103 protein-coding genes are annotated in these 108,055 nt (G+C 66.1%); 78 read left to right on the top strand and 25 right to left on the bottom strand.

Annotation, left to right across the window (positions count from 1 at the left end):
- Positions 1-161, bottom strand: a 161-nt coding sequence (locus FOS14_RS20485) for a helix-turn-helix domain-containing protein (RefSeq protein ID WP_255450283.1), incomplete at its 3' end; no start/stop codon positions are given.
- A gap of 223 nt (positions 162-384) precedes the next feature.
- Here FOS14_RS20485 and FOS14_RS20480 point away from each other — a divergent pair.
- From FOS14_RS20480 to FOS14_RS20430, 11 genes are all read left to right on the top strand, one after another.
- Positions 385-1,554, top strand: coding sequence for an HNH endonuclease signature motif containing protein (locus tag FOS14_RS20480; RefSeq protein WP_143772675.1), 1,170 nt, complete (start codon positions 385-387; stop codon positions 1,552-1,554).
- Positions 1,555-1,634: 80 nt separating this feature from the next.
- The gene (gene thrS, locus FOS14_RS20475; protein ID WP_143772674.1) at positions 1,635-3,707 is read left to right on the top strand and encodes a threonine--tRNA ligase; all 2,073 of its coding nucleotides are present in this window, start codon (positions 1,635-1,637) and stop codon (positions 3,705-3,707) included.
- Entirely contained in the window at positions 3,704-4,285 is a 582-nt protein-coding gene (locus FOS14_RS20470; protein ID WP_143772673.1) for an HIT domain-containing protein, read from the top strand. Before thrS ends, FOS14_RS20470 begins: the two co-directional genes overlap by 4 nt.
- 70 nt (positions 4,286-4,355) lie before the next feature.
- Positions 4,356-5,036 carry a phosphatidylinositol phosphate synthase gene (gene pgsA, locus FOS14_RS20465; RefSeq protein ID WP_143772672.1) on the top strand — a complete coding sequence of 227 codons (681 nt, stop codon included), beginning with the start codon at positions 4,356-4,358 and terminating at the stop codon, positions 5,034-5,036.
- A 2-nt stretch (positions 5,037-5,038) separates the two neighbouring features.
- Positions 5,039-5,986, top strand: coding sequence for a phosphatidylinositol mannoside acyltransferase (locus FOS14_RS20460; protein WP_185981861.1), 948 nt, complete (start codon positions 5,039-5,041; stop codon positions 5,984-5,986).
- On the top strand, positions 5,983-7,107 hold the full coding sequence (locus FOS14_RS20455) for a glycosyltransferase family 4 protein (RefSeq protein ID WP_143772671.1): 1,125 nt from the start codon (positions 5,983-5,985) through the stop codon (positions 7,105-7,107). Before FOS14_RS20460 ends, FOS14_RS20455 begins: the two co-directional genes overlap by 4 nt.
- Positions 7,107-8,135: an NUDIX domain-containing protein gene (locus tag FOS14_RS20450; RefSeq protein ID WP_143772670.1), complete on the top strand. Its 1,029-nt coding sequence runs from the start codon at positions 7,107-7,109 to the stop codon at positions 8,133-8,135. The genes FOS14_RS20455 and FOS14_RS20450 overlap by 1 nt, the downstream gene beginning before the upstream one ends.
- 26 nt (positions 8,136-8,161) lie before the next feature.
- Positions 8,162-9,292, top strand: a complete 1,131-nt coding sequence (locus tag FOS14_RS20445; protein ID WP_143772669.1) for an SLC13 family permease — start codon at positions 8,162-8,164, stop codon at positions 9,290-9,292.
- Between the two features lie 58 nt (positions 9,293-9,350).
- Positions 9,351-10,250 (top strand): pyridoxal 5'-phosphate synthase lyase subunit PdxS, encoded by a 900-nt coding sequence (gene pdxS / locus FOS14_RS20440; protein WP_143772668.1) that lies wholly within the window; start codon positions 9,351-9,353, stop codon positions 10,248-10,250.
- Between the two features lie 4 nt (positions 10,251-10,254).
- Positions 10,255-10,569, top strand: a complete 315-nt coding sequence (locus FOS14_RS20435; RefSeq protein WP_143772688.1) for a multidrug efflux SMR transporter — start codon at positions 10,255-10,257, stop codon at positions 10,567-10,569.
- A gap of 39 nt (positions 10,570-10,608) precedes the next feature.
- Positions 10,609-11,430: an acyl-CoA thioesterase II gene (locus tag FOS14_RS20430; protein WP_143772667.1), complete on the top strand. Its 822-nt coding sequence runs from the start codon at positions 10,609-10,611 to the stop codon at positions 11,428-11,430.
- Here FOS14_RS20430 and FOS14_RS20425 read toward each other — a convergent pair.
- Positions 11,427-11,948, bottom strand: coding sequence for a gamma carbonic anhydrase family protein (locus tag FOS14_RS20425; protein WP_143772666.1), 522 nt, complete (start codon positions 11,946-11,948; stop codon positions 11,427-11,429). The genes FOS14_RS20430 and FOS14_RS20425 overlap by 4 nt on opposite strands.
- Before the next feature lie 52 nt (positions 11,949-12,000).
- On the opposite strand from FOS14_RS20425, the gene pdxT reads away from it, so the two are divergent.
- The 6 genes from pdxT to ruvB all read left to right on the top strand — a co-directional run bounded on the left by pdxT (position 12,001) and on the right by ruvB (position 16,444).
- Positions 12,001-12,609: a pyridoxal 5'-phosphate synthase glutaminase subunit PdxT gene (gene pdxT, locus FOS14_RS20420; RefSeq protein WP_370512272.1), complete on the top strand. Its 609-nt coding sequence runs from the start codon at positions 12,001-12,003 to the stop codon at positions 12,607-12,609.
- A gap of 42 nt (positions 12,610-12,651) precedes the next feature.
- Complete coding sequence (locus tag FOS14_RS20415; protein WP_143772664.1) at positions 12,652-13,404, top strand: YebC/PmpR family DNA-binding transcriptional regulator; 753 nt, start codon at positions 12,652-12,654, stop codon at positions 13,402-13,404.
- Positions 13,404-14,051 (top strand): hypothetical protein, encoded by a 648-nt coding sequence (locus FOS14_RS20410; protein ID WP_143772663.1) that lies wholly within the window; start codon positions 13,404-13,406, stop codon positions 14,049-14,051. The genes FOS14_RS20415 and FOS14_RS20410 overlap by 1 nt, the downstream gene beginning before the upstream one ends.
- A 163-nt stretch (positions 14,052-14,214) precedes the next feature.
- Positions 14,215-14,787 (top strand): crossover junction endodeoxyribonuclease RuvC, encoded by a 573-nt coding sequence (gene ruvC, locus FOS14_RS20405; RefSeq protein ID WP_143772662.1) that lies wholly within the window; start codon positions 14,215-14,217, stop codon positions 14,785-14,787.
- Positions 14,784-15,383 carry a Holliday junction branch migration protein RuvA gene (gene ruvA, locus FOS14_RS20400; RefSeq protein WP_143772661.1) on the top strand — a complete coding sequence of 200 codons (600 nt, stop codon included), beginning with the start codon at positions 14,784-14,786 and terminating at the stop codon, positions 15,381-15,383. Before ruvC ends, ruvA begins: the two co-directional genes overlap by 4 nt.
- A complete protein-coding gene (ruvB, locus tag FOS14_RS20395) occupies positions 15,380-16,444 on the top strand; it encodes a Holliday junction branch migration DNA helicase RuvB (RefSeq protein WP_143772660.1) in 1,065 nt (354 codons plus the stop codon). Before ruvA ends, ruvB begins: the two co-directional genes overlap by 4 nt.
- On the opposite strand, the gene FOS14_RS20390 is transcribed toward ruvB, so the two are convergent.
- Positions 16,441-17,883, bottom strand: a complete 1,443-nt coding sequence (locus FOS14_RS20390; protein WP_370512271.1) for an alpha/beta hydrolase — start codon at positions 17,881-17,883, stop codon at positions 16,441-16,443. The two genes, ruvB and FOS14_RS20390, sit on opposite strands and share 4 nt — an antisense overlap.
- Positions 17,884-18,070: 187 nt before the next feature.
- Here FOS14_RS20390 and yajC point away from each other — a divergent pair, with 187 nt between their 5' ends.
- The 6 genes from yajC (at position 18,071) to FOS14_RS20360 (ending at position 26,086) form a co-directional block, all read left to right on the top strand.
- Complete coding sequence (gene yajC, locus FOS14_RS20385; RefSeq protein ID WP_143772659.1) at positions 18,071-18,445, top strand: preprotein translocase subunit YajC; 375 nt, start codon at positions 18,071-18,073, stop codon at positions 18,443-18,445.
- Between the two features lie 96 nt (positions 18,446-18,541).
- A complete protein-coding gene (gene secD, locus FOS14_RS20380; protein WP_143772658.1) occupies positions 18,542-20,203 on the top strand; it encodes a protein translocase subunit SecD in 1,662 nt (553 codons plus the stop codon).
- A 1-nt stretch (position 20,204) separates the two neighbouring features.
- Positions 20,205-21,395 carry a protein translocase subunit SecF gene (gene secF / locus FOS14_RS20375; RefSeq protein ID WP_143772657.1) on the top strand — a complete coding sequence of 397 codons (1,191 nt, stop codon included), beginning with the start codon at positions 20,205-20,207 and terminating at the stop codon, positions 21,393-21,395.
- A gap of 2 nt (positions 21,396-21,397) precedes the next feature.
- Complete coding sequence (locus FOS14_RS20370; protein ID WP_255450481.1) at positions 21,398-23,122, top strand: ABC transporter substrate-binding protein; 1,725 nt, start codon at positions 21,398-21,400, stop codon at positions 23,120-23,122.
- Complete coding sequence (locus FOS14_RS20365; protein WP_143772656.1) at positions 23,119-23,655, top strand: adenine phosphoribosyltransferase; 537 nt, start codon at positions 23,119-23,121, stop codon at positions 23,653-23,655. Before FOS14_RS20370 ends, FOS14_RS20365 begins: the two co-directional genes overlap by 4 nt.
- Positions 23,656-23,797: 142 nt before the next feature.
- On the top strand, positions 23,798-26,086 hold the full coding sequence (locus FOS14_RS20360; RefSeq protein ID WP_143772685.1) for a bifunctional (p)ppGpp synthetase/guanosine-3',5'-bis(diphosphate) 3'-pyrophosphohydrolase: 2,289 nt from the start codon (positions 23,798-23,800) through the stop codon (positions 26,084-26,086).
- Here FOS14_RS20360 and FOS14_RS20355 read toward each other — a convergent pair.
- Together FOS14_RS20355 and FOS14_RS20350 are read right to left on the bottom strand one after the other, a co-directional pair.
- Positions 26,083-26,886 carry a peptidylprolyl isomerase gene (locus FOS14_RS20355; RefSeq protein ID WP_143772655.1) on the bottom strand — a complete coding sequence of 268 codons (804 nt, stop codon included), beginning with the start codon at positions 26,884-26,886 and terminating at the stop codon, positions 26,083-26,085. The two genes, FOS14_RS20360 and FOS14_RS20355, sit on opposite strands and share 4 nt — an antisense overlap.
- Positions 26,886-27,776, bottom strand: coding sequence for a peptidylprolyl isomerase (locus tag FOS14_RS20350; RefSeq protein ID WP_143772654.1), 891 nt, complete (start codon positions 27,774-27,776; stop codon positions 26,886-26,888). The genes FOS14_RS20355 and FOS14_RS20350 overlap by 1 nt, the downstream gene beginning before the upstream one ends.
- Before the next feature lie 293 nt (positions 27,777-28,069).
- Here FOS14_RS20350 and hisS point away from each other — a divergent pair, with 293 nt between their 5' ends.
- From hisS to FOS14_RS20325, 5 genes are all read left to right on the top strand, one after another.
- A complete protein-coding gene (hisS, locus tag FOS14_RS20345) occupies positions 28,070-29,338 on the top strand; it encodes a histidine--tRNA ligase (RefSeq protein WP_143772653.1) in 1,269 nt (422 codons plus the stop codon).
- Positions 29,335-29,964, top strand: coding sequence for a hypothetical protein (locus FOS14_RS20340; RefSeq protein ID WP_143772652.1), 630 nt, complete (start codon positions 29,335-29,337; stop codon positions 29,962-29,964). Before hisS ends, FOS14_RS20340 begins: the two co-directional genes overlap by 4 nt.
- A gap of 39 nt (positions 29,965-30,003) precedes the next feature.
- Positions 30,004-30,786, top strand: coding sequence for a nuclear transport factor 2 family protein (locus tag FOS14_RS20335; RefSeq protein WP_143772651.1), 783 nt, complete (start codon positions 30,004-30,006; stop codon positions 30,784-30,786).
- Between the two features lie 76 nt (positions 30,787-30,862).
- Positions 30,863-31,885, top strand: coding sequence for an NAD-dependent epimerase/dehydratase family protein (locus FOS14_RS20330; protein ID WP_143772650.1), 1,023 nt, complete (start codon positions 30,863-30,865; stop codon positions 31,883-31,885).
- A 32-nt stretch (positions 31,886-31,917) separates the two neighbouring features.
- On the top strand, positions 31,918-32,949 hold the full coding sequence (locus tag FOS14_RS20325; protein ID WP_143772649.1) for an Rv2578c family radical SAM protein: 1,032 nt from the start codon (positions 31,918-31,920) through the stop codon (positions 32,947-32,949).
- Between the two features lie 8 nt (positions 32,950-32,957).
- On the opposite strand, the gene FOS14_RS20320 is transcribed toward FOS14_RS20325, so the two are convergent.
- Complete coding sequence (locus FOS14_RS20320) at positions 32,958-33,743, bottom strand: helix-turn-helix domain-containing protein (protein WP_255450480.1); 786 nt, start codon at positions 33,741-33,743, stop codon at positions 32,958-32,960.
- A gap of 114 nt (positions 33,744-33,857) precedes the next feature.
- Between FOS14_RS20320 and FOS14_RS20315 the strand changes: the two genes are divergently transcribed.
- From FOS14_RS20315 to FOS14_RS20305, 3 genes are all read left to right on the top strand, one after another.
- Positions 33,858-34,166 (top strand): hypothetical protein, encoded by a 309-nt coding sequence (locus FOS14_RS20315; RefSeq protein WP_143772647.1) that lies wholly within the window; start codon positions 33,858-33,860, stop codon positions 34,164-34,166.
- A gap of 66 nt (positions 34,167-34,232) precedes the next feature.
- A complete protein-coding gene (locus FOS14_RS20310) occupies positions 34,233-36,149 on the top strand; it encodes a 2-oxoacid:acceptor oxidoreductase subunit alpha (protein WP_143772646.1) in 1,917 nt (638 codons plus the stop codon).
- Entirely contained in the window at positions 36,140-37,210 is a 1,071-nt protein-coding gene (locus FOS14_RS20305) for a 2-oxoacid:ferredoxin oxidoreductase subunit beta (RefSeq protein WP_255450484.1), read from the top strand. The genes FOS14_RS20310 and FOS14_RS20305 overlap by 10 nt, the downstream gene beginning before the upstream one ends.
- A gap of 4 nt (positions 37,211-37,214) precedes the next feature.
- Here FOS14_RS20305 and FOS14_RS20300 read toward each other — a convergent pair whose 3' ends face one another.
- Complete coding sequence (locus tag FOS14_RS20300) at positions 37,215-37,808, bottom strand: DUF305 domain-containing protein (protein WP_255450479.1); 594 nt, start codon at positions 37,806-37,808, stop codon at positions 37,215-37,217.
- A gap of 74 nt (positions 37,809-37,882) precedes the next feature.
- Between FOS14_RS20300 and FOS14_RS20295 the strand changes: the two genes are divergently transcribed.
- Positions 37,883-39,991, top strand: coding sequence for a heavy metal translocating P-type ATPase (locus FOS14_RS20295; RefSeq protein ID WP_143772645.1), 2,109 nt, complete (start codon positions 37,883-37,885; stop codon positions 39,989-39,991).
- Here FOS14_RS20295 and FOS14_RS20290 read toward each other — a convergent pair.
- On the bottom strand, positions 39,928-40,857 hold the full coding sequence (locus tag FOS14_RS20290; RefSeq protein ID WP_143772644.1) for a neutral zinc metallopeptidase: 930 nt from the start codon (positions 40,855-40,857) through the stop codon (positions 39,928-39,930). The two genes, FOS14_RS20295 and FOS14_RS20290, sit on opposite strands and share 64 nt — an antisense overlap.
- Before the next feature lie 132 nt (positions 40,858-40,989).
- On the opposite strand from FOS14_RS20290, the gene aspS reads away from it, so the two are divergent.
- Together aspS and FOS14_RS20280 are read left to right on the top strand one after the other, a co-directional pair.
- The gene (gene aspS / locus FOS14_RS20285) at positions 40,990-42,765 is read left to right on the top strand and encodes an aspartate--tRNA ligase (RefSeq protein WP_143772643.1); all 1,776 of its coding nucleotides are present in this window, start codon (positions 40,990-40,992) and stop codon (positions 42,763-42,765) included.
- A 6-nt stretch (positions 42,766-42,771) separates the two neighbouring features.
- A complete protein-coding gene (locus FOS14_RS20280) occupies positions 42,772-43,722 on the top strand; it encodes a DUF389 domain-containing protein (RefSeq protein WP_143772642.1) in 951 nt (316 codons plus the stop codon).
- Between the two features lie 66 nt (positions 43,723-43,788).
- Here FOS14_RS20280 and FOS14_RS20275 read toward each other — a convergent pair whose 3' ends face one another.
- Positions 43,789-44,829 carry a hypothetical protein gene (locus tag FOS14_RS20275; protein ID WP_143772641.1) on the bottom strand — a complete coding sequence of 347 codons (1,041 nt, stop codon included), beginning with the start codon at positions 44,827-44,829 and terminating at the stop codon, positions 43,789-43,791.
- Positions 44,830-45,090: 261 nt separating this feature from the next.
- Between FOS14_RS20275 and FOS14_RS20270 the strand changes: the two genes are divergently transcribed.
- Entirely contained in the window at positions 45,091-46,260 is a 1,170-nt protein-coding gene (locus FOS14_RS20270) for a phosphotransferase family protein (protein WP_143772640.1), read from the top strand.
- A gap of 4 nt (positions 46,261-46,264) precedes the next feature.
- Here FOS14_RS20270 and FOS14_RS20265 read toward each other — a convergent pair whose 3' ends face one another.
- From FOS14_RS20265 to FOS14_RS20255, 3 genes are all read right to left on the bottom strand, one after another.
- A complete protein-coding gene (locus FOS14_RS20265) occupies positions 46,265-47,521 on the bottom strand; it encodes an RNA polymerase sigma factor (protein WP_143772639.1) in 1,257 nt (418 codons plus the stop codon).
- 5 nt (positions 47,522-47,526) lie between these two features.
- Positions 47,527-47,874, bottom strand: coding sequence for a YciI family protein (locus tag FOS14_RS20260; RefSeq protein ID WP_143772638.1), 348 nt, complete (start codon positions 47,872-47,874; stop codon positions 47,527-47,529).
- A 185-nt stretch (positions 47,875-48,059) separates the two neighbouring features.
- Positions 48,060-48,917 carry a DUF4436 family protein gene (locus tag FOS14_RS20255; protein ID WP_185981860.1) on the bottom strand — a complete coding sequence of 286 codons (858 nt, stop codon included), beginning with the start codon at positions 48,915-48,917 and terminating at the stop codon, positions 48,060-48,062.
- 101 nt (positions 48,918-49,018) lie between these two features.
- On the opposite strand from FOS14_RS20255, the gene FOS14_RS20250 reads away from it, so the two are divergent.
- The 9 genes from FOS14_RS20250 (at position 49,019) to aroB (ending at position 59,163) form a co-directional block, all read left to right on the top strand.
- The gene (locus FOS14_RS20250) at positions 49,019-50,395 is read left to right on the top strand and encodes a replication-associated recombination protein A (RefSeq protein WP_370512270.1); all 1,377 of its coding nucleotides are present in this window, start codon (positions 49,019-49,021) and stop codon (positions 50,393-50,395) included.
- A gap of 201 nt (positions 50,396-50,596) precedes the next feature.
- Positions 50,597-53,263 carry an alanine--tRNA ligase gene (gene alaS / locus FOS14_RS20245; RefSeq protein WP_143772636.1) on the top strand — a complete coding sequence of 889 codons (2,667 nt, stop codon included), beginning with the start codon at positions 50,597-50,599 and terminating at the stop codon, positions 53,261-53,263.
- Positions 53,199-53,693, top strand: coding sequence for a Holliday junction resolvase RuvX (ruvX, locus tag FOS14_RS20240; protein ID WP_143772635.1), 495 nt, complete (start codon positions 53,199-53,201; stop codon positions 53,691-53,693). Before alaS ends, ruvX begins: the two co-directional genes overlap by 65 nt.
- A complete protein-coding gene (mltG, locus tag FOS14_RS20235) occupies positions 53,693-54,937 on the top strand; it encodes an endolytic transglycosylase MltG (RefSeq protein ID WP_255450477.1) in 1,245 nt (414 codons plus the stop codon). Before ruvX ends, mltG begins: the two co-directional genes overlap by 1 nt.
- Entirely contained in the window at positions 54,927-55,751 is an 825-nt protein-coding gene (locus tag FOS14_RS20230; protein WP_143772633.1) for a shikimate dehydrogenase, read from the top strand. The genes mltG and FOS14_RS20230 overlap by 11 nt, the downstream gene beginning before the upstream one ends.
- Positions 55,752-55,831: 80 nt before the next feature.
- Positions 55,832-56,245, top strand: a complete 414-nt coding sequence (locus tag FOS14_RS20225) for an A24 family peptidase (RefSeq protein WP_143772632.1) — start codon at positions 55,832-55,834, stop codon at positions 56,243-56,245.
- Positions 56,246-56,303: 58 nt separating this feature from the next.
- A complete protein-coding gene (aroC, locus tag FOS14_RS20220; protein WP_143772631.1) occupies positions 56,304-57,491 on the top strand; it encodes a chorismate synthase in 1,188 nt (395 codons plus the stop codon).
- Positions 57,488-58,057, top strand: coding sequence for a shikimate kinase (locus FOS14_RS20215; RefSeq protein WP_143772630.1), 570 nt, complete (start codon positions 57,488-57,490; stop codon positions 58,055-58,057). The genes aroC and FOS14_RS20215 overlap by 4 nt, the downstream gene beginning before the upstream one ends.
- Positions 58,054-59,163 carry a 3-dehydroquinate synthase gene (aroB, locus tag FOS14_RS20210; RefSeq protein ID WP_143772629.1) on the top strand — a complete coding sequence of 370 codons (1,110 nt, stop codon included), beginning with the start codon at positions 58,054-58,056 and terminating at the stop codon, positions 59,161-59,163. Before FOS14_RS20215 ends, aroB begins: the two co-directional genes overlap by 4 nt.
- A 3-nt stretch (positions 59,164-59,166) precedes the next feature.
- Here the strand turns inward: aroB and FOS14_RS20205 are convergent, their stop codons facing one another.
- Complete coding sequence (locus FOS14_RS20205) at positions 59,167-59,808, bottom strand: B-4DMT family transporter (RefSeq protein WP_143772628.1); 642 nt, start codon at positions 59,806-59,808, stop codon at positions 59,167-59,169.
- Positions 59,809-59,938: 130 nt separating this feature from the next.
- Between FOS14_RS20205 and FOS14_RS20200 the strand changes: the two genes are divergently transcribed.
- From FOS14_RS20200 to nusB, 3 genes are all read left to right on the top strand, one after another.
- Entirely contained in the window at positions 59,939-61,045 is a 1,107-nt protein-coding gene (locus FOS14_RS20200; protein ID WP_143772627.1) for an aminopeptidase P family protein, read from the top strand.
- An 86-nt stretch (positions 61,046-61,131) separates the two neighbouring features.
- Positions 61,132-61,695 (top strand): elongation factor P, encoded by a 564-nt coding sequence (efp, locus tag FOS14_RS20195; RefSeq protein ID WP_143772626.1) that lies wholly within the window; start codon positions 61,132-61,134, stop codon positions 61,693-61,695.
- Positions 61,696-61,700: 5 nt separating this feature from the next.
- Positions 61,701-62,201, top strand: a complete 501-nt coding sequence (gene nusB / locus FOS14_RS20190; protein ID WP_255450475.1) for a transcription antitermination factor NusB — start codon at positions 61,701-61,703, stop codon at positions 62,199-62,201.
- 27 nt (positions 62,202-62,228) lie between these two features.
- Here the strand turns inward: nusB and FOS14_RS20185 are convergent, their stop codons facing one another.
- Both FOS14_RS20185 and FOS14_RS20180 read right to left on the bottom strand, forming a co-directional pair.
- On the bottom strand, positions 62,229-63,380 hold the full coding sequence (locus FOS14_RS20185; RefSeq protein ID WP_143772624.1) for a serpin family protein: 1,152 nt from the start codon (positions 63,378-63,380) through the stop codon (positions 62,229-62,231).
- Positions 63,381-63,401: 21 nt separating this feature from the next.
- Complete coding sequence (locus tag FOS14_RS20180; protein ID WP_143772623.1) at positions 63,402-63,980, bottom strand: TetR/AcrR family transcriptional regulator; 579 nt, start codon at positions 63,978-63,980, stop codon at positions 63,402-63,404.
- A 219-nt stretch (positions 63,981-64,199) separates the two neighbouring features.
- On the opposite strand from FOS14_RS20180, the gene pyrR reads away from it, so the two are divergent.
- The 15 genes from pyrR to FOS14_RS20105 all read left to right on the top strand — a co-directional run bounded on the left by pyrR (position 64,200) and on the right by FOS14_RS20105 (position 80,561).
- Positions 64,200-64,811 carry a bifunctional pyr operon transcriptional regulator/uracil phosphoribosyltransferase PyrR gene (pyrR, locus tag FOS14_RS20175; RefSeq protein ID WP_143772622.1) on the top strand — a complete coding sequence of 204 codons (612 nt, stop codon included), beginning with the start codon at positions 64,200-64,202 and terminating at the stop codon, positions 64,809-64,811.
- Complete coding sequence (locus tag FOS14_RS20170; protein WP_143772621.1) at positions 64,808-65,749, top strand: aspartate carbamoyltransferase catalytic subunit; 942 nt, start codon at positions 64,808-64,810, stop codon at positions 65,747-65,749. The genes pyrR and FOS14_RS20170 overlap by 4 nt, the downstream gene beginning before the upstream one ends.
- Complete coding sequence (locus tag FOS14_RS20165; protein ID WP_143772620.1) at positions 65,746-67,032, top strand: dihydroorotase; 1,287 nt, start codon at positions 65,746-65,748, stop codon at positions 67,030-67,032. The genes FOS14_RS20170 and FOS14_RS20165 overlap by 4 nt, the downstream gene beginning before the upstream one ends.
- Positions 67,029-67,520: a transporter gene (locus FOS14_RS20160; RefSeq protein WP_143772619.1), complete on the top strand. Its 492-nt coding sequence runs from the start codon at positions 67,029-67,031 to the stop codon at positions 67,518-67,520. The genes FOS14_RS20165 and FOS14_RS20160 overlap by 4 nt, the downstream gene beginning before the upstream one ends.
- A complete protein-coding gene (gene carA / locus FOS14_RS20155) occupies positions 67,517-68,659 on the top strand; it encodes a glutamine-hydrolyzing carbamoyl-phosphate synthase small subunit (protein ID WP_143772618.1) in 1,143 nt (380 codons plus the stop codon). The genes FOS14_RS20160 and carA overlap by 4 nt, the downstream gene beginning before the upstream one ends.
- Positions 68,659-71,985, top strand: a complete 3,327-nt coding sequence (carB, locus tag FOS14_RS20150; RefSeq protein WP_143772617.1) for a carbamoyl-phosphate synthase large subunit — start codon at positions 68,659-68,661, stop codon at positions 71,983-71,985. Before carA ends, carB begins: the two co-directional genes overlap by 1 nt.
- Complete coding sequence (pyrF, locus tag FOS14_RS20145; RefSeq protein ID WP_143772616.1) at positions 71,982-72,797, top strand: orotidine-5'-phosphate decarboxylase; 816 nt, start codon at positions 71,982-71,984, stop codon at positions 72,795-72,797. Before carB ends, pyrF begins: the two co-directional genes overlap by 4 nt.
- A gap of 229 nt (positions 72,798-73,026) precedes the next feature.
- Complete coding sequence (mihF, locus tag FOS14_RS20140) at positions 73,027-73,347, top strand: integration host factor, actinobacterial type (RefSeq protein WP_143772615.1); 321 nt, start codon at positions 73,027-73,029, stop codon at positions 73,345-73,347.
- A 7-nt stretch (positions 73,348-73,354) separates the two neighbouring features.
- Positions 73,355-73,945 (top strand): guanylate kinase, encoded by a 591-nt coding sequence (gene gmk / locus FOS14_RS20135; protein ID WP_143772614.1) that lies wholly within the window; start codon positions 73,355-73,357, stop codon positions 73,943-73,945.
- Positions 73,945-74,244: a DNA-directed RNA polymerase subunit omega gene (gene rpoZ, locus FOS14_RS20130; protein ID WP_143772613.1), complete on the top strand. Its 300-nt coding sequence runs from the start codon at positions 73,945-73,947 to the stop codon at positions 74,242-74,244. The genes gmk and rpoZ overlap by 1 nt, the downstream gene beginning before the upstream one ends.
- A gap of 76 nt (positions 74,245-74,320) precedes the next feature.
- Positions 74,321-75,559 (top strand): bifunctional phosphopantothenoylcysteine decarboxylase/phosphopantothenate--cysteine ligase CoaBC, encoded by a 1,239-nt coding sequence (gene coaBC / locus FOS14_RS20125; RefSeq protein ID WP_143772681.1) that lies wholly within the window; start codon positions 74,321-74,323, stop codon positions 75,557-75,559.
- A gap of 45 nt (positions 75,560-75,604) precedes the next feature.
- The gene (metK, locus tag FOS14_RS20120; protein ID WP_143772612.1) at positions 75,605-76,810 is read left to right on the top strand and encodes a methionine adenosyltransferase; all 1,206 of its coding nucleotides are present in this window, start codon (positions 75,605-75,607) and stop codon (positions 76,808-76,810) included.
- Positions 76,759-78,744: a primosomal protein N' gene (locus FOS14_RS20115; RefSeq protein ID WP_370512274.1), complete on the top strand. Its 1,986-nt coding sequence runs from the start codon at positions 76,759-76,761 to the stop codon at positions 78,742-78,744. The genes metK and FOS14_RS20115 overlap by 52 nt, the downstream gene beginning before the upstream one ends.
- A gap of 126 nt (positions 78,745-78,870) precedes the next feature.
- On the top strand, positions 78,871-79,506 hold the full coding sequence (locus tag FOS14_RS20110) for a PadR family transcriptional regulator (protein WP_255450473.1): 636 nt from the start codon (positions 78,871-78,873) through the stop codon (positions 79,504-79,506).
- Between the two features lie 47 nt (positions 79,507-79,553).
- Positions 79,554-80,561 (top strand): triacylglycerol lipase, encoded by a 1,008-nt coding sequence (locus FOS14_RS20105; RefSeq protein ID WP_143772609.1) that lies wholly within the window; start codon positions 79,554-79,556, stop codon positions 80,559-80,561.
- A 27-nt stretch (positions 80,562-80,588) separates the two neighbouring features.
- Here the strand turns inward: FOS14_RS20105 and FOS14_RS20100 are convergent, their stop codons facing one another.
- Positions 80,589-80,795: a hypothetical protein gene (locus tag FOS14_RS20100; protein WP_143772608.1), complete on the bottom strand. Its 207-nt coding sequence runs from the start codon at positions 80,793-80,795 to the stop codon at positions 80,589-80,591.
- A gap of 116 nt (positions 80,796-80,911) precedes the next feature.
- Here FOS14_RS20100 and def point away from each other — a divergent pair, with 116 nt between their 5' ends.
- From def to rpe, 5 genes are read left to right on the top strand one after another with little or no spacing between them, the layout of a single operon-like run.
- Positions 80,912-81,460: a peptide deformylase gene (gene def / locus FOS14_RS20095; RefSeq protein ID WP_143772607.1), complete on the top strand. Its 549-nt coding sequence runs from the start codon at positions 80,912-80,914 to the stop codon at positions 81,458-81,460.
- A 1-nt stretch (position 81,461) separates the two neighbouring features.
- Entirely contained in the window at positions 81,462-82,385 is a 924-nt protein-coding gene (gene fmt / locus FOS14_RS20090; protein WP_143772606.1) for a methionyl-tRNA formyltransferase, read from the top strand.
- A gap of 50 nt (positions 82,386-82,435) precedes the next feature.
- Positions 82,436-83,764 (top strand): RsmB/NOP family class I SAM-dependent RNA methyltransferase, encoded by a 1,329-nt coding sequence (locus FOS14_RS20085; RefSeq protein WP_370512273.1) that lies wholly within the window; start codon positions 82,436-82,438, stop codon positions 83,762-83,764.
- A gap of 21 nt (positions 83,765-83,785) precedes the next feature.
- Positions 83,786-84,547, top strand: coding sequence for a dienelactone hydrolase family protein (locus FOS14_RS20080; protein WP_143772605.1), 762 nt, complete (start codon positions 83,786-83,788; stop codon positions 84,545-84,547).
- Positions 84,548-84,570: 23 nt separating this feature from the next.
- On the top strand, positions 84,571-85,242 hold the full coding sequence (gene rpe / locus FOS14_RS20075; protein WP_143772679.1) for a ribulose-phosphate 3-epimerase: 672 nt from the start codon (positions 84,571-84,573) through the stop codon (positions 85,240-85,242).
- Positions 85,243-85,368: 126 nt separating this feature from the next.
- Here the strand turns inward: rpe and FOS14_RS20070 are convergent, their stop codons facing one another.
- From FOS14_RS20070 to FOS14_RS20055, 4 genes are all read right to left on the bottom strand, one after another.
- Positions 85,369-86,388 (bottom strand): methyltransferase, encoded by a 1,020-nt coding sequence (locus FOS14_RS20070; RefSeq protein WP_185981858.1) that lies wholly within the window; start codon positions 86,386-86,388, stop codon positions 85,369-85,371.
- A gap of 112 nt (positions 86,389-86,500) precedes the next feature.
- Positions 86,501-87,286 (bottom strand): alpha/beta fold hydrolase, encoded by a 786-nt coding sequence (locus tag FOS14_RS20065; RefSeq protein WP_143772603.1) that lies wholly within the window; start codon positions 87,284-87,286, stop codon positions 86,501-86,503.
- A 132-nt stretch (positions 87,287-87,418) separates the two neighbouring features.
- On the bottom strand, positions 87,419-89,161 hold the full coding sequence (locus tag FOS14_RS20060; protein ID WP_143772602.1) for a GMC oxidoreductase: 1,743 nt from the start codon (positions 89,159-89,161) through the stop codon (positions 87,419-87,421).
- Between the two features lie 2 nt (positions 89,162-89,163).
- On the bottom strand, positions 89,164-90,597 hold the full coding sequence (locus FOS14_RS20055; protein ID WP_143772601.1) for an NAD(P)/FAD-dependent oxidoreductase: 1,434 nt from the start codon (positions 90,595-90,597) through the stop codon (positions 89,164-89,166).
- A gap of 82 nt (positions 90,598-90,679) precedes the next feature.
- Between FOS14_RS20055 and FOS14_RS20050 the strand changes: the two genes are divergently transcribed.
- Positions 90,680-91,714 (top strand): AraC family transcriptional regulator, encoded by a 1,035-nt coding sequence (locus FOS14_RS20050; RefSeq protein WP_143772600.1) that lies wholly within the window; start codon positions 90,680-90,682, stop codon positions 91,712-91,714.
- Here FOS14_RS20050 and FOS14_RS20045 read toward each other — a convergent pair.
- Positions 91,695-92,225: a DUF4334 domain-containing protein gene (locus FOS14_RS20045; protein ID WP_143772599.1), complete on the bottom strand. Its 531-nt coding sequence runs from the start codon at positions 92,223-92,225 to the stop codon at positions 91,695-91,697. The genes FOS14_RS20050 and FOS14_RS20045 overlap by 20 nt on opposite strands.
- Positions 92,226-92,319: 94 nt before the next feature.
- On the opposite strand from FOS14_RS20045, the gene FOS14_RS20040 reads away from it, so the two are divergent.
- Positions 92,320-92,655: a hypothetical protein gene (locus FOS14_RS20040; protein WP_143772598.1), complete on the top strand. Its 336-nt coding sequence runs from the start codon at positions 92,320-92,322 to the stop codon at positions 92,653-92,655.
- Between the two features lie 96 nt (positions 92,656-92,751).
- Here FOS14_RS20040 and FOS14_RS20035 read toward each other — a convergent pair whose 3' ends face one another.
- Together FOS14_RS20035 and FOS14_RS20030 are read right to left on the bottom strand one after the other, a co-directional pair.
- A complete protein-coding gene (locus FOS14_RS20035) occupies positions 92,752-94,497 on the bottom strand; it encodes a glycoside hydrolase family 15 protein (RefSeq protein WP_143772597.1) in 1,746 nt (581 codons plus the stop codon).
- A 13-nt stretch (positions 94,498-94,510) separates the two neighbouring features.
- Positions 94,511-95,620: an enolase C-terminal domain-like protein gene (locus FOS14_RS20030; RefSeq protein WP_143772596.1), complete on the bottom strand. Its 1,110-nt coding sequence runs from the start codon at positions 95,618-95,620 to the stop codon at positions 94,511-94,513.
- Positions 95,621-95,720: 100 nt separating this feature from the next.
- On the opposite strand from FOS14_RS20030, the gene FOS14_RS20025 reads away from it, so the two are divergent.
- Both FOS14_RS20025 and FOS14_RS20020 read left to right on the top strand, forming a co-directional pair.
- On the top strand, positions 95,721-97,538 hold the full coding sequence (locus FOS14_RS20025) for a thiamine pyrophosphate-requiring protein (RefSeq protein WP_143772595.1): 1,818 nt from the start codon (positions 95,721-95,723) through the stop codon (positions 97,536-97,538).
- Entirely contained in the window at positions 97,535-100,642 is a 3,108-nt protein-coding gene (locus tag FOS14_RS20020) for an FAD-binding and (Fe-S)-binding domain-containing protein (protein WP_255450471.1), read from the top strand. The genes FOS14_RS20025 and FOS14_RS20020 overlap by 4 nt, the downstream gene beginning before the upstream one ends.
- Positions 100,643-100,713: 71 nt before the next feature.
- Here FOS14_RS20020 and FOS14_RS20015 read toward each other — a convergent pair whose 3' ends face one another.
- The gene (locus FOS14_RS20015) at positions 100,714-101,994 is read right to left on the bottom strand and encodes a family 1 glycosylhydrolase (RefSeq protein WP_143772594.1); all 1,281 of its coding nucleotides are present in this window, start codon (positions 101,992-101,994) and stop codon (positions 100,714-100,716) included.
- A 121-nt stretch (positions 101,995-102,115) separates the two neighbouring features.
- Between FOS14_RS20015 and ribD the strand changes: the two genes are divergently transcribed.
- From ribD to FOS14_RS19985, 7 genes are all read left to right on the top strand, one after another.
- Positions 102,116-103,108 (top strand): bifunctional diaminohydroxyphosphoribosylaminopyrimidine deaminase/5-amino-6-(5-phosphoribosylamino)uracil reductase RibD, encoded by a 993-nt coding sequence (gene ribD, locus FOS14_RS20010; protein ID WP_143772677.1) that lies wholly within the window; start codon positions 102,116-102,118, stop codon positions 103,106-103,108.
- Positions 103,109-103,115: 7 nt separating this feature from the next.
- Positions 103,116-103,760 carry a riboflavin synthase gene (locus FOS14_RS20005; RefSeq protein WP_143772593.1) on the top strand — a complete coding sequence of 215 codons (645 nt, stop codon included), beginning with the start codon at positions 103,116-103,118 and terminating at the stop codon, positions 103,758-103,760.
- Positions 103,761-103,805: 45 nt separating this feature from the next.
- The gene (locus tag FOS14_RS20000; protein WP_143772592.1) at positions 103,806-104,714 is read left to right on the top strand and encodes a tyrosine-type recombinase/integrase; all 909 of its coding nucleotides are present in this window, start codon (positions 103,806-103,808) and stop codon (positions 104,712-104,714) included.
- Between the two features lie 504 nt (positions 104,715-105,218).
- Positions 105,219-105,524 carry a hypothetical protein gene (locus FOS14_RS19995; RefSeq protein WP_255450470.1) on the top strand — a complete coding sequence of 102 codons (306 nt, stop codon included), beginning with the start codon at positions 105,219-105,221 and terminating at the stop codon, positions 105,522-105,524.
- A complete protein-coding gene (locus FOS14_RS25570; RefSeq protein ID WP_221936746.1) occupies positions 105,521-105,802 on the top strand; it encodes a DUF6011 domain-containing protein in 282 nt (93 codons plus the stop codon). Before FOS14_RS19995 ends, FOS14_RS25570 begins: the two co-directional genes overlap by 4 nt.
- Positions 105,799-106,290 (top strand): hypothetical protein, encoded by a 492-nt coding sequence (locus FOS14_RS19990; RefSeq protein WP_143772591.1) that lies wholly within the window; start codon positions 105,799-105,801, stop codon positions 106,288-106,290. The genes FOS14_RS25570 and FOS14_RS19990 overlap by 4 nt, the downstream gene beginning before the upstream one ends.
- Entirely contained in the window at positions 106,287-107,507 is a 1,221-nt protein-coding gene (locus tag FOS14_RS19985; protein WP_185981857.1) for an AAA family ATPase, read from the top strand. The genes FOS14_RS19990 and FOS14_RS19985 overlap by 4 nt, the downstream gene beginning before the upstream one ends.
- 300 nt (positions 107,508-107,807) lie before the next feature.
- Here the strand turns inward: FOS14_RS19985 and FOS14_RS19980 are convergent.
- Positions 107,808-108,055 (bottom strand): transposase (locus tag FOS14_RS19980; RefSeq protein ID WP_185981611.1); only part of this gene is annotated, 248 nt, incomplete at its 5' end.

Here is a 108,055-nt window from a genome sequence, read left to right as displayed (position 1 = left end):
GGACTGTTCTTGGGTCGCCTGCTGCGCGGCTGCAGGGCCGCTGCCGCGCCGTCGGTTCGTGCCCGCGCGCGGATCGCGTAGAACGTTTTCCGGGAAATCCGGTGTTCGGCACAGAATGTCGTCACCGCTCCGCGTGGCGCGTCATCAGGCCACTGGGCGATCGCGAGGCGGACACGAGGATCAACGGGTTCATTGGCGGTCGGCACCGCTCAAGAAACCAGAAGTGTCACCACCAAAACCACTCAAAACGCCACCGATGTCCAGATACAGAACTGTCACCGATGTCCTGCGACATGACACATCGACCCCGAACAGCTGCAGCAGTGGTCGCTGCTGGCGGTCGATGAGCTGACCGATCAGCAGGTTCTGAGTTCGACCGCGCAGGTGACGCAGGCGCAGAACGTGTTGGCCGGGGTGCAGGCTCGCCTGCTGGCCGGGATGGAAACCCGCGGCCTGGCCGACGAGCTGGGGGCGACGTCGACGGCGGCGTGGCTGGCCGATTCCGGGCGGGTGGATCCCGCGACCGCGAAAAGACAGGTCACGGTGGCACGGTCGCTACAGACGCTGCCGGGCATGGCCGCGGCACTACAGCGCGGGGAGATTTCCGCGGCGCACGCCGAAGCGATCGTGGCGGCGATCAGCGCCCTGCAACGGGCCTGCCCGGAGGCGGATCTGGGTGCGGCCGAACAACAATTGGTCGACGTGGCTTTGGCCGGGACTCCGGCGGCGGTGCGCGAAACCGGCCGCGACCTGGTCCTGAGCCACACCCCGGAGCGGGAGCCGGTCGCCGAGGACCCCGAGCTCAACCGCCTCGACTACGGCACCGGCCGTGACGGGCGCGGCAAACTGCGCGCCGACCTGGACAAACTCACCTTCGAGAAACTGCGCTCGGTCCTCGAACCGCTGGCCGCGCCGCGCCCGGGACCGGACGCCGAACCCGACCCGCGCTCGGCGTCGCAGCGCCGCGTCGACGCCCTCGCCGACATCGTGGATGCGCAGTTGAGTGGTCGCGGTGGTGGGGTGGGGCGGGCGCAGGTGACGCTGGTCGCCGAGGCCAACGACCTGGCCGGCAAGGCCACGTTCGTCGACGAGGCCGGGCGCGTGAAAGACACCCGGTGGCCGTTTCACCTGTCCTGGACCGGGTCGGTGTCACGCCAGGTCGCCCAGATGCTGGCCTGTGACTGCGAGGTCACCGTGGTCGTGGTCGACGGCCACCGGGTGCCGTTGGATGTCGGGCGCAGCGAACGCCTCGTCACCCCCGCCATCCGCAAAGCACTCATCGTGCGCGACGGCGGCTGCGCGGTACCCGGCTGCGGGCGCCCACCGCACTGGACCGACGCCCACCACATCCGACACTGGGCCGAAGGCGGCCACACGACATTGGACAACATGGTGCTCCTGTGTCGAGCACACCACCGCATGATCCACCGCGGCACCTGGCAGGTTTTCCTCGGCGAGGACGGCCACCCCTGGTTCATCCCACCGAAAACCCTCGACCCCGACCGAAAACCCATGCCCGCCCACAACCGACGACGAAGACCGGCGGCCGCATGACGCCGGTCGTCGGACGGGCGGAGCACTCTGCCCGCAGGTGCTTCGCGCGCCAGTCGATACCATGCGTAACACCACGTCCTATGCACAAGGAGACCACTGCCGTGAGCATCCCCAGCCGTCAGACCGCCGCCCTCGTCCGGGTGCCGGCCGGAACGACGGCGGGTGCAGCCGTTCGGGAGGCGGGCTTGCCCGGCAAAGGTGTCGATGCGGTGGTCGTGGTGCGTGACGCCGAGGGGCGCCTTCGTGACCTCGCCTGGACACCGGACACCGACGTCGAGGTCGAGCCGGTAGCCGCCAACACCGAAGACGGCCGCAGCGTCATCCGGCACTCCGCCGCGCATGTGCTCGCACAGGCCGTTCAGCAGGAATTCCCCGAGGCGAAGCTCGGCATCGGTCCGCCGATCAAAGACGGGTTCTACTACGACTTCCAGGTCGACCGGCCCTTTACGCCGGATGATCTCGCCAAGTTAGAAACCCGGATGCGCAAGATTGTCAAAGGCGCCCAACGGTTTTCCCGGCGGGTCACCGATGCCGAGGCAGCGCAGCAGGAGCTCGCCGACGAGCCCTTCAAGCTGGAGTTGATCACCGACAAGTCGGGCATCGATGACCCCGAAGTCATGGAAGTCGGCGGCGCCGAGCTCACGATCTACGACAACCTCGACCCACGCACCGGCGACCTCGTGTGGAAGGACCTGTGCCGCGGCCCGCACATTCCCACCACCAAACACATTCCGGCGTTCAAGTTAACCCGCAGCTCGGCCGCGTACTGGCGCGGTGACCAGAACCGTGAGGATCTGCAGCGCATCTACGGCACCGCCTGGGAATCGCAGGAGGCCCTCGACGAGCACGTGCGCTTGCTGGCCGAGGCGGAGCGCCGCGACCACCGCAAGCTGGGCCTCGAGCTCGACCTGTTCAGCTTCCCGGACGAGCTCGGTTCCGGCCTGCCGGTGTTCCACCCGAAGGGCGGAATTATCCGCAAGGAGCTCGAAGACTATTCGCGCGAGCGTCACATCGCCGCCGGATACGACTTCGTGAACACTCCACACATCACCAAGGGGCATCTGTTCGAGGTATCCAAGCACCTCGAGTGGTACGCCGAGGGCATGTTCCCGCCGATGCACCTCGACGCGGAATACAACGAGGACGGCACTGTCCGAAAGCCCGGGCAGGACTATTACGTCAAGCCGATGAACTGCCCGATGCACAACCTGATCTACCGCAGCCGGGGACGGTCCTACCGCGAACTGCCACTGCGGATGTTCGAGTTCGGCTCGGTATATCGGTACGAGAAGTCCGGCGTGGTGCATGGACTCACCCGCGCGCGCGGCTTCACCCAGGACGACGCGCACATCTACTGCACCCGCGAACAAATGCGCGAAGAACTGACCACCACGCTGAACTTCGTGCTGCAGCTGCTCAAGGACTACGGTCTCGACGAGTTCTACCTGGAACTGTCCACCAAGGACGAAAAAAAGTTCGTGGGCTCGGACGAGATGTGGGAGGAAGCCACCGCGGTACTTGCCGAGGTCGGCGCGGCCTCGGGTCTCGACCTGGTTCCCGATCCGGGCGGGGCGGCGTTCTACGGGCCCAAGATCTCGGTGCAGACCAAGGACGCTCTCGGGCGTAGCTGGCAGATGTCGACCCTGCAACTCGACTTCTTCGAGCCGGAACTGTTCGAGCTCGAATACACCGCGTCCGACGGCTCCAAGCAGTGTCCGGTCATGATCCACCGGGCCCTCTTCGGGTCGATCGAACGGTTCTTCGGCGTGCTCACCGAGCACTACGCGGGCGCCTTCCCGGCATGGCTCGCCCCGGTGCAGGTGGTGGGTATCCCGGTCGCCGATCCGCATGTCGAGCACCTGCGTACTGTCGCTGACTTGCTACGAGCGCAAGGCGTGCGGGCCGAAGTCGACGACAGTGACGACCGCATGCAGAAGAAAATCTTCAACCACACCGCGCAGAAGGTGCCGTTCATGCTGCTCGCCGGGGAACGCGACGTAAACGCCGACGCGGTGAGCTTCCGGTTCCGCGACGGCACCCAGATCAACGGAGTGCCGGTCGCTGACGCGGTCACGGCGATCGTGGAGTGGATAGCCGCCCGGAAGAACGCGTCACCCACGGTCGAACTGCTGCATATCGGCCAGCAGGGATGACCGCTGTGGACAGGGAGCAGCAGAGCGAAGGGTTGGTTGATCGGGGGCCCGGTGACCCCGATCGCCTGCAACGGTTGTGGACACCGCATCGGATGTCGTATATCGCCGAGACGCCGCAGCCGAAAAACGCTTCGGGAGAGCCGTTTTCGGACATCCCAAAGATGTCGGACGAGGACGGCCTGATCGTCGCGCGTGGCGAACTCGTCTACGCGGTGCTGAACCTGTACCCCTACAATCCCGGGCACCTGATGATCGTTCCGTATCGCCGGGTGGCCAACTTGGAGGATCTGACGCCCGATGAAAGCGCGGAGTTGATGGCTTTCACACAGAAGGCCATCCGCGTGATCAAGCGGGTCTCCAATCCGCCAGGGTTCAACGTCGGGTTGAATCTCGGCGCAGTAGCCGGCGGCTCGCTTGCTGCGCACCTGCATCAGCACATCGTGCCGCGGTGGGGCGGCGATGCGAATTTCATCACGGTGGTCGGGGGGACCAAAGTGATGCCGCAGCTGCTCCGCGAGACCCGGGCGCTGCTCGCTGCCGCCTGGCACGACGACACGGAAGACACCGACGGCGACTGAGCCGTCACCGGCTAGATTGTGTGAACGATCAGCCTGCAACGGCTGGAATTCGAGAACGGGGACGAGTGCGGTGCTGAGCTTTTTCGGCCGGGAGGCGGTGTCGAAGGCGACCGCACCCCTGGGGAAAGCGTTACTCGCCACCGGCCTGACCCCGGACGTCATGACACTGATCGGCACTACCGCCTCGATCGTTGCCGCCGTAACGCTGTTCCCGTCGGATCACCTGTTCTGGGGAACGATGGTGATCTGGTTGTTCGTCATGTTCGACATGCTCGACGGCGCGATGGCGCGGGCCCGCGGCGGCGGCACCAAATACGGCGCGGTACTGGACGCGACGTGCGACCGCGTGGCCGACGGCGCGATTTTCGCCGGGTTGGCGTGGTGGGCGGTGTACCACGCCAACAGCAAGCCGCTGCTGGTAGCGACGCTGATCTGCCTGGTCACCTCACAGGTGATCTCGTACGCGAAGGCTCGCGCCGAGGCGAGCGGCCTCTCCGCCGATGGCGGGCTGATCGAGCGCCCGGACCGGCTCATCATCGTGCTGGTCGGCGCCGGGTTCACGGGTATCGCCGGCTATTGGGGAATCGGCTGGCTCGAGTGGGCAGTCCATGTGGCCATGTGGATTCTCGCGGTCGCCAGCGTCATCACGGTGTTCCAGCGCGTGCTGGCCGTTCGGCGCTCGCCGGGCGCCCGGGACGTCATTCCGATGAGTACGCGCGCCAGCGACGAGTCACGAGCAGACAGGGAGTAGCCATGACCGTGATACCCGTGTCCCAGCGCCTGTCCGACCTCGGCTACGCCGCCGGTTGGCGGGTGGTTCGTGCCCTACCGGAGGCCATGGCCCGCAATGTCTTCGACCGCGGTGCTGACTATGCCACCCGTAAGGGCGGCCCCGAGCAACTTCGTAGGAACCTGGCCCGAGTGGTCGGTGTCGAGCCGAAAGATGTTCCTTCCGAGTTAATTTCAGCATCTGTCCGCTCGTACGCGCGGTATTGGCGTGAGGCGTTTCGGCTACCGACCATGGATCACGCCGCCATCGCCACCTCGCCACGGTATTTGATCGACGGCGAGGAGTACCTGATCGCGGCGTTGGAGCGCGGGAAGGGAGTGATCCTCGCCTTACCGCATTCCGGCAACTGGGACATCGCGGGGGTGTGGCTGGTCCATCACTACGGCTCCTTTTCCACGGTCGCCGAGCGGCTCAAGCCGGAGTCGCTGTTCGAAAGGTTCGTGGCGTACCGGGAGGGCCTTGGTTTCGAAGTGTTCCCGCTGACCGGCGGGGAGGCGCCGCCGTTCCGACAGCTGACCGAAAGGCTGCGTAACAACCAGATCGTGTGTCTGCTCGGCGACCGCGACCTGTCCAGCCGGGGCATCGAGGTCGACTTCTTCGGCGCTCGCACCCGGATGCCGGCGGGTCCGGCGCAGCTGGCCATCGAGACCGGCGCCACCCTGCTTGCCGTGCATCCGTGGTTCACGGTCGACGCCGACGGTCAGGAGGGGTGGGGCCTGAAAGCCGACCCGCCCATCGACGTCAGCGTGGGCGTCGAGGTCGCGATTCAAGCGCTCGCGGACCGCTTCGCCGCCAACATCGCCGCACACCCCGCCGACTGGCACATGCTGCAGCCGCTGTGGTTGGACGATCTGTCCGACGCCCGCCGCGCCCGCATCGGTGCAAACAAGCCCAAACAGGCGGCGCCGTGAAAATCGGGATGGTGTGCCCCTACTCCTTCGACGTGCCGGGTGGGGTGCAGGCGCACGTCGTCGAACTTGCCGACGTGCTCATCGAGCGGGGGCACCGGGTGAGCGTGCTGGCGCCGGCCTCGGACGAAACCGAGCTACCGGAATTCGTCGTCTCGGCCGGGCGCGCGGTGGCCATCCCGTACAACGGCTCGGTCGCGCGGCTGAGCTTCGGGCCCACCGCCTACAACCGGTTGCGGCGCTGGGTTGCCGACAACGACTTCGATGTCTTGCACATCCACGAACCGAACGCGCCGAGCCTCTCGATGCTCGCCTTGAAGGTGGCCGAGGGTCCGATCGTGGCGACCTTCCACACCTCCACCACAAAGTCGTTGGTGCTCAGCACCTTTCAGGGCGTGCTGCGGCCCTACCACGAGAAGATCAGCGGCCGGATCGCCGTTTCGGAGCTGGCTCGACGCTGGCAGGTGGAGGCGCTCGGCTCCGACGCGGTCGAAATCCCCAACGGTGTCGACGTCGGCGCGTTCGCCAACGCCCAGCCCCTGCCCGGTTATCCCCGCCGTGGCGGCACGGTGCTGTTCCTCGGGCGCTACGACGAGCCCCGCAAAGGCATGTCGGTGCTGCTGGGCGCGCTGCCGAAACTGGCCGCCGCTCATCCCGACCTCGAAGTGCTGGTAGTGGGCCGTGGCGACGAAGACCGGCTGCGCAAAGAAGCCGGTGAGCATGCCAAACACCTGCGGCTGCTCGGGCAGGTCACTGATGAAGAAAAAGCCTCGGCCATGCGCAGCGCCGACGTGTATGTCGCGCCCAACACCGGCGGTGAAAGCTTCGGGATCGTGCTGGTGGAGGCGATGGCGGCAGGAACCCCCGTCGTCGCCAGCGAACTGAACGCGTTCCGGCGGGTCTTGCGTGACGGTGCGGCCGGTGTCCTCGTACCGGTCGGCGACGCCGAAGCCCTCGCCCGTGAGGTGGATCTGCTGCTCAGCAACTCCGACCGTCGCGGCGAGTTGGTGGCCGCCGGCGCCCGCACGGTCGCCGACTACGACTGGCCCGTCGTGGCTGAGCAGATCCTGCGGGTGTACGAAACCGTGACCGTCGGCGATCATCGCGTTCGGGCCGCCGGCTGATGACATTTTCAGCACTGACGATCCTCGTCATTGCGCTGGTCGCCGCGGTCGTCCTGGCGCTGGGCGCATGGGCGTATTCGACGGCACACCGGCTCGACCGACTACATGTGCGGTCGGACCTGTCCTGGCAGGCGTTGGATGCCGCGCTGGCGCGGCGGGCCGTCGTCGCGCGGACGGTCGCGGCGGCGAGCGCGGCGTCGAACCCGGACGCCAGCAAGCGTCTTGCTCACCTGGCGGATCAGGCCGAGCGCGCTGAACGGTCGGACCGCGAGGCCGTAGAGAATCAGCTCTCGACCGCGCTGGCGGCGGTCGACATCGAGACGCTACGGCCGCAGCTTGTCGCGGAGTTGGCCGACGCGGAGGCGCGGGTATTGATCGCGCGCCGCTTTCACAATGACGCGGTCCGGGACACGTTGGCGTTGCGGACCCGCCGGTCGGTGCGCTGGCTGCACCTCGGCGGCACCGCGCCGCTGCCGAGCTACTTCGAGATCGCCGAGCGCGTGAAGCCATCGGCCGCAACCGGGCTCGACCTCGCCGGTAACCGGACTTCCGCGCGCGTGGTCATGCTCGACGAACAGGGCCGGGTGCTGCTCATGCGCGGCCACGACCCGCTGGTGCCCGACGTGTCGTTCTGGTTCACGATTGGCGGCGGCGCCGAACCGGGGGAGACGTTGCGGGAGACGGCGGTGCGCGAGGTCGCGGAGGAAACCGGCGAGCTCATCGACTCGGGGTTGCTGCGCGGCCCGCTGTGGCGGCGAGTGGCAATCTTCCCGTTCAACGGTGAACTCATGAGGTCCGAGGAGTTGTTCTTCGTCACCCAGGTCCGGCACTTCGAGCCGCGTCCGATAGCGCTCACGGACCTGGAAAAGCGCACCATCACCGGCAGCAAGTGGTGCACCGCCGAGGACATCGCAACGCTCAACGCGGCAGGCGAAACGGTGTACCCGCAAGATCTGGCGAATTTGCTCGACGAGGCGCGCGCCGCGGCGACCGTCGCCGAGGATCCCGAGGTGCGCGCGATCCGCTGAATGGCCCACCTGGCATTCTCGACGCTGTGTGGGCAGTGCTGGCGGTCGCGGGTGCCGTGGTGGTCGCGACCGGGTGGTTACCCGCAGACGATGCCTGGAACGTCGCCGTCGTCCGGGGTGGTCCGGTCCTGGGCTTTCTTGTCGCGATCACGGTGCTGGCCGAACTTGCCGACAGATCCGGGGTTTTCGACGCCGCAGCCGCCGCGTGCGCGCGGTTGGGCCGCGGCTCGACAGCCACGCTGTACCTGCTCATCGCCGCGTTGACGTCGGTGACGACGGTCGTGCTGAGCATCGATACCACCGCTGTCCTGCTCACCCCGGTGGTGTTGGCACTGTCGAGCCGGATAGGTTTGCGTCCCTTGCCGTTTGCCGTCGCGGTGGTCTGGCTTGCGAACACGGCGAGCCTGTTGCTACCGGTGTCGAACTTGACGAATCTGCTTGCGCAGCAACGCGAGAAGCTTTCCGGGGTCGAATTCGCCACCCGCATGGGCTTGCCGGAGTTGATCGCCGTCGTGCTCACCGTGGGCTACCTGTGGCTACTTTTCCGGCGCGATCTGCGCGGAAACTATGAAATGCCGGCCCCACAACCACGGGGTGACGACTGGACGTTCCGGGTGTGCGCCGTTGCCTGCGCGGCGCTCGTCCCGGCGGTGCTGTTGGGGGTTATTCCCGCGATCGCCGCAGCTGGTGCCGCCGTGGCCGCGCTCGTCGTTTTCGGTGTGCGGGACCGCAGTGCGGTGCGCGTTTCGCTGATTCCGTGGCGGCTCGTGCTGTTCACCGAAGGGCTGTTTCTGGTTGTCGCGGCCATCGCGCGACACGGGTTGATCGACTTCCTCGCGCACCTCACCGGTCACTCAGTCGTCGTCACCGCATTGGTGGCTGGCGGCGCGGGCAACCTGGTGAACAACCTGCCCGCCTATCTGGCCATGGAACCGGCTGTTCCGGCCGGCAGTACGACTGCGCTGCTGGCGGTGCTTGTCGGCACCAACGTCGGGCCGCTGATCACGGTGTGGGGCTCGCTGGCGACGCTGCTGTGGCGGGAAAGGTGTAAAGCCCGCGGAATCGAGGTGTCCGCCTTGCGATTCGCCGCGATCGGGCTAGCCGGGGCGCCGGTGATCGCGGCGGCCGCCGCGGCCGGATTGCTACTGACCGGCTGACTTATCTGGAATGACTAGAATCGATGAACACCCGCAATCAATCGAGGAGTTCGAATTCGTGACCACCAATGAGACCACTCAGGTCGGTACGGCCCGCGTCAAGCGTGGGATGGCCGAGATGCTCAAGGGCGGCGTCATCATGGACGTGGTCACCCCGGAGCAGGCGAAGATCGCCGAGGACGCCGGCGCGGTCGCGGTGATGGCTCTCGAGCGCGTGCCCGCGGACATCCGCGCCCAGGGCGGCGTTTCACGGATGAGTGATCCGGACATGATCGACGGCATCATTGCGGCGGTATCGATCCCGGTCATGGCGAAGGCGCGCATCGGGCATTTTGTCGAGGCGCAGATCCTGCAGTCGCTCGGCGTCGACTACGTCGACGAGTCCGAAGTGCTGACGCCCGCCGACTATGCCAACCACATCGACAAATGGAACTTCACCGTGCCGTTCGTCTGCGGCGCAACGAATCTCGGGGAAGCGCTGCGCCGCATCACCGAAGGCGCGGCGATGATCCGCTCCAAGGGCGAGGCCGGTACCGGCGACGTGTCCAACGCCACGACGCACATGCGCAAGATCCGTGCTGAGATCCGTCGGCTCAGCTCGCTGCCGGAGGACGAATTGTATGTCGCCGCAAAGGAACTGCAGGCGCCGTACGAGCTCGTCCGCGAGATTGCCGAGACGGGCAAGTTGCCTGTGGTGCTGTTCACCGCGGGCGGTATCGCGACGCCGGCGGATGCGGCGATGATGATGCAGCTCGGCGCTGAGGGCGTCTTCGTCGGATCCGGAATCTTCAAGTCCGGTAACCCGGCTCAACGCGCAGCCGCGATTGTGAAGGCCACCACCTTCTACGACGACCCCGACGTGCTGGCAAAGGTGTCGCGTGGGCTCGGTGAGGCGATGGTCGGCATCAACGTCGATGACATCCCGCAGCCGCACCGGCTCGCGGAGCGCGGCTGGTAACACTTTGGCCTGGATAGTGCTCGTCGCCTCCGGGGTGCTGGAGGCTGTCTGGGCGACTGCGCTAGGTAAATCCGACGGATTCAGTCGGCTCGTGCCGTCGATCGTCTTCCTTATTGCGGTCGTGTTGAGCATGGTCGGGCTGGCCTTTGCCATGCGGACGCTGCCGACCGGCACGTCGTACGCGGTATGGGTTGGGATTGGCGCCGCGCTAACTGTCGGCTATGGGATGGTGACCGGGGAAGAACCAGCGTCGCTGGTTCGCATTCTGCTCATCTGCGCGATTGTGGCGTGTGTGGTCGGACTGGAGTTGTCGCACTAGTTGCTAGCCTTACCCGGGCATCGGCGGAAGGACTCGGGTATGGCAACCATCGGCGAAGCGCTGCGCGTGGAACGTCTGGAACGGGACATCTTTCGCGGTGCGTCCACCGAAACGACCCTGGTCCGCACGTTCGGCGGGCAGGTTGCTGGGCAGGCACTCGTCTCGGCCGTGCACACGGTGGAGCCGCTGTTTCAGGTGCACTCGCTGCACGGGTATTTCCTGCGTCCGGGCAACCCCAAAGAACCGACCGTCTACCTGGTCGATCGCATTCGGGACGGCCGATCGTTCTGCACCCGGCGGGTGACCGGCATCCAGGACGGCAAAGCGATATTCACGATGTCGGCGTCGTTTCACAAGGGCGACGAGGGGATCGAGCACCAGGACACCATGCCGACCGTCCCCAGTGCTGATGAGCTGCCACAGCCGCCCGACGAGCAGACGTCGGCCCAGGTCGCGCTGCAGCGGGAATGGTCGCACTGGGACATCCGGATTATCCCGGGTGATCAAGTCGCGCGCCGCCCCGGCGCGGCGTCGCAGCAACAGGTGTGGTTTCGCTACCGTCACCGGCTGCCCGACGAGGAGATTTTCCACATCTGCACGCTCGCCTACATGAGCGACATGACGTTGCTCGGTTCGTCGAAAGTTCACCACCGCGACGAACCGACGCAGATCGCCTCGCTGGATCACGCGATGTGGTTCCTGCGGCCGTTCCGGGCCGACGAGTGGCTGCTCTACGACCAGACATCGCCATCGGCCGGGTTCGGCCGGGCGCTGACGCAAGGGCGGATCTTCGACACCAACGGGAACCTGGTCGCCGCGGTTGTGCAGGAAGGGCTTACGCGGAAACTGCGCGAGGACTAATCGCTGAGGATGCACGCTCCGCGGTGCACCGACATGTTGTGCAGGTAGACGAGGCCGTTGATTTTCAGGGCGTCCCGTTCGTCGTCACTGAGCTCGCGCCGCACCTTGCCCGGGACCCCGGCAACCAGTGAGCCTGGTGGGATTTCGACGCCTTCGGGAATCAGTGCGTTGGCGGCAATGAGCGACCCGGCTCCCACTTGCGCGCCGTTGAGCACGGTGGCACCCATCCCGACGAGGACGTCATCGGAGATGGTGCAGCCGTGCAGAATGGCGTTGTGTCCCACCGACACTCCGGCGCCGACGGTCAACGGAAAGCCGGGGTCGGAGTGCAGTACGCAGCCATCCTGGATGTTGGTTTTGGCGCCGATGGTGATGGTTTCGAGGTCGGCCCGCAGTACCGCGTTGTACCAGATGCTGACGTCGGCGCTCAGCGTCACGCGCCCGATGACCGTCGCGTTCGGCGCGATCCACGCCGAGGGGTCGATGTGCGGACGATGCTCGCCGAGCTGAATCTTCATGAGCGCCCAATCTACCGGCGGTCCGGTACGGGCGTACTCGTATGCTCGGGTCGTGACCAAGCCAGTGATCGGTGTTCTCGCGCTGCAAGGCGACGTTCGTGAGCACGTCGCGGCCCTGACCGAGTGTGGTGCGCAGGCCATCGGCGTTCGGCGTGTCGCTGAGCTGGACAGCGTCGACGGTTTGGTCATCCCGGGTGGTGAGTCAACGACGATTTCTCGGCTGCTGGAGGTTTTCGAACTGCTCGAGCCGGTGCGGCGGCGTCTGCGGGACGGTATGCCGGCGTTTGGATCCTGCGCCGGGATGATCCTGCTGGCGTCGAAGGTGCTCGATACGCGGCCCGATGCGCAGCACCTGAGCGGGATAGATATGACGGTGCGCCGCAATGCGTTTGGCCGGCAGGTCGATTCCTTCGAGACCGATCTCAAGTTTGCCGGGCTCGATGATGGACCGGTGCGCGCGGTGTTCATCCGGGCGCCGTGGGTCGAGGAGGTCGGCCCCGAAGTGGAGGTGCTGGCCAGCGTGCCCGAGGGTCCGGCCGCCGGACGGATCGTTGCGGTGCGGCAAGGCGCGGTGCTGGCCACCTCGTTTCATCCGGAAGTTTCCGGTGACCTGCGCGTGCACCGGATGTTCGTCGACACCGTGCGCGAGCGGCTTGCGTAAACTGGAGAAGTTGTCCAGCTGACCACTTGAAGGAAGAAGCGCATGAGCGGCCACTCCAAATGGGCCACCACCAAGCACAAGAAGGCCGTGATCGACGCCAAGCGCGGCAAGATGTTCGCCAAGCTGATCAAGAACATCGAGGTCGCGGCGCGGACCGGCGGTGGTGACCCTGGTGGCAACCCGACGCTCTACGACGCGATTCAGAAGGCCAAGAAGTCCTCGGTGCCCAACGACAACATCGAGCGCGCCCGCAAGCGTGGCGCCGGTGAAGAAGCGGGCGGCGCCGACTGGCAGACCATCATGTACGAGGGGTACGGCCCGAACGGTGTCGCGATCCTCATCGAGTGCCTTACCGACAACCGCAACCGTGCGGCGGGCGAGGTGCGCACGGCGATGACCCGCAACGGTGGCAACATGGCCGACCCTGGTTCGGTGGCATACCTGTTCTCCCGCAAGGGTGTTGTCCAGCTCGACAAGAACGGGCAGAGCGAGGACGACGTGTTGATGGCCGTGCTCGATGCCGGGGCCGAAGAGGTCAATGACCTCGGCGAATCGTTCGAGGTGGTCAGCGAACCCGGCGATCTGGTCGCGGTCCGTACTGCGTTGCAGGAGGCGGGGATCGACTACGACTCCGCGGAGGCGAGTTTCCAGCCGTCGGTGAGCGTCGCGGTCGATCTCGACGGCGCGCGCAAGGTGTTCAAGCTCATCGACGCCCTCGAAGACTGCGACGACGTGCAGAACGTCTACACCAACGTCGACGTCTCCGACGAGGTGCTCGCGCAACTGGACGCGTAGTGCGCTGGGCGGCCGCGGGGGTAGCCGCAGGGCTGGTCGCGTCGGCGGTGTGGTGGTTCGTCGGGCGGCCGACGTTCGGGAATCATGAGTTGCACCGGGTGAACTTCGCGTTCGTCGCCGATGATCGCCCGGCGCCGATTTCCTGGTCGGACACTGCTGTCGTGTTGGCCCTGTTGTGCGGTTTGCTGTTCGCGCTCGTGGGTGAGTGGTTCCGAGTCGGGCGCGGCTCTGGCGCTAACCCGATCCGGGTGTGCGCCATCGTGGGTTTCGCTGTGGGGATACTTACGTGGCTGGCGATCGCCGTGACGCCCGCGGGGTTGGGTGCGTTTCTCCGAGCAGTTCCGCATATTCGGATTTCGGACGCCGACACCGTGTGGTGGTTGATTCCAGTGGCGGGCGCGGTTGTTGGATACGTCATAGGCCGGCTGCTCAACCGGTTCGGCTGGCGCGTCGAGCGCGCAAGGCCGTCGCTGAAGTCACGGTGGATCGCGGCTGGTCTCGTCGCAGTGTTCGTTGCGGTCGGTGTCACTGCTTGGGACGCGTCCGATACCCGGAGTTGCCGGCACGACGCTCGACTGGCACCTGTCCAGGTTTGGACACCGCCCATGGAAGGCGTCGCGGTCGCGCACTACGACGCAGGTTGCTAGTTTCGCTCCGCGAGTTGGCAGTTCGCGTCGGTTGTACGGGACGCGAAGTGTATAGACGGGGAGCGAAACCGATCGACCGCACGCGCAAGCCGTGTCGAAACCCGAAATTGTCACCCCTGCCGGTTAAGCTCGAACAGCTGTTCGTAGACGTTAGGGGATCGTGGTGCGGGTGATGGGTGTCGACCCTGGGCTTACCCGCTGCGGCCTGAGCCTGATCGAGGGCGGCACCGGCCGCCAGGTCATCGCACTCGACGTCGACGTGGTGCGCACCCCGTCCGACATGGATCTCGCCGAGCGGTTGTTGCGCGTCGCCGACGCCGCCGAATACTGGATGGACACCCACAGACCCACGGTCGTCGCGATCGAGCGGGTGTTCGCGCAACAGAACGTCCGCACCGCGATGGGCACGGCGCAAGCCGGGGGAGTGATCGCCCTCGCCGCCGCCCGACGTGGGATACCGGTCAGCTTTCACACGCCCAGCGAGGTCAAATCCGCTGTCACCGGTAGCGGTACGGCGGACAAGCAACAGGTGACCACGATGGTCACCCGCATCCTGGGTTTGCAGACCAAGCCGACCCCCGCCGACGCAGCCGACGCGCTGGCTTTGGCAATCTGTCACTGCTGGCGTGCGCCGATGCTGGCGCGCATGGCGGCGGCCGAGGCCGCGGCCGCCGAGCAGAAGCGGCGCTACGAGGCCCGCCTGCGCCAGATGCGAAAGGAGGCGCGTTCGCGATGATCGCTTCCGTCCGAGGTGAGGTCCTCGACATTGCGCTCGACCATGTGGTCATCGAGGCGGCCGGCGTCGGCTATCGCCTCAATGCCACACCGGCGACCCTGGGCACCTTGCACCGGGGGAGCGAGGCCCGGCTGTTCGCCGCGATGATCGTGCGCGAAGACTCGATGACGCTCTACGGCTTCGCCGATACCGAGTCGCGCGACCTGTTCGGCCTGCTGCAAACCGTCTCCGGCGTGGGTCCCCGGCTGGCCATGGCTATCCTCGCCGTGCTCGAGCCCGAGGCGCTTCGCAAGGCATTGGCCGAAGGCAACATCGCGGCACTCACACGGGTGCCCGGGATCGGCAAACGCGGCGCGGAAAGACTGGTCGTGGAACTGCGGGACAAAGTCAACGCCGTGGCCGTGTCGGATCCCGTCAACCCCGCAACGCCGTCGGCCAATGCGGTGCGCGAACACATCGTCGAGGCCCTGACCGGCTTGGGTTTCCCGGCCAAGCAGGCAGAGCAAACCACCGACACCGTGCTGGCCGAAAATCCGGACGCCACCTCGTCCACGGCGCTGCGGCTGGCGCTCGCCCTGCTCGGTAGGAAGCGATGACCGAAGCCGAATCGCAAGTCAGTGCACGGCCGTTGACCTCCGACGGTGATCTCGACGCGAGCCTGCGGCCTAAATCACTGGACGACTTCATCGGTCAGCCGCGGGTCCGGGAGCAGCTGCAACTTGTGTTGCGCGGAGCCAAGATTCGCGGCGGCACACCCGACCACATCCTGCTCTCCGGTCCACCCGGCCTGGGCAAGACCAGCATGGCCATGATCATCGCCGCCGAACTCGGCTCGGCACTGCGCCTCACCTCCGGCCCGGCACTGGAACGCGCCGGCGATCTCGCCGCGATGCTGAGCAACCTGGTCGAGGGCGACGTCCTGTTCATCGACGAGATTCACCGCATCGCCCGCCCGGCGGAGGAAATGCTCTACCTCGCCATGGAGGACTTCCGTGTCGACGTCGTCGTCGGCAAAGGTCCCGGCGCAACGTCGATCCCACTCGAGGTAGCGCCGTTCACCCTGGTCGGTGCCACCACCCGATCCGGCGCGCTGACCGGACCACTGCGGGACCGGTTCGGCTTCACCGCGCACATGGACTTCTACTCGCCCGCCGAACTGCAGCAAATTCTGCGGCGTTCGGCACGCATCCTCGACGTGCACATCGACGATGCCGGCGCCGCCGAAATTGCCGGACGCTCCCGCGGCACGCCGCGTATCGCCAACCGGCTGTTGCGTCGCGTGCGCGACTACGCCGACGTTCGTGCCAACGGCGTCGTCACCCGCGAGGTGGCTCAAGCCGCGCTGGCGGTGTACGACGTGGACCAACTAGGTCTGGATCGCCTTGACCGAGCGGTGCTTGGCGCGCTGGTGCGCAGCTTCGGCGGCGGGCCGGTCGGTGTGTCCACGCTCGCGGTGGCCGTCGGGGAGGAGCCGGCGACGGTCGAAGAAGTGTGCGAGCCATTCCTGGTGCGCGCCGGCATGATCGCGCGCACACCTCGGGGCCGTGTCGCGACCGCCGCGGCCTGGGAGCAACTCGGACTCACCCCGCCGCCGGACCTCGCGATCGGCGGCATCGAAGTCCGCGCCAACGAGCCGCAACTCGGCCTGTTCGATTAAGACGCGCTCGGCTGGCCCGACATCTCGGTGATCAGCCACGGCAGGCCCACTTCGAATGCCTTCTCCGCGAACTGCCAGGTGTGGCCACCGCTGCTCGTTGCCACCACACAGCCGATGTCGACCTTCTGCGCGTCGGCGCAGAGCTTTTCGGCCGCGCCCGTCTCACCGGTGTCGCGGAACATGTCGCGGCCGCCGAGCCCAACTTGTTGGTCGCTCACCTGCGGCGGGTGCCAATTATGGTTGCCACCATGGGCGTTGCCCGGCCAGTTCGCGGGCCGTGCCGGTGGAACGAGGTCCTCGAACAAGCCGCTGACGCCTGTGTAGGGGCCGTGCGCGGCCATGACGGTAGCGGGGTCGTAGGCGTTCCACGCCGCCGCGCTGCCGCCGAAGAGCCGGTCGATCGTCTGTTGCTTGGTGCCGGCCACGGGGCCAGCGTCGCCCGCGATGTCCTCGAAGGTGTGGAACAAGTCGGGATGCATGACGGTGAGGTCCACGGCGCAGGTGCCGCCCATCGACCACCCGACAATTCCCCAGTGGGCCGGGTCGGACGAGGCGCCGAAGGTTGAAATCACATACGGCCGAACGTCTTTGGTCAGATGGCTGGCAACATTGCCGCGCGGGCCGTCGACGCATTCGGTGTCGTTGTTGAAGCTCCCGCCGGCGTCGACGAACACCAGGATGGGCGTCTGGCCATGATGATGCTGGGCGTAGCTGTCGACGAACGGGATGATGTTCCCGCTGCGCATCCAGTCAGCAGGGGTGTTGAACTCACCGGCGATCATCATCAACACCGGCAGTTGCGGTGGCGTCTTGCCGTTGAACCAGGCGGGCGGGAGGTACACGTACTCGGTGCGGTGGTTGAATCCGCTGGCGGTGTCCGGAATATCGACGGGCACCACCTTGCCGGTGCTCGGGTTGGTGTCACGCAGTGCGGGTAGGGCGTCGGCGTCGACCTGGTCCGGCAGCGGTCCGGCGGTCAGCGCACTCCACGCTGCGGTCAGGGTGGGGTAGTAGCCCACCCACTGATTGAGCACCAGCGACACCGCCAAGACGCTCAGCGGGATCGCCAGCACCGATACGCCGCGGCGCCACCACCGGGCGCGGCGCCAGCCGACGACCGCCACCGCGATGGCAGCGGCAGCCACCCCGGTCCACACCCACAGCTGCCACGGCGCCGGATCCGAGGCCAAATCCTCCGAATCCATGTACCAGTGCGCGGCGAAGGCCGCGGCAACCGAAACCAGGATGCTCACCGGCACCCACACCAGCCACCAGCGGCGCGACCGACGTAACACCACCACGAGCAGGACTACGACGGCGGCGATCTCGATGACCAGCGGAAACCATCCGCCCAGCAAGGAAACGCCGTGCCCGTAGCCGCCCGAGAAATGCTGCTGCACGTTGGTGATCGGAGCCGGTTGCGGCACAGGATTTGGCACGCGCCGATGGTCGCTCACCAACCTGAAAGAACGCTGGGAACACCCTGGCACTGGACTGCTGAATGAGTACGTGCTCGGTTCTGGGCGCAGGTAATGGCAGACTGGTATGTCGACCCGGGTGCTCGTATCCCGGGAGCAACACCACTATGGCACTTCGGTGCGCACAAATTGAGGACTGACTTCCGCGATGGAACTGCTGTTTCCGCTCCTGCTGGTTGCCCTGCTCGTCCCGATGTTCTTGGCGATGCGGCGACAGAAGAAGGAGATGAACAAGACTGCCGAGATGCAATCCGCATTGCAGATCGGTGACCGCGTGCTCACCACGTCCGGCCTGTACGGCACCGTGGTCGACCTCGATGACACCACCGTCGACCTGGAGATCGCCGAAGAGGTCATCACCACCTGGTCGCGGATGGCGATCCGTGAGTTGCAGGTCGAGGACGCCCACACCGGCGATGACCACGACGACGACCGCCCGGCCGCGACTCCAGAGTCCAACGGCACCGGGTCTTTGGCGGCTGAGCAACTCGATCCGACCGAGACCGGTCGCCCGACCGACTGACCGGACGCTTCGCGCCTCCGCCGGCTTCCAGAGTCGGCGGCGGCGCCTTTTGCGGTGTCTGGCCTGCCCAATTCGGACTGAGGAGAATTCGCAACCGTGGCACGTTCCCCGGGGTCGGGATACCCGATCCGGCAACTAGTGGCGTTCGGTGTCCTGTTGGCCGTCGTGTATCTGCTGGTCTTCTTCACCGGGAACGGGTCACCGACACCCAAACTCGGAATCGACCTACAGGGCGGTACCCGGGTCACGCTGACCGCGCGCACGCCGGATGGCAGCAAACCCAGCCAGGACAGCCTGAAGCGGGCGCAACAGATCATCGAGACCCGGGTCAACGGCCTCGGTGTCTCGGGGTCCGAGGTGGTCATCGACGGCGACAACCTCGTCATCACCGTGCCCGGCGACGACAGTTCGCAGGCGCGTTCGCTGGGGCAGACCGCGCGGCTCTACATCCGCCCGGTGCTCAACGTCCGCCAGGGTGGCACGCCGGCAGCTCAGGCCCCGGCGGCTCCGACTCCGGCGCCCGCGCCAGGTGCCGCACCCGGCGCGCCGGCACCGGCACCGCAGGGCCGGCCGTTCCCCAAGGACCAGCCCACAACCCCAACTCCCACGCCGACCCCGGCCCCGGGCGCGCCGATAACCGGCACGGACCTCGCCGTGAAGGAGATCGCCGAGGCCAAGGCCACACGGCAGAGCACCGATCCGGCGACTCAGCAGAAGGCCCTTGCGGCGATCGACTGCACGAAGCCGGACCCGCTGGCCGGAAACGACGACCCGAAGTTGCCGCTGGTGGCGTGCGCCCAGGACGGCACCCACGCCGACCTGCTCGGGCCCAGCATCATCGACGGGCAGGACATCGCGGACGCCAGCTCCGGCTTCAACACCCAGCAGGCGCGTTATGAGGTGAGCTTGACGTTCAAGTCGGCCGCCAGCGAAACGTGGGCCAAGTTCACGTCTCAGAACATCGGCAAGCAGGCTGCGTTCACCCTCGACTCGAAGGTGGTCAGCGACCCGGTGATCCAGGGTGCCACGCCGGCGGGTAGCGCCACCTCCATCACCGGAAATTTCACGGCCTCCCAAGCCAAGGAACTCGCCAATACGCTCAAATACGGCTCCCTGCCGCTGTCGTTCTCGTCCTCGGAGGCGGAGACGGTCTCCGCCACGCTCGGCCTGTCGTCGCTGCGCGCCGGTCTGCTGGCGGGCGCGATCGGGCTGATCGCGGTGTTGCTGTACTGCCTGGTCTACTACCGCATGCTCGGGTTGCTCACGGCGTTGTCGCTGACTCTGTCCGGCGTCATGATCTACGGAATCCTGGTGTTGCTCGGGCGGTGGATCAACTTCACCCTGGACCTGGCCGGTATCGCCGGTCTGATCATCGGTATCGGCATGACAGCCGACTCCTTCGTGGTGTTCTTCGAACGCATCAAGGACGAAATGCGCGAGGGCCGCAGCTTCCGGTCCGCGGTGCCGCGAGGCTGGGTGCGAGCGCGGCGCACGATCCTGTCTGGCAACGCGGTGAGCTTCATCGCCGCCGCCGTGCTCTACATCCTTGCCATCGGTGAGGTGCGCGGCTTCGCGTTCACCCTCGGGTTGACCAGCATCCTCGACGTCGTCGTCGTGCTGCTGGTGACGGCCCCGCTGGTCACGCTCGCTTCGCAGACGCAGTTCTGGTCGAAGCCGGGCATCAACGGACTCGGTGCCGTGCAGCAGGTGGCCCGCGAGCGCCGCGCGCTCGCCACGACCGGCGCAAAGGAGCTGTGACGTGACCGAACAGGCTGCTACCGAAATCGCCGAAACCGGCGTCGACGACAAGCAACTACCGCACCACAGCCTGCTGAACCGGCTCTACACGGGAACCGGCGCCTTCGAGGTGATCGGGCGGCGCAATTTCTACTACATGCTGACGGCGGCGCTCGTCGCCATCTCGTTGTTGAGCATCATTTTCCGGGGTTTCACCCTGGGCATCGACTTCGAGGGCGGGTCACAGATCCAGTTCCCGAACCAGGGCAACGTCTCGACCACCGCAGTGGAAGACGTCTACCACCAGGCCCTCGGCATGGATCCGGTGTCGGTGCAAACGGTCGGCGCGGGGTCGAGCGCGACGATTCAGATTCGTTCGGAAGCGCTGAATCTGCAACAGGTCGACAAGCTGCAGAACGCGCTGTTCGACCGGTTCCACCCGAAGGACTCGAGCGGCAATCCGAACATCAACACCATCAGCAACTCCGACGTCAGTTCGACGTGGGGCAGTGAAATCACCAAGAAGGCGCTGATCGCGCTGCTGGTGTTTCTGGTGCTGGTCACCGTTTACATCGCCATCCGCTACGAACGCGACATGGCGATCGCCGCGATCACCTGCCTCTTTTTCGATATGACGGTCACCGCCGGCATCTACTCGATCGTTGGGCTGGAGGTCGCCCCGGCGACAGTGATCGGCCTGCTCACCATCCTGGGCTTCTCGCTGTACGACTCGGTCGTGGTGTTCGACAAGGTCGCCGAGAACACCCGCGGAGTGCTGCATCTGCGCAAGCGGACCTACGCCGAACAAGCGAACCTGGCGATCAACCAGACCCTGATGCGATCGATCAACACAACCCTCATCGGCATCCTGCCCGTGATCGGATTGATGGTCATTGCGGTGTGGCTCCTCGGTGTCGGCACGCTCAAGGATCTAGCCTTGGTTCAGCTCGTCGGCATGATCGTCGGCGCGTACTCGTCGATCTTCTTTGCGACGCCGCTGTTGGTGTCGATCAAGGAGCGTTGGGGACCGGTGGCCGAGCACACGAAGAAGGTGCTGGCGCGCCGGGAGTCGGTGACGACCGGGGACGGGGCTCCGGTGGCGGTGCAACCGGCGACGGTGATGGCGAGCAGCAGGGCGAACTCGGAGTCGGTGGGGACAGCGCCGAAGCCGGGAGCGAGACCAATGGGGAAGCGGCACAAGAGAAAGCGTTGAGGGTGCGCCGAAACTTCAGGCAAGGCAAGGCGTTGGCCGCGGTGGTTGCAGCGGGCGCCGTGGCAGCGGGACTGTTGTCGGGGTGCTCGAGCAATGCGCCGGTACCGTCGATCGGATACGCGATCGACAACCTGATCACCACCTACAACGCCGACACGGTGGTGGGGGCGACCACCGGTGCCCAGCAGGCGTTCGAGCGCGTGCTCACCGGCTTCTCCTACATCGGTCCGGAGGGCCAACTTGTCGCCGACACCGACTACGGCACGGCCAACGTAGTGCCCGGTGACGCGCAGACGATTCAGTACCGGCTCAACCCGTCGGGCACCTACTCCGACGGCGTGCCCACCACTTGCGAGGACCTGGTGCTCGCCTGGGCCTCGCACAGCGGGCGGTTCACCAAGCCCGACGGTCACGGCGGCATCGTGCCGCTGTTTCAGACGGCCAACAACGCGGGGTACTCGGACATCGAGCGGGTGCAGTGCCAGCCCGGTTCCAAGGACGCCACCGTTGTCTTCCGGTCCGGTAAGGGGTTCGCGCAATGGCGCGAGTTGTTCTCGGCGACCGACCTCATGCCTGCCCACGTCGTGGCGCGCGTGGCCAATATTCCCAACATCGTCTCCGCCATCCAGACGGGCAACCCGGCCGAGATGCAGCGGATCGCCGACTTCTGGAACAACGGGTGGAAGCTCACGCCCGGCAATATCGACACGTCGTTGCTGCCCTCGTCGGGGCCATACCGGATCGAGTCCTACAGCGCCAACGACGGACTGGTCCTGGTCACCAACGAGCACTGGTGGGGCAACAAGCCGGAAACGCCACGAATTGTCATCTGGCCGAAGAACATCGATCTGAAGGCGAAAATTTCGGCCAGCGCCGTCGAGGTGGTCGATGTGGGCGCCGGTTCGATCGGCGGGCTGAAGCTCGACGGATTCACCAGCCAAAACGTGCCCTCCCGCAGCTCCGAACAGCTCGTGCTGTCAACGTCGGGAGTTTTCGCGTCGGCCGATGCGCGCCGGGCATTCGCGCTGTGCGTGCCGCGTCAGCAACTGTTCGACAAGCTCGGGCATCCGGGCTACAACCGCACTCAGGGGTTGGGTTCGGGCGTGCTGAACTCGCGAATCGTGCAGTCCGACACGCTGATCTATCCGGCGGTCTCGGCGGAAGGCACCAAGTTCCCCGGCGGCGATGTGCCGGGCTCGAATGCGGCCCTGGTGAAGGCTGCGGTGCCGAACCCGACGGTGCGCATCGGGTACCTCGCGCCGGACGAGCGGCGCGCCCAGACGGTCGCCACGATCGCGCAGTCATGCAAGCCGGCGGGCATCAATGTCGTCGATGCCGGATCGCCCACCTTCGATCCTGAAGCGTTGCGTGCCGGTCAGGTTGACGCGGTACTGGCGGGCACCGCCTCGGCGCCGGGGGCAGCGGGGGCAGATTTCAACACCGACGCCCTGTTTGCCCTGCGGACCGGCACCGGCACCAACTTCGGCCGATTCAGCAATCCGCGCTACGACGCGCTCGTCGACCAACTCGCCGCCGATGGTTCTCCCGACGCGCAGCTGAACAATTCCACCGAGGCAGAGAATTTGCTGTGGGGCGAGATGCCGTCGATCCCGTTGTTCAACGAACCGCGCACCGTCGCGTTCGCCAACGGCATGCAGAACACGGTCGTGAATGCGAGCAAGGCTGGTGCCGGCTGGAACATGGACCGCTGGGTACTCGAGCGATGAGTCGGTCGCTGACCACTGCGGCCGATGCAGTCGCTTCCCTGACCCGGTGGGTCGACGACTTCCCGGTCGCCGGCGTCCGGTTTGCCGATCTCACCCCGGTCTTCGCCGATGCTGACGGCTTTCGGGCGGTTGTCGACGCGCTGGCCGCCATCGCCCCCGAGGCGGACCTGGTGGCCGGCGTCGATGCGCGGGGATTCCTGCTCGCGGCCGCGGTTGCCGCGAAACGTGATGTTGGCGTGGTCGCCATTCGCAAACAGGGCAAACTGCCGCCGCCGGTGCTGTCACAGGAGTATTCACTCGAGTACGGCACCGCCTGTTTGGAGATCCCGGCGGAGAATTTGTCGCTGGCCGGCCGTAGGGTGCTACTCATCGACGACGTGTTGGCAACCGGTGGCACACTGCGCGCGGCGGCGGAACTGTTGACTCTCGGCGAGGCCGAGGTGGCAGGTACCGCGGTGGTCCTCGAACTGACATTTCTGGGTGGTAGAGCGCGACTGGAAAACTATCCGCTCACCGCCTTGGTGGAGGTCTGAGGACTAAAGTTGATCCCGGTTGCTGTTGGTCCTGGCAGGGTCAGGAGGTGACGGGATGACGCAGGATGTGAGTCAGGCAGACGCGAACGTGTCGGCTGACACGGCGGATAAGGCTGCCCCTACTGCGGCGGCCGACGCCGATATGCACGTTCAGCCACCGCCGGTACCGACGTCCGCCTCGCGCCGGGTGCGGGCGCGTTTGGCCCGGCGGATCACCGCCCAACGCCACGCCGCGATCAAGCCGGTGCTCGAACCACTCGTCGCGGTGCACCGGGAGCTGTATCCGAAGGCCGATCTCGGATTGCTGCAGCGCGCGTACGACGTCGCTGACGAGAAGCATGCCTCCCAGGTCCGCAAATCCGGTGACCCCTACATCACCCATCCGCTCGCCGTCGCGAACATCCTTGCCGAATTAGGCATGGACACAACCACTTTGGTGGCGGCACTGCTGCACGACACGGTGGAGGACACGGGTTATACGCTCGATCAGCTGCGCGCCGATTTTGGCGACGAGGTCGCCCATCTCGTCGATGGCGTGACCAAGCTGGACAAGGCGCTGGTCGGCAGCGCCGCCGAGGCGGAGACCATCCGCAAGATGATCATCGCGATGGCGCGGGACCCGCGGGTGCTGGTGATCAAGGTTGCCGACCGGTTGCACAACATGCGAACCATGCGCTTTCTGCCGCCGGAGAAGCAGGCTCGCAAGGCTCGCGAGACACTGGAGGTCATCGCCCCGCTGGCGCACCGGCTGGGCATGGCCACAGTCAAGTGGGAGCTCGAGGATCTTTCCTTCGCGATCCTGCACCCCAAGAAGTACGAGGAGATCGTGCGTCTGGTGGCCGATCGGGCGCCGTCGCGCGACACCTATTTGGCCAAGGTGCGCGACGAGGTCACCGCCACGCTCAATGCCTCACGGATCAATGCCGTGGTGGAGGGCCGACCGAAGCACTACTGGTCGATTTATCAGAAGATGATCGTCAAGGGCCGCGACTTCGACGACATTCACGACCTGGTCGGGATCCGCATTCTCTGCGACGAAGTGCGTGACTGTTATGCCGCCGTGGGCGTGGTGCATTCGCTGTGGCAGCCGATGGCGGGCCGGTTCAAGGACTACATCGCCCAGCCGCGGTTCGGCGTGTACCAGTCGCTGCACACCACCGTGGTGGGGCCGGAGGGCAAGCCGCTGGAGGTGCAGATCCGCACCCGCGACATGCACCGCACCGCGGAGTTCGGCATCGCCGCGCACTGGCGCTACAAGGAGACTCGCGGCAAGAACAACACCGCGAAGCATTCCGACATCGCTGAAGTCGACGACATGGCGTGGATGCGTCAGCTGCTCGACTGGCAGCGGGAGGCCGCGGACCCGGGCGAGTTCCTGGAGTCGCTGCGATACGACCTCGCGGTCAAAGAGATCTTCGTCTTCACTCCCAAGGGCGACGTGATCACCTTGCCGGCCGGGTCGACGCCGGTGGACTTCGCCTACGCGGTGCACACCGAGGTCGGTCACCGATGTATCGGCGCCCGGGTGAACGGCCGCCTGGTCGCGCTGGAGCGCCAACTCGAAAACGGCGAAGTGGTCGAGGTTTTCACGTCCAAGGCGCTCAATGCCGGGCCGAGCCGGGACTGGCAGTCGTTCGTGGTGTCACCGCGGGCGAAGGCGAAGATCCGGCAGTGGTTCGCCAAAGAGCGGCGCGAAGAGGCGCTCGAGGCCGGCAAGGAGGCGATTGCCAAGGAGGTGCGCCGCGGCGGCCTTCCCTTGCAGCGGTTGCTGACCGCCGAGGCGATGGCCGCGATCGCGCACGAACTCCGCTACGCCGACGTCTCCGCCCTGTACACAGCGGTGGGGGAGAACCATGCGTCGGCGCAACACGTGGTGCAGCGCCTCGTCGCGCACTTCGGCGGGGTCGGGGATGTCGAGGAGGAACTCGCCGAACGGGCCACCCCGTCGACGGTGCCGAGCCGGCCGCGGACAACCGGCGACGCCGGGGTGCTCATTCCGGGTGCACCGGGCACCGTCGCCAAGCTGGCCAAGTGCTGCACGCCGGTCCCGGGTGACGAAATTCTCGGTTTCGTGACGCGCGGCGGAGCGGTGAGCGTGCATCGCACCGACTGCACGAATGCGGGCTCGCTGCAGCAGCAGGCCGAGCGGATTATCGATGTGCAGTGGGCACCGTCGCCGTCATCGGTGTTCCTGGTCGCCATCCAGATCGAAGCGCTGGACCGGCACCGCCTTCTTTCGGACGTCACGAAGGTGCTCGCCGACGAGCGTGTGAACATTCTTTCCGCGTCTGTCACCACGTCGGGTGATCGGGTTGCGGTGTCCAAGTTCACCTTCGAAATGGGTGACCCGAAGCACCTCGGCCACGTGCTGAACGTCGTACGCAACGTGGAAGGCGTGTACGACGTCTACCGGGTCACCTCCGCGGCCTAACTGACCGTGGCCTTCTCGATGGTCACTGGCTTGTTCGGCTTCCCACCGCCGACGCCTGCCATGGAGTTGTCATCGCCGGCTGCGGCAATCTTGTCGATCGTGGCCAAGCCGTCCTTCGAGATCGTGCCGAACACCGTGTACTGCGGCGGTAGTGGCGAGTCGCCGAAGACCAGGAAGAACTGGCTCCCATTGCTGTTGGGCGCGCCGGTGTTGGCCATCGCCACGACGCCGCGCGGATACGTCGTCGGCAGAGACAGGTTCTGGTCGCCGGGCTGGTAGGCCGTGAACGGGTATTCGGTGGCGTAGCCGTAGCCGGGTCCGCCGCTACCGGTGCCCGTGGGATCGCCGCACTGCAGCATCATCAGCCCGGTGGTGCTCAGTCGGTGACAGGGCGTGTTGTCGAAGTAGCCCTGTTTGGTGAGGCTGACGAAGCTGTTCACCGTGCACGGGGCCTCGGCTGGATCCAGCGTCAGTTCGATCGGGCCCTGGTTGGTGGTCATCGAAATTTTCGGCGAACCCGACGTCGACGCGGTCGCCGGCGGCGGCTGCACCGGACGGGCGGGCTTGCCGTCGGGCGTGTAGGTGCACGACACGGATGCAGCCGACGGTTTGGGGGCCGGTGGCAGCTTGTTGAACTGCGCGGGGTTCAGACCGGTGTCGGGGTTCGTTTGGCCGGCGCTGGTCGAGGCCGGCTGCGATGACGATCCGGCCGCTGATGACGATGACGATCCATTCGAGCAACCGGCGGTTGCGAGCACGGCGCTGAGTCCGAGCATGGGGACGAGATAACGTGCGCGCATCAGCTCACCTTCACGGATTTGATGTCGACTGGAAGTACTGGCTTGCCATCTTCGCCCGCGGGTGCGCCGGGCGCTGCGGCCGCGATGCCGCCCTTTGCGATCTTGTCCAAGGTCGCGAGCCCAGTGTTGTCGATGGTGCCGAACACCGTGTACTGGGGCGGCAACTTGGAATCACCGTAGACCAGGAAGAACTGACTGCCGTTGGTGTCGGGACCCGCGTTGGCCATGGCGATGATGCCGCGCTTGTATTGCATCGCCTTTTGCCCGTTGGGGTCCTCGGGCGAGTACTGGTCGGTCGGAAACTCGTTGGCGAACTGGTAACCAGGGCCGCCGTTTCCCTTGCCGGTCGGGTCGCCACACTGCAGAACCTTCAGGTCCGCCGAGTTGGTGAGCCGGTGGCAGGGGGTGTTGTCGAAGAACCCCTGCTTGGCCAGGCTGACGAAGTTGTTGACGGTACAGGGCGATTCGGCATTGTTGAGTTTCAACCCGATCTCGCCCTGGCTGGTGTCCAGGCTCACGTCGATGGTCGCCGGGCTGGTGGCGATGTTGTCGGTAGCTGGCGGCTGTACTGGCTTGGCCGCCGGGGCGCCGCCCGGTGGGTAGTTGCACTTGACGGTGGCGGGCAGCGCGGTGGCCCGGGCCGTCGGCATGGGGATGGCCGGCACGTCTTGGGCCGGCGTTGTGGTTTCGGCGCTGGCGGTGTTGGTTGTGCTGTCGTCGCCCTTGGTCAGCAGGACGACAGAGGTGATCGCGCCGACGACGACAATGGCTGCGATGACCGAACCGGCGATCGTGAGTTGCTTGCGTCTGCGCGCCCGTTCGGCGCGTCGCTCGAGTTGGCGCTGCAGCTTGCGCTTCGCGGCCTCGCGTCGCTGTTCGTTGGTGGGCACGGGCCCTGACCTCCTCATCACCGTTCCGATCGAGCCGGCCAATACCAGACCGGCCATAGAGTCTGCCATCCAAGTCTGAGAGGACCTCGAGTGGAGGGCGGCCGTGAGCATCGCAGTGAGTACCGCAGCGTGAGCGAGGAACGGAGCGAGGAGCGGAGCGGGCGGCCGTAACGACCGACAACTCGAGTGGAGGGCGGCCGTGAGCATCGCAGCGGAGCGAGGAGCGGAGCGGGCGGCCGTAACGGCCAAGACCTAGGGTCGGTCGCGCGACGGCACGATTTAGGCTGTTTGCCGTGAGCAAACCGAGCGCATTCTCCGCGCCGAAGGGCGTCCCGGACTACGTCCCGCCGGATTCCGCGACTTTCGTGGCGGTCCGCGACGGGCTGCTGAGTGCTGCCCGCCTGGCCGGGTACGGCCACATCGAGCTCCCGATTTTCGAGGACACCGCACTGTTCGCGCGTGGTGTCGGCGAGTCGACCGACGTGGTGACCAAGGAGATGTACACCTTCGCCGACCGCGGTGACCGTAGTGTCACCCTGCGACCAGAGGGTACGGCCGGTGTGATGCGTGCGGTGATCGAGCGCGGCCTCGACCGCGGCGCATTACCGGTCAAGCTCAGCTACTCGGGCCCCTTCTTCCGCTACGAGCGACCGCAGGCCGGGCGCTACCGGCAATTGCAGCAGGTGGGCGTCGAGGCGATCGGTGTCGATGATCCGGCCCTGGACGCCGAGGTGATCGCGGTGGCGGATGCGGGCTTCCGCGGCCTCGGGCTCGAGGGTTTCCGGCTCGAGATCACCTCTCTGGGCGATGAAACCTGCCGTCCGCAGTATCGGGAGCTGTTGCAGGACTTCCTTTTCCGATTGCCGCTGGACGAGGAGACCCGGCGGCGTGCGCAGCTCAATCCACTGCGGGTCCTCGACGACAAGCGGCCAGACGTTCGGGAAATGACCGCCGACGCGCCGCTGATGATCGACCATCTTTCGGAGTCGGCGAAGGCGCACTTCGACTCCGTGCTGGGATATCTCGACGCGCTCGAGGTGCCGTACGTAATCAATCCGCGCATGGTGCGCGGGCTCGACTACTACACGAAGACGACGTTCGAGTTTGTCCACGACGGCCTCGGTGCCCAGTCGGGCATCGGAGGCGGCGGCCGGTATGACGGCCTGATGGCCGACCTCGGTGGTCAGCCGCTGTCCGGTATCGGGTTCGGGCTCGGCGTCGACCGGACAATGCTTGCGCTGGCCGCCGAAGGAAAGACCGTCGGCGACCAGGCGCGCTGCCAGGTCTTCGGGGTGCCGCTCGGCGACGCCGCGAAGGCTCGCCTCGTGGTGGTCGCCCAACACCTCAGGCAACGCGGCATCAGCGTTGACCTCGCGTACGGCGGTCGCGGCGTCAAGGGGGCGATGAAGGCGGCGGATCGGTCGGGGGCCGAGTTCGCGCTTGTGCTGGGCGACCGTGACCTGGCCGCGGGGACGGTCGGGGTGAAGAATCTCAAAACGGGCGAGCAGCAAGATGTTTCGCTGGACAATGTGGTGGTGGTAATCCAGAACGAGCTGAGGTGAGCGCCGAGGGAGATCTCACGATCGACCTGGTGCCGACGCAGCTGGTCGCCCCGCGGCTGCGGCGCATCGCGGCCATCGCTGTCGTGGTCGGCGTCGTCGTGGCGTTGCTTGCCGGTGCGGCTACGACCTGGCCGGTGGGTATCGTCGCGGGGGCGGTTGTGGGCGGTCCGACGGCGGTAGCGGCCCTGCTGTCCATGCGGCGCAGGACATGGCTGACCGGCACGGTGGTGCGTTCGCGCCGGTTGCTGCGCACTCGGCACGTGGACCTTGCGGCCGCGCAGACAGCGGAATTGACTGTGCGTTCCGGCCGGATCAGCCAGATCAGTCTCAAGATCGGCGACGGCAACAGGTCCGCCGCGGTCCCGCTGGCGCTGTATACCGACACGGGCGGGCGCGAATTGGAAGTCCTCGGCCTGCGTCGCTTGGCCGACGGATTGGCGGCGGGGGAGTTGGTCGCGGCGGCAGCCTTGTCGTCGGTGCTCGTCGAACAGCTGCGCGCCGAGGCGCGCGGCGCTGGCATCGATGAGCGGCCGCTCTATCGAGCGGTGCGGCTGGTGCGCGACAGTGGTCGTGCGTCGTTCACGACGCTGTCCGACGCCGAGGTGGCCGCGCTGCTGGAGGCGTAAGCCGGAGTCCCGCACAGGCACCGAGGCATAGTAGGTGCCGTGCCCACCGAAACAGAGTTGCTGGAATTCGTGAGCCAATCGCCCCGGTTCGTTGCTGAACACGACCGCGCATCCTGGCTCGGGCTCTTCGCCGCGGACGGGGTTGTGAACGATCCGGTCGGTTCGCGGCCGCATGTGGGGCGCGAGGCGATCGGTCGCTTTTATGACACCTTCATTGGCCCGAACGAGGTGGTATTCGATGTCGATCACGACATCGTCTGCGGCACAACGGTGATTCGTGACCTCACGCTGCACACCACGATGTCGACGGGCGCAGAGCTCATCGTTCCGATGCATCTGCGCTACGAGTTGGCCGTGGACGCGGGCCGGTTGGCGATCGGCGGGCTGTTTGCGCATTGGGAACTGCCGTCGATGGTGACGCAACTGCTTCGCTGCGGCGGGCCGGGTGTGCGCGCCGCGCTGCGGCTGACTCCGCAGTTGTTGAGTAGTCAGGGCGTCGGCGGTGCGCTGGGGTTCGCTCATGGTTTCCGACGCGTCGGAGGCTCCCAGGCGCGGACGGCGGCTCGGTTTCTCGACGCGGTGGCCGCGGGCAGGCGGGAGGTCGCGGTGGCGATGGCCTCGGCGGCTGAGCTGGAATACCCTGAGGGCCAAGCTGTTTCCATCGACGAGTTGTTGTCGCAGGTGCGTGGCTTACGGTGGCGCAAGATGATCCGCGCCGGGCGGTCGATCACCGTGAGCGTCGAGGTCGGCGGCCGGCCCGCGGTGGTGGTGTTCGACTGTCCGGTGCGGCGGGGCATCGCAGCGGTGCGGTTCTACGGCTAATTCAGCCCTGTCGAATTAGAACAAGTTCTAGTACGCTCGGTGGCGTCACAGGTCCTCCAACGTTGAAGGTCGTCGGATGAAGGTTGCGGTTACCGGAGCCGCCGGGTACGTGGGCACCAACCTGCTCACCGTGCTGGCGCAGCAGGGTCACGAGATCACGGCAATTGACAGGGTGCGGTCGCTCCACTCGCCCGCCGGGGTGCGATGGGTGGAGGGAGACGTTCTCGACGTCGCTTCCATGCGCCGCGCGATCGACGGTGCCGAAGTGGTGTATCACCTTGTTGCCATGATTACGCTGGCCCAGCGCGATGATCGGGCCTGGGCGGTGAACGTTCAGGGTGTGCGCAACGTTGCCGAGGCCGCCTTGGACGTAGGTGCCCGCCGATTGGTGCATTGCAGCTCTATCCACTCGTTCGACCAGTACACCTGCGGTGGCCACATCGATGAGAGTTCGCCACGCTCGGCCGACGGTTCGATCCCGGTCTACGACCGTTCGAAGTGGTTCGGCGAAATCGAACTGCGCAAGGTCGTCGACAAGGGCCTCGATGCGGTGATTTGCAACCCGACCGGCGTTTTCGGGCCCGTCGACTACGGGCTGTCGCGGATCAATTCGATGCTGCGCGATTCAGCTCGCGGGCGGGTGCCGCTCGTCATTTCCGGCGGATTCGACTTGGTCGACGTGCGAGACGTCGCCGCTGGACTGGTGGCCGCATCCGAGAAGGGCCGGACGGGGGAGAACTATCTTCTCACCGGGGAAATGGTCCGGCTGTTCGATGCTTTCCGGCTGGCCGCGGCCTGTGCCGGGCGGCGGGGGCCGCGGTATGCGCTTCCGCTGCGGGCAATTACGCCCATTCTGCCGATCGCCGAACCGATCGGGCGTCGCTTCGGGTCCGACGTGGTCTCGCGCGCGGCATTGGGGGCGCTGCTTGCCGCGCCCATCGTCGACGGCTCGAAGGCGCGCGCCGAACTCGGTTATCGACCGCGGTCGACCACCGAGACGGTTCGAGATCTGGTCGCGTTCTTCGTGACTTCCGGCCAGCTGACGCGACGGCCCGCGCGCAAGGCCGCAAATACGCGCGCGGCGGCCGCGGGAGCTTGACGAGACGTTAGAACGCGTGTTCGACTTGGCTCATGCGATGGCAAGGCCAAGTATTGGACGCCACCGGCCCGCCCCCTCTCGATGGAGCGTTGCCTGGTTTGGAGCGCGCTGGATTCGTTCGAACCGTACAGACACCGGAGTTCGAGGGTGTCACCTTTCACGAGGTCCTGTGCAAGAGCGCGCTCAACAAGATTCCGCCGGAATCGAACGTGCCGTTCTCGTGGACGGTCAACACCATGCGCGGCTGCACTCACGCCTGCCGCTATTGTTTCGCGCGGTCGACCCACGAGTACCTCGAACTCGACGCCGGTCACGACTTCGACTCGCAAATCGTGGTCAAGGTGAACGTGGTGCCGGTGCTGCGGGCCGAGTTGAATCGCCGGTCGTGGCGGCGGGAGGCGGTGGCGCTCGGCACCAACACGGATCCGTATCAGCGCGCCGAGGGCCGCTACCGGCTGATGCCCGGAATCATTGGTGCACTGACGGATTCGGGTACCCCCTTCTCGATCCTCACCAAGGGAACGGTGCTGCGCCGCGACCTGGGGCTGCTGAGCATGGCCGCAGACCAGGTGCCGGTAGGCATCGGCGTCTCGCTGGCGATACTCGACCCGCATTTGCAGCAGCAGCTCGAACCCGGGACGCCGCTACCGAAGGCGCGTTTGGACTTGATTCGCAGCATCGCCGAAGCGGGGTTCGACTGCACGGTCATGGTCGCACCCGTAATTCCCTATCTCACCGACAGCGCCGAACATCTCGATGCGCTGCTGTCCGCTATCGCCGAGGCAGGCGCCACCCGGGCCGTTTGCTTTGCCATGCACCTGCGCGGCAGCACCCGCGGCTGGTTCCTGGGTTGGCTCGGCGAGCATCATCCAGCATTGCTGCGCCGCTATCGCCAGCTCTACGGCCGCGGCGCGTACGTCTCGTCCGAATACTCGACATGGTTACGCGAGCGCGTCTCGCCGCTGTTGCGGCGGCACGGGCTGGATCGAACGGACTCGACACCATTGCGGCAGGTTCAAGAGCCGGTCGAACCGCAGCGGCCGCTGGCCCTCACGCTCTTCTGATCATGGAGCTACTGGCGCGCAAGGAAATCGGCCGTCGCTTTGTCGGCTGGATAGAACGCTTCTATCGCCAGTTCCGCGACCGTCACGTCCAGCGGTGTCCCGAAAACCGTCGTGGTGCTGATGAACGCGAGCTCCTCGCCGGCGGGGCTCGCAAGTCGCACCGGTACAACGAGACCGGCGGTGTCTTCCGCAGGCTCGGCGGATTTCGCCGACGGGTAGCGCGCGAGCTCGTCATGAAGCCGATACAAGCCCTCGTCCGCCGTCGCCGCGCATTGGCGCGACAACCGGTGCAGGATATGCGCGCGCCACTGACTCAAGTTGCGAATCCGTGGCGCGAGACCGTCGGGATGCAGGCTCAGGCGCAGCACATTCACCGGTGGTTCGAGCAGTCGCGGCGCGCAGCCGTCGAGAAACAGGCTGACCGCGGCGTTGGACTCCACCAGATCCCAGTGCCGGTCCACGACGAGCGCCGGGGCGGGCAAGTGGCCGTCAAGCACCTGTCGAATCGCATCCGAGACGGCTGCCATCGGGACATCGGCGAGCGTGTGCTCGGGGTAAGCCGGGGCGTACCCGCCGGCGAGCAGCAGTTGGTTCTGTTCGCGCAAGGGGATGTCGAGGTGGTCGCTGAGCTTGAGCAGCATCGACCGCGTGGGTCTGGCGCGGCCGGTTTCGAGAAAGCTCAGGTGCCGCGCGGAAACTGCGCTGCGCGTTGCCAATTCAAGCTGGCTCAGGCGGCGTTGCTCTCGCCAGTGGCGAAGCAGGACACCGACCGGTTGACGCTGCGAAGTGGTCACGCATGTCGACGCTAGGGCAGTCGGGGAAGCGTGTCGATTACCTCGCGGGTAATCGACGTCATGAACAACGGAGACGAGCATGGAGGTGCACCAAATCGCAGAAGGAGGCCGAGAATGCCCGTCAGCACTGCACCCGATCACGTCACCGTTCCCCGCTGGCTGCGCCTCGTGCTGATATCGGACCGGGCCGGCTCCTCGTGGTACATCGGAACCAGCTTCTTTTTCGGCCCGGTAATGATCGCGGTCGCTCCGTGGCCGCAAGTCCGCACGGCCGTTTGGATCAGCATCGCACTGGCGGGGCTGTGGCTCGGGTTGCTCGGCGTCGCGATGGCCGTCGGTCTCTCGAAAGTCCTTCGCAGCAACGGCGAAATCACCGAGGACTACTGGCGCACGATCATCGATTACGGCGGCCCACGGTCATGATCGGAAATCGACCGCAGGATGCCGTAACGTGAAAAGTGGGCTGATGGGTGAAAGGTTGGCGCATCGATGACAGCTGACGCCGCAACCGAAAAACTCGAACGAGTCGTCATTAGATTCGCCGGCGACTCGGGTGACGGCATGCAGTTGACCGGGGATCGGTTCACGCACGAGGCGGCGGCGTTCGGCAACGATCTGGCCACCCAACCGAACTTTCCCGCCGAGATCCGGGCGCCCCAAGGCACCCTTCCGGGCGTCTCGTCCTTTCAGATCCAAATCGCCGACTACGACATTTTCACCGCGGGTGATCGCCCGGATGTGCTCGTCGCGATGAACCCGGCTGCGCTCAAGGCCAACATTGCTGACGTCCCGCGCGGCGCCACGATCATCGCCAATGCGGACGAGTTCACGCGTCGCAACCTGGCCAAGGCCGGGTATTCGGCGAACCCGCTGGAGGACGACTCGCTGAGCGCCTACGTCGTGCACAAGGTGGCCATGACGACCCTGACGCTCGGCGCCGTCGCGGACAGCGGCGTCAGCAAGAAGGACGCGCAGCGCGCCAAGAACATGTTCGCCCTCGGGCTGCTGTTCTGGATGTATCACCGGTCGGCGACCGCCACCGAGGACTTTCTGCAGGCGAAGTTCGCCACGAATCCACCACTGGCGCAGGCCAACATCATGGCCTTGCGGGCGGGCTGGAACTACGGCGAAACTACCGAGAGCTTCGCGGCGCCGTATGCGGTGGCCCCCGCGTCGCTGCCAGCCGGAACCTACCGCCAGATCACCGGCAATACCGCCTTGGCCTACGGCGTGCTGGCCGCGGGTCAACTCTCGGGACTGCCGATCTTCCTGGGGTCGTACCCGATCACGCCGGCGTCGGACATCCTGCATGAGCTGAGCAAGCACAAACGGTTCGGTGTGGTGACCGTCCAGGCCGAGGACGAGATTGCCGGTGTCGGCGCCGCGCTCGGTGCATCGCTCGGCGGGGCGCTCGGCGTGACCAGCACGTCCGGGCCGGGCCTGGTGCTCAAGAGCGAAACCATCGGGCTGGCGGTTATGACCGAGGTGCCGCTGCTGATCATCGATGTGCAGCGCGGCGGTCCCTCGACCGGGCTGCCCACCAAAACCGAGCAGGCCGACCTGCTGCAGGCGCTGTATGGCCGCAACGGCGAGTCACCGGTCGCGGTGCTGGCCCCGCGATCACCGGCCGACTGCTTCGCCACCGCGCTGGAAGCAGCCCGGATCGCCCTGACCTACCGCACGCCCGTGGTGCTGCTGTCTGACGGCTCGATCGCCAATGGCGCTGAGCCCTGGGCGATTCCAGACTTGGCCAGCGTTGAGCGCATCGATCCGCACTTCAGCGGGGCCGCCGAAGCCGATTCATATCAGCCGTATGCGCGCGATCCGGATACCTTGGCGCGCGCGTTCGCCGTGCCGGGAACGCCGGGCCTCGAGCACCGCATCGGCGGGCTGGAGAAGGCCAACGGCACGGGGAACATCTCCTACGACCCGGCCAACCACGATCTGATGGTGCGGCTGCGGCAAGCCAAGATCGATGGCATCGCGGTGCCCGAAGTGACTGTCGACGACCCTGACGGGGACGCCGACCTGCTGCTCGTCGGCTGGGGCAGTTCGTACGGCCCGATGGCGGAAGCGTGCCGGCGTGCTCGGGTGGCGGGGAAGAAGGTCGCGCACGTGCACCTCCGGCACCTGAACCCTTTGCCGCCCAACCTCGGTGACGTGCTGCACGCCTACCCGATCGTCGTGGCGCCGGAGATGAACCTGGGCCAGCTGTCGATGCTGCTGCGCGCCCGGTTCCTCGTCGACGTTCAGCCGGTGACGAAGGTGGCGGGTGTCTCGTTCGCGACCAGTGAGATCGAGGACGTCATCACTGCCGCGCTCGACGGTTCGCTGGCAAAACAAGAACTCGGAAAAGCCGAATTCGCGCGTAAGAGCGTGATTTCTTCGGGGGAGGGATCGTTGTGACGGCGGCACCGACAGAACTCGGGCTACCCGGCTACGGTCAGGTCCCGCTATCCGAAATGCCTTTGCATGCCAAGGATCTGACCTCCGACCAGGAGGTGCGGTGGTGCCCTGGGTGCGGCGACTACGTCATTCTCGCGACTATGCGCAGTTTCCTGGCCGAACTGGGTCTGCGCAGGGAAAACCTGATGTTCGTGTCGGGGATCGGCTGCTCGAGCCGATTCCCGTACTACCTCGACGCCTACGGTATCCACTCGATCCATGGCCGGGCACCCGCAATCGCCACCGGACTCGCCGTGACGCGGCCCGACCTGTCGGTGTGGGTCATCACGGGCGACGGCGACTCGCTTTCGATCGGCGGCAATCACCTGATCCACGCGTTGCGCCGCAACATCAACGTCACCATTGTCTTGTTCAACAACCGGATCTACGGGCTTACCAAGGGCCAGTACTCGCCGACGTCCGAGGTGGGGAAGGTGACCAAGTCGACGCCGCTGGGTTCGGTCGACCATCCGTTCAACCCGCTCTCGCTGGCATTGGGCGCAGAGGCGACATTTGTTGCGCGGGCGCTGGATTCGGACCGCCCTTCGTTGTCACGGGTGCTGCGTGCGGCGGCGGAACACCGCGGTGCTGCGTTCGTCGAGATCCTGCAGGACTGCCCGATCTTCAACGACGGATCGTTCGATGTATTGCGCAAGGACGAGGCCGAACAACGGCTGATTCCGCTCGTCGACGGTGAGCCGATTCGCTTCGGCCGTAACGGCGAATACTGCGTCGTGCAAAGCGGATTCGGTCTCGAGGTCGCGCAAACCGGGTCCGTCGACCCGGCACGCATCGTCGTGCACGACGCCCACACCGACCGGCCGGAGTACGCCTTCGCCTTGTCGCGGCTTTCCGACCAAGATCTGGGTCACGTGGTGACGGGCGTTTTCCGCAATGTGGTCCGACCCACCTACGACGACGGCGTCCGCGCGCAGGTGGCCGCTGCTCGCGAACAATCGCCCGGCGGACTTGGCCAGCTGCAGCAGTTGATCACCGGCCCGGATACGTGGACGGTCGGCTGAGCGTTTACCGTTCGCCGAGCATGGTCCGCATCTGATCGACTTCGGACTGCTGGCCGGTCACGATTGCGCGCGCCAGCTTGATGGCCTGTGGGTTGGTGCCTTCCGCTATTTCGGTCTTCGCCATCTCGATCGCGCCCAGGTGATGCTCGATCATCGATTGCAGCCACTGTTTGTCGAAGTCGGCGCCCTTGGCCGCCTTCAGCGCGTCGAGTTGTTGCGGCGAGAGCATGCCGGTCATCGACGAATGCGCCGAGGCGCCGGCGGTCGGCGCGGGCTGGCCCCATTGCTGCAGCATCCCGGCGATCTGCTGCATTTCCGGGCCCTGATTCTTCTTGATGTCCGCGGCGAGCGAACGCACCTGCTGGTTATCGGTGCGATCGTTGACCAGATCGGCCATCTGGATGGCTTGGGCGTGATGCGGATACATCATTTGCAGGAAGTGGATGTCCGCCTGATTATGGGCCTCGCTGGCGGCGCTCGTCTGGGTCGTGTTGGGGGAGGCACCGTTGTCGGAGCCGCACCCAGCGGCGAGAAAGCCTGAAGCAGCGAGGGAAAGTGCCAGAACTGACGCGCGTATTCGGAGTTTTGTGGAAGGCATGGTGGTGATACTACCCAAGGGTACGGATACGGTGTAGGGGTTTATTAAATACCCGTAGGGGGTATATTCACCACATGGCCGTTCAAATGCACGAGCACGCCCATTCCGTCCAGCAGGAAAACCGCCATGCAGGGCACGGCGCGCATGGTGAGGTGTTTCGCCGGAAGTTCTGGCTGAGCCTGGTCCTCGCTGTGCCGGTTGTCGCGCTGAGCCCGATGTTCGCGGGCCTGCTCGGCTATCACGTTCCGACGTCCGGCGTACTGAGCTGGGTTCCGCCGATCATCGGCACCGTCGTCTTCTGCTACGGCGGTATGCCCTTCCTCAGCGGCGGCCGCCGCGAACTTCAACAGCGACAGCCCGGAATGATGCTGCTGATCGCGATGGCCATCACTGTCGCGTTTGTGGCGTCATGGGTCACCACGCTCGGAATTGGCGGATTCGACCTGGATTTCTGGTGGGAGTTGGCCCTGCTCGTCGTGATCATGCTGCTCGGGCACTGGCTCGAAATGCGGGCCCTCGGTGCGGCGTCCGGCGCCCTGGATGCGTTGGCGGCCTTGCTTCCCGACCAAGCCGAGCGCATCGTTCCCGGGCGGAATGATGAACGCATCGAGACGGTCGATATTGCCGAGCTACGCCCCGGTGAGGTGGTGTTGGTTCGCCCAGGCGGTCGTGTTCCCGCCGACGGCGTGGTCGTCGACGGCGAGGCGGAGGTCGACGAGTCGATGATCACCGGTGAATCGCGTGCCGTGCGCAGGACCACTGGTGATCCGGTAGTCGCGGGCGCGGTTACCACCGACAGCACACTGCGGATTCGGGTCGCTGCCGTCGGGGAGCAGACCGCTCTCGCCGGGATTCGACGTCTCGTCGCTGATGCGGAGGCCTCCTCGTCACGGGCGCAAGCGCTCGCGGACTGGGCTGCCGCGTTCCTGTTCTATTTCGCCTCGATCGCGGGCCTGGCGACCTTCGCGGTGTGGACGCTGCTCGGTCATCTCGACAGTGCCGTCGTACGAACCGTGACCGTCCTGGTTATCGCCTGCCCCCACGCCCTCGGCCTGGCGATTCCGCTGGTGATCGCATTGTCCACGGAACGCGCCGCCAAGGCTGGCGTGCTCGTGAAGGACCGGCTTGCACTCGAGCGCATGCGAGCGATCGACGTTGTGCTGTTCGACAAGACGGGCACCCTGACCGAAGGCGGTCATCGGGTTACCGGAGTCTCCGCGGCGCCGGGGCGGTCGGAGGCGGATGTCATTTCCCTTGCAGCTGCTGTCGAAGCCGACAGTGAGCACCCGCTCGCTCGCGCGATCGTTCGGGCACGGAAAGCGTCGATGCCTGCGTTGCGCGCCACCGATTTTCGGGCGATGCCGGGCCGTGGTGTCCGGGCGCGGGTGGATGGCCGTGATGTCTATGTGGGTGGTCCGGCCCTGCTCGCCGAACTCGGAGTGCCGAACGATCTTGCCGGTGCAACAGAGCTGTGGGTGCGCAGAGGCGCGACTGTCCTCTACGTCATCGAGGGAGCGTCGGTGATCGGTGCACTCGCCCTCGAGGACGCGGTGCGCGAACAGTCCCGCTCGGCGGTGGACGGGCTACATCGGCGTGGCGTCAAGGTAGCGATGATCACCGGCGATGCCCGGCAAGTCGCGGATTCGGTGGCTGCCGACCTCGGCATCGACGAGGTATTTGCGGAGGTGCTGCCGCAGGACAAGGACGCGAAGGTGGCCCAGTTGCAGACACGTGGCCATCGCGTTGCGATGGTCGGTGACGGTGTTAACGACGCGCCGGCCCTTGCGCGTGCGGACGTGGGCATCGCGATCGGTGCTGGCACTGACGTGGCGATCGAGTCGGCCGGTGTCGTGCTCGCTGGCGATGACCCCCGCGCGGTGCTGTCGGTCATCGAATTGTCGCGCGCTAGCTACCGCAAGATGTGGCAGAACCTCGTGTGGGCGACCGGTTACAACGTCATCGCGGTGCCGCTCGCCGCCGGGGTGTTAGCTTTCCTCGGCGTCGATATTCCGCCGGCAGTCGCGGCGGTCCTCATGTCCGTTTCGACGATCGTGGTCGCGCTCAACGCGCAACTGCTTCGCCGCATCGACCTCGATCCGGACCGACTGGCGGGCCTGGCTCAGCGCAGCGCCGGGGGATTGCTCAGGTCCGGTGCCGAGAAGGTGTCGCACGCTGAAACCTGACCCGTTCGGTAACCGGTCAGGAACCATTGCTGGCGTTCCTCGCTCGACCCGTGCGTCCACGTTTCCGGGTTGGTTCGGCCCTGTGCTTGTTTCTGGATCCGGTCGTCGCCCACCGCGGCGGCAGCCGACAGAGCGTCCTGCACATCCTGATCGGTCAGCTTCTTCAGGTATGGCTGGTTGCTCCCGGGCGCGGGCAGGGTGTCGGCATAGTGCGCCCACAGGCCCGCGTAGCAGTCTGCCTGCAGTTCGGTGCGGACGGACGCGGACTCGGCGCCCTGCGGGTCCGACTGAGCACGGCCGATGTCGCCGAGTTCGTTCTGGATGTGGTGACCGATCTCGTGCGCGACGACATACTCCTGGGCGAGCGGGCCGCCGCTGGAGCCGAACCGATCGACGAGTACCTGGAAAAAGCTGGTGTCGAAGTATGCCGTTGAGTCGACCGGACAGTAGAACGGGCCGACCTCGCTCGTGGCCTGACCGCAACCGGTGTTCACCGCACCGGAAAACAGGTGCACGGCTGGTTTCACGTACTGCTTGCCCGTCTGCTTGGGCAGCTCCGTTCCCCACACCGAGTCCAGGCTGGCCACCGTGAAAGCCACCCGGCAGTCGACGTCGCGGTTCGCGTCGGCGCCGGTCTTGCAATTTTGCAGGCTCGACCCGCCGTTGGCGTGCGGTTGGGCGCTTGTTCCCGATGATGAGCCGAAGATCGATCCGGGGTCACCGCCGAGCAGCAAAGTGATTACCAGGATGATCAGTCCGCCCGCGCCGCCGCCGAGCGCGATTCTGCCGCCGGTGCCGAACCCGCCGCCTCCACCGCCGACCGAGACGCGGTCAGGGTCCATCTGAGCGCCGTCGTTGAAGGTCATGCCGAATAGCTTCCCATGTCGGACATGGCGGGGTCCGGTGTTCGCAACTTGGCGCGGATTCAAACGTGTCCTACCGGCTCCGTAGGATCACACTCGCCCGATCCCTCGCAGCACAACCGGAAGGACCCCTCAGTGCTACGCACCCACTTGGCTGGATCCCTGCGCAGCGACAATGTCGGCCAGACGGTCACGCTGGCCGGCTGGGTCGCTCGTCGGCGTGATCACGGTGGGGTGATCTTCATCGACCTGCGTGACGCTTCGGGTGTGTCGCAGGTCGTTTTCCGCGAGGGGGAGGCCGCCGCGCAGGCACACCGGTTGCGTGCGGAGTACTGCGTCAGCGTCACCGGCGTGGTCGAGGCCCGGCCAACGGGCAACGAAAACCTGGAGATCCCGACTGGCGCGATCGAGGTCAACGCGTCGTCACTGACCGTGCTGAACGAGAGTGCGCCGCTGCCGTTCCAACTCGATGACCAGCCGGGGGAGGAAGCCCGCCTCAAGTACCGCTACCTCGATCTGCGTCGGGCCGAACCCGCGCGCGCTATGCGACTTCGGTCCAAGGTCAACGCTGCGGCTCGCGAGGTGCTGGCCAAGCATGAGTTCGTCGAGGTGGAGACGCCCACGCTGACCCGGTCCACTCCGGAAGGCGCGCGCGACTTTCTGGTTCCTGCGCGGCTACAACCGGGCACGTTCTACGCTCTGCCGCAGAGCCCCCAGCTGTTCAAACAGCTGCTCATGGTCGCCGGCATCGAGCGCTACTACCAGATCGCGCGCTGCTATCGGGACGAGGATTTCCGCGCCGACCGTCAGCCCGAGTTCACCCAGCTCGACATCGAGATGAGCTTCGTGCGGCAGGAGGACATCATCCTGCTGGCCGAAGAAATCATCGTCGCGCTGTGGAAGGTCATCGGCCACGATGTGAAAACGCCGATTCAGCAGATGACCTACGCGGAGGCGATGCGCCGATTCGGCACCGACAAGCCGGATTTGCGGTTCGGCATCGAAATCGTCGAGTGCACCGAGTTTTTCGCCGAAACCCCGTTCCGGGTGTTCCAGGCGCCGTACGTGGGCGCGGTGGTCATGCCGGGTGGCGCGAGCCAGCCGCGACGCGAGTTCGACCGTTGGCAGGAGTGGGCCAAGCAGCGCGGAGCGAAGGGGCTGGCTTACGTCACCATCGATGCCGACGGCAACCTGGGTGGTCCCGTGGCCAAAAACCTGTCGGAGGGCGAACGCGCCGGACTCGCCGAGCACGTCGGTGCCACGCCTGGCGACTGCGTCTTCTTCGCCGCCGGCCCGATCAAGGCCCAGCGGGCCCTGCTTGGCGCGGCGCGGGTGGAGATCGCCAAGCGGCAGGGGCTGATCGACGAGGATGCCTGGTCGTTCGTGTGGATTGTCGACGCACCGCTGTTCGAGCCGACCGCCGAGGCCGTCGCCGCCGGTGACGTGTCCCTCGGCTACAGCGCGTGGACCGCCGTGCACCACGCGTTCACCTCGCCCAAGCCGGAGTCGATCGACACCTTCGACACAGATCCCGGTTCGGCGCTGGCCTACGCCTACGACATCGTCTGCAACGGCAACGAGATCGGCGGCGGCAGTATCCGCATCCACCGCAAGGACATTCAGGAGCGGGTATTCGCGGTGATGGGTATCAGCCATGCCGAGGCCGAGGAGAAGTTCGGCTTCCTCATCGATGCCTTCTCCTACGGTGCTCCGCCACACGGCGGTATCGCGTTCGGCTGGGACCGGATCACCGCCCTGCTCGCGGGCGCCGAATCGATCCGCGAAGTCATCGCCTTTCCGAAGTCGGGCGGTGGCGTGGACCCGCTCACCGATGCGCCGACGCCCATCACCGAACAGCAACGCAAGGAATCCGGCATCGACGCCAAGCCGGTCCCGCGCCCGGAGTCATAGCGGGCCATGCTGCACCTCCGGGTGATCTGTCCAGCCGAGCGAACCGACGCGGTGATTGCGCGGCTGGAGGCGATACCCGGTGCAACGCACATCGTCGTCAACCGCGGCTCTGCGGTGTCACCGGCCGGCGATTCGGTCCAAGCGGATGTCGCCCGCGAAAGTGTCAACCGGGTGCTCGCCGATCTCGGTGAGCTCGGCATCGACGAGTCGGGCGCAATCACGTTGGAATCGTTGGAGACGGTGGTCTCCGAGTTTGCTCGTCGCGCCGAAAAGGAAGCTCCGGGCGACCCCGACGACGCGGTCGTGTGGGCGGAATTGTTGTCGCGGACCCGCGAAGAATCCACCCTCAACATCACGTTCCTGTCATTCCTCACCATCGCCTGCCTGCTTGCGGCCGTCGGCGTGGTGACGGATTCGCCGGTGACGATCGTCGGCGCCATGGTGGTCGGACCGGAATTCGGTCCGCTCGCGGCGCTTTCGGTGGCATTGAGCCGCCGCGATTTCCGGTTGGCTCGCCGGTCCCTGATTGCGTTGCTCGTTGGCTTTCCGGTGGCGATGGTGATCACCGCGTTTGCGACGTTGGCCGCCGAAGCGGTTGGGTGGGTCAGCTACAACGCGCTTACCGACATCCATCAGGTCGACTTTGTGTATCAGGTCGGGCCGTTCTCGTTCGTGGTGGCGCTGCTGGCCGGAGCGGCAGGCATGCTGGCGCTGGTATCAGCGAAGTCGGCGGCGCTGGTCGGTGTGTTCATCTCGGTCACGACGGTTCCCGCGGCCGGTTTCGCGGTGGTTGCGGCGACGATGCAGCGGTGGCACATGGCGGCCGAATCTGCGGGCCAACTCGGCGTGAACATGCTTGGCATCGTTATTGCCGCGTTCGCCGTCCTGGCGCTACGGCCGAAGGACGGGCGCAATACGCCGCCCCTCGTGCGCGCGAAGCGAAAGTTGCTGGATTAACGCGACGAACCGGTGGCTATGGCGGCGTCCTCTCGGGATGTGACTCCATAGCCACCCGCTCGTGTTCTAACTAGTGGCCGGCGAAACGGGCCCGTTGACCAGTACGCGGTAGGCGTAGGTGCTGGCGATCAGGGTGATCGGGCCCGTCACGAGCAGGCCGACCAGCAGCAGGATGGCGCCGAGGATGTTGAGCGCGATGCACGCGAGTCCCAGCAGCACCAGCGTGCCGGCATTTTCCGAGATGATCCGGAAGCTCGACTTGATCGCAGTGACCGCATCCTGGTTCTGATCCAGCACGAACTGCAGCGTGTACCACGTCAAGAAGAGCACGACGATGCCCGGGATGATGCACAGCACGAAGCCGATCGAGGACGCGATGCCGATGAGCAGGCTGGCCACCAAGACCTGCGCCACATTGCTGAACTGGAAGAACGATCCGAATGCCGGACGGTTTCCGTCGACCTCGTGCAGGGCGCCACGCACGAAAGCCGCCTGAATAAGCGTGCTGACGACGAAGCCGACGACGAGTCCGACAATCGAGAGCACGAACGAGCCGACGGGAAACCCGTTGTCGTCGGTGCTGTAACTGAAGCCGTAACCGCCGAACGGCCACCGGACGAGGGCGCTGATGATCACGCCGATCAGCGTGATGCCCACCCACACACCGGCGTTCGACTTGAACTTCTCCCACCCGTAGGAGAGCGCAGCTCCGACGCTCAACTGTGGCGTCCCGAAACCGCCAGGTCCGTACGCGCCGCCGGGGAAGGGCTCGCCGTAGCTCGGCGGCGCGCCGTAATTCGGAGTCCCGGTCTGTCCGTACTGCGGCGGTTGCTGCCCGTATCCGGGAGGCTGCTGGGTGTACGGTTCCTGGCCGTATTGCGGTGGTTGCTGACCATACTGCGGGGTCTGTTCGCCGTAGCTCGGTGGCTGCTGGCCGTATCCAGGCGGCTGTTGACCGTACTGTGGCGGTTGCTGCCCGTACCCGGGAGGATGCTGGCCGTATCCCGGTGGCGGAGTGCCGTAGCCGGGCGGCTGGTTGGGCGGAACGCCCTGGCCCTGCGGGTGGTCGGGGCCTTCACCGCCGGTAGGCGGGTTGTTCTCAGACATGGGTGCGCGATCCTTCAGTCGATTCGGTCCAGCATCGGGCGAACTCTTGGAGTGAGAGAACCCGAAGGGGCACAGCCTGTCAAGACAGCCGCGCCGACGGGTTTGTCCAATTTGGCCTGGTGTTTCCGAACGTTCGCGCGGTGTTGCGGCGGGCTCTCGTGACCTCGCCGTGGCGCGGCGGAGTGGACGGCGTTTGCCGCGAAAATCCTGCTGCAGGGCGAGAATCCGCCGAACCGGCACAAGCGGGTACGTTGGATGGCGATGACCCCACTACTGGCAGGACATGTGGCCGAGGTCGTGACCGCGGCCGCACGATTGCTCGAGAAGCGGATGGGCGCAAAGGTGCGCCTCACCGATCCCGTCGAATTGGGCGGCAGCGGCCGCACCATGGTGCTTCGGGTAAGGGTCTCGGAGAACGCGTATTCGCTGCCCCGGACAGTGATTCTCAAGCAGGTCAAGCAATCCGATCGAGTCCGTCGTGACTTCGGGCACTGGGAGCCGGGCGTGGACAGTGCCTCCTCGGCGTTCTTGCGGGAAGCGGTTTCCTACCAGTTCGCGACTGCTCTGCCCAAGGCCGACAGGCCGGGACCCCAGTTGCTTGCCTACGACTTGAAAAAGCAGTTGTTGATTCTGAGCGACCTCGGCGACAACGCCCCGCTGGCCGCGCTGTTGGCGGAGGGCGAGCCCACGTCGGGGCATTCGTTGATGGCACTCGCTCAAGCGCTCGGACGGATGCACGCCGCGACCGTCGGGCGGGAACCGGATTTCACCGCGCTCGCCGCCCGTGCCGGCGTCCCCGGACAGGGCCGCGGCATCGCACATCAAGCTGATGCCGCTGTCGCCCGCATTCCCGCGATGCTGGCGGACACACTCGGCGTCACGGTTCCCGACGCTGTCGCCGAGGTGGCCCGCCACGGTGCGGACCTCTTTCACGGTGGACGCTTCCGCGCATTCAGTCCCTCGGATCTGTGCCCGGACAACCTGATCGTCAACGCCGACGGGGTGCGTTTTCTCGACTACGAGTGGGCGGGATTCCGCGACGCGACCCTCGATATCGCTTATGTGCTGACCGCGTTCCCAGGTTGCCTCTGCACCCACGACATATCGCTGGCACGGGCCCGCGACATGGCCGATGCCTGGCGCGCCGAAGTGGTGGGAATCTGGCCGGCCCTCGGTGACGACGAGGTGCTTGCCGCGAAGATCGTGGAAGCGGAACTGATCTGGATCTGGCTGACCACCTACTGGTTCCTGCCCGACGACGAGCGCCGGTTGGCCGCCGTCCGCGAACACACGCTGGCTGTGCCGCGATCGCGGGCTGTGATCACGCGTTGGTCCACACTCGCCGCCACGTCCGAAGCTACGGGATGCGCGGATATCGCCGACTTTGCCGGCCAGGTGATTGTCGCGCTCGAGACCGCCTGGGCCACCTGAGAACTCACGCGGTCGGCAGGTCATCGAGCTTGCTCAACAGATATTCGCGCTCGATGTCGTTGTCGGTGAGCGATACAGCCGCCTCGTAGGCACCTCGAGCCTCGGCAGTGCGTCCGAGCTCGGCAAGCCACGCGGCCCGGGCGGCTTCGGCGTATCCGTAGCCGGCCAATGCGGGTTCGGCGCCCAAGCGATCGATCAGTTCCAAACCTGCGGAGGGACCTTCGGCGAAGCCGATAGCGACGGCATGGTTGAGCGCGACCACGGGAGATGGCCACGAGGCGTACAAGCGCGCATAGAGTGCGGCAATCCGATGCCAATCGGTGTCTTCCCAGCGGTCCGCGCGGGAGTGTTCGGCCGCGATGGCCGCCTGCAGCGCGTATCTGCCGTCGCCTGGTCCGATTTCGCGCAGCAAGTCGAGCCCCTCCGCGATCGACTGGGCGTTCCACCGGCTGCGGTCTTGCTCGGCCAACGTCAACAGCCGACCGCGGGCATCGACGCGGGTTGCCCGGCGGGCATCGGTCAACAGCAACAGCGCCAGCAATCCCGCGACATTGTGGTCGGTCGGCGCCAGCGCCCGCATCATCCGTGCCAGTTGTATCGACCGATCGACAAGATCGGCGCGCACCAACGCCGAACCCGACGGCGCGGTGTGGCCCGTAGTGAACAGCAGATGGACGACGGCGCATATCGACTCCAGCCGATGCGGGAGATCGACTGCGGACGGCACGCGATACGGGATACGCGCAAGGGCGATCTTCTTCTTGGCACGCGTGATTCGGGCAGCCATCGTTGGCTCGGGAACCAGAAACGCACGCGCAACATCGGCTGTGCTGATGCCACAGACCAGTCGCAGCGTCAGCGCGACCTGAGCGTCGACTGCGAGTGACGGGTGACAACAGGTGCAGATCAGGCGGAGGCGATCGTCGGGAATCGCGGTCGCCGCTTCTATCGCATCCAATGCTGCGTCAGCCGTATCGCGTTCGGCGTCGGAGACCAACAGCGGAAGGGAACGCTGCAACGTCATCTCGCGCCGCAGGACATCCAAGGCCCGCCTATGCGCGACCGTGGTGAGCCAGGCAGCGGGATTGTTCGGCACACCGTTGCGCGTCCAATCCTGCAGCGCGCGCGTATAGGCGTCCTGGACACATTCTTCGGCAAGGTCGAGATTGCGCGTGAGACGCACCGTCGCGGCGAGCACATACGCCCACTCGCGCCGGTGCGCCTCGGCGACCGCGGCCGCTACCGTTGCGGGACGGGGCACCGGCGTCAGTCGAACACCATGACCGGGCGAACTTCGACACCGCCGAACCGGGCGGGCACCTGCTTGGCCAGTTCGATCGCGGCGTCGAGGTCGGGGGCTTCGATCAGGTAGAAACCGCCGAGTGCCTCTTTTGTTTCGGCGAATGGGCCGTCGGTGACGGACAGCGAACCATTTCCGTCGGCGCGGATGCTGGTGGCGGTCGAGGTGGGCTGCAAGGCGTTTCCCCCGACTATCGCCGGCCCGGCGTTCGCGCCGAACTTGTTGTGAGCCTCCAAGATTTCGTCCCACACCTTCTTGTCGGCGTTGGCGTAGCCGTTTTCGTCTTCGTAGATCAGAACTGCATACTGGGCCATCGTTTCGATCCTTTCCTGAATGCGGGGGGCAGCGGCGTCGGTGCCGCTACCGATACCGACGATCGAGCTTTGGCGGAATCGACAACTTCGACGAGAACAATTTTCTGCGCTGTCAGCGCTGCGGTCAGCCGGCTTTCCACCAGCACCGGACCAGTATTTTTGACGCCGGTGCTTGTTCCAGGCCGTCAGCCGGCCTTCCACCAGCACCGGACATAGATAGCCATGGCCACGATTAGTCCGCCGAGCACCCACAGCACCACGAGTCGGTCGACCCACGCGCCGGGCGGTGGTGTGCCCGGTAGCAGCGCACGCAGTGGTGCCACCGCAAACACCAACGCGCCGAACCAGGTGACCATCGGCGGGTAGAACGGGCGTTTGCCGCGCAGCGTGTTGATGGCGACGATCAGTCCGAGAGCGGTCACGCAGATCAGCAGCAGACACAACACGGCGCCTGTCGTGATGGTGCCGTTGGACCGAGTGATCGTGACGGACTGCGCATGCGTTCCATAATCGGGGCTGGCTGGCATTCCACGGGCCGACATCCGCCACCCGGACAGTGATGCGGTGACGAGCGTGTTGGGGGAGAGGTAGCTGCGCCCGGCACCGTCTTCGACGGTAACCACGCCATACACGGGCTCGGTGACATAGCGATCGAAGGGCCACGACGCAGGATCGCCGTCGGTCGCGAGTTCCACCGCGACCGTTCCAGGAACTCGTCCGGCCGGGAAGGCGATCTCCGACAGGCGCACCCGCGGGTAGAGGTCGACAGTGAGGTTCTTCTTCAGGCGCCCCTCGCTGTCGGACAGATCTTTGCCCGCCACGAAGGTGACGTTTGCATCAAGGGTTCGGCTCTCCGTGTGGACGTCCTCGATGCTCACCCACAACACAGATTCCGGTTGTTCGCCGGGCACGAGGTTTTCCGGGTACGGCTGGTCGTTGACCGCGAACACGCCGAGGACAACCGCTACCGCGTACGCAATGACAACGACCGCCCCGATCAACCATGGGAGCAACCGTTTCCTCGCTGTTGTCGGTTCCGACACTCCTGGCCTCCTGCCTGCGCGCAGATGGATGCCAGCGTCGCACGCCAGTGCGGCGATGTAGGTGGATTTGTCGGTTGCGCGCCGCCGGTACCGTCGATGGGGTGAACGAAGGTTTGTTCGACGGCGGGCTGTTCGCCGAGCCCGCCCACGCGGATGCCGCACCGATTGCTGGTGCACCGCTGGCTGTCCGGATGCGGCCGCAGCATCTCGACGAGGTGCTCGGCCAACAGCATCTGCTCGGCCCGGGTTCCCCACTGCGGCGGCTGGTGGAGGGTTCCGGCGCGGCGTCCGTGCTGCTGTATGGACCGCCGGGTACCGGGAAAACGACTCTGGCACTGCTCATTTCGCAGACCACCGGGCGTCGGTTCGAGGCGTTGTCGGCGTTGTCGGCTGGCGTCAAGGACGTCCGCGCGGTGATCGATATCGCCCGGCGGCGGCTGTCCACGTCCGGCGAGCAGACCGTTCTGTTCATCGACGAGGTGCACCGGTTCTCCAAGACTCAACAGGACGCCCTGCTGGCTGCCGTCGAGAATCGCATCGTCCTGTTGGTCGGTGCCACCACGGAAAATCCATCGTTCTCGGTGGTGTCGCCACTGCTGAGCAGGTCGCTGGTGCTGGCGCTGCAACCCTTGTCGGACAGCGACATTCGCGAATTGCTCGTGCGGGCCGCCACCGACCCACGAGGGCTCGACGGGAAATATCAGATCGATGACGATGCGCTCGAGCACCTGATCAGGGTGGCGGCCGGCGATGCCCGCCGCGCGTTGACGGCATTGGAGGCGGCAGCCGAAGCGGCCACCGACGCAACCGTGACTCTCGCTCTGGTGGAAGCCAGCATCGATCAGGCGGCCGTCCGCTACGACCGCGCCGGCGACCAGCACTACGACGTGATCAGCGCGTTCATCAAGTCGATCCGCGGTTCTGACGTCGACGCAGCGCTGCATTATCTTGCGCGGATGATCACCGCTGGAGAGGACCCGCGGTTCATCGCGCGCCGCCTGGTGGTACATGCCAGCGAGGACATCGGCATGGCGGACCCGATGGCCCTGCAGACCGCCGTCGCCGCCGCACAAGCTGTGCAACTGATCGGCATGCCGGAGGCGCGGCTTGCTTTGGCGCAGGCCACAATCCATTTGGCAACGGCGCCGAAGTCGGGTGCCGTAGTGGCGGCGATCGGTGCCGCGATGGCCGACATTTCTGCGGGTAAGGCTGGGTCCGTACCGACGCATCTGCGCGACGGGCACTACTCGGGCGCGGCCCGGTTGGGCAACGCGGCATTGTCGGGTCACTCCGCAGGCTCCGCTCCCGCCGCCTACAAGTATCCGCACGACTCGCCCGACGGCGTGCTGCCCCAACAGTATCCGCCGGACGAGCTGGTTGGCGTGGACTACTACCAGCCGACCGATCACGGCGCGGAGCGGGCCATTGCCTCTCGACTGGACAAGCTGCGCCGCATCGTCCGCGGTCGCAGCGGGTGAGCGCGCGATGCGATCCGTGTACTCGCAAGAATGTGCGTCGTAGTCGTCGTCCAAAGCGCCCCTTTGTCCGGATAGGCAAGACGCTAGCCACGGGGTCTGACACAAAGCTTCCGCATCGCCGCGGCCCGACCACCGCGCGCCTTGTCGGGGCGGTGAGGAGGCGCGAAATCGCCTCGACCGATCCCGGTAACCTGGACGGTTGTGCAGACTCACGAGATTCGACGGCGCTTCCTGGATCATTACGTCCGGGCGGGCCACACCGAGGTGCCCAGCGCATCGCTGATTCTCAACGATCCCAACCTGCTGTTCGTCAACGCCGGCATGGTGCAGTTCGTGCCGTATTTCCTCGGCCAGCAGACCCCGCCGTACACTCGCGCGACCAGCGTGCAGAAGTGCGTGCGGACTCTCGACATCGACAACGTCGGCATCACCACCCGCCACAACACGTTCTTTCAGATGGCCGGCAATTTCAGCTTCGGCGACTATTTCAAGCGCGAGGCCATCGAATTCGCCTGGAAACTGCTGACCAACAGCGTCGATGACGGCGGCTACGGCTTCGACGCGGACCGCCTGTGGGCCACCGCCTACCTCGACGACGACGAGGCCATCACCTTGTGGCAGGAGGTCGCCGGACTGCCGATCGACCGCATTCAGCGCCGCGGGATGGCCGACAACTACTGGTCGATGGGCATCCCGGGGCCGTGCGGGCCCTGCTCGGAGATCTACTACGACCGCGGCCCGCAGTATGGTCGCGAAGGCGGACCCGAGGCCGATGAGGACCGCTACCTCGAAATTTGGAACCTCGTGTTCATGCAGAACGAACGCGGCCTGGGCACCTCCAAGGACAACTACGAAATTCTCGGACCGCTGCCCAAAAAGAACATCGACACGGGCATGGGCGTCGAGCGCGTCGCGTTCCTGCTGCAGGGCGTCGACAACGTCTACGAAACGGACCTGGTCCGCCCGGTCATTACCAAGGCCGAGGAGCTCACCGGCCGACGCTACGGCGCGGTGCACTCCGATGACATCCGGTTCCGCGTCATCGCCGACCACGCCCGCACCGCGGCCATGCTCATCGCCGACGGCGTCAATCCCGGCAACGACGGCCGCGGCTACGTGCTGCGCCGACTGCTGCGCCGTATCGTCCGGTCGGCGAAGCTCCTGGGTGCGGACAAACCGACCATGGGCGAGCTGATGGTGGTGGTGCGCGACGAGATGTCGGAGTCGTACCCGGAGTTGACCACCGACTTCCAGCGCATCGAAAACGTTGCCGTGGGCGAAGAGTCGGCGTTCCTGAAGACACTCACCTCGGGCACCAAGCTGTTCACCGACGCAGTGGAAACAGTGAAGGCAACCAAGAGCACCGTCATCCCAGGGTCGGAAGCGTTCACCCTGCACGACACCTACGGCTTCCCGATCGACCTGACCCTCGAAATGGCGTCGGAAGCCGGACTGAGCGTCGACGAAGAGGGCTTCCGCTCGTTGATGGCCGAGCAGAAGCAGCGCGCCAAACAAGACGCGCAGGCGCGCAAGCACGCGCACGCTGATCTGACGATCTACAAGGAGTTCGTCGACCGCGGACCCACCGAGTTCACCGGCTTCGATGAGCTGGCCTCGCAGGCCAATGTGTTGGCACTGATCCGCAACGGTGTCCGCGTGCCCACTGCAACCAAGGGCGAGGACGTCGAGGTCATTCTCGACCGCAGCCCGCTGTATGCGGAGTCCGGCGGCCAGATCGCCGACCGCGGCGTCATCACGGCGAACGGCCTGCGAGCCCGAGTCAACGACGTACAGAAAATCGCGAAGACGCTGTGGGTGCACAAGGTGACCGTCGAGGAGGGGCAACTCACCGAGGGTGACGTCGTCGACGCGCAGGTCGATCCGCAGTGGCGGCACGGCGCGACGCAGGGCCATTCGGGCACCCACATGGTGCACGCGGCGCTGCGTCAGGTGCTCGGCCCGAACGCGGTGCAGGCCGGTTCGCTGAACAAACCCGGCTACCTGCGGTTCGACTTCAACTGGCAGGGTGCGCTCAGCGACGCGCAGAAAGCGGACATCGAGTCGGTGACGAACGACGCGGTCGGCGCCGACTTCCCGGTCCACACGTTCATCACCGATCTGCCCAAGGCCAAGAAAATGGGTGCGCTGGCGTTGTTCGGCGAGAACTACGGCGACGAGGTTCGCGTCGTCGAGATCGGCGGACCGTTCTCGATGGAACTCTGCGGTGGTACGCACGTGCAACATTCGTCGCAGATTGGGCCGGTGACGCTGCTCGGCGAGTCCGCGATCGGCTCCGGCAAGCGCCGGGTGGAGGCGTTCGTGGGCCTCGACTCCTACAAGTACCTGGCCAAGGAGCGTGCACTGCTCGCCGGGGTCGCAGCCTCGCTGAAGGTGCCGTCGGAGGACGTGCCCGCGCGCGTCGAGCAACTTGTCGAGCGGCTCAAGGTTGCCGAAAAAGAGCTGGAACGCACCAAGGCGCAGGCGGTGCTTTCCAATGTCGGTGGCTTCGCCGATCGTGCACACCGCGTCGGTGATGTTTTGCTGGTCGCCGAAGCCGCGCCGGCCGGCATCGCCGGCAACGACCTGCGCACCCTCGCCACCGAGGTGCGGGGACGGCTCGGTGCGACGCCGGCAGTGGTCGTGCTGCTCAGTGACGCGGATGGCAAGGTGCCCTTCGTGGTGGCGGTCAACAAGCCCGCTCAGGAGATCGGCATCAAAGCCGGCGAACTCGTCGCCAGCTTCGGCCCGGCGATTTCCGGCCGCGGTGGTGGCAAAGCGGACATGGCCCAGGGATCCGGTTCGGATGCGAGCGGCATTCCGAGCGCGCTGGACGCGGTGCGCAAGCGCGTCGCGGAGTTGGCGGGCTAGCCGGGTGCGGGGTCGGCGGCTCGGCATTGATGTCGGCAGCGTGCGGATCGGCGTGGCGGTGAGCGATCCGGACGGCATCCTCGCCACTCCTGTGGAGACGGTCGCGCGGGCCAAGACCGGTGACAGCGACCTGCAGCGGATCGCGGAATTGGCGGCCGAATACGAGGTTATCGAGGTGATTGTCGGGATGCCGCGGACACTGCGCGGCGAACACGGCACGTCGGCTCAGTCCGCCGAGCGGTTTGCCGCGGCGTTGCGGGAACGGCTCGGATCGATACCGGTGCAAACAATCGACGAGCGTTTTACTACCGTGTCTGCAACGCGTGCCCTGCGCGAAAGCGGGGTCCGCGCGAAGGCCCAACGTCAAGTGATCGACCAGGCGGCCGCAGTGGCGATCCTGCAGAGCTGGTTGGACGGACGGAGCAGGTAGTGGACGAACGCGACGACCTTCAGCTCGAGCGGCCCGCGCCGACGCGAGTAGGACCCGTGCCCGGCAGCCGTGCCCAGCGCCGTGCGAAGGCTCGCGCCCGGCGCCGGCGCAGCCGGGCGGTGGTGCTGCTTGCGTGCGCATTCATGCTCGTTGTCGTGGGTGGTCTTGGATTCGGCATCAAGAAGTGGCTCAACCGATCGGAGCTTGCGCCGGACTACAACGGCCCCGGCGGCAAGGAAGTGGTCATCCAGGTCAAGACCGGCGACACCGCCGACCAGATCGCCCAGCAGATGGCGAAGAAGGACGTCACTGCAAGCGCGGCCGCCTTCTACGAGGCGGCCGTCGCCAACGACCAAATGGACAAGCTGCAACCGGGTTACTACGCCATTCCTACCGAGATTTCGGGCAAGCGCGCGGTCGACAAGCTTGTCGACCCGAGCTCGCGGGTCGGGCATGTGCTGCTCACCGAGGGCCGTCAACTGCATGACTCGACCGACGTCAACACGCACGCGCGAAAAGACGGTATCTACACCAAGATCGCCGAGGCCAGCTGTTACGGAACTGGCGGCGACAAGAAATGCATCACTTACGACGAGCTGAACACCGCCGGAGCGAGCCCTGACCTCAAGTCGCTCGGTGTGCCGGATTGGGCGCTGGATGCCGTGTCGAAGGTGCCAGATCACGACCGGCAACTCGAGGGCCTCATTCCGTCGGGGACATGGGATTTCGATCCGACCGCCACGCCCACCCAAATTCTGCGGCAGTTGGTCAGCGAGGGGGCGAGCACGTATGAGAAGGCCGGAATCCTCGAACAGACGCCGGACGTGCCGCTCAACCCGTACCAGAAGCTGATTGCGGCGTCGCTGGTGGAACGCGAGTCGTTGCCGCCGGACTTTGCCAAGGTTGCGCGGGTCATTCTCAACCGGCTCGCGGTGAACCGACCACTCGAGTTCGACTCAACGGTGAACTACGCGCTGGAGCGCACCGAGGTGGCAACCACCGACGCTGATCGCGCCAAGGTCACCCCGTGGAACACCTACGCCATGCCTGGTTTGCCCGCCACGCCGATCGCGTCTCCGAGCGTGCCCGCGCTCGAGGCGATCGAGAAACCCGCGCCCGGCAACTGGTTGTACTTCGTGACGGTCGACAAGCAGGGCACCACGCTGTTCACCGCCGACTACGACGAGCACTTACGCAACATCGATCGGGCGAAGCAGAGCGGAATTCTCGACAGTGGCAGGTGAGGTCCGCCGCGCGGCGGTCCTGGGTAGTCCCATCGCGCACTCGCGTTCGCCACAGTTGCATTTGGCGGCCTATCGGGCGCTGGGCTTGAGCGCGTGGACCTACGAACGGGTCGAATGCACTGCCGAACAGTTGCCCGGATTCGTCGGTGGCCTCGGCCCGGAGTGGGTCGGGCTGTCGGTGACCATGCCCGGGAAGGTCGCCGCGCTCGAATTCGCGACCGAGCGCACCGAGCGTGCGGTGTTGGTCGGTTCCGCGAACACCCTGGTGCGCACCGAATCCGGTTGGCGCGCCGACTGCACCGACGTCGACGGCGTGCGTGGCGCACTTGTCGGCGGCGGCGTCGGCACCATTCGGGGCGCGTCCGCAATTGTGATCGGCGCGGGTGGCACAGCCCGTCCGGCGGTGTTGGCGCTGGCCGAACTCGGTGTCTCCGAGGTGTCGATCGTGGCCCGCAGCGCTGAGCGCGCGGCGCCGACGGTAGAGCTGGCAGGAAATCTCGGCCTCGACGCCCGGGTCGTGGACTTCACGCTCGCCGATGTCTCGGATGCCTGTGCGCAGGCCGCCGTCGTGGTCAGCACGGTTCCCGCGACTGCGGCCGAACCGCTCGCCGCCGCCGCCCGACAGATCCCCTTCCTGCTTGACGCGATCTACAACCCATGGCCAACGCCGCTAGCCACCTCGGTGCGGGCCGCGGGCGGCATCGTCGTGAGCGGTCTTGACATGCTGTTGAATCAAGCATTCGGCCAGGTAGAGCAGTTCACCGGAATGCCCGCGCCCAAGGAAGCGATGGCCGCCGCGCTGCGCGAAAGCTGAGTAGTCCACAACCGCGCAGCCATCCACAGCACCCGACTGAGCGCACCGTTTGCGCATTCGCCGTGCCGCAGGCTGGTCGCATGGCGGCGATGGCAGTAGCGGTGTGGTGCGTGTGGTTGTCGGTGATCGACATGCGCGAACGCCGGTTGCCGAACGCCCTGACAATTCCGGGAGCACTCGCAGTGCTCGGATATGCGGTCGTCACCGGTCGCGCGCGGCAAGCCGTCGTCGGCGGTCTCGTCCTCGCCGCGTCCTACCTGGTAATTCATCTCGCCCGGCCGTCGGCCTTAGGGGCCGGCGACGTGAAGCTGGCCCTCGGCGTGGGAGCGCTCGCCGCGCTCGGCGGCGCCCAGGCCTGGGTGTTCGCGGCGCTCCTGGCACCGTGTCTTACTGCTCTTGTCGGCGCGACTCAGTTGATTCGACGTCGGTCGCACGTTGTTGCGCATGGTCCGTCGATGTGTGCGGCGACATTGCTCGCGCTGTGCCTGTATTGACGCGCTCCTGAGCAGCCAGGTAACGGCGCACCTGCACGGACATGGGAAGATTGCCTACGTGCTGCGCTGGATAACTGCCGGAGAATCCCATGGTCCCGCCCTTGTCGCGATCCTCGAAGGGATGGTCGCCGGCGTCGAGGTGACGTCTACAGACATCGCTGAGCAGCTCGCGCGGCGGCGCCTCGGGTACGGCCGCGGCGCGCGGATGAAGTTCGAGGCCGACAAGGTCACCATCCTCGGTGGCGTCCGGCACGGCAAAACGCAGGGCGGTCCGGTCGCCATCGAGGTCGGAAACACCGAATGGCCCAAGTGGGAGACCGTGATGTCGGCCGACCCCGTCGACGAGGCGGAGCTGGCGGACCTGGCCCGGAACGCGCCACTGACGCGTCCGCGACCCGGCCACGCGGACTACTCCGGCATGCTGAAATACGGCTTCGACGACGCCAGACCCGTTCTCGAGCGGGCGAGTGCGCGGGAAACCGCGGCGCGCGTCGCGGTGGGTACCGTCGCACGCGAGTTTCTGCGGCAGGCGCTGGGCGTAGAGGTGATTTCCCACGTCGTGTCCATCGGCACCGCTGCCGCTCCGGCTGGGGCCACACCGACTGCGAGCGACCTGACGGCCATTGACGCGAGCCCGGTCCGCGCCTTCGACGCCACCGCCGCCGACGCCATGATTGCCGAGATCGAGGCGGCAAAGAAGGACGGCGACACCCTCGGCGGCGTCGTCGAGGTGATCGTCGAGGGACTGCCCGTCGGTCTCGGCTCCTACGTCAGCGGTGAGCGACGCCTGGACTCCCGGCTAGCCGCCGCGCTCATGGGCATTCAGGCGATCAAGGGCGTAGAGATCGGCGACGGATTCGAGACCGCCCGCCGCCGCGGCAGTGCGGCGCACGACGAGATGCGGCCCGGCCCCGACGGAGTCATGCGGTCCACGAACCGCGCCGGCGGCCTCGAGGGCGGCATGACCAACGGTGAGCCGTTGCGCGTCCGGGCCGCCATGAAGCCGATCTCCACGGTGCCGCGTGCGCTCGCCACCGTCGACATGAGCACCGGGGACGAGGCGGTCGCGATTCACCAACGCTCCGACGTGTGCGCCGTGCCCGCGGCCGGTGTCGTTGCCGAATCAATGGTGGCGTTGGTGGTGGCGCAGGCGGCGCTGGAGAAATTCGGGGGCGACTCGCTGACCGAGACCACCGCAAACATCAATCACTACGTCAAAGCCACCATGGCGCGGCCACCGCGTTGACCGCCCGACCGAACCCGTCCCGACCCCGCGCCGTGTTGGTCGGGCCGCCGGGAGCCGGGAAGTCCACCATCGGGCGCCGCCTCGCCCGCGCCCTCGGCGTCGACCTCTACGACACCGACGCGGTGATCGAAAAGCAGGCCGGCAGAACGATTTCCGATATCTTCGCGCAGGACGGCGAGCCCGAGTTTCGCCGCATCGAAGAGGACGTCATCCGGCAAGCGCTGCGTGATCAGCGTGGTGTTGTCTCCCTCGGTGGCGGCGCCGTACTCTCGCGCAACACCCGCAAGCTGCTCCGCGACCAGACCGTCGTCTACCTCGAAATCAGCGTCGCCGAGGGGCTGCGCCGCACCGGCGCGAACACCGCCCGACCCTTGCTGAACGGGCCGAACCCCGAGAACAAGTACCGCGAATTAATGCGTCGCCGCAGACCGCTCTACCGCGAAGTGGCGACAGTCCGGGTCCGCACCGACGGCCGCAGCCCCGGCCGAGTCGTCAAACAGATCCTCGCCAAACTCGGCGTCCCCGAACCACCGACCGCCACCGCAGCAACCCAGGAGCAGAAGTGACCGAACCTGTCCGCGTCGACGTGGCCACGGCCAGCCCTTACCCGGTGATCATCGGCAGGGGGCTGCTGACCGAACTCCTCCAAGAGCTCGCAGGAACCGCCACCGTGGCGATTTTCCATCAGCCGCCGCTCGCCGAGACGGCCGAGGTCGTCCGGAAAGCGCTTGCCGACCAGGGCGCCGACGCCCACCGCATCGAGATCCCCGACGCCGAAGCGGGGAAGGATCTTGCGGTGGCCGGATTCTGCTGGGATGTGCTCGGCCGCATTGGCCTGACCCGCAGCGACGCCGTGGTGAGCCTCGGCGGGGGAGCGGCCACCGACCTGGCCGGCTTTGTCGCAGCGACCTGGATGCGCGGAGTCCGGATTGTGCACGTGCCCACCACGCTGCTGGCGATGGTCGACGCCGCGGTCGGCGGCAAGACCGGGATCAACACCGACGCAGGCAAAAACCTCGTCGGGGTCTTCCACGAACCGTCGGCCGTCTTGGTGGATTTGGCAACGCTGGAAACGGTGCCGCGCAACGAGATCATCGCTGGCATGGCGGAAATCATCAAAGCCGGGTTCATCGCCGACCCGGTCATCCTCGACCTGGTGGAAGCGGATCCGGAGGCCGCGCTCGATCCCACCGGCGACGTGCTGCCGGAGCTCATCCGCCGGTCCATCGAGGTGAAGGCGAAGGTGGTCGCGGCGGACCTCAAGGAGTCCAGTCTGCGCGAAATCCTCAACTACGGTCACACCCTCGGCCATGCCATCGAGCGGCGCGAGCACTACCGCTGGCGGCATGGTGCGGCCGTTTCCGTCGGCCTCGTGTTCGCCGCCGAACTCGGTCGCCTCGCTGGTCGCCTCGACGACGCGACCGCCGACCGGCACCGGCGGATTCTGGAAAGCGTCGGCCTGCCCACGACCTACGACGCCGATGCCCTGCCCCAGCTCATCGAGGGCATGCAGACAGATAAGAAGAACCGCGCCGGAATGCTTCGCTTCGTCGTCCTCGACGGCCTGGCAAAGCCCGGGCGGCTGGAAGGGCCGGATCCAGCGCTGCTGGCAGCGGCCTATTCAGCCGTCGCCAGACAAGGCGCGTCCGGAGGCAGTGCGGTTCTGCTGTAGCCGCTACTTCGACTTACCGAACGGGAAGCGCCGCTTGCCGGTGTCGGTGGCTTGGCGCGCGGACCGGTCGTCAGCAGGCACCGCGGGGAACTCCTGAGTGGTTTCCTCATCAGGGCGCGCATGCGCGCCCGAGGGCGCGTCGTAGTACTCGTCGCCCTGGTAACCGGCCGTTGAACTGTGCCGCGCTCCCGCGCCGACGAGTTCGCGCTGCTGCTCCGACTTGGAGATTTCACGGTTGGCCAGCAGGCGTCCGATAGCTACGCCGAGCATCGCGGGAACGAAGATGATCAACGTCGTCCACGCTGCGCCCGAGGTAATTTCGAAGAACAGGCCGTTGCTGGAGACGTCGATACCCACCAGATCCAGAATCCAGCAGACGATGCCCGCGACCAGCGCGCCCACGATGCCGGCCTTGAGCCACAGCATCGTCAGGTCTGCGCCGTCTTCCGCCTCCGGGTTGGCGCGGCGGTCGCGCCGGCCGTCGAAAAGTCCCCAGATCAGCGCGATGGCGAGCACCACCACGAGGGAAACCCACCGCACCACATCGCCGTGCAGAGGCCACTTGATGATCAGTAAGCCGACAATGACCCGCACGACCACATGCACCGCGGCCAGGCAAAGCCCCCGCAGAAGCCACAAATTCATGCAGACAGAGTAGCGGGTTTGCCGCCAGCAGATGTGTTGGACGTTACAGAAGATTAGCTAGCTCTGTGTTGCCCGCTCCACAAGATCACGCACCATGTCTCCGTGGGACCGGCGCGGTACCGTCGCTGGTATGACGGCCGACTATCGGGCACGGCGGCAGGCGTTGCGCGACACGGCACGGGCCGCGGAAGCGGACGTCGACGCCGTGCTGATCACGAATCTCACCAATATCCGCTATTTGACCGGGTTTACGGGTTCGAACGCCGCTCTGTGGGTCGACTTGGCCGACACCGCCGAGCGGGAAGCCTCGACGGTGATCGCCACCGATGGACGGTATCGGACGCAGGTGGGCGAGCAGGTCCCCGATCTGCGCGCGCACCTGGCCCGGGCAGCCGCTCGCGGATTGGTCGAGGCGACAGAACCCGGCACCCGACGTCTCGGCTACGAGAGCCACGTCGTCACCGTCGATGAACACCGCTCGCTCCAGGCGGCCGCGGAACATATCGAACTCGTCAGGCTGCCCGGCCTCGTGGAAAAGTTGCGCGAGGTCAAGGACGAGGACGAAATCCGCGCCCTGCACGCCGCCTGCGCGGCCGCCGACGCGGCCCTGGCGCAGTTGATCGACGACGGCGGCCTGCGTCCGGGGCGCACGGAACGGGAGGTGGGACGCGAACTCGAATTCCTGATGTTCGCGCACGGCGCCGAGGCCGTCTCTTTCGAAACAATCGTCGCGGCGGGACCGAATTCCGCTGTGCCGCACCACCGGCCGACCCGTGCAGTACTGCGGGCCGGTGACTTCGTCAAACTCGATTTCGGTGCGGTCGTCGACGGTTACCACTCAGATATGACGCGCACCTATGTGCTCGGCACGCCAGCGCACTGGCAGCGCGAGATCTATGAGTTGGTGCAGCGGGCCCAGGAGGCCGGACGGGCAGCGCTGGCTCCCGACATGCCGGCAGCCGCGGTCGATGCCGCGGCGCGCTCGCTCATCGACGACGCCGGTTACGGCGAGCTGTTCGCGCACGGTCTGGGCCACGGAGTGGGGCTCGAGATTCACGAGGCGCCGGGTATCGGCGCCGGTGCCAGCGGATCGATCCCGGGCTCGGCGGTCGTCACCGTCGAGCCCGGGGTCTATCTCGCCGGGCGCGGTGGGGTGCGGATTGAGGACACGCTCGTGGTGCGCGCCGGTGGGCCGGAATTACTGACGATGACGCCGCGTGAGCTGACGGCAATCTGAGCAATCGCTTCCGGCCGGTACACTGCTCTGCGGCGCCCGGCTGCCCACAGTCGCGCGAGAGACGTATTTGAGGAGACGCGGACCAAGTGGCTGATACCAGCGATTTCAAGAACGGCCTGGTGCTGAAGATCGACGGCCAGCTTCAGCAGATCATCGAGTTCCAGCACGTCAAGCCCGGTAAAGGCCCGGCGTTCGTACGCACCAAGCTGAAGAACGTGCTGTCGGGCAAGGTCGTGGACAAGACCTTCAACGCCGGCGTGAAGGTCGAGACCGCCACCGTCGACCGCCGGGACATGACGTATCTGTACCACGACGGAACCGACTACGTGTTCATGGACGGCGAGACCTTCGACCAGATCTCGATCAGCGAACAGACCATCGGTGACGGTGCCCGCTTCCTGCTCGAGAACATGAGCGTGCAGGTGGCCACGCACGAGGGCGAGCCGCTCTACGTCGAGCTGCCGGTCACGGTGGAACTCGAGGTGCAGCACACCGACCCCGGTCTGCAGGGCGACCGGTCGACCGGCGGCACCAAACCGGCCACGCTGGAAACCGGCGCGGAGGTGCAGGTGCCGTTGTTCATCAACACCGGTGACAAGCTCAAGATCGACTCGCGCGACGGCAGCTACCTGGGCCGAGTCAACACCTAGTGCCTGTGGCATCCGCATCTGACAAACACGGATACAAGCGACTCGGCAGCAGGCACAAGGCCCGCAAACGGGCGGTGGACCTGCTGTTCGAGGCCGAGGCTCGCGACGTCGACGTCGTCGCGCTGGCCAACGAGCGCGCGGAGCTGGCTGCCGCCGATGACCAAGTTGCTCCGGTCAATCCCTACACCTTTGAGATAGTCCGCGGCGTGGCCACCGACCGTGAGCGGATCGACGCCACCGTCGAGTCGTATCTGCAGGAATGGACACTGCAGCGACTACCAGCGGTCGATCGCGCGATTCTGCGGATCGCGGTGTGGGAGTTGCTCTATGCCGCCGACGTGCCGCCGGTCGTTGCGGTCGACGAGGCCGTCGAGTTGGCCAAGCAGCTGTCCACCGACGAGTCGCCGGCGTTCGTCAACGGCGTGCTGGGGCAAGTGGTCCTGATCGCGCCGCAGGTTCGCGCCGCCGCGGCCGCCGGGCCCACGGACGACGACGAACCCGCCTGACTCGCGCTCGCGCTGGTGCGCGCGGCGTCAGCTGCCGACGGGGTCGGCCACCCAACCGACGACCACCACGAGAGCGGTCGGTCGATGCACGGCCATGAACGCGAACGGCTGGTCCAGCGTGACCGATATGGTCTTGACGCGATTGCGATGCAAGGGAAATGCGGCCGCGACCCGAACGGCGAACGCAGTGACCGCGGCGGCTTTGAACCCCTCGGCGCTGAACTGGGCCATGACGTCCTGCGCGCCGCGCCCCACCGCCAGCGGGGTGGGGCTGATTCGCGGAAAATGCCCGCTGCTGGGGTCCGTCGCGGTGTGCAAGCCGAACAGCTGCGCTTGCCGGCACAGATCGTGGCTGGAACGAATCAAAAACGGCGGCAAGGAAACTGACAGCGAGTCGGTGCTTCCGGCTGCTTGCGCCACAACGACGCCCGGTGCGGTGGCGCCGATCGGCAGTCGGGCCCCGTCGGTCGCGGTCATCGCACCGGTGAGCGCGCGCAGCCCGACGTCGATGAGCGCGCCCGGGTCGCTGCCGCCAAGAAGAAGGTGCACGTCGAGGTCGTCTTCGCCTGCGACAACCAATCGCGTCACCGGCGACGGCGCGTCCAAGACCGAAAGCTCGCTCAGGTTCGTGCTGGAGCGGGTCAGTGCCTCGAGGTTTCGTCCGGACCACGGTCCCGTCCGCGGGTGAAGCCGGGCCGGTTCGAACGGCGCCCGCCAGCGCGTCATCGCGGCAAGCGCGGTCGCGAGAACAAGCGCGTCGTCGGGACCGACGGCGAGTGGGAAACGGGGGATGAGTCCTCGGGTGTGGGTTTCGGCCCACGCGTCGAGACGGTCCTGGTCGCCGAGCGTGTCGAGGACGCCGGCGGGCAGTGCAGCCGTCCACTCCGGGTTGAGCGGCAGTTGCGGACGCACCCACAGCCCGAGCGCTGCCGATAGCGCCTGCGCGCCGTCGAGGATGTCGATGAGCTCGACCGCTTGGTTCAGCGGGTCGGCAATGTGATCGACAGCGGTGAGCAGTTCCGAGCGTGCTGGCTCGTCGGCAGCATCCGTCAGAAGGGCAAGGAGCGGCCACACCCCCGCACCCGAAAGCACGACATTTTGCTCCGCAGAAGCGGTGTCGAGCCAGCGTGCGGTGAGCGCATTGGCCGCAGTAACCGCGGGTGTCAGTGTGGTGGGCACACTACGACGATAGGTCTGTCGTCAGTCCCGCTGCAGAACGATGACAGCCAGCCGCACCATGCGATCGATCGCCACGTCGCGCGGCAGTGTCGGCGCCATGGCGTGCCCCATCGCGATGCGGGCGACTGTGTCCGCGAAGATGATTGCGTCGTCAGCCGAAATGGTGGGGTTGATGTCGCGGATCGCGGCGGCGAGCCGGTCGGTGGCAATCTCGTTGGCCATTCGGACCAGGTCGATCAGGTTCGTCCGGTCACCGTCGAGCGCGGTTTGGATGAGCGGCTCATCACAGGCCTCGAAGAAGAGCTCGAGCGCGTTGCGCATGCCGTCCTCGAGCGTGTCGTGCGCGGTGAGTTTCGCGCAGACCTGCTCGAGCAGCACCTCCATGCGGTGCAGAACGTAAGCCTCGGCAATGGACTGCCGGGAACCGAACTCGTTGTAGACGGTCTGTCGGCTGACCCCGGCCGCACGGGCGAGGGTGCTGATGCTGGTGGCCGCCCAACCGTTGCGCCGCACCAGCTCGTCGGTCGCCGAGAGAACCGATTCGCGCAGCAGATTGCGCGCCGCCTTCGCATACGGAATGCGGTCGAGTGATGCGGTCATGCTGCCTCCGGGCGGGCCTAAGGGCTCGGCCGGTCGGTTTCTCCCCCAGCCGGAACAAGTTTTGGACAAATATGAGAATGTGTCAAGCAGACCGGTGCAACACGTCGAATGGGCGTTCGATGCACCCGGCGCAATCGCGTGACAAAAGCCCTGCTAGGCTTACCGCCGTAAGACATCCTTTAACGATCCGTCCCGTGAGGCGGAGAAGGAGGTCGCTGTATGCCCGTGCCCGATGAACGGATCGCTGCCGAACGGCACTCTGTCGAGTGGGCCGCCGCAGCCCGCGAATTGCTTTCCGCAGCCGATGTGTCTCGCACGGTTGCGCGCATGGCGCACCAGATCATCGAAAAGACGGCCCTCGACGCCAGCGATGGGGACGCGTCGCGTGTCGTGCTTATCGGCATCCCCACCCGCGGCACCACGCTCGCCATTCGGCTTGCGGACAAGATCGAGGAATTCGCCGGCGTTCGTCCGGCGGTGGGATCGCTCGACATCACTCTGTACCGAGACGACCTGCGCAACAAGCCGCACCGACCGCTCGAGCGCACGTCGGTGCCGGAAGGCGGGATCGAGGACGCCCTCGTCGTGCTGGTCGACGACGTGCTGTTCTCCGGCCGGTCGGTCCGGGCCGCGCTCGACGCGCTGCGCGATCTCGGCAGGCCACGCGCGGTGCAGCTGGCCGTCCTCGTCGACCGTGGACATCGCGAATTACCGCTGCGCGCGGACTACGTCGGCAAGAACGTGCCGACGGCCCGAACTGAAGACGTCTCTGTCATGCTCGCCGAACACGACGGCCGCGATGCAGTGCTGCTGCACGGGTCGGTGAAATGAAGCACCTGCTCTCGGTATCCGATCTCGACCGCGATGCCGCAACTGCGCTGCTCGATGAGGCCGAACGGTTCGAACAGGCGCTGCTCGGCCGTGAGGTTCGCAAGCTGCCCACGCTGCGTGGTCGCACCGTCATGACGGTCTTCTTCGAAAACTCGACACGAACCCGGGTGTCGTTCGAGGTGGCCGGCAAGTGGATGAGCGCGGACGTCATCAACGTCAGTGCGAGCAGCTCGTCGGTGAAAAAGGGCGAATCCCTTCGCGACACCGCAATGACGCTGCACGCCGCGGGCGCCGACGCGCTGATCGTGCGGCATCCGGCGTCGGGCGCGGCTCATCAGATTGCGCAGTGGCTTACCCGCGATGGTGACGGACCGGCCGTCATCAACGCCGGGGACGGCACCCACGAGCACCCCACCCAGGCGCTACTCGACGCGCTCACCATCCGCCAGCGCCTCGGCTCCATCGAGGGCAAGCGAATCGCCATCGTCGGCGACATCGTGCACAGCAGGGTGGCCAGGTCGAATGCGCATCTGCTGTCGACGCTCGGCGCAGAAGTGGTGCTTGTCGCTCCCAACACGCTGCTCCCGGTCGGCGTCGAGACGTGGCCGGTAAGGATTTCCAATTCGATCGACGCGGAACTGCCCGGGGCCGACGCAGTGCTCATGCTGCGGGTGCAGGCCGAGCGGATGAACGGTGGCTTCTTCCCGTCGGCGCGCGAATACTCGGTCAATTACGGCCTGTCCGAAAAGCGGCTGAGCTTGTTGGCCGACCACGCGACGGTGCTGCACCCGGGTCCGATGCTGCGCGGGATGGAAATCGCATCGTCGGTCGCTGATTCATCGAAAGCTGCGGTGCTGCAACAGGTTACGAACGGAGTGCACATACGGATGGCCGTTCTCTTCCGGCTACTGGTGGGAACCGAGGAGGCAGTCGCGTGAGCGTGCTGATCAGAAACGCACGCATCTACGGCGAGGGTGATCCGGTCGACGTACTGCTGCGCGACGGCGAGATCGCTGACATCGGCCGTGAACTCACCGAGACCGATGCTGAGGTCATCGACGCGGACGGGCAGGTGCTGTTGCCCGGCTTTGTCGACTTGCATACCCACCTGCGCGAACCGGGCCGTGAAGACACCGAGACCATCGACTCCGGTTCCGCCGCGGCCGCGCTCGGCGGCTACACGGCGGTCTTCGCCATGGCCAACACCAATCCCGTCGCCGATTCCGTGGTCGTCACCGACCACGTGTGGCGGCGCGGTCAGGAAGTCGGCCTCGTCGACGTGCATCCCGTCGGCGCGGTCACGGTCGGTCTGCAGGGCGCCCAACTCGCCGAGATGGGCACGATGGCCGCCGGCGTGGGCCGGGTGCGGATGTTTTCCGACGACGGCAAATGCGTCTTCGACCCGCTGATTATGCGTCGGGCACTCGAGTACGCCACGTCGCTGGGAGTGCTGATCGCCCAACATGCCGAAGAGCCCCGGCTGACCGTCGGCGCGGTTGCTCACGAGGGCCCGAACGCCGCGCGGCTCGGGCTTGCCGGCTGGCCGCGCGCCGCCGAGGAATCCATCGTCGCCCGCGACGCCCTGCTGGCCCGCGACGCGGGCGCGCGCGTGCACATCTGTCACGCCTCCACCACCGGAACCGTCGAACTGCTGAAATGGGCCAAACAGCAAGGCATTTCGATAACTGCCGAGGTCACGCCTCATCACCTGCTGCTGGATGACTCCCGGCTCGCTACCTACGACGCGGTCAACAAGGTCAACCCGCCGCTGCGCGAATCGTCGGACGCCGCCGCGCTGCGGCAGGCACTAGCCGACGGTGTCATCGACTGCGTCGCCACCGACCACGCCCCGCACGCCGAGCAGGAGAAGTGCTGCGAGTTCGCCGTCGCCCGGCCCGGGATGCTCGGCCTCGAGACGGCGTTGTCGATCGTCGCCGACACCATGGTGCGACCGGGCCTGCTGGATTGGCGCGGGGTCGCGCGGGTGATGAGCGAGCGCCCCGCCGAAATCGTCGGCCTCGACGACCACGGTCGCCCGATCGAGGTGGGCGAGCCCGCGAACCTGACGCTCGTCGACCCGGAAGCCAGTTGGACGGTGCAGGCCGAGAACCTGGCCAGCATCTCCGCCAATTCGCCCTACGACCGGATGACCCTGCCGGCGAAGGTCACCGCGACCTTTTTGCGCGGACGGGTCACGACACGAAATGGAGTGGTGCGGTGATTCGCGCGCTGTTGGTCATTGCCTGTATCGCGTTCTGGATAGCCATGACGTGGCTGATGTATCGCGGATGGCGCGCGCGAGCTGCCCGGCAAGCTGGGTGCATCGGCGAGCTGCCGGTGCTGCCGCAGGATTTCGGAGCGCAGCTGCTGGAGCCGACGACCGGACTCTACGTCGGCAGCACCATTGCGCCGAACTGGCAGGACCGAATTGCCGTGGGGGATTTGGGCTACCGAGCCACCGCCGAGCTGACCAGATTCGAGCGCGGGATTCTGCTCGAGCGTGACGGTGCCTCGGTGATCTGGATTCCGCACGAGTCGATCCGCGAGATCCGCACGGAGCGCGGCCTCGCCGGCAAGGTGATGACCGCCGACGGCCTGCTGGTGATCCGCTGGCAATTGCCAACCGGTACGGAAATCGACACAGGCTTTCGAGGTGACGACAAATCGGCCTACCGGCAGTGGGTCGAATCGAATGGAGTGTGCGCGTGACGTCAGCAGCGGCGGCGTTTGTTCTCGAGGACGGACGGATCTTCCGGGGCACCAGCTTCGGCGCGGTAGGGGAGACGCTCGGTGAGGCTGTCTTCTGCACCGCGATGACCGGATATCAGGAAACATTGACGGACCCGAGCTACCACCGTCAGATCGTGGTGGCGACTGCGCCGCAGATCGGCAACACCGGGTGGAACGGCGACGACAACGAGGGTTCGCGGATCTGGGTGGCCGGCTACGCCGTGCGCGATCCATCGCGGCGCACGTCGAATTGGCGGGCGACAGGCTCGCTGCAGACCGAGCTCGAACGGCAGCACATCGTCGGCATCGCCGGCATAGACACCCGAGCGCTGGTGCGTCACCTGCGCACCCGCGGATCGATGAAAGCGGGCATCTTCAGCGGCTCGGCACTGTCGGATGACGATCAGATGGTCGCCAAGGTCGCCGGTCAGCCGTCGATGCTCGGCGCGCGACTGGCCGACGAGGTGAGCACGCCCGAGATGTACACGATCGATCCGGTCGGCGACGTCCGCTACACGGTCGCTGCCGTCGATCTCGGCATCAAGACGAACACGCCACGGATGTTCGCCCAGCGTGGTGTCCGGGTGCACGTGGTGAACGCGGCGGCGACCCTTGACGACATCAAGGCGCTGAAACCGGATGGCGTGTTCCTGTCGAACGGCCCGGGCGACCCGGCGACCGCCGACCGCGCCGTCGAGCTGACCAAATCGGTACTGGGTGACGGCATTCCGCTGTTCGGCATCTGCTTCGGCAATCAGATCCTCGGCCGGGCGCTGGGTCTGGGGACCTACAAGATGAAGTTCGGCCACCGCGGCATCAACATCCCGGTGATGGAGCATGACACCGGCCGGGTGTCGATCACCGCGCAGAATCACGGGTTCGCCCTCGAGGGCGAGGCCGGGCAGACGTTCGACACCCCGTTCGGCGCCGCGGAAGTCAGCCACACCTGTGCGAACGACGGTGTGGTCGAAGGTGTTCGGCTCGCCAACGGGCGAGCGTTCTCGGTGCAGTACCACCCCGAAGCTGCTGCGGGTCCGCACGATGCGGCGTACTTGTTCGACCGTTTCGCCGAGGTCATGGGGAACAACGGGGGCACGCTGGAAGGCGGTAGCAAATAATGCCGAAGCGCACTGACCTGCAACACATCCTGGTGATCGGCTCCGGTCCGATCGTCATCGGCCAGGCCTGCGAATTCGACTATTCGGGCACCCAGGCGTGTCGCGTGCTGCGCGACGAGGGCATGCGGGTTTCGTTGGTCAACTCGAACCCGGCGACGATCATGACCGACCCGGAGTTTGCCGACTCCACCTACGTCGAGCCGATCACGGCCGACTTCGTCGAGAAAGTCATCGAAGCCGAGCAGGCCAAGGGCACCCCGATCGACGCGGTGCTCGCGACCCTGGGCGGCCAGACCGCGCTCAACACCGCGGTGGCCTTGTATGAACGCGGCATCTTGCAGAAGTACGACGTCGAGTTGATCGGCGCGAACTTCGACGCGATTCAGCGCGGCGAGGACCGGCAGATGTTCAAGGACATCGTCGCCAAGGTGGGCGGCGAGAGCGCCCGCTCGCGCGTGTGCCACACCATGGAGGAAGTCCGGGAAACCGTGGCGGAGCTCGGCTTTCCGGTCGTGGTCCGGCCCAGCTTCACCATGGGCGGTCTCGGCTCCGGAATGGCCTACAACGACTCCGATCTCGACCGGATCGCCGGTGGCGGCCTGGCCGCGAGCCCGACGGCGAACGTGCTCATCGAGGAATCGATCCTCGGCTGGAAGGAGTACGAACTCGAGCTGATGCGCGACGGCCGCGACAACGTGGTGATCGTCTGCTCGATCGAGAACGTCGACCCGATGGGTGTGCACACCGGTGACTCGATGACGGTCGCGCCCGCCCTCACCCTCACCGACGTCGAGTACCAGAAAATGCGCGACCTCGGCATCGCGATTCTGCGCGAGGTGGGCGTCGACACCGGCGGCTGCAACATCCAGTTCGCCGTCAATCCTGCCGACGGCCGACTGATCGTCATCGAGATGAACCCGCGGGTGTCGCGATCCTCGGCGCTCGCGTCGAAGGCCACCGGCTTCCCGATCGCCAAGATCGCCGCAAAGCTGGCGGTCGGTTACACCCTCGACGAGATCGTCAACGACATCACCAAGGAAACCCCGGCCTGCTTCGAGCCGACGCTGGATTACATCGTCGTCAAAGCGCCGCGGTTCGCGTTCGAGAAGTTCCCCGGGGCCGACGACACGCTGACCACCACCATGAAGTCGGTGGGTGAGGCCATGAGCCTGGGCCGCAACTTCTCCGAGGCGCTGGGCAAGGTGCTGCGGTCGCTGGAAACCAAGCGGGCCGGATTCTGGACCGGCAAGGATCCGGCGCGATCGGTCGAGGAAGTGCTCGCCGACCTGCGGGTGCCCACCGAAGGCCGGATCTACGACGTCGATCTGGCGCTTCGACTCGGCGCCACCGTGGAGCAGGTGCACGAGGCGTCCCGAATCGATCCGTGGTTCATCGAGGAGATCAACGGCCTGGTGCAGTTGCGCGCCGAACTCGAGGCGGCACCGGTGATCGACGAGCCACTGTTGCGTAGAGCCAAGCACGCTGGGCTCTCCGACCGTCAAATCGCCGCGCTGCGACCGGAATTGGCCGGTGAGGATGGCGTACGCGCGTTGCGCCACCGGCTGGGCGTGCGGCCGGTCTACAAGACTGTCGACACCTGCGCCGCGGAGTTCGAGGCCAAGACGCCGTACCACTATTCGACCTACGAACTCGACCCGGCCGCGGAATCCGAAGTGGCGCCGCAAAAAGAGCGCGACAAAGTGATCATCCTCGGCTCGGGGCCCAACCGGATCGGCCAGGGCATCGAGTTCGACTACTCGTGCGTGCACGCGGCGCAGACGCTGTCGCAGGCCGGCTACGAGACGGTGATGGTCAACTGCAACCCGGAAACGGTTTCCACCGACTACGACACCGCGGACCGGCTGTACTTCGAGCCGCTCACCTTCGAGGACGTGCTCGAGGTGTACCACGCCGAAAGCGAGTCCGGCACCGTTGCGGGCGTGATCGTGCAATTAGGCGGACAGACCCCGCTCGGTCTCGCGCAACGACTCACCGACGCGGGCGTGCCCGTTGTCGGCACGAGCGCGGCGGCGATCGACTTGGCCGAGGATCGCGGCGAATTCGGTGAGGTCCTGGTCGCGGCCGGGCTGCCGGCGCCGAAGTACGGCACCGCAACGACTTTCGAGCAGGCTAAGAAGATCGCCGCCGAGATCGGCTACCCGGTGTTGGTGCGCCCGTCGTACGTATTGGGCGGCCGCGGCATGGAGATCGTCTACGACGAGGAGTCGCTGGCCGGCTACATCTCCCGCGCCACCGAGATCACCCCGGAGCATCCGGTGCTCGTCGACAGGTTCCTCGAAGACGCCATCGAAATCGACGTGGACGCGTTGTGCGATGGGGAAGAGGTCTACCTCGGCGGCGTCATGGAGCACATCGAAGAGGCCGGCATCCACTCCGGCGACTCGGCCTGCGCCCTGCCGCCGATAACGTTGGGCCGCAGCGACATCGAGGCCGTTCGACGATCCACCATCGCGCTGGCCAAGGGGATTGGGGTACGCGGTCTGCTGAACGTGCAGTACGCGCTCAAGGACGACGTTCTCTATGTGCTCGAGGCGAATCCGCGTGCGAGTCGGACCGTCCCCTTCGTCTCCAAGGCCACCTCGGTGCCGCTGGCGAAGGCAGCCGCACGGGTGATGCTCGGCGCGACGATTGCGGACCTGCGCAAGGAAGGCATGCTGCCCGCCGAGGGTGACGGTGGTCAAACGGCCGCCGACGCACCGGTCGCGGTGAAGGAAGCCGTGTTGCCGTTCAACCGGTTCCGCCGCGCCGACGGCAGCAACGTCGAGTCCCTGCTGAGCCCGGAGATGAAGTCGACCGGTGAGGTCATGGGCATCGACGCCGACTTCGGCACCGCTTTCGCGAAGTCGCAGACCGCCGCGTACGGTTCCTTGCCCACCGACGGTACGGTCTTCGTCTCGATCGCCAACCGCGACAAGCGGGCAATGGTGTTTCCCATCAAACGCCTGCACGACCTCGGTTTCCGGATTCTGGCGACCGAGGGCACCGCGGAAATGTTGCGACGGAACGGGATTCCGAGCGAGGTGGTTCGCAAGGTATCCGACGAAGGACCTGAAGACGAGCCGAACATCGTCGACCAGATCCGCGACGGCGAAGTCGACATGGTGTTCAACACACCGTTCGGCAACTCCGGCCCGCGCATAGACGGTTACGAAATCCGTAGCGCGGCAGTGATGATGAACATTCCGTGCATCACCACGGTGCAGGGCGCAGCGGCCGCCGTGCAGGGCATCGAGGCCAGCATCCGCGGCGACATCGGGGTTCGGTCCCTGCAAGACCTGCACCGCGCGTTGCAGGGCAGCGTATGAGACCTTTCGGGCTGCGTCTGCAGGAGGCGATGGCCACCTACGGACCGATCTGTGTGGGCATCGATCCGCACCCTCAGTTGCTGCGGGACTGGGAGTTGCCCGAGACGGCGGAGGGACTCGAGAAGTTCGCCGAGATCTGCGTCGAGGCGTTCGACGGCCGGGTGGCGCTGGTCAAGCCGCAGGCGGCGTTCTTCGAGGTGTACGGGTCGGAGGGTATCGCCGTGCTCGAACGCACCATTCAGGTGCTGCGCGGGTCGGGAACACTGGTGGTCGCCGACGCCAAGCGCGGAGACATCGGCTCCACGATGGCGGCCTATGCACAGGCCTGGCTCGGTGACGGCCCGCTGAGCTCGGACGCGATGACGGCTTCGCCGTATCTGGGCTTTGGCTCGCTGGCGCCGGCGCTAGAGATGGTGCACAACCGCCATCGCGGCCTGTTCGTACTCGCCGCCACCTCGAACGCGGAGGGCGCGCAGGTGCAGGCCGCGACGTCGGGTGGGCGCACGATCAGTCAGGCGATCGTCGATGACGCTGCTGATTGCAACACCGGCGCGTTCGGTTCGGTCGGCGTGGTTGTGGGCGCCACGCTAACTGCGGCGCCCGACCTAAGCCGTCTGAACGGGCCGATCTTGATGCCGGGCATCGGTGCTCAAGGGGCCGGCCCCGATGACGTGCGCCGCCTGGTCGACGGCCAGTTGCGCGCGGTAGTGCCGAGTGTTTCCCGGGAAATTCTGCGTGCCGGGCCGTCGGTGTCGGCATTGCGGGCAGCGGTCGAGCAGATGTCCGAAAAGTTCGCATTCTTGCAGCGCTGACCCGGTAGTTGAATCGGGCATTTGACCAGTACAACGAAGCTGTCGCGGTTGCGCTGGCGCGTAAGGTGGCAGCTGGACTGCGGTAACACGCACCGAATTGGGCGTTGACCTGGGGGTCGGGTTCGCAATGGGCGTATACCGTGGGTACGGTCGCTATCGCGCTGGGTATCCGGCGAGAAACGACCGATTGTTTCGATGAGACGTGCAAGTTCGATGAGACGGAGGAACCGTGGCCCTTCCCCAGTTGACCGATGAGCAGCGCGCCGCTGCTTTGGAGAAGGCGGCTGCCGCCCGTCGCGCCCGGGCTGAGCTCAAGGAGCGCCTCAAGCGTGGTGGCACCGACCTCAAGCAGGTTCTCGCCGACGCCGACACCGACGAGATCCTCGGCAAGATGAAGGTCTCGGCGTTGCTGGAGGCGTTGCCGAAGGTGGGCAAGGTGAAGGCCCAGGAGATCATGAACGAACTCGAGATCGCGCCGACGCGCCGTCTGCGCGGCCTGGGCGAGCGGCAGCGCAAGAACCTGCTGGCGAAGTTCAACTTCGAGTCCTGATCTCGACGTGACCGCTGCGCACAGGGGCCGACTTGTAGTGCTGGTCGGCCCCTCTGCTGTTGGCAAGTCCACTGTGGTGGCTTGTTTGCGCGAGCGCCTGCCGGACCTGGTGTTCAGCGTTTCGGCAACCACTCGTGCCCCGCGGCCCGGGGAAATCGACGGCCGCGACTATTTGTTTGTGTCCCGCGACGAGTTCGACCGCATGATCGCGGGCGGTGGGTTACTCGAATGGGCCGAGATTCACGGTGGGCTACAGCGGTCGGGGACGCCCGCGGCGCCCGTTGAGGCCGCGCTTGCCGCGGGCAAGCCGGTGCTGGTCGAGGTGGATCTCGCCGGTGCCCGGGCCATCCGGACTGCGATGCCCGAGGCGCTGCTGGTGTTTCTGGCGCCGCCGAGCTGGGACGAGTTGGTCAGGCGGCTTACCGGCCGCGGCACGGAATCGCCCGAGGTGATTGCCCGCCGTCTCGACACCGCCCGGGTCGAATTGGCCGCTCAGGGCGAGTTCGACCGGGTCATCGTCAACGACGACGTGCAACGCAGCTGCGACGAGTTGGTATCCTTGCTGGTTGGACGTTCATCTACTTCAGGAGTTTGCTAGTGAGCAGCAATCAGGCAACCGTCGACGCGCAGTCCAATGACTTGCCGGCGTACGACACCCCGCTCGGCATCACTAACCCGCCGATCGACGAGCTGCTCGAGCGCACCTCCTCGAAGTACGCGCTGGTGATCTATGCCGCCAAGCGCGCCCGTCAGATCAACGACTACTACAACCAGCTCGGCGACGGCATCCTCGAGTACGTCGGCCCGCTCGTCGAGCCGGGGCTGCAGGAAAAGCCGCTGTCCATCGCATTGCGCGAAATCCACGCCGACCTGCTCGAGCACACCGAAGGCGAGTAGCTGTCCTTGGCATCGCAGGCCCTCAACGCGATCGATAACGGCGGGGATCGAAACCGCGGTGATTGTGAGCCGAGGAATGGATAAGGGCGCCAGTAAGCGGATTGTCGTCGGCGTGGGCGGCGGTATCGCCGCATACAAGAGCTGCGCGCTGATCCGCCGATTCACCGAGTCCGGGCATCAGGTTCGCGTCATCCCGACCGACTCTGCACTGGAGTTCGTCGGTAGCGCCACGTTCGAGGCGTTGTCGGGCAACCCCGTGCACACCGGGGTCTTCACCGATGTGCCGGCGGTGCCGCACGTGCGCCTCGGTCAAGAGGCCGATCTGGTGGTCGTCGCGCCGGCCACCGCAGATCTGTTGGCTCGGGCTGCGCACGGCCGCGCCGACGACCTGCTGACGGCCACGCTGCTGACTGCGCAATGTCCGGTGATGTTCGCACCCGCGATGCACACCGAGATGTGGCTGCACCCGGCGACTGCCGACAACGTCGCCATCCTCCGTTCGCGCGGAGCTGTCGTGATCGAACCAGCCTCCGGCCGGCTCACCGGTGCAGACACCGGACCGGGTCGTCTCCCCGAGCCGGATGAGTTGTTCGGGTTGGCGTCGCTGCTGCTCGAACGCGCCGAGGCATTGCCCCGGGATCTCACTGGTCGCCGGATCGTGGTTTCCGCAGGGGGAACACGGGAGCCGCTGGATCCGGTGCGTTTTCTCGGCAATCGCAGCTCGGGCAAGCAGGGTTATGCCATCGCGCGGTTGGCGGCCCAGCGCGGTGCCGAGGTCACGCTGATATCCGGCGTTACCGCCGGATTGGAGCCGCCGGCTGCGGTGGAGGTCGTGCAGGTGACCACGGCCGAACAGATGCGGGTGGCTGTCGACAAGCACGCCGTGGGCGCGGACGCGGTCATCATGGCGGCGGCTGTCGCCGATTTCCGGCCGGCGTCGGTGGCCTCGGCAAAGATCAAGAAGGGCGCCGGTGAGCCGGATTCGATCCCGCTGATTCGAAATGACGACATTCTGGCCGGTCTGGTGCAGGCTCGGCGGGACGGTGCTTTGTCGGCGGGTACCGCTATCGTCGGGTTCGCCGCCGAAACCGGCGACGAGCATGGCGACGTTTTGTCGCATGCCCGTGCGAAACTGCAGCGCAAGGGCTGTGACCTGCTGGTCGTCAATGCGGTCGGCGAAGGCAAGGCGTTCGAGGTGGACAGCAACGATGGCTGGTTGTTGGGCGCCGACGGTACCGAGGCAGCGCTGCCGCTGGGATCGAAGGCGCTCATGGCAAGCCGGGTGCTCGATGCGCTGCGCGCGCACCTAGGCTGAACGCAACACCACCGCCCAACACGTCCACAACCGAGAGGCAAATACGTGAGCAATCGGCTTTTCACCAGCGAGTCTGTGACTGAAGGGCATCCAGACAAGATCTGTGACGCCATCAGTGACTCGATTCTGGATGCCTTGCTGGCTGCTGATCCGCTGAGCCGGGTGGCGGTGGAGACGTTGGTGACCACCGGCCAGGTGCACGTCGCGGGTGAGGTGACCACCACCGCGTATGCCGACATTCCGCGGATCGTGCGCGAGAAGGTGCTCGAGATCGGTTACGACTCCTCGGCCAAGGGCTTCGATGGCAACTCCTGTGGGGTGAACATCGCGATCGGCGCACAGTCGCCGGATATTGCCCAGGGTGTGGACCATTCGCACGAGGCGCGGGTCGGCGGGAATGCCGATGACGAGATCGACCGTCAGGGCGCGGGCGATCAGGGCCTGATGTTCGGTTACGCCACCACCGAGACCCCGGAACTGATGCCGTTGCCGATCGCGATGGCGCACCGGTTGGCGCGCCGGCTGTCGGAGGTGCGCAAGAACGGTGTTCTGCCCTACCTGCGCCCGGACGGCAAGACGCAGGTCACCATCGAATACGAAGGTGACAAGGCGGTGCGGTTGGACACGGTGGTGATTTCCACCCAGCACGCCGCCGACATCGATCTGGACAACCTGCTGGCGCCCGACATTCGCGACAAGGTGCTGGGGACGGTGCTCGACGATTTGGCGCTCGAGACGCTGGACACCTCGAACGTGCGGTTGCTGGTGAACCCCACCGGCAAGTTCGTGCTCGGTGGGCCGATGGGCGATGCGGGTCTGACCGGTCGCAAGATCATCGTCGACACCTACGGTGGGTTCGCCCGCCACGGTGGCGGGGCGTTCTCCGGCAAGGACCCGTCGAAGGTGGACCGCTCGGCTGCCTACGCGATGCGCTGGGTGGCCAAGAACGCGGTCGCGGCCGGGCTGGCTGAGCGGATCGAGGTGCAGGTGGCCTACGCCATCGGTAAGGCGGCCCCGGTTGGGCTGTTCGTGGAGACGTTCGGCACCGAGCACGTGGCCCCGGAGAAGATCGCGACCGCCATCAGCGAGGTCTTCGACCTACGTCCGGGTGCGATCATTCGTGACCTCGATCTGTTGCGGCCGATCTATGCGCCCACGGCGGCCTACGGACACTTCGGGCGTACCGACATCGATCTGCCCTGGGAACACACCGACCGCGCGGAGAAACTGCGCGCCGCAGCCGGACTCTGAGCGGGCAAATCGCGCGGGTTCTCCCGCTGCTGCCGCTGGCGCACTTGGATCGGGAGTTCGACTACCTGATCCCGCCGGAGTTCGATGAAATCGCCAAGCCCGGCGTGCGGGTTCGGGTCCGATTCGCTGGGCGACTGGTCGACGGTTTTCTGCTGGAGCGGGTGGAGAGCAGCGACCACCCAGGTAAGTTGGGCAAGCTCGACCGGGTGGTTTCCGGCGAGCAGGTATTGACGCCCGAGATCGCCGAACTGGCCCGTTCGGTGGCTGCCCGCTATGCCGGCACCCGTGCTGACGTCCTGCGCTTGGCCATACCGCCCCGGCATGCCCGAGTGGAGGCGGAAGAGCGGGCAGCACCGGTGCCGATACCCGAAGTGCAGCGTGACGACGGCGCCTGGCAGCGCTACCAGCACGGCCCCGCGTTCGTCGCTGCGCTCGCCGACGGGAAGGCGCCGCGTGCAGTGTGGCAGGCGCTGCCGGGCGAGGACTGGACGCTGCGGTTGGCCGAGTTGGCCGCGACCGTCGTCGCACGTGGTCAGACCGCGGTCCTCGTCGTGCCGGACGCGCGCGACCTGCAACGGCTCGCCGGCGCGTGCACCCAACGGGTGGGCGCCGTCGTTGCACTCGCCGCAGACCTGGGCCCGGCGGTTCGTTACCGTCGCTGGCTGGCGGCCCTCCGCGGGGACGCGAAAGTGGTTGTCGGGACCCGGAGTTCGGTATTTGCTCCGGTGTCCAACCTGGGATTGACCGCGATCTGGGACGACGGCGACGACAACCATGCCGAACAACGCGCGCCATACCCGCATGCGCGAGAGGTCGCGTTGTTGCGCGCCCACGAATCCGGCGCCGCCTGTGTGGTCGCCGGATATGCGCGCACTGCCGAGGCGCAGGCGCTGGTGGCCTCCGGGTGGGCACACGACCTGGTGGCGCCGCGGGCGACGGTGCGCGAGTGCGCGCCGAAGATATCGGCGCCGGGGGACAGCGAGCAGGCACTGGACCGTGATCCGAATGCGCGGATGGCGCGACTGCCACATGTCGGGTTCGTGGCGGCCCGGCGGGTGCTTGCCGCTGGTGATCCGGTGCTCGTCCAAGTTCCTCGTGCTGGCTACGTTCCGGGCCTGGCCTGCGCTTCCTGTCGCACGCAGGCGCGCTGTCGCCGGTGCAACGGACCGATGGCCGTGGCGGCGTCGCAGGCGATGGTGTGTCGCTGGTGCGGGGTGACCGATCCGGCTTATCGGTGCAGCGCCTGCGGCGGCCAGCGGATGCGGGCAACCGCCGTCGGAGCCCGACGCACCGCTGAGGAGTTGGGCCGAGCGTTTCCCGGCATCCAAGTGGTCTTCTCGGGCGGCGCCGAGGTGCTTGACGCTGTCAAGCCGGGGCCGAAGCTCGTGGTTTCCACGGTCGGTGCGGAACCGGTGGCACTTGGCGGCTATGGCGCGGCACTGCTGGTCGACGGTTGGACGCTGTTGGGACGGCCGGACTTGCGGGCGGCCGAGGAGGCGCTGCGGCGCTGGATGGCTGCGGCAGCACTGGTACGCCCCGACGGCGAGGTGATCGTCGTTGCCGACCCCGGCGTCCCCGCCGTGCAGGCGCTGATCCGGTGGGATCCGGTGTGGCATGCGGAACTGCAACTGGCCGAGCGTGCCGAGGTTCGATTCCCGCCTGCCGTTCGGGTCGCCGCGCTGGATGGCAGCGAGGAGGGGATCGTGTCGCTGCTCGGATTGGCGCAGCTGCCCGCCGACACCGAACAGCTGGGCCCGGTTCCGCTACCCGCGAGCTCGCCAGACGACCATGAGGCGGTCCGACTGTTGCTGCGCGTTCCGCGTAGCGCGGGGTCGGCGTTGGCGCGCTCGCTTGCCGCCGCGCAGGCCGCTCGCAGCGCGCGCAAGATCGACGCACCGGTGCGCGTGCGGATTGATCCGATCGATATCGGCTAGCGATTGGGAATTTCGGACCGAGTGTTGACGTCGATGCATTGCCGATATATCGTCGTTGTAGCGTCGACCGATCGGGTCGGTACAGAAAACTTAGGAGGAACCACCATGGAAGGCATTCACGCAGAAATGGGACACACAGAAGCTATGCAGTGGGGTAGGCGGATGCATCCGCGCCGCGGTCCGCATCACCGCCGCGGGGGCGCTGGCTTTGGGCCCGATTTCGGTCGCGGTTTCGGCCCCGGCTTCGGACCGGACGCACGCTTCGGACGCGGGCGTGGCCGGGGCGGCCGGGGTCGGCGCGGCGATGTGCGAGCGGCCGTACTGCTGCTGCTCGAATCCGAGCCGATGCACGGCTACGAGCTCATTCAGCAAATCCGCGACCGTAGCAACGGCGTGTGGAAGCCCAGCCCGGGATCGATCTACCCGGCACTTGCCCAGCTCGAGGACGAGGGACTGGTCCTCATCGAGAAGGTTGCCGGTCGCAAGACGGCCAAGCTGACCGATGCCGGTCGTGAGTATGTCGAGGCGCACCGTAGCGAACTCGGCGACCCGTGGGCGGACGTCAGCGCCGACGTAGGTGAGGGCGCCATCGACCTCCGGGACTTGATCGGTCAGCTCATGGGCGCAGCAGCGCAGGTCGCGGCCGCGGGAACCCCAGCGCAAACCGAACAAGCTGCCGAGGTGCTCACGCAGGCACGCCGATCGCTCTATCGCATTCTCGCTGAGGATGAATCACAGGGTGAAAACGCCGACAAGGAGTAGGCGGCTAATGGGCGTCATTTAGTTGAAAACGTGCTCAAATTGACGGCATGAATTCGCTTTTGGGGGGGCGGTCGGTGCCGCTGGTGGCCGCGACGATCGTGACTTTGGCGCTCGCCATCGGAGTACTGTGTTCAGGTTCAGCGACCGCATCGCCGATCGAGACGCCCTATCGCCCGGCCGATGTGCCCACGGTGCCCGGCCCGCCGCAAACATCGCATGGTTCGGCAGCTACCTACGCCAAACACCATCCGAACTCGGCGCCCCCGGACACCAACAATTTCAACTGCACGCCGACGAGCGCGCATCCCCGTCCGCTCATCATGGTGCATGGCACCGATGCGAGCGCCTACTCGGACTACGCCGGCCTCGCGCCCCTCTTTGCCGCCCGCGGCTACTGCCTGTTCGCCCTGAACTACGGCGGCAAGGAGGGCGGGGAAAGCTACGGCAATCTCGAGATCTCTCGCAGCGCACGCCAATTCGCCGCGTTCGTCGAGCAGGTTCGGCAGGCGACCCGAGCGCCGAAGGTCGATGTGATCGGGTACTCGCAAGGGGCGACCGTCACCCGCTACTACATCAACAAAATGGGCGGGGCCCAATATGTGCACCGCTGGATCGGACTGGCCTCGCCCAGCTACGGCGGCGTGATGTATGGCGCGGTGACGGTGGCAGAGGCCATACCCGGCGCGATCGGCAAGCTGACCGACGTGCTGGATCCGGCGCTGATCGAACAGATGCAGGGCTCGGAGTTTCTCACCGAGCTCAATGCCGGCGGGGACACGGTGCCCGGCGTCGAGTACACCACGATCGGCTCGCGATACGACGAGATGATTCAGCCGTCCACGAACGTGGCACTGCACGGTCCCGGTGCCACCAACATCGTCATTCAAGACCTCTGCCCGCTGGACCAAACCGGTCACTTCAACATGCCGTACGACCCGTTCACCCAGCAGTTGGTGCTCAACGCGCTGGACCCGGGACACGCCGTCGTACCGCCCTGCCAGTTCGTGCCACTGGGAACCGGTATTCCGGAGGTGATCTGGTCAGCCCACTCCTGAAACTCGGCTGACCAGATCGTCCCGGTGCTATTCGGCGAGCTTGGCGATCGCCTGCGCCCAGAGGAAAAACTTGTTGGTGCCGAGGTCCTTGACCGTCTTGATGTTGAATGCGGCCTTGAGGTGCTCGGCGTCGGAGTCGCTGACGCCTTGCAGGGCGGCCACAGGTGCGCTGGCCAGTTCCTCGAGCGACTTCGATTCGTACGCTTTGTCGAATTTGTCTGCTATTCCAGCCATCGTGTTCTCCTAGATCGACATCAAAGCGGTCCCGCCACAGTAAATACGGCTGGCAGACTGTGTACACGATTTCGGCGGTGCGTCTGTCGGAAAAGCCGTAAACCTAGACTGGTCGAGTGACTGTCCAACCAGTTCGGCTCTTCGGTGACCCGATCCTGCGAAGCAAAGCCATCGAGGTGGTGACCTTCGACCGGGAGCTGCGCAAGCTCGTCGCGGATCTCGAAGACACCATGCACTCCGAAGGCGGCGTCGGCATCGCGGCGCCGCAGATCGGTGTCGGACTTCGGGTATTCGCCTACGACACCGGCGAGGTGGCCGGCCACCTGGTCAATCCGTCGTTCGAGGTCGTGGGCAGCGACGAGCAATTGGGTCCGGAAGGCTGCCTGTCCATCCCGGAACTGCGCATCGACTGCCTCCGCGCGAACAATGTGCTCGCGCGCGGGTTCAACATGCACGGCGAGCCGGTGCATTTCGTTGCCGACGGGCTGTTGGCGCGGTGCGTCCAGCACGAGGTGGACCATCTCGACGGGGTGCTGTTCATCGACCGACTCGACCCCGTTGCGCGAAAAGAAGCGATGCGGATCATTCGCGAGTCGGAGTGGTTCGGCGCGGAACCACCGACAATCAAGGCCAATCCGCTTGGCTTACACGGCAGGAAGGGCTGAGGTGCGCGTCATTTTCGCGGGCACTCCAGAACCGGCCGTGCCATCGCTCGAGCGGTTGATCGCGTCGCCGCGTCACGAGGTCGTCGCGGTGGTAACCCGACCGGATGCGGTAGCCGGCCGCGGCCGCCGCGTTACCCGGTCACCGGTCGGTGCCCTCGCCGATCAACACGGCATCGAGGTGTTGACGCCGCGCAGCGCGCGCGAACCAGAGTTTCTGGGCCGCCTCGTTGCGCTCGCGCCGGAGTGCTGCCCCGTGGTCGCCTATGGTGCGCTGCTGCCGAAGACTGTGCTCGAGGTGCCGCGGCACGGCTGGGTGAACCTCCATTTTTCGTTGTTGCCGGCTTGGCGCGGCGCCGCGCCGGTGCAGGCGGCGATCAATGCTGGTGATGAAATCACCGGAGCCTCTACATTTCTCATCGAAGAAGGGCTCGACACCGGCCCGGTGCTCGGGACGATGACGGAGCGGATCAAGCCGACCGACACGGCGGGTGAACTGCTGGCCCGGCTTTCGATCAGCGGGGCCGTGCTGCTCGAGTCGAGCCTGGACGCGCTGGAAGCCGGTGCGGTACAGCCGGTTCCGCAATCGTCGGCGGGGGTGTCCTATGCACCCAAGGTGACTGTCGAAGCGGCGCGGGTGAATTGGCACCATCCGGCGCTGGCGGTCGACCGTCATATTCGCTCGGTGACACCCGCGCCGGGGGCATGGACAACGCTGGATGGCCTGCGGCTCAAGGTCGGACCGGTCGTGGCGGTCGAGGAAACAGCACAGCCCGGGGCCGTCGAGGTGCGCAAGGACGGCGTATACGTCGGCACCGCGACCAAGGCGGTTCGGCTGCAGCAGGTACAACCGCAAGGCAAGAAGGCGATGGCCGCGTTGGACTGGGCGCGCGGCGCTCGGCTCGAACCGGGAACGGTGCTGCAGTGAGCAAGCCGCCGCGCCGAAGGTCGTCACAGCCGAAGTCCGCCACGAAGCCCATCGCCCCCAACGATCCGCGCATCGCCGCCCGCGACGTGCTGCGTGCCGTCCGTGAGCGCGATGCGTACGCAAACCTCGTGCTGCCCAAGCTCTTGCGGGAGCGTGGAATCTCCGGCCGCGATGCGGCGTTGGCGACCGAGCTCGCCTACGGTGCCTGCCGCACCCAGGGCCAGTTGGACTCGGTGATCAGTTCGTGCGCGGGGCGGCCGGTTGCCGATATCGATGGGCCGTTGCTCGACGTGTTGCGCCTCGGCGCATACCAATTGCTGCGCACCCGGATCGGAGCGCATGCCGCGGTGTCCACCTCGGTTGATCTCGCGCGTGCCGAGTCCGGCGGCGGCAAGGCGGGTTTCGTCAATGCGGTGCTGCGGCGGGTCGGTGAACGATCGCTCGACCAGTGGGTTGGCGAGCTCGCTCCCGCTGACCCACTTGGGCGGCTGGCCTTTCAGCACGCGCATCCGACCTGGATTGCGCAGTCGTTCGCCGACGCCTTGGGCGCTCGCTCCGCGGAGTTGGCCGAGCTGCTCGCCGCCGACGACGCCCGTCCGCTGGTCCACCTCGTTGCCCGGCCCGGGGTGATCACGGCAGAGGAGTTGGCGCTGGCGACCGGGGGAGTCCACGGGCGTTACTCGCCCTACGCGGTGTACCTCGACGGTGGCGATCCAGGGCGACTCGATGCGGTTCGCGACGGGCTCGCCGGCGTGCAGGACGAGGGCAGTCAACTGGTTGCCCGAGCGCTGACGTTGGCGCCTGTCTCGGGCGCCGACGGCGGACGCTGGCTGGACTTGTGCGCGGGGCCGGGCGGCAAGGCGGCGCTGCTCGGGGCGCTGGCCGATATCGAGGGGGCGGTGGTCGACGCGGTCGAACCCGCCGAACATCGCGCCGAATTGGTGCGCAAGTCGACCCGGGATTTGCCCGTTCGGGTCCATCAGGTGGACGGTCGGGCTTCGGGACTGACGCCCGGGTATGACCGGGTGCTTGTCGACGCGCCGTGCACCGGCCTCGGCGCGTTGCGGCGGCGGCCCGAGGCGCGTTGGCGCAGAACGCCGTCCGATGTCGGCGAGCTGGTTCGACTGCAGCGCGAACTGCTCGGCGCCGCGCTGCAATTGGTACGACCTGGCGGGGTAGTGCTGTATTCGACGTGCTCGCCGCACCTTTCGGAAACGGTGGGCGTGGTAGCCGACGCCGTGCGCCGGTTCGGGGCCGAACAGTTGGACACTCGCTCGTTGCTGCCGGAGGTCGATGACGTCGGCGACGGCCCGTCGGCGCAGCTGTGGCCGCATCGGCACGGCACCGATGCGATGTTTTTGGCAGCACTAAGGCACTGACCGGCGGTAGGCTGCGCGAGCATGATCATCGAGTCCGCGGAGCACGCCGACCTGACCACACCCTTCGGCACCATGCGGACATACGTGCTGCGGCCGAAGGCCCCCGGGCGGTATCCGGGAATCGTGTTGTACTCCGAGATCTTTCAGGTCACCGGTCCGGTGTGGCGGATCGCGCAATGGATCGCCGGGCACGGTTACATCGTCGCCGTGCCGGAGATTTTCCACGAACTCGAGGACGGCCCGGGCGTGGTGCTCGCCTACGACGGCCCCGGCGCCGAGCGGGGCAACGCGCACAAGATCACCAAGGAGTTGGCCTCCTACGACGCGGATTCCCGTGCTGCGCTGGATTTTCTTGCCGGCCATGAGGCGTGCACCGGTGAACTCGGGGTGTTCGGTATCTGCATAGGTGGCCATCTGGCGTTTCGTGCGGCGATGAATCCCGATGTGCGGGCGGGGGTGTGCTTCTATGCCACCGACATTCACACTCGATCGCTCGGCAAGGGCCGCAACGACGACACCCTGGATCGAATGGGCGAGATCGGCGGCGAGGTGCTGATGATCTGGGGTCGGCAAGATCCGCACATTCCGCTCGAAGGACGCCAGCTCATCCACGCGGCGATGGAGGATGCGGGAGTGGACTTCACCTGGCACGAGGTCAACGGACAGCACGCGTTCATTCGCGACGAGGGCCCGCGCTACGACCCAGAGTTGGCCGACCAGTGCCTGAGGCTGGCACTGGGCCTGTTTCACCGTCGGCTCGGGCCGGGGGACCGCGCCGACTAGACTTCGCGGTTGTGCACACGCCGATGATCGCCCCCTCGATCCTTTCTGCAGACTTTGCCCGGCTCGCCGACGAGGCGCGCGCCGTGGAGGGCTCCGACTGGTTGCATGTCGACGTGATGGACGCGCACTTCGTGCCGAACCTCACCATCGGCCTGCCGGTGGTCGATAGCCTGTTGAAGGCCACTGACATTCCGCTCGACTGCCACTTGATGATCGACAATCCCGATCGCTGGGCTCCGCCGTATGCCGAGGCCGGCGCCTACAACGTGACGTTTCACGCCGAGGCCACCGACGATCCGGTGCGCGTGGGTCGCGACATCCGCGCGGCCGGGGCCAAGGCGGGACTGAGCGTGAAGCCGAACACCCCGATCGAGCCGTACCTGGAAATCCTGCGCGAGTTCGACACCCTGCTGGTGATGAGCGTGGAGCCCGGATTCGGGGGCCAGTCATTCATTCCGCACGTGCTCGACAAGGCGCGAAAGGTGCGCAAGCTCGTCGACTCCGGCGAGCTGACCCTGGTGGTCGAGATCGACGGCGGGATCAACGACGACACCATCGAGGAGGCTGCGGAGGCCGGCGTGGACTGCTTTGTGGCCGGCTCGGCGGTCTACAACGCGGCCGACCCGGGCGAGGCCGTGCGCAAGCTCCGGCGTCAGGCGGCAGCAGCGTCGAAGCACCTGACGCTGGGTAGCTGACAGCGGGACTGGTACGACGGGCTCGCTGTCTGATCGGGTTACCGCAACTGTTCCAACACTATGCGCGTTCGCAGACGGAATCCCGTCGCTGACGCCGACTTTCGTTACACCAGTTGCGCTTGCCGGCTACGGTTTGCGTGCGAGCAGCACTCCCCGGTCACACACGGTCGTCCGATGTGAAACATCGACGAATCCGACCCGCTCGGCCATCTCAGCCAACTCTGCCGTCGACCAACATTTCCCGCGCGTCGAATGCATCAGCAGCACCGAGTATTCCGCCACCGGCAGCGGCCCACGCTTGTCCGCGTTGAGGTGCGTGTCGTGATCGATCAGCCAGCCACCGGCGGGTAAGGCTGCATATGACGAGGCAAGCAGGTGCTCGACCTGTTCGGCAGCCCAGTCATGCAGCACCTGCGAATAGAGATGCGCGTCGTGACCGGAGGGCAGCGGATCGGCGAACATGTCGCCGGTGACCACCGAGATTCGCTTGTCCCAACCGCTCTCGCGCAAGAGTGTCCGCGCCGCCGCGTCCACCGGTGCTCGCTCGAACACGGAGGCTTTGGCGTTGGGACGACTTTCGATGATCGCCCGCGCGTAACTGCCGGAACTGCCACCGATGTCGAGCAGCGCGGACACCGGAATGTCGGAGATTGCATGCGCGAGCGCGGGTCCGAGAAACGCGCTACGAGCATCCATCGCCGCGGTGATAGACCGGGCAAAATCGACGTCGGAAAGCCTGCCGGACCAATCGTCATGTCCGTGCGAGCTCGCCCACGCCGCCTGCTCATCGGTGCGCAGCACGTGCACCAGCTCGGCGACGGCTGGGCGTTCGGCGAGCGAACCGTAGTAGGCGCGTAGGTCATACGCCGATCCGGCAACCAAATGCTGCCGAGCCAGCTCGGTTATGTGCACTCGGTCGCCGGCGATGTCGCGGTCGACCAGCCCCAAGGCGGCGCAGTAGGTCAGCAGCACATCAAGCGGTCGTGCCGTGAGGCCTAACTCGACAGCCATGTCCGCCACCTTGACCCAGCCGCGCTGGGAAAGCCAGGTGAACAGGTCGAATTCGGTCACGGCGGCGATCAGGAAGTCCGCGGCGTAGATGCTGTCACGGAGTCGGTACAGCGCGGTGGGGTCGAGGATCGGCACACGGCCGAGCATGCCATGGTAGCGCAACTGTGCCAACGAAACTCCAGCTTCCAGACGGAAACCCGTCGCTGCAGCCAACTTTCGTTGAAGCAGTTGCGGCGATGGCAGCCGCTTAGCCAACCACCTCCACGCACCGCACCGGGTCGTCGTTGAACGGAACATGCCCCGATGTCGGCAGTGAAACATGACGGGCGAACGGCATCGCGCGGCGCGCCCGCGCCGACTGTGTCCGGGAGATCAGCAATGCATCGCGTGTGCCCCAGGCGACGGTGACCGGAATCTGGGGCAACATACCCCAGTCCTGGTGTGGGTCCCGAATGTCGTAGTGGTCGAAAGCTTTCAGTGCCTCATCGAAACTCGGGGCGTCGAGCAGACCGTTGACGTCGTCGAGGAGGACCTCCGGGTCGAGCCGGGTCGGGTGGCCGAAGAGCACGCCGGCCAACGCGATCCGCCCCGCACGGGTGGCGACGACTTTCGGCAGCGATCCGCGCATCCTGCGCAGACTCGACCGAGCGACCCGGAAGAAGCTTTGGCCGTACTTTCTTTCGAGCGGTGACCAGAATCCGACGGGGGAGAAGGCGGTCACCTGACCGGCGACGCCACGTCTTCCGAGCTCGATCGCGATGCCGCCACCCATGGAGTTGCCCACCACGTGCGCACCCTCCAGACCCAAATCGGCCATGAACGTGGCGATTCGGTCCGCGTAGCCGTCCACGCCGATCCGCACCGACGGATCGACCGGTGACGCTCCAAAGCCGGGTAGGTCGACGGCGATGACGTCGTAGCGCTGCGCCAGCCTGTCCAAAACCGGCTCCCACACTTGCCAACGGCTGCCGATGCCGTGGATCAGCACCAAAGGCGGTCCGTCGCCGCGGCGGTTGTAGATGAGGTCGTTCACCTTGCCTCCTGTGTTTTGCGGGACACCCGCACCCGGTCGGCCGCGATGAACGGACGATTCTCGTTCATCGCGCCTCCTGTGTTTTGCGGGACACCCGCACCCGGTCGGCACCGATGAACGCACGATTCTCGTTCACCGCACCTCCAGTGTTTTGCGGGACACCCGCACCCGGTCGGCCGCGATGAACGGACGATTCTCGTTCATCGCCCCTCCAGCCGAAATTCGAAGGGCGCCCCAGGCACTCGCCGGAACGGTCGGCGAAACCGGCATCACCGGCTCCACCGACCGATACCCCGCGCCGAGCGGCGGCCGCGGGTCCGGCTCACCCTTGTTGGGCCAGAACGACATTGCCCGCTCCGCCTGCGCCGTGATGGTCAGTGAAGGGTTCACGCCGAGGTTGGCGGTAATTGCGGACCCGTCGGCGATGTGCAGACCGGGGTGGCCGAACACTCGCTGGTAGGGGTCGATTACGCCCTGGTCGGGGGACGCCGCAATGGTGCAGCCGCCGATGTAGTGCGCGGTGGCCGGAATGTTGAAGATATCGGTGAAGATCATCTGCGCGTCACCGTCGACCTTGCGGGCAAAGCTGCGCGCGATCTTGTGTGCCAACGGAATCCAGGTGGGATTCGGTTCGCCCGTGCCCTGCTTGGTGGTCAGGTGACCGGCGCGCAGGTACGACGTGAGCGAGTTGTCCAGCGATTGCATCACCAACAGGATCACACTCTTTTCCGACGCCCGCCTCGGGTTCTGGGTTCGCAGAAAGACCAACGGGTGCGCCACGATTGCGAGTAGGAAACGCAGAAAGCGAAATGCCCCGCCGTCGACCATCGGGACCGTCTGCAGAAACAGCGCATTCTGCTTCTTGCCGTAATGGCACACCTCGACGTGCGTGTTCGGCTCCGGGTGAATGGATGAGGTGATGGCGACGCCCTCGGCGAAGTCGGTACGGTTGCGACTGGTCACCGGAACGATCGCCTCGGAATTGCTGCGGGTCAATTCGCCAAGCCGCGGTGAGAGATTCGGCAGCGTCCCGTCGGCGCGCAGCTTGTGCAGCAGCTTCTGAGTGCCCAGCGCCGCGGCCGCAAACACCACCTGCTCGGCGGTGAAAGTGCGCTTACCGGGACGCAACTTCCCGTTCGAGCGGCGCGTCTCGATCCCGTACCCGCCGCTGTCGAGGGGACGGACCCGCGTCACCGTGGTCAGTGGATGCACGTGGGCGCCGGCCTGCTCGGCAAGATAGAGGTAATTCAAAGTCGTTGTGTTCTTGGCGTTGTGGACGCAACCGGTGAAGCAGCTGGAACAATGCACGCAGCCGGCGCGCCGCGGACCGGCGCCCCCGAAGTAGGGGTCGTCCACCTCCTCACCCTCGCGGCCTTCGTTGAAGAAGACGCCTACCTGGGTGGTGTGGAAGGTGTCGCCTTTCCCCAAGTCCTCGGCCACCTCCCGGATGACCTGGTCGACCGCGGTCATGCGCGGGTTGGGCCCCACGCCCAGCATGCGCTTCGCTTGGTCGTAATACGGCGCCAGCTCAGTCTTCCAGTCGGTGATGTGCGCCCACGCCGGGTCGTGATAGAAGGGCTCGAGCGGTTCGTAGAGCGTGTTGCCGTAGAGGATCGACCCGCCGCCTACCGCTGCGCCGCTGAACACGGCGCACTTCCCGAGCAGACTGATGCGTTGCGGGCCTGTCAATCCGAGCTTCGGCGCCCAAATAGATTTGCGGACATTCCAGTTGGACCTCGGGATGTCCTCCGGATTCCAGCGTCGGCCGGATTCGAGCACGCCCACCCGGTAACCTTTTTCGGTGAGCCGCAGCGCCGCGACGCTGCCGCCGAATCCGGAACCGATGATGACGACGTCGTAGTCGAATTCAGTCATTCTCAGGCGACCTCGTAGTCCTTCTCGTTGAAACGGGCGGTGCGCAAACGGTATTCGGTGACGGTGCCCGGCCAGTTGGCGGCGACGCGCCCGCTGGCGTTGCGGTACCAGCTGCTGCACATCGACCAGACGCTGCCGGACAGTCGGCCCTGGGTGTCGCGGTCGAACTCCTCGGCGACGTCGGCGCGTACGGAGATGGGTCCGGCGTCGCGCGCATGATCGATGGCCTTGCGGATGTAGCTGGCCTGACTTTCCAGCATGGTGACGATCGAGCCGGAGCCGAGGTTGGTGTTCGGCCCGTACATGATGAAGAAGTTCGGGAAGTCGGGCACGCTCATGCCGAGGTAGGCGCGAGCGCCGTCGGTCCACTGCTCGCGCAGATCCTGGCCGCCGACGCCCCGGATCTGCAGTGGAGCAAGGAAATCGCTTGCGGTGAAGCCTGTTCCGTAAATAATGACGTCCACCTCGTGCAGCATGCCGTCGTTGGTGCGGACACCGGTGGCGGTGATTTCGCTGATGCCGTCGGTGATGACCTCGACGTTGGGTTCGGTGAGTGCAGGGAGGTAGTTGCTGGAGAACAGGATTCGCTTGCACCCCACCGGGTAGCTCGGCCACAGCTTGGCCCGCAACTCGGGATCGGGAACCTGCTTGCGCATGTGCCGGCGCGACAACGCAGTCAACGCCTTCGCCAGCGGCTTGCTGTAGAGAAACGCCACGCCCATCGTCTCGGTGACGCCGAACCAGGCCAGCCGTTCGGTCAACTGCGTGACCGGCAGCGCCGAGAACACGCGATGGTGCAGTGGCGAAAACTCGGTGTCCGGGCGCGGCACGATGTAGGGCGGGGTGCGCTGGAACAGCGACAGCTTGGCCACCTGCGGTTGGATCTCGGGCACGAATTGGATCGCGCTGGCGCCGGTGCCAATGACTGCGACGCGTTTGCCGGTCAAATCGACGCTGTGGTCCCACAACGCGGAATGGAACGACGCACCCTCGAACGTCTCCCGACCCTTGATGTTCGGCCACGACGGGCGAGACAGCTGACCTACCGCCGAGATCACCACGTCGGCCTCGACGTCGCCGCCGCTGGTGTGCACGGTCCAGCGTCGAGTGCTCTCGTCGTAGTCGGCGCCGGAGACGGAAGTGTTGAACCGGATGTGCCGCTTCAGGTCGTACTTGGCGGTCACGTCGCGCAGGTAGTCCAGGATCGCCGGCTGCGGGGAGAAGCGCCGCGGCCAGCGCGGATTCGGCTCGAAGGAAAACGAGTAGTACGGCGACGGCACGTCGCACGCCGCCCCTGGGTAGGTGTTCTCCCGCCACACGCCGCCCACGTCGTCGGCGCGCTCGAAGATCGTCACGTCGTCATACCCGGCCTGTTTCAGCTCGATGGCGGCTCCCAAGCCACCGAAGCCTGTCCCGATGATTGCGATCGAAGTCATAGTGCAACTATCGACCCCCGCCGCTAAAAAGGGGAGACGATCGCGGCCAGCAAAATTGATAATTCCGGCCATAATCGAGGGCATGTCCCTGTTCGCTGCCGCCTCCGCGCGTCACTGGGACTTTCCGCGGAACACCGCGAGCGTGATGCTGCTGGCCGATTACGCCGCCGAGAACGGCATGGACGTGGCCGAACTGATCGCCGGAACGGGCCTGCGACCCGCCGACCTCGGCGACCCGGCACGAACTATCAATGCCCGCCAAGAACTGGGCGTGGCCACCAACCTGGTCAACAAGCTCGGCAGCAACCCACAACTCGGGCTCGATGCCGGCGCGAGGTACCGAGTCGCCACCTTCGGCATCTTCGGCTATGCGTGCCTGACCAGCCCGACGCTAGGCGAGGCAACGCGGTTCGCGATGCGCTACTACGAGCTTTCGTTCGCGTTCTGTCTGCCCCAGGTCTTGGTCGAAGGCCATACGGCCACACTGCGTTTCGAGCTGCCGGACATATCCGGCCCAGTTGCGCGTTTTCTGGTCCAGCGTGACGTGGCCGCCATCGCGACGGTGATCGCGGATCTGCTGGGCCGTCCAGTCCCTTTCGACGAGGTCACCTTCACCTTCCCGGCCGAGGGCGCCGAGGGCGTCCATCCAGCCTTGGGCGTCGCGGCGACCTACGAGCAGCCGGAGAACACCGCGTCCTTCGATGCAGCGATGCTGGACCGGCGCCTGCCGCAGGCGAACCCGATCACGGTTGCCATGTGCGAGAGCCAGTGCCGCGCCCTGGTCAATCGGCACCGCGTTCGCATCGGCGTGGCCAGCCAGGTCCGCGAGCGCCTGGTCAGTCTCGACGGCCAACCGCGCACCATCACCACCGTTGCCCAGTCGCTGGCCATGAGCGAACGCACCCTGCGCCGACGGCTGACCGAGGAGCACGTGACCTTCCGCGAGCTGCTCGACGAGGTGCACTACGCGCTCGCGCAGGAAATGCTGGCCACCGGTGCGCTCAGCGTCGACGACGTCGCCGTCCGACTCGGCTACGCGGAGGCGTCGAGCTTCATCACGGCGTTCAAGCGGTGGTCGGGCACCACGCCCGCGCGATTCAGTCGCGGGCGAGGATGAAGAAGTAGGGCGCGTCCATGCCGCGCTGGTCCATGACGCCGAGCAGGGTGTCGTCATCGACGCGTCGGAAGATGTCGATGATCGGCAAGTGGTCGTAGACCATCGCCGCGGTTACCACCCCGCGATGTTCAAGATTGCGCAGCCGTGCCCGCGGCTTGCTGGTGCGCAATGCCGGTTCGACCAGGCCGAGAAACCGCTGGCCCTTCTCGACGAGCCCGGGGTCGAGCTTGTCGGCCAGCCCGAGTGGCACCTTGCGCGGATCGACCGCGAAGATCTTGTCACCCGCCGAAAACAGCAGTGGATGAACGGAATTCACGTCGTCGAACTGCTTGCCGTACCACCCGGAGGCGCTGAGCATGCCATCCATCGGGTGACCGGTGCGCAACTCGCGGCCTTTCCAGCGCCCGGTGATGTCCTCGGCCCGCACCGCAGGCAAGGAATCGAACAGGGCGAGCGCGTCCTCGGCAGTGCAGCCGGATTCGAGGTCGGCGAGATTCGTGTCTGCAGTCATAGCAGCGAACATACAACCGCGCCATTCACGCAGATTTTGTCGTGTCCCACGGTTACGGTAATTGGGCGAAGGCATCCACACCAGGAGTTGACCGATGGCCGTATACATCGCCGCCGAGGCGGATCCGAAACTTGCCGAGCGACTCTGGGGCCTTATCGAGCGCCTCCGGGAGGACCCGAAGTCGGTGCCGCGCAAAGAGGTGGTCGACGTGATCGTCGACCTGACCAAGGCGTCGTTCGATTACCACTTCGTGAGTCCACTCGATGATCTCGGCGTCGGTTTCACGACCAAGACGACCATCCAGGTGAGCTTGGCGTCGATGATGAAGATCTTGCGCGGTGTGGTCCAGAAGGTAGTCGGCTCCATGTCGGAGCAGGGCTACGGCAAGTTGGCCGACTACCTCGAGCGGGCGTACTTCGAACTCGAGTAGGCCGGTGCTGGCGCAATTTTTCCAACGAAAGTTGCCCGGATAGACGGATCCCGTCTGTTCGTCGAACTTTTGTCGGCGCAGTTGCGCCACCGACAACTATTGAGCGAGAGTGTGCGCGGACTCCAGCAGCAAGGCATGCACAAAGGCCTGCGGCAGGTTGCCGCGCAACTGCCGTTGGATCACGTCGAATTCCTCCGTGAACAGCCCGGGCGGGCCACACGCAGCACGGTTGCGCTCGAACCACCGCAACGCCTCGCGGTCGTTGCCTTGCTGATGCTCGGCGAGCGCCATGAAGAAACCACAGAGTAGAAAGGCGCCCTCGGCCTCCGACAGTGGCACATTTCCATGGCGGAATCGGTACAGGTAGCCGTCGCTGGCCAATTCCTGCCGGACCGCTTCCAGCGTGAGGCGACTGCGCGGATCCTGCGCCGGCAACGCACCACGGATAGCGGCCAGCAACAGCGAAGCGTCGACTCGCTCGTCGTCCTGCGCCCGTTGCCAGCGGCCCGACGGATGCAGGCAGCGTTTCGCAGTGTCGGCAACAAGCGTGTCGGCCAACTGATTCCAGCGTGCCGACTGCGCCGACGGCGCGGCGGTGCCGATCGCGCGCAAACCGGCCGCACAAATAAGCGTGGAATGGGCCCAGCGCCGGTTGTTCAACTCCCACAGACCTGCGTCCGGCTCGCGCCATCGCGCCTCGATCGCACTCACCGCCGCCTCGGCGGCACGCCAGTGGTCGCGCTCGAGTCGGTCAGCACGGGCGGCCGCGGCGAACAACAGCAACGCCTCACCGAAGGCGTCCAACTGAAACTGACTGTTGACCCAATTGCCGACGGTGACGGTGGCGCCCGGGTACCCCGGTAACGGAACCTTCGATTCGTCCGGGACCCGGTCGCCGCCGACGGTATAGGCCGGCATCAGCTTCGGGCCGTCGTCGAGGAGACGTTCGGAAATGAACCGAACCGCGCCGTCGAGGAGCGGGTATGCCGCGACGGCCGCGGCGGCTTGCCCGGTGTAGCACTGATCGCGAATCCAGGCGTACCGATAGTCGTAGTTGCGGCCCTCTTCGGCGCGTTCGGGCAGCGACGTGGTGGCCGCCGCCACCATGGCGCCGGTGCTGGCGCTGAGCCCGCGCAGCACCGCGAACCCGTGCCGCGCATCCCGCTCGGCCAGGGTTGTGCTCAAGGTCGGAACCTCACTGTCCCAGGCTTTTTCCGTGCGATTCCACAGCGAACCCGGGTCGGCCGGATCCGACGACAGCGGGCGGTCGCTGACTTCCAGGACAAGGTCGCGATGCTCGCCGGCGGGCACGTCGATATGGGTCTCGAGCCGCCCGGCCGTATGCCGTGGCCGCTCGACGCCGGTCCACCGCAGATACAGCGGCCCGCACCGCATGGTCCAGTGGCCATCCTCGTGGGAAAGCTTCGTCAGCCGGTGCTTGCCGAAGTCGGACTGCGGAGCGAGCAGCACGCGGACCCGGGCGTCGCCGTCGACGGCGAGGATGCGGCGCAGGATCACCGCGGTATGCGGATCCCCGGGAAAGGCCATGGCTTCCCGGCATTCGATGACACCGTCGCTGCTGATCCAGCGGCTGTGCCAGATGAGGCTGCCCTCCTCGTAGTAGCCGCCCCACACGAAACGTGGCGTGTCCGGCGTCACCACGTACACCCCGTCACCGCCGAGCAGCGAGGAGAACACGGCGCCGGAATCCCACGACGGCGCGCACATCCACGCCACATCCCCGCGCGGTCCGATCAGCGCGCCGCGCTCACCGTCGGCGATCAGGGCGTACTCGCGCAAGACATGCGGTGCCATCAGGTCTGCGTCATTCCTGTCGGCCATCAGATGCCCCTATTCACGCGACCCGGTACTGCTCGAGATCACCGGACTTGAGCGTCAGCCCGTGGCCCGGCGACCGGTGGTCTGGATACAGCACCCCGGATTTCGGACTGAGCACGCCGTCGAAAGCCATCCCCTCGATGCGGACGTGATCGTGGAAGTACTCGAGGTGTCGCAGATGCCAGATGGCGGTGCCGACGTGTGCGCTGATTTGTGGCGCGCAGTGCAACGACAGATCGATGGTCCGCGCGTCGCAAAGCGCTGCGACGCGCAACACTCCGGTGATCCCGAGCGCCCGGGTGACGTCCGCCTGCAGGCAGTCGACGGCGCCGGCCTCGAGCATCTGGTGGAAATAGGGCAGGTGATAGCCGTACTCGCCGGCAGCGATGTCGAGGCCCGGCGGGCCGAAGTCGACGAGTTGATGCAGGCCGGTGAGGTCGTCGGAGCTGACGGGCTCCTCGAACCAGACGATGCCGCTGTCGGCATACCGCTGCGCCCACAACCGTGCCTGCTTGCGCGTGTAGGCGCCGTTGGCGTCGACGAAGAGTTGCACGTCATCGCCGATGGCCTTGCGCGCCGCGTCGACACGTCCGGAATCGGCATCGGGATCACGACCGACCTTCATCTTCACCCGCGGGATCCCGGCCTCCGCCCAGCCGCTGAGTTGCGCGGCCAGCGTGGCGTTGTCGTAGGAGGTGAATCCGCCGCTGCCGTACACCGGGGTGCCGTCGTGCACGGCGCCGAGCGCCACGGTCAGCGGTTCGTCGAGCAGCCGCGCCCGCAGATCCCACAGCGCGATGTCGACGGCGGATATCGCGGTGGCGACCAAGCCCGGTTTGCCCAGATTGCGCACGGCGTGCTGCATCTTCGCCCAACGCGCCGCCGGAAACAGCGCGTCCTCGCCGGTGACTACACCAGCGAGCTTGCTGCTGATCACCGTTGCCGCGCCCGGCCCCGCGTAGGTGTAGCCGAGGCCCGTGCGGTCGCCGGCGTGTGCCGACACCACCACCATTGTCGTTGAGTCCCACGCCAGCGTCCCGTCGGATTCCGGTGCATCCGTGGGTATTTCGTACGCAGCGACGTCGAGAGATTCGATCGGAACCGGTTGGGTACTGCGAGTGGACATACCCGCTGTCTACCCGCGGATCCGGCCAGACATTCCTACCGTTTCTTCGGTCTTCGAGTGGGTAGGACTGTTCTGTTTAGTGTCTCGAAGGAGTTTGCGAATGCCCAAGACAGCCGACTTCATTTTGGAACGCCTCCGCCAGTGGGGAATCCACCGGATCTATGGATACCCGGGTGACGGCATCCTGTCGATGCTGGGTGCGCTCGACCGAGCCGGCGGCGACCCGGAGTTGATTCAGCCGCGCCACGAGGAAATGGGCGCATTCATGGCGACCGCCCACGCCAAGTTCACCGGCGGCATCGGCTGCTGCCTGGCCACGTCCGGCGGCGGCACCATTCACCTGTTGAACGGGCTCTACGACGCCAAGCTCGATCACCAGCCGGTGGTGGCGATCATCGGTCAGCAAAAGCGGATCTCGCTCGGCGCGGCCTTCCAGCAGGAGATCGACCCGAACACGCTGTACAAAGACGTGTCCTCGGACTTCGTGCAGACCTGCATGGTGCCTGCGCAAGCCCGGCAGCTGGTGGACCGCGCCTGCAAGGTGGCGCTAACCAACCGGACCGTCGCGACCATCATCCTGCCCGAGGACGTCGCTATGTCGCCGGCGGAAACCTCGCCGCCCCGCATGCACGGCGCGGTGTTCACGAGCGTCGGCTGGACCAAGCCGCGGATGATTCCGCCGGAGACGGAATTGCGCAAAGCAGCTGACATTCTCAACGAGGGCGAGCGGGTGGCCATGGTGATCGGCCAGGGCGCCGCCGACGCCAGCGATGAAGTGGTGCAGGTCGCGGAGTTGCTCGGCGCCGGCGTCGCGAAGTCGTCATTGGGACGGGCGGTGCTGCCCGACGATCTGCCGTTCGTGACGGGCCCGATCGGCTTGTTGGGTTCCACCTCCAGCGAGGCGATGATGTCGGACGCCGACACCCTGTTCTTCGTCGGCACCAGCTTCCCGTACGCGGAATGGCTCCCGAAGGAAGGCCAGTGCCGGGGCGTGGAGATCAACATCGACGGCCGCATGATCGGCACCCGCTACCCGATGGAAGCCAACCTGATCGGTGACTCGAAAGAGACGCTGCGCGAACTGATCCCGCTGTTGCAGCGCAAGGAAGACCGGTCCTGGCGCAAGAAGATCGAAAAAGAGGTGAACGAATGGTGGCGGGTGCTCGATGACCGCGCCCACGACAAGGCCGACCCGCTCAACCCGGAACTGGTGGTGCACGAACTGTCCAAGCGGCTGCCCGACAACGCCATTCTGACCACGGACGCGGGGTCGGTGGCCAACTGGTGGGCTCGGCACCTGCGGCTGCGCCAGGGCATGGCGGCCTCGCTCGCCGGCAACCTGGCCACCATGGGCCCCGGCACGCCGTACGCGATCAGCGCCAAGCTCGCTCATCCGGACCGGCCCGTGATTGCGATGGTCGGTGACGGTGTTTTCCAGATGAACGGCATGGCCGAAATGATCACGGTCAAGCGTTACCTGGACCGGCTCAGCAACGGCACGCCGCTGATCTTCTGCGTCTTCAACAACCAGGACCTCAACCAGGTCACCTGGGAGCAGCGCGCCATGGGCGGCGAACCGAAATTCGAGGGTTCCCAATATATTCCGGACGTGCCCTACGCCGAGTATGCGAAGCTGTTGGGCCTGACCGGTATCCGGTGCGACAGTCCCGACACCATTGGGGCCGCCTGGGACCAGGCGCTCGCCTCGAAGACACCGGTGGTGCTCGAAGTGGTTGTGGATGCCGATATTCCGCCCGTTCCGCCGCACATCAAGAAGATGCAGGCGAAGAAGACGGCCAAGGCGGTAATGAAAGATCCCGACCGCGCCAGCATCGTCCGCAAAGGCGCCAAGCAGAAGATGCACGAGTTCACCGAGTCGATCAAGTCGGCTACGTCACGCTCCGAGGACGAGGAGTGACGGCTACCGAGCGGGCCATCCCGGCCCGGGGAGATTTACGGTTCGCCAGCGGGATGGCGGCCGTCGAGAAGGTCAACGTTCTGGGGCTGGAGAAAGATCTACGCCGGCACGTCACTGGCGAGGTCCGCTTCGACGCGGGGACCCTCGCCATGTACGCCAACGACGCGTCGAACTTTCGGCAGGTGCCCATCGGGGTAGTGGTGCCCAAGACGCTCGATGATGTCGTGGAAACGATGAAGGCCTGTCATCGCTACCGGGCGCCGGTGCTGTGCCGCGGTGGTGGGACAAGTCTGTCCGGCGAAACCGTGAATGTCGCCGTGGTGATCGACTTTTCGAAGTATTTGACCAAGATCATCGACATCGATCCAGCAGCTCGCCTGGCCACCGTGGAAACCGGGGTCATCAACGAGCAACTGAACAAGGTCACCGGCAAGGACAACCTGGTGTTCGGCCCCGACCCGTCGTCGCATTCGCGGTGCACCATCGGGGGCAACATCGGCAACAACTCCTGTGGCGTGCACTCCATCCAGTCGCACCTGTACGGACCCGGTCCGCGCACGTCCGACAACACCCATGCCCTCGAGGTGGTGACCTACGACGGGCATCGGTTCTGGGTGGGTACCGACGAGGAATCGAAGCTCGACGCGATCATCGGTGCTGGCGGCCGTAAGGGTGAAATCTATGCGGCACTGCGCGATTTGCGCGACAAGTACGCCGACGACATACGCGCCGGTTACCCGTCGGTGGACCATTTGCCGCGTCGGGTGTCCGGTTACAACCTCGACGAGTTGCTGCCGGAGAAGGGATTCAATGTCGCACGGGCTCTCGTCGGCACCGAAAGCACGTGCGCAGTCGCGCTCACGGCGACCATGATGCTCACGCCCGCGATGCTGCATCGCACCCTCGTAGTGATTCAGTACGACACTCTCGGTGCCGCCGGTGATGCGGTCCCCGACATCATGAAGTGGCGCCCGATCGGGCTCGAGGCCGTGGATCACCTGCTGATCCACGACCAGCAACTGGTGAACCTCAACGCCACCGGCATCGACGAACTGCCGCGCAATGACAGTGAAGGCGCCTGGCTGATGGTCCAATTCGGCGCCGATGACAGGCAGGAATCGCTGAAGCAAGCGCAGCAGTTCGTGGACTGGTTGCAGGGCAAAAAGAAATACGAGTCCGACCGCATTGCGTTGTCACGCAGCAAGCAGGACGGCGGGAACAGCGAAGACCTCTGGGCGATTCGCGAAAGTGGTCTCGGCTCAACGGCCTTTCCCGCCGACAGCGGTGATCACTGGCCGGGCTGGGAGGATTCGGCGGTGCCGCCCGAACGCGTCGGCGACTATGTGCGGGATTTGCAGCAGCTGTATTCCGCCCACGGGCTGCGCGGCGCCATGTATGGGCATCTCGGACAGGGCTGCATCCATTCGCGCATCAGCTTCGACCTGCGTCATGCGGATGGGTTGCGGACCTATCGGCGGTTCCTCGAAGCGGCCGGGGACCTGGTCGCCTCCTATGGCGGGTCGATGTCGGGCGAGCACGGAGACGGCCAGCAGCGCGCCGAACTGCTCGGCAAGCAGTACAGTCCCCGGCTGCTGCAAGCGATGCGGGAATTCAAGGCGATCTGGGATCCGGATTGGAAGATGAACCCGGGCAAGGTGATAGACCCGTATCGCTTCGACGAGAACCTCAAGCTCGGCACCGACTACAACCCGGCTCGTCCGGCGGTCACCTTCGCCTACCCCGACGACGACAACGACTTCGCCCATGCCACGCTGCGCTGTGTCGGGGTGGGGAAATGCCGCGTGCCGGAAGCGGAATCGACGATGTGCCCGAGCTATCAGGTGACCAGGGAAGAGAAGCACTCCACGCGGGGGCGGGCGCGGCTGCTATTCGAGATGCTGCGCGGCGAGGTCATCACCGACGGCTGGCAATCGAGTGAGGTGGCCGACGCGCTGGATCTGTGTCTGGCGTGTAAGGGCTGCACGAGCGACTGCCCCGTGCACGTCGACATCCCGACCTACAAGTCGGAGTTCCTGCACCACCACTACCGATCGTGGCGGCGGTGGCGACCCCGGTACGCCTACGCGTTCGGGTTCATCGACCAGGCCGCGCGGCTGGCAAGCGCTATGCCGGAGCTGGCCAACTTCGCCACCCAGACCCCCGGTTTGGCCCGGCTGGCGAAGGCTGTCGCGGGGATCGACCGTAAACGGCCGCTGCCAACCTTTGCGCCGATGACGTTGCAGCAGTGGTTCCGTCAGCGTGGGGGCACTCGGAATCCACACGGGCGGAAGGTGGTCGTCTTCCCGGACACCTTCAACAACCGGTTGCACACCAAGGTCGGTGTGGCCTGCGTCGAAGCGATCGAGGCGGCGGGCTGGCAGGTGGTGATGCCCACCGGGCACATCTGCTGTGGGCGACCGCTCTACGACTACGGTTTCCTCGACGTCGCCCGCCGCTACCTGCGCGACGTGCTCGACCAGTTGCGCGACGAGGTCCGGGCGGGCACCCCGATCGTGGGATTGGAGCCGAGTTGCCTGGCGGTGTTCAAGGACGAGTTGCCCAAGATACTGCCGCACGACGACGACGCGGACCGGTTGACCCGAAACGCCTACCACTTTGCTGAGTTCTTCCAGACGTTCGGCATCGAGCCGCCGAAAATGCCTGGCCGTAAGGCGCTCTTGTGGGGACACTGTCACCAGCGGGCAACCGGTGGCGTCGACGCGGATCAAAGCGTGCTCGAACAGATGGGCGTCGAGGTGCAGTCGGTCCAGGGCGGCTGTTGCGGGCTGGCCGGGTCGTGGGGTTTCGAGGGCGGCAAGTACGACATCTCCATGGAGTGCGGTGAGCAGGCCCTGCTGCCGGCAATTCGTGATGCGGAGGCCGGCACCCTCGTCGTCGCCGACGGGTTCTCCTGCAAGACGCAGATCTCCGATTCGGGTGTCGGCGTCACCGCGCTGCACCTCGGGGAGGTGATGCGGATGGCGCTCGATGCGCATCCCGGTCGGCCAGAGCCGCCCTTGGCCCGCAAGGCGATTCGCACCGCCGCGCCGATCCTTGTCGGAGTCGCCGGTGCTGCGGCGGTGGGCTGGGGCGTGCGCCGCTGACCGATTCGCTCCCCGTCAATACACCTCGCGTCCCGTGACCGGGCCGCGAAATGTGCGGACGGGGAGCGAAGTCACCGCGGCACCGGTGTCAAGCAACTCGACGGCGGATCGACCATCGAGCAGAACGCGGGCGGTCGGGTCGGGCGATAGTCGGCGGACACGCCGCCGTGCGCGGTGATGTCTCGGTACGCAGCGACAGCATCGGTGGGCCGGCGGCGCAGCGTCGGGTCGGTCAGGACGTCGACCGTGTAAAGGCCGAACCGCGGTGTATAGCTACCCCATTCGAAGTTGTCGGTGAGGCTCCAGTAGTTGTAGCCGATCACGTTCATGCCGTCCGCCTTGGCGCGCTGTAACCAGTAGACGGTGTCGCGCAGGTCGTCGGCGCGGTCATAGCCGTCGGTGCGCGGCCGACCATTGTCGGTGGGCATCCCGTTCTCGACCACATACAGCGGCTTGCCCGGAAACTTGCGGGCGTAGTAGCGCAAGGCGTAATACATGCCGTCCGGTTCGAGCGGCTGGCTGAGCAGATCGGCGGAGGCGACCGGTGGATGCTGCAGCGACGAGCCGTAGTAATAGTCGAGACCCACGTAATCCATTCGCACGCTGATCCGGTCCTCGATCGGAATGTCGGCCAGCACGTTCACGCCAGTCGCATACGCCGAATTGCTGGTCACCATGGCACCTGGCTGTCGGGAGTGGATGTAGTCGTAGATACTGTTGTGGGCCTGGATAATTCGATCGGCCATCGCTGGCGCGTCGGCTGCGCCGATGTCGCCGAGCCGAAGTTCGTTGACGATATAGAACGCCGGTTCGTTGAACGTCACCCACAGCGGCTGGTACCGGGCGTAGCGGTCCACCACCCGCCGGGCGTTGGCCAGCCAGTCCGTCACTATGTTCGCGTTACGCCAGCCGCCGCGGTCGAGTTCCCAACCAGGAAAGACCCAGTGATCGAGGGTGAGCATCGGCCGCATCCCGGCGTCGTGGATGGCGGCAATGACGTTGTCGTAGAAGGCGAAGTCGGCGTCTTGCCAGGTCCCGGCCTGCGGCTGCACCCGCGCCCATTCGACGCTGATCCGGTAGACGTTCGCCCCCATCGACTTTGCCCGTGTGATGTCGTCGCGGTAGCGATGCAGGAAGTCGACCGAATTGAGGTAGGGATCCTGGGTGTGGCCCGAATCGACGTAGCGGCGCCAATTGCTGTCGGGGGCAAAGCCTTCGGATTGGTAGCCGGACGAGGCGACGCCCCAGTAGAAGCCGGCCCCCACGGGCGTTACCTCGCGGGGCGGGGCGGCGGCGGCGGTTGCCGGGCACAGCAATCCGATCAGACCGACAAAAGCGAGCAGGACGCGCATCCGACAACGTAAACACCGAAGCGTTTGCGGTGTCCAGTGCGTCGGCGCTCGCGTCTTTGCCCCGGTACCCGCCCACTAGACTCACGACGTGCCGATACCCGCCGTCGTCCTCGACGCCGCGATGAATGCTGCCATCGCGGCGGCTGAGAGCGTGCGCGGCACGACGTACCCGAACCCGCCGGTCGGCGCGGTGATCCTCGATGCTGCGGGCGAGGTCGCAGGAGTGGGCGCGACCCAGCCGCCGGGCGGCCCGCACGCCGAGGTCATGGCGTTGCGCCACGCGGGGGAGCGGGCGCGCGGCGGAACCGCCGTCGTCACGCTCGAGCCGTGCAACCACCACGGGCGCACCCCGCCCTGCACGGAGGCGCTCCTGACGGCGGGGATTGTCGCCGTTCACTTCGCCGTCGAGGACCCACACCCGCAGGCGGCGGGCGGCGCAAAGCGGTTGGCAGCGGCGGGAATTCACGTGCAGTCCGGCCTGGGTGCCGATGCGGTGGCGCGTGGCCCCTTGCGCGCCTGGCTGTTCAAACAACGCAACGGGCGTCCGCACATCACCTGGAAGTTCGCGGCCAGCCTCGACGGGCGCTCGGCGGCCGAAGACGGTTCGAGTCAATGGATTACCGGCCACCAGGCGCGGGCTCATGTGCATGCCGAACGTGCCAAACTCGACGCCGTGATCGTCGGAACGGGCACGGTGCTCACCGACGATCCTTGGCTGACGGCTCGGTTGCCCGATGGGGAGCTGGCCCCGCATCAGCCGACCCGGGTAGTGGTGGGCTTTCGTGAATTACCCCGCACCGCGCGGATACTCGATGAGTCCGCGCCCACGCTCCACCTACGGACGCACAGCACCGCGGACGTGCTGGACGCGCTGCGCGAGCACACCGACGTCCTGCTCGAGGGCGGCCCGCAGTTGGCTGGCGCGTTTCTGCGGGCCGAGCTGGTCGACCGCATCACCGCATACCTGGCACCCGTGCTGCTCGGCGACGGACCGGCCGCGGTCATCGGCGCCGGCGTGCAGAACATCGCCCAGGCGCATCGGTTCCGGCGTGACGCCACCACCGAACTCGGACCCGACCTGATGCTCAGCCTCGTACCCGAGAAGGAAAGGTAACGCAGCAGTGTTCACCGGCATAGTGGAAGAGCTCGGCGAGGTCATCGCCAAGGAAGATCTCGCCGACGCCGCGCGCTTCACGGTGCGCGGACCACTCGTCACGTCCGACGCCAACCACGGCGACTCGATCGCCGTCAACGGCGTCTGCCTCACGGTGGTCGACGTGCTGGCCGACGGCTCGTTCACGGCCGACGTCATGCAAGAGACGCTGAACCGGTCCAGTCTCGGACAATTGGTAGTCGGTGGCCGGGTCAACCTGGAACGGGCGGCCGCGCTCAACAGCCGGCTCGGCGGCCACCTGGTGCAAGGCCACGTCGATGGGACGGGACGGATCCTGTCGCGGACGCCCTCGGAGAACTGGGAAGTGGTGCGGATCTCACTGCCCGCCCAGTTGGCGCGCTACGTCGTCGAGAAGGGTTCGATCACCGTCGACGGCATCTCGCTGACGGTCTCTGCGCTTGGTGAAGAGGCAGGTAGCGGCGATTTCTTCGAGGTTTCGCTCATTCCCACGACGCGCGAGCTCACCACGTTGGGCACGGCGCGGGTGGGGACCTCGGTCAACTTGGAAGTCGATGTGATCGCCAAATATGTCGAACGGCTCTCAGGGTCCTATCGTGGGTTTGACCTGCCGAAACATGGTTCCGACGACTGACACTATACATGCACAGCGCTCGCGGTCGAGATAACATCCACCGTTGTGGCGGAAAAAACTTGTTCCGATCCAGACCTCGCGGGATTGCTGAGCAGCTTCGTTCTCGCGTTGCGCGCCGAACGCAAGAGCCCCAAGACGATCGAGAGCTATCTGATCGGTGTGCGGCTGTTCCTGACGTGGTGTGCCGACACCGGCCACCCCGCGGTGCTGGACAAACCGACGGTCCGCGGGTTTCTGGTGCATCTGGACGAAGACCTCGACCAGGCCGATGCCACCCTCATGGCCCGGTTCCGGGCGTTGCGCGCGTACGCCAAATGGCTCGTCGCCGAGGACGAACTCGACGCTGACCCGCTGGCTTCGATGAAACCGCCCAAGCTGGAGCAGAAGGTGCGGCCCCCGCTGACCGAGGACGAACTCAAGGCACTCATCAAGGCGTGCAACGGAAAACGGTTCGTCGACCGCCGCGACGAGGCCCTCGTACGCTTGCTCGCCGAAACCGGGTTGCGCGCCGGGGAAGCGCTCGCGGTGGAACTGTCCGGCGTGGACCTCGTCCGGGGAACCGTGATCGTCATGGGCAAGGGAGGCCGCGGGCGCGTCGTCGGCTACGGCCCCAACACAGCCGTCGCGCTGGACCGTTACATGCGCATGCGGCGCGCCCACCGTCACGCCGACCGCCCGCAACTGTGGCTCGGTGGGCTGTCGCAGGGATTCACCTACCAGGCGCTGCACAAGACGCTGCAGGCCCGCGCCGCCGCTGCCGGCATCGCCGACTTCCACTCCCACCGTCTGCGCCGCACCGCCGCCACCCGCTGGCTCAAAGCCGGTGGTTCCGAGCAGGGGCTTATGGCGATGGCCGGATGGAAAACGCGAGCCATGCTCGACCGCTACACCGAATACACCGCGCAAGACCGGGCGCTGGAAGAGGCCCGCGCGTTGAACTTGGGGGACTTGTGAGTTCGGATGAAGTCGACCGCGACGGAATCGAGCGGCTGCCGATTCGCGAGGCTGCTCGATCGGAGTGGGTGGACATGTCGTGCACCGGCAAGGGCACTCACCGGAAACTACGTATGGGCCAGTTTCGCAAGGGGCAGCTGGTGGCTGTCGGAGAGCACCTGGACGATGAGTCTCCGACGCATGACGCGATTGTGTGGGAGCCCTACACGGCATGGGTCGCAGGCTCAAACTCGGTCCCGCTGGGCGATAAGAACGTATTCAGATGCCGACGTTGCGGCCGTGAAACGAGGATGAGCCGCCAAACGTTAGCGAAGCTGCTCGAGGGCTGCGCCGAACGCGGGATGCACGTGGTTGACGTGTCGCTGCTGCCGTTCTGAAACGCTGTGCTTTAGGGTCGGTTACCGACAGTATTTATGAGTGTCCGGGCGGAGCCGGTCGGTCATCACGCTCCGTATAAGTCCCGCTCTCCGGTGGGCTTGATTTCGCCCTACCCGGAGAAGAGCCGTGTCACTCACCGCGTCCCAGCGCACCCTGCGAGCCCAAATAGCTGCCCATGATTCCTGGGCGAAAACCGTCGACCGTTCTGCGCGTACCGCCAACGCCCGTAAGGCCGCGCTGGACCGCTTCGAGCAGCAGGTCGACCCGGACGGCATCCTTGACCCCGCCGAACGCGCCAAGCGTGCCGAGCACGCCCGTAAAGCGTATTTCGCCCGACTGGCGTTGAAGTCAGCGCAGGCGCGCCGCATTCGCAAGGCCAACTCCGACACGCGACGCAACGGCGGCTTGCAGACTGGCGGTGACGCCGCGTGACCGAAATAAGAAACCGCCCCAGCCGGCGAACTGGGGCGGCCCGAGACGATCACCAGGCAACGGGATCTGCCGTTGAGTCTAGCGGCCACGCCATCGACGGCACCGAAGGCGCGACGCCCACGCCGCAAGCCGCGGCATCTGTCGCCCGGCGTGACCCCTGCACGTGTGCGGCTGTGCGGTGCCGGATCTGTGGTCGCGAGCTCACAGCTCGTAAATCCGTTGCCCGCCATGTCGGTCCACGCTGCGCCGCTCACGTCGAGGCGGTGACTCACCGATGACCGCGCATCGTCCGATCGGCAAGCAGAATCCCAGCGCCGAGATGCTGCTGGTCGGCGGCGTCCTGCACGCCACCATCGACCAGGCCCGCGCGGCGCTCAAAGCGGCGCACGCCAGCGACGTTGCCGATCCCTGGTTGCGTCGACTGCTCGAGGCGGCCGGCACGCTGGCGACCGCCGGCGTCGTCGGCCCGGCGCTCGTCGCTGACCAGCTGCTCGCCGACGGCGCATTAGCCGGCGACCGCGGCAAGCTGCTGGCGAAAAAGCTCACAGACGCAGCAACCAGCGGCGCAGATCCGCTGATGCTGCGTCAGTACGCGACTGCTGTTGTGGCGCAATCATATCGGCGCCGAATTACCGCGCTGGCCGAAGGACTCACGGCCGCGGATGAGATGCCCGAGCGCGACCTGTGGCCCTACGTGCGCGACCACACGCAAGCGATCGGTGAACACTGGAAACGGCTTGCCTGTCTGCGAGGCGATGCCGAGTGATCGAGTACGGAACCGACTACAGCACAATCGAAGACGCTGCAATCAACGGCGCCGACCCCTACGCCGATGTTCCGCTGCCGACGTTGCCCGACGACTCGACAGCGGCCCGGTTCGAGGCAGAAGTCGACCGGCACCTACTCGCCAAACGCGCTCGCGCCGAGGCGGACAAACGCTGGAGCGAAGAACAGCGCCAGGCGGTCGAGCTGCCAGCCTTCGCGCGGCTCGACCGGTTCCTCGATGAACCCGACGAGCTGGTGCGGTATCGCGTCGACCAGTTGCAAGCGGTCGATGCGCGCGTAATCGTTGCAGCCCAATACAAGTCCGGGAAAACCACTGTCATCGGCAACCTGATTCGGTGCCTCGTCGACGGCGACCCGTTCCTCGGCAAGTTCCCCGTCGAAACAGTCGGTCGCGTCGCATTGCTCGATGACGAGCTGAGTCCGCGGGATCTACGTCGATGGCTCAGGGATCAGGGCGTCGTCAACGCCGGCCGGGTCCACGTGTGTTCGCTGCGAGGCAAGGTTTCAGCGTTCGACATTCTCAACGCCGAAACACGCGCCCAGTGGGCCGCTGCGCTCACCGGAACCAATTACCTGATCTTGGACTGCCTCCGGCCCGTTCTGGACGCTCTAGGGCTCGATGAGCGCCGCGACGCGGGCCGGTTCCTCGTTGCGTTCGATGAACTTTTGAACGATGCGGGAATCGGTGAGGCCGCGGTGGTGCATCACATGGGTCACGGTGGCGAACGCTCCCGCGGCGATTCGCGGCTGCTGGACTGGCCCGACGCGAACTGGAAACTCGTTCGCGAAGATCCCGACCGCGAAGGATCGCCCCGGTACTTCTCGGCGTTCGGCCGAGATGTGTCGGTTGCCGAAGGCCGGCTCGAATACGAGCAGAGCAGCCGCCGGCTCACATACGCGTCGGGTAACCGAACCGATCAGGCAGCCGAGGACGCTCTCGTCGATGTGGTCAAGACGCTCATCGGCACCGAGCCGATGTCCGGCCGTCAGGTCGAGGAGTCGCTGACCGATACACCGCATCCGCGCAAGGCGGTGCGGTCGGGATTGAAGCTCGCGATCGGTCGCGGACTTGTTGCCGTCGATACCGGACCACGCGGTGCCAAGCTGCATCGGATCGCGTCACCGTGCCGTGTGTGTGGCGGGCCGCTGATCGGTACCGAGGGCGCTCACTTGGAGTGCCGTGGCGGTGGCGAGTGAGTACCACCGATCACCTAGTGCGCCACTGCGCCGGACTGCGCCGCCAGTGCGCCGGGCGCGGTCGTGATTTGAGTGCGCCAGTGCGCCAGCGCGCTTATAGAAGCGCGCGCAGTGGCGCACTCAATCACACGCCCGTTCCGACGCCTCCCGGCGACCTCGCCGCGCGGCGCACTGAAAGACACCCAAACCGCTCAAGGAAAGAAGCCCGCAATTGAACACGGTTGATCAGATCCGCCAGGCCCGCGACGAGGGTCAAGCCCCTAGAAGTGGTGTAACTGAATTGTGATCCTTCGTTGGTGATCAGGCGGGTAGTTGCATCAGTGCATCAGTGGTCACCTCCGTCTGCGAGCTGGTGTCGGTGTCGGTGGTCAGGGTGAGTCGGCAGCGGCCCAGGACTTCGAGTCCGAGGTATCGGCGTCCTTCGGCCCATTCGTCGGTCTGCTCGGCAAGGACGGCGCCGATGAGGCGGACGATGGCATCTCGGTTGGGGAAGATGCCCACGACGTCGGTGCGGCGGCGGATCTCTCGGTTGAGCCGCTCGGTGGGGT

It is taken from the genome of Skermania sp. ID1734, from assembly GCF_007489285.1.
Lineage (GTDB): Bacteria > Actinomycetota > Actinomycetes > Mycobacteriales > Mycobacteriaceae > ID1734.
This window is presented reverse-complemented; position numbering and strand designations above follow the sequence as displayed.

Bases quoted from the DNA above. Each gene is read 5' to 3' on its own strand.
- FOS14_RS20365 (WP_143772656.1), top strand. From the start codon at position 23,119: ATGAGTCGGTCGCTGACCACTGCGGCCGATGCAGTCGCTTCCCTGACC.
- FOS14_RS20040 (WP_143772598.1), top strand. From the start codon at position 92,320: ATGGCCGTATACATCGCCGCCGAGGCGGATCCGAAACTTGCCGAGCGA.
- FOS14_RS20200 (WP_143772627.1), top strand. From the start codon at position 59,939: ATGACGGCCGACTATCGGGCACGGCGGCAGGCGTTGCGCGACACGGCA.
- FOS14_RS20055 (WP_143772601.1), bottom strand. From the start codon at position 90,597: ATGACTTCGATCGCAATCATCGGGACAGGCTTCGGTGGCTTGGGAGCC.
- FOS14_RS20450 (WP_143772670.1), top strand. From the start codon at position 7,107: ATGACATTTTCAGCACTGACGATCCTCGTCATTGCGCTGGTCGCCGCG.
- ribD (WP_143772677.1), top strand. From the start codon at position 102,116: ATGAATGCTGCCATCGCGGCGGCTGAGAGCGTGCGCGGCACGACGTAC.
- FOS14_RS20310 (WP_143772646.1), top strand. From the start codon at position 34,233: ATGACAGCTGACGCCGCAACCGAAAAACTCGAACGAGTCGTCATTAGA.
- FOS14_RS20325 (WP_143772649.1), top strand. From the start codon at position 31,918: ATGCGATGGCAAGGCCAAGTATTGGACGCCACCGGCCCGCCCCCTCTC.
- FOS14_RS20025 (WP_143772595.1), top strand. From the start codon at position 95,721: ATGCCCAAGACAGCCGACTTCATTTTGGAACGCCTCCGCCAGTGGGGA.
- FOS14_RS20425 (WP_143772666.1), bottom strand. From the start codon at position 11,948: ATGAAGATTCAGCTCGGCGAGCATCGTCCGCACATCGACCCCTCGGCG.
- ruvX (WP_143772635.1), top strand. From the start codon at position 53,199: ATGCGAGCGGCATTCCGAGCGCGCTGGACGCGGTGCGCAAGCGCGTCG.
- FOS14_RS20205 (WP_143772628.1), bottom strand. From the start codon at position 59,808: ATGAATTTGTGGCTTCTGCGGGGGCTTTGCCTGGCCGCGGTGCATGTG.
- FOS14_RS20295 (WP_143772645.1), top strand. From the start codon at position 37,883: ATGGCCGTTCAAATGCACGAGCACGCCCATTCCGTCCAGCAGGAAAAC.
- FOS14_RS20100 (WP_143772608.1), bottom strand. From the start codon at position 80,795: ATGGCTGGAATAGCAGACAAATTCGACAAAGCGTACGAATCGAAGTCG.
- FOS14_RS20015 (WP_143772594.1), bottom strand. From the start codon at position 101,994: ATGCGCGTCCTGCTCGCTTTTGTCGGTCTGATCGGATTGCTGTGCCCG.
- FOS14_RS20360 (WP_143772685.1), top strand. From the start codon at position 23,798: ATGCACGTTCAGCCACCGCCGGTACCGACGTCCGCCTCGCGCCGGGTG.
- FOS14_RS20045 (WP_143772599.1), bottom strand. From the start codon at position 92,225: ATGACTGCAGACACGAATCTCGCCGACCTCGAATCCGGCTGCACTGCC.
- FOS14_RS20260 (WP_143772638.1), bottom strand. From the start codon at position 47,874: ATGGCCCAGTATGCAGTTCTGATCTACGAAGACGAAAACGGCTACGCC.
- rpe (WP_143772679.1), top strand. From the start codon at position 84,571: ATGATCGCCCCCTCGATCCTTTCTGCAGACTTTGCCCGGCTCGCCGAC.
- FOS14_RS20470 (WP_143772673.1), top strand. From the start codon at position 3,704: ATGACCGCTGTGGACAGGGAGCAGCAGAGCGAAGGGTTGGTTGATCGG.
- FOS14_RS20275 (WP_143772641.1), bottom strand. From the start codon at position 44,829: ATGTCTGAGAACAACCCGCCTACCGGCGGTGAAGGCCCCGACCACCCG.
- FOS14_RS20460 (WP_185981861.1), top strand. From the start codon at position 5,039: ATGACCGTGATACCCGTGTCCCAGCGCCTGTCCGACCTCGGCTACGCC.
- thrS (WP_143772674.1), top strand. From the start codon at position 1,635: ATGCACAAGGAGACCACTGCCGTGAGCATCCCCAGCCGTCAGACCGCC.
- carB (WP_143772617.1), top strand. From the start codon at position 68,659: ATGCCGAAGCGCACTGACCTGCAACACATCCTGGTGATCGGCTCCGGT.
- ruvA (WP_143772661.1), top strand. From the start codon at position 14,784: ATGATCGCTTCCGTCCGAGGTGAGGTCCTCGACATTGCGCTCGACCAT.
- FOS14_RS20180 (WP_143772623.1), bottom strand. From the start codon at position 63,980: ATGACCGCATCACTCGACCGCATTCCGTATGCGAAGGCGGCGCGCAAT.
- FOS14_RS20050 (WP_143772600.1), top strand. From the start codon at position 90,680: ATGTCCCTGTTCGCTGCCGCCTCCGCGCGTCACTGGGACTTTCCGCGG.
- FOS14_RS20225 (WP_143772632.1), top strand. From the start codon at position 55,832: ATGGCGGCGATGGCAGTAGCGGTGTGGTGCGTGTGGTTGTCGGTGATC.
- FOS14_RS20430 (WP_143772667.1), top strand. From the start codon at position 10,609: ATGGCAACCATCGGCGAAGCGCTGCGCGTGGAACGTCTGGAACGGGAC.
- pyrR (WP_143772622.1), top strand. From the start codon at position 64,200: ATGCCCGTGCCCGATGAACGGATCGCTGCCGAACGGCACTCTGTCGAG.
- pyrF (WP_143772616.1), top strand. From the start codon at position 71,982: ATGAGACCTTTCGGGCTGCGTCTGCAGGAGGCGATGGCCACCTACGGA.
- FOS14_RS20035 (WP_143772597.1), bottom strand. From the start codon at position 94,497: ATGGCCGACAGGAATGACGCAGACCTGATGGCACCGCATGTCTTGCGC.
- FOS14_RS20060 (WP_143772602.1), bottom strand. From the start codon at position 89,161: ATGACTGAATTCGACTACGACGTCGTCATCATCGGTTCCGGATTCGGC.
- FOS14_RS20080 (WP_143772605.1), top strand. From the start codon at position 83,786: ATGATCATCGAGTCCGCGGAGCACGCCGACCTGACCACACCCTTCGGC.
- FOS14_RS20355 (WP_143772655.1), bottom strand. From the start codon at position 26,886: ATGCGCGCACGTTATCTCGTCCCCATGCTCGGACTCAGCGCCGTGCTC.
- FOS14_RS20300 (WP_255450479.1), bottom strand. From the start codon at position 37,808: ATGCCTTCCACAAAACTCCGAATACGCGCGTCAGTTCTGGCACTTTCC.
- FOS14_RS20280 (WP_143772642.1), top strand. From the start codon at position 42,772: ATGCTGCACCTCCGGGTGATCTGTCCAGCCGAGCGAACCGACGCGGTG.
- FOS14_RS20110 (WP_255450473.1), top strand. From the start codon at position 78,871: ATGGGACACACAGAAGCTATGCAGTGGGGTAGGCGGATGCATCCGCGC.
- FOS14_RS19990 (WP_143772591.1), top strand. From the start codon at position 105,799: ATGACCGCGCATCGTCCGATCGGCAAGCAGAATCCCAGCGCCGAGATG.
- yajC (WP_143772659.1), top strand. From the start codon at position 18,071: ATGGAACTGCTGTTTCCGCTCCTGCTGGTTGCCCTGCTCGTCCCGATG.
- FOS14_RS20290 (WP_143772644.1), bottom strand. From the start codon at position 40,857: ATGACCTTCAACGACGGCGCTCAGATGGACCCTGACCGCGTCTCGGTC.
- FOS14_RS20330 (WP_143772650.1), top strand. From the start codon at position 30,863: ATGAAGGTTGCGGTTACCGGAGCCGCCGGGTACGTGGGCACCAACCTG.
- FOS14_RS20030 (WP_143772596.1), bottom strand. From the start codon at position 95,620: ATGTCCACTCGCAGTACCCAACCGGTTCCGATCGAATCTCTCGACGTC.
- FOS14_RS20415 (WP_143772664.1), top strand. From the start codon at position 12,652: ATGAGCGGCCACTCCAAATGGGCCACCACCAAGCACAAGAAGGCCGTG.
- FOS14_RS20105 (WP_143772609.1), top strand. From the start codon at position 79,554: ATGAATTCGCTTTTGGGGGGGCGGTCGGTGCCGCTGGTGGCCGCGACG.
- FOS14_RS20315 (WP_143772647.1), top strand. From the start codon at position 33,858: ATGCCCGTCAGCACTGCACCCGATCACGTCACCGTTCCCCGCTGGCTG.
- coaBC (WP_143772681.1), top strand. From the start codon at position 74,321: ATGGATAAGGGCGCCAGTAAGCGGATTGTCGTCGGCGTGGGCGGCGGT.
- ruvB (WP_143772660.1), top strand. From the start codon at position 15,380: ATGACCGAAGCCGAATCGCAAGTCAGTGCACGGCCGTTGACCTCCGAC.
- FOS14_RS20170 (WP_143772621.1), top strand. From the start codon at position 64,808: ATGAAGCACCTGCTCTCGGTATCCGATCTCGACCGCGATGCCGCAACT.
- FOS14_RS20270 (WP_143772640.1), top strand. From the start codon at position 45,091: ATGACCCCACTACTGGCAGGACATGTGGCCGAGGTCGTGACCGCGGCC.